General features: G+C 27.7%; 101 protein-coding genes, 1 tRNA gene, 2 pseudogenes, 3 riboswitches and 2 other annotated features (2 of these 109 running past the window's edge). Of the genes and pseudogenes, 17 read left to right on the forward strand and 87 right to left on the reverse strand.

Annotated features, from left to right (window positions below):
* From JJC01_12255 to JJC01_12280, 6 genes are all read right to left on the reverse strand, one after another.
* Positions 1–901, reverse strand: partial view of an HAD-IC family P-type ATPase gene (locus JJC01_12255; GenBank protein ID UDN56949.1) — the 5' portion only. 1,457 nt of this gene lie to the left of the window's left edge; only the first 901 of its 2,358 coding nucleotides appear in the window; the start codon lies at positions 899–901; its stop codon lies beyond the left edge, outside the window.
* A 233-nt stretch (positions 902–1,134) separates the two neighbouring features.
* A complete protein-coding gene (locus JJC01_12260) occupies positions 1,135–1,689 on the reverse strand; it encodes a DMT family transporter (GenBank protein UDN56950.1) in 555 nt (184 codons plus the stop codon).
* A 170-nt stretch (positions 1,690–1,859) separates the two neighbouring features.
* Positions 1,860–3,317, reverse strand: coding sequence for an aminomethyl-transferring glycine dehydrogenase subunit GcvPB (gene gcvPB / locus JJC01_12265; GenBank protein UDN56951.1), 1,458 nt, complete (start codon positions 3,315–3,317; stop codon positions 1,860–1,862).
* Complete coding sequence (gcvPA, locus tag JJC01_12270) at positions 3,317–5,791, reverse strand: aminomethyl-transferring glycine dehydrogenase subunit GcvPA (GenBank protein ID UDN56952.1); 2,475 nt, start codon at positions 5,789–5,791, stop codon at positions 3,317–3,319. Before gcvPA ends, gcvPB begins: the two co-directional genes overlap by 1 nt.
* 207 nt (positions 5,792–5,998) lie before the next feature.
* Positions 5,999–6,103: riboswitch (glycine riboswitch) on the reverse strand.
* 658 nt (positions 6,104–6,761) lie between these two features.
* A tRNA-Leu gene (locus JJC01_12275) sits at positions 6,762–6,842 on the reverse strand.
* Positions 6,843–6,953: 111 nt separating this feature from the next.
* Complete coding sequence (locus JJC01_12280; protein ID UDN56953.1) at positions 6,954–8,684, reverse strand: Na+/H+ antiporter NhaC family protein; 1,731 nt, start codon at positions 8,682–8,684, stop codon at positions 6,954–6,956.
* A 489-nt stretch (positions 8,685–9,173) separates the two neighbouring features.
* Between JJC01_12280 and JJC01_12285 the strand changes: the two genes are divergently transcribed.
* The 3 genes from JJC01_12285 to JJC01_12295 all read left to right on the forward strand — a co-directional run bounded on the left by JJC01_12285 (position 9,174) and on the right by JJC01_12295 (position 11,971).
* Positions 9,174–10,160, forward strand: a complete 987-nt coding sequence (locus JJC01_12285; protein UDN56954.1) for a lipoate--protein ligase — start codon at positions 9,174–9,176, stop codon at positions 10,158–10,160.
* Between the two features lie 90 nt (positions 10,161–10,250).
* Positions 10,251–10,358, forward strand: a riboswitch (SAM riboswitch).
* 113 nt (positions 10,359–10,471) lie between these two features.
* Positions 10,472–11,269 (forward strand): methionine-binding protein, encoded by a 798-nt coding sequence (locus tag JJC01_12290; protein ID UDN56955.1) that lies wholly within the window; start codon positions 10,472–10,474, stop codon positions 11,267–11,269.
* Between the two features lie 102 nt (positions 11,270–11,371).
* Positions 11,372–11,971 (forward strand): TerD family protein, encoded by a 600-nt coding sequence (locus JJC01_12295; protein ID UDN56956.1) that lies wholly within the window; start codon positions 11,372–11,374, stop codon positions 11,969–11,971.
* A gap of 298 nt (positions 11,972–12,269) precedes the next feature.
* Here the strand turns inward: JJC01_12295 and JJC01_12300 are convergent, their stop codons facing one another.
* Positions 12,270–14,129, reverse strand: coding sequence for an EAL domain-containing protein (locus JJC01_12300; protein ID UDN56957.1), 1,860 nt, complete (start codon positions 14,127–14,129; stop codon positions 12,270–12,272).
* A gap of 984 nt (positions 14,130–15,113) precedes the next feature.
* Between JJC01_12300 and JJC01_12305 the strand changes: the two genes are divergently transcribed.
* Complete coding sequence (locus JJC01_12305; protein UDN60174.1) at positions 15,114–15,329, forward strand: GntR family transcriptional regulator; 216 nt, start codon at positions 15,114–15,116, stop codon at positions 15,327–15,329.
* Between the two features lie 133 nt (positions 15,330–15,462).
* Here the strand turns inward: JJC01_12305 and JJC01_12310 are convergent, their stop codons facing one another.
* The 6 genes from JJC01_12310 to JJC01_12335 form a co-directional block, all read right to left on the reverse strand.
* Positions 15,463–16,431 (reverse strand): ABC transporter substrate-binding protein, encoded by a 969-nt coding sequence (locus JJC01_12310; protein UDN56958.1) that lies wholly within the window; start codon positions 16,429–16,431, stop codon positions 15,463–15,465.
* Between the two features lie 84 nt (positions 16,432–16,515).
* On the reverse strand, positions 16,516–17,271 hold the full coding sequence (locus tag JJC01_12315; GenBank protein UDN56959.1) for an ATP-binding cassette domain-containing protein: 756 nt from the start codon (positions 17,269–17,271) through the stop codon (positions 16,516–16,518).
* Entirely contained in the window at positions 17,268–18,224 is a 957-nt protein-coding gene (locus JJC01_12320) for an iron chelate uptake ABC transporter family permease subunit (GenBank protein ID UDN56960.1), read from the reverse strand. The genes JJC01_12315 and JJC01_12320 overlap by 4 nt, the downstream gene beginning before the upstream one ends.
* On the reverse strand, positions 18,214–19,167 hold the full coding sequence (locus JJC01_12325) for an iron chelate uptake ABC transporter family permease subunit (protein ID UDN56961.1): 954 nt from the start codon (positions 19,165–19,167) through the stop codon (positions 18,214–18,216). The genes JJC01_12320 and JJC01_12325 overlap by 11 nt, the downstream gene beginning before the upstream one ends.
* Before the next feature lie 242 nt (positions 19,168–19,409).
* On the reverse strand, positions 19,410–20,393 hold the full coding sequence (locus JJC01_12330; protein UDN56962.1) for a membrane dipeptidase: 984 nt from the start codon (positions 20,391–20,393) through the stop codon (positions 19,410–19,412).
* 59 nt (positions 20,394–20,452) lie between these two features.
* Positions 20,453–21,655: a DUF819 domain-containing protein gene (locus tag JJC01_12335; GenBank protein UDN56963.1), complete on the reverse strand. Its 1,203-nt coding sequence runs from the start codon at positions 21,653–21,655 to the stop codon at positions 20,453–20,455.
* Positions 21,656–21,851: 196 nt separating this feature from the next.
* Between JJC01_12335 and JJC01_12340 the strand changes: the two genes are divergently transcribed.
* A complete protein-coding gene (locus JJC01_12340) occupies positions 21,852–22,406 on the forward strand; it encodes a cupin domain-containing protein (GenBank protein UDN56964.1) in 555 nt (184 codons plus the stop codon).
* Between the two features lie 100 nt (positions 22,407–22,506).
* On the opposite strand, the gene JJC01_12345 is transcribed toward JJC01_12340, so the two are convergent.
* The 10 genes from JJC01_12345 to JJC01_12390 form a co-directional block, all read right to left on the reverse strand.
* Positions 22,507–23,298: an HAD hydrolase family protein gene (locus JJC01_12345; GenBank protein UDN56965.1), complete on the reverse strand. Its 792-nt coding sequence runs from the start codon at positions 23,296–23,298 to the stop codon at positions 22,507–22,509.
* Positions 23,299–23,325: 27 nt separating this feature from the next.
* Complete coding sequence (locus tag JJC01_12350; protein UDN56966.1) at positions 23,326–24,414, reverse strand: cysteine protease StiP family protein; 1,089 nt, start codon at positions 24,412–24,414, stop codon at positions 23,326–23,328.
* A 53-nt stretch (positions 24,415–24,467) separates the two neighbouring features.
* Positions 24,468–25,706, reverse strand: coding sequence for a phosphoribosyltransferase family protein (locus JJC01_12355; protein ID UDN56967.1), 1,239 nt, complete (start codon positions 25,704–25,706; stop codon positions 24,468–24,470).
* Complete coding sequence (locus JJC01_12360) at positions 25,684–26,760, reverse strand: HpcH/HpaI aldolase/citrate lyase family protein (protein UDN56968.1); 1,077 nt, start codon at positions 26,758–26,760, stop codon at positions 25,684–25,686. Before JJC01_12360 ends, JJC01_12355 begins: the two co-directional genes overlap by 23 nt.
* A 60-nt stretch (positions 26,761–26,820) precedes the next feature.
* The gene (locus JJC01_12365) at positions 26,821–27,957 is read right to left on the reverse strand and encodes a toxic anion resistance protein (GenBank protein UDN56969.1); all 1,137 of its coding nucleotides are present in this window, start codon (positions 27,955–27,957) and stop codon (positions 26,821–26,823) included.
* A complete protein-coding gene (locus JJC01_12370) occupies positions 27,958–29,520 on the reverse strand; it encodes a hypothetical protein (protein ID UDN56970.1) in 1,563 nt (520 codons plus the stop codon). It lies immediately after the preceding gene.
* A gap of 84 nt (positions 29,521–29,604) precedes the next feature.
* On the reverse strand, positions 29,605–32,364 hold the full coding sequence (locus JJC01_12375) for a calcium-translocating P-type ATPase, PMCA-type (GenBank protein ID UDN56971.1): 2,760 nt from the start codon (positions 32,362–32,364) through the stop codon (positions 29,605–29,607).
* A complete protein-coding gene (locus JJC01_12380) occupies positions 32,354–32,983 on the reverse strand; it encodes a TerD family protein (protein ID UDN56972.1) in 630 nt (209 codons plus the stop codon). The genes JJC01_12375 and JJC01_12380 overlap by 11 nt, the downstream gene beginning before the upstream one ends.
* 85 nt (positions 32,984–33,068) lie before the next feature.
* Entirely contained in the window at positions 33,069–33,647 is a 579-nt protein-coding gene (locus tag JJC01_12385) for a TerD family protein (protein UDN56973.1), read from the reverse strand.
* Positions 33,648–33,681: 34 nt separating this feature from the next.
* Positions 33,682–34,260 (reverse strand): TerD family protein, encoded by a 579-nt coding sequence (locus JJC01_12390; GenBank protein ID UDN56974.1) that lies wholly within the window; start codon positions 34,258–34,260, stop codon positions 33,682–33,684.
* Between the two features lie 329 nt (positions 34,261–34,589).
* Between JJC01_12390 and JJC01_12395 the strand changes: the two genes are divergently transcribed.
* The gene (locus tag JJC01_12395; protein UDN56975.1) at positions 34,590–36,026 is read left to right on the forward strand and encodes a trypsin-like peptidase domain-containing protein; all 1,437 of its coding nucleotides are present in this window, start codon (positions 34,590–34,592) and stop codon (positions 36,024–36,026) included.
* A gap of 73 nt (positions 36,027–36,099) precedes the next feature.
* On the opposite strand, the gene asnB is transcribed toward JJC01_12395, so the two are convergent.
* Positions 36,100–37,983, reverse strand: coding sequence for an asparagine synthase (glutamine-hydrolyzing) (gene asnB / locus JJC01_12400; protein ID UDN56976.1), 1,884 nt, complete (start codon positions 37,981–37,983; stop codon positions 36,100–36,102).
* 200 nt (positions 37,984–38,183) lie between these two features.
* On the opposite strand from asnB, the gene JJC01_12405 reads away from it, so the two are divergent.
* Together JJC01_12405 and JJC01_12410 are read left to right on the forward strand one after the other, a co-directional pair.
* Complete coding sequence (locus JJC01_12405; protein ID UDN60175.1) at positions 38,184–38,858, forward strand: superoxide dismutase; 675 nt, start codon at positions 38,184–38,186, stop codon at positions 38,856–38,858.
* A 112-nt stretch (positions 38,859–38,970) separates the two neighbouring features.
* Complete coding sequence (locus tag JJC01_12410) at positions 38,971–39,507, forward strand: metal-dependent hydrolase (GenBank protein ID UDN56977.1); 537 nt, start codon at positions 38,971–38,973, stop codon at positions 39,505–39,507.
* Between the two features lie 128 nt (positions 39,508–39,635).
* Here JJC01_12410 and JJC01_12415 read toward each other — a convergent pair whose 3' ends face one another.
* The 9 genes from JJC01_12415 to JJC01_12455 form a co-directional block, all read right to left on the reverse strand.
* The gene (locus tag JJC01_12415; GenBank protein UDN56978.1) at positions 39,636–40,256 is read right to left on the reverse strand and encodes a TVP38/TMEM64 family protein; all 621 of its coding nucleotides are present in this window, start codon (positions 40,254–40,256) and stop codon (positions 39,636–39,638) included.
* 216 nt (positions 40,257–40,472) lie between these two features.
* Positions 40,473–43,004, reverse strand: a complete 2,532-nt coding sequence (locus JJC01_12420) for an FAD-dependent oxidoreductase (GenBank protein UDN56979.1) — start codon at positions 43,002–43,004, stop codon at positions 40,473–40,475.
* 107 nt (positions 43,005–43,111) lie between these two features.
* The gene (locus tag JJC01_12425) at positions 43,112–43,729 is read right to left on the reverse strand and encodes a PepSY domain-containing protein (GenBank protein ID UDN56980.1); all 618 of its coding nucleotides are present in this window, start codon (positions 43,727–43,729) and stop codon (positions 43,112–43,114) included.
* A 563-nt stretch (positions 43,730–44,292) separates the two neighbouring features.
* A complete protein-coding gene (locus JJC01_12430; GenBank protein ID UDN56981.1) occupies positions 44,293–45,177 on the reverse strand; it encodes a mechanosensitive ion channel family protein in 885 nt (294 codons plus the stop codon).
* A 184-nt stretch (positions 45,178–45,361) separates the two neighbouring features.
* Positions 45,362–46,612, reverse strand: coding sequence for an MFS transporter (locus JJC01_12435; GenBank protein UDN56982.1), 1,251 nt, complete (start codon positions 46,610–46,612; stop codon positions 45,362–45,364).
* Between the two features lie 254 nt (positions 46,613–46,866).
* On the reverse strand, positions 46,867–47,631 hold the full coding sequence (locus tag JJC01_12440; GenBank protein UDN56983.1) for an ABC transporter permease: 765 nt from the start codon (positions 47,629–47,631) through the stop codon (positions 46,867–46,869).
* Positions 47,625–48,350 carry an ABC transporter ATP-binding protein gene (locus tag JJC01_12445; protein ID UDN56984.1) on the reverse strand — a complete coding sequence of 242 codons (726 nt, stop codon included), beginning with the start codon at positions 48,348–48,350 and terminating at the stop codon, positions 47,625–47,627. The genes JJC01_12440 and JJC01_12445 overlap by 7 nt, the downstream gene beginning before the upstream one ends.
* Before the next feature lies 1 nt (position 48,351).
* Complete coding sequence (locus JJC01_12450) at positions 48,352–48,720, reverse strand: GntR family transcriptional regulator (protein ID UDN56985.1); 369 nt, start codon at positions 48,718–48,720, stop codon at positions 48,352–48,354.
* A 392-nt stretch (positions 48,721–49,112) separates the two neighbouring features.
* The gene (locus JJC01_12455; GenBank protein UDN56986.1) at positions 49,113–49,565 is read right to left on the reverse strand and encodes a hypothetical protein; all 453 of its coding nucleotides are present in this window, start codon (positions 49,563–49,565) and stop codon (positions 49,113–49,115) included.
* A gap of 108 nt (positions 49,566–49,673) precedes the next feature.
* On the opposite strand from JJC01_12455, the gene JJC01_12460 reads away from it, so the two are divergent.
* The gene (locus JJC01_12460) at positions 49,674–50,633 is read left to right on the forward strand and encodes a YafY family transcriptional regulator (GenBank protein UDN56987.1); all 960 of its coding nucleotides are present in this window, start codon (positions 49,674–49,676) and stop codon (positions 50,631–50,633) included.
* A 192-nt stretch (positions 50,634–50,825) separates the two neighbouring features.
* Here the strand turns inward: JJC01_12460 and JJC01_12465 are convergent, their stop codons facing one another.
* From JJC01_12465 to JJC01_12510, 10 genes are all read right to left on the reverse strand, one after another.
* Positions 50,826–52,370 (reverse strand): bifunctional diguanylate cyclase/phosphodiesterase, encoded by a 1,545-nt coding sequence (locus tag JJC01_12465; protein UDN56988.1) that lies wholly within the window; start codon positions 52,368–52,370, stop codon positions 50,826–50,828.
* A 691-nt stretch (positions 52,371–53,061) separates the two neighbouring features.
* A complete protein-coding gene (locus tag JJC01_12470) occupies positions 53,062–55,134 on the reverse strand; it encodes a CPBP family intramembrane metalloprotease (GenBank protein UDN56989.1) in 2,073 nt (690 codons plus the stop codon).
* The gene (locus JJC01_12475) at positions 55,135–55,929 is read right to left on the reverse strand and encodes an ATP-binding cassette domain-containing protein (protein ID UDN56990.1); all 795 of its coding nucleotides are present in this window, start codon (positions 55,927–55,929) and stop codon (positions 55,135–55,137) included. It lies immediately after the preceding gene.
* A gap of 280 nt (positions 55,930–56,209) precedes the next feature.
* The gene (locus JJC01_12480) at positions 56,210–57,391 is read right to left on the reverse strand and encodes an amidohydrolase family protein (GenBank protein ID UDN56991.1); all 1,182 of its coding nucleotides are present in this window, start codon (positions 57,389–57,391) and stop codon (positions 56,210–56,212) included.
* Positions 57,392–57,708: 317 nt separating this feature from the next.
* The gene (locus JJC01_12485; GenBank protein ID UDN56992.1) at positions 57,709–58,977 is read right to left on the reverse strand and encodes a hypothetical protein; all 1,269 of its coding nucleotides are present in this window, start codon (positions 58,975–58,977) and stop codon (positions 57,709–57,711) included.
* 11 nt (positions 58,978–58,988) lie between these two features.
* Positions 58,989–59,801 carry a hypothetical protein gene (locus tag JJC01_12490; GenBank protein ID UDN56993.1) on the reverse strand — a complete coding sequence of 271 codons (813 nt, stop codon included), beginning with the start codon at positions 59,799–59,801 and terminating at the stop codon, positions 58,989–58,991.
* Between the two features lie 8 nt (positions 59,802–59,809).
* Positions 59,810–61,021 (reverse strand): hypothetical protein, encoded by a 1,212-nt coding sequence (locus JJC01_12495; protein UDN56994.1) that lies wholly within the window; start codon positions 61,019–61,021, stop codon positions 59,810–59,812.
* Positions 61,022–61,031: 10 nt separating this feature from the next.
* Complete coding sequence (locus tag JJC01_12500; protein ID UDN56995.1) at positions 61,032–61,856, reverse strand: ABC transporter permease; 825 nt, start codon at positions 61,854–61,856, stop codon at positions 61,032–61,034.
* Entirely contained in the window at positions 61,849–62,565 is a 717-nt protein-coding gene (locus JJC01_12505; protein ID UDN56996.1) for an ABC transporter ATP-binding protein, read from the reverse strand. Before JJC01_12505 ends, JJC01_12500 begins: the two co-directional genes overlap by 8 nt.
* Positions 62,566–62,637: 72 nt before the next feature.
* Complete coding sequence (locus tag JJC01_12510; protein UDN56997.1) at positions 62,638–62,994, reverse strand: GntR family transcriptional regulator; 357 nt, start codon at positions 62,992–62,994, stop codon at positions 62,638–62,640.
* A gap of 353 nt (positions 62,995–63,347) precedes the next feature.
* Between JJC01_12510 and JJC01_12515 the strand changes: the two genes are divergently transcribed.
* Genes JJC01_12515 through JJC01_12525 form a run of 3 tightly spaced genes read left to right on the forward strand, consistent with a single transcriptional unit; the run spans position 63,348 to position 65,515 of the window.
* On the forward strand, positions 63,348–63,806 hold the full coding sequence (locus JJC01_12515) for a GyrI-like domain-containing protein (protein ID UDN56998.1): 459 nt from the start codon (positions 63,348–63,350) through the stop codon (positions 63,804–63,806).
* A gap of 3 nt (positions 63,807–63,809) precedes the next feature.
* Positions 63,810–64,772, forward strand: a complete 963-nt coding sequence (locus JJC01_12520) for an ABC transporter ATP-binding protein (GenBank protein ID UDN56999.1) — start codon at positions 63,810–63,812, stop codon at positions 64,770–64,772.
* Positions 64,766–65,515 (forward strand): ABC transporter permease, encoded by a 750-nt coding sequence (locus tag JJC01_12525; protein UDN57000.1) that lies wholly within the window; start codon positions 64,766–64,768, stop codon positions 65,513–65,515. Before JJC01_12520 ends, JJC01_12525 begins: the two co-directional genes overlap by 7 nt.
* A 197-nt stretch (positions 65,516–65,712) precedes the next feature.
* Here JJC01_12525 and JJC01_12530 read toward each other — a convergent pair whose 3' ends face one another.
* The 11 genes from JJC01_12530 to JJC01_12580 all read right to left on the reverse strand — a co-directional run bounded on the left by JJC01_12530 (position 65,713) and on the right by JJC01_12580 (position 75,966).
* Positions 65,713–66,768: an SIS domain-containing protein gene (locus JJC01_12530; GenBank protein ID UDN57001.1), complete on the reverse strand. Its 1,056-nt coding sequence runs from the start codon at positions 66,766–66,768 to the stop codon at positions 65,713–65,715.
* A gap of 48 nt (positions 66,769–66,816) precedes the next feature.
* The gene (locus JJC01_12535; protein UDN57002.1) at positions 66,817–67,617 is read right to left on the reverse strand and encodes a PTS system mannose/fructose/sorbose family transporter subunit IID; all 801 of its coding nucleotides are present in this window, start codon (positions 67,615–67,617) and stop codon (positions 66,817–66,819) included.
* Positions 67,610–68,401, reverse strand: a complete 792-nt coding sequence (locus JJC01_12540; protein UDN57003.1) for a PTS sugar transporter subunit IIC — start codon at positions 68,399–68,401, stop codon at positions 67,610–67,612. The genes JJC01_12535 and JJC01_12540 overlap by 8 nt, the downstream gene beginning before the upstream one ends.
* Positions 68,402–68,429: 28 nt before the next feature.
* On the reverse strand, positions 68,430–68,852 hold the full coding sequence (locus tag JJC01_12545) for a PTS mannose transporter subunit IIA (protein UDN57004.1): 423 nt from the start codon (positions 68,850–68,852) through the stop codon (positions 68,430–68,432).
* A gap of 15 nt (positions 68,853–68,867) precedes the next feature.
* On the reverse strand, positions 68,868–69,347 hold the full coding sequence (locus tag JJC01_12550) for a PTS sugar transporter subunit IIB (protein ID UDN57005.1): 480 nt from the start codon (positions 69,345–69,347) through the stop codon (positions 68,868–68,870).
* A gap of 133 nt (positions 69,348–69,480) precedes the next feature.
* On the reverse strand, positions 69,481–72,237 hold the full coding sequence (locus JJC01_12555; GenBank protein UDN57006.1) for a sigma 54-interacting transcriptional regulator: 2,757 nt from the start codon (positions 72,235–72,237) through the stop codon (positions 69,481–69,483).
* A gap of 426 nt (positions 72,238–72,663) precedes the next feature.
* Positions 72,664–72,966, reverse strand: coding sequence for a PTS sugar transporter subunit IIB (locus JJC01_12560; protein ID UDN57007.1), 303 nt, complete (start codon positions 72,964–72,966; stop codon positions 72,664–72,666).
* Between the two features lie 136 nt (positions 72,967–73,102).
* Complete coding sequence (gene thiE / locus JJC01_12565) at positions 73,103–73,735, reverse strand: thiamine phosphate synthase (GenBank protein UDN57008.1); 633 nt, start codon at positions 73,733–73,735, stop codon at positions 73,103–73,105.
* 21 nt (positions 73,736–73,756) lie between these two features.
* The gene (gene thiM, locus JJC01_12570) at positions 73,757–74,548 is read right to left on the reverse strand and encodes a hydroxyethylthiazole kinase (GenBank protein ID UDN57009.1); all 792 of its coding nucleotides are present in this window, start codon (positions 74,546–74,548) and stop codon (positions 73,757–73,759) included.
* A 22-nt stretch (positions 74,549–74,570) separates the two neighbouring features.
* Positions 74,571–75,365, reverse strand: a complete 795-nt coding sequence (thiD, locus tag JJC01_12575) for a bifunctional hydroxymethylpyrimidine kinase/phosphomethylpyrimidine kinase (GenBank protein ID UDN57010.1) — start codon at positions 75,363–75,365, stop codon at positions 74,571–74,573.
* A 103-nt stretch (positions 75,366–75,468) separates the two neighbouring features.
* Positions 75,469–75,561: riboswitch (TPP riboswitch) on the reverse strand.
* A gap of 93 nt (positions 75,562–75,654) precedes the next feature.
* Positions 75,655–75,966 carry a GIY-YIG nuclease family protein gene (locus JJC01_12580; protein UDN57011.1) on the reverse strand — a complete coding sequence of 104 codons (312 nt, stop codon included), beginning with the start codon at positions 75,964–75,966 and terminating at the stop codon, positions 75,655–75,657.
* A 291-nt stretch (positions 75,967–76,257) separates the two neighbouring features.
* Here JJC01_12580 and JJC01_12585 point away from each other — a divergent pair, with 291 nt between their 5' ends.
* Positions 76,258–77,511 carry a hypothetical protein gene (locus JJC01_12585; GenBank protein ID UDN57012.1) on the forward strand — a complete coding sequence of 418 codons (1,254 nt, stop codon included), beginning with the start codon at positions 76,258–76,260 and terminating at the stop codon, positions 77,509–77,511.
* A gap of 143 nt (positions 77,512–77,654) precedes the next feature.
* Positions 77,655–78,524: a methionyl aminopeptidase gene (locus JJC01_12590; GenBank protein ID UDN57013.1), complete on the forward strand. Its 870-nt coding sequence runs from the start codon at positions 77,655–77,657 to the stop codon at positions 78,522–78,524.
* Positions 78,525–78,577: 53 nt separating this feature from the next.
* Here the strand turns inward: JJC01_12590 and JJC01_12595 are convergent, their stop codons facing one another.
* The 25 genes and pseudogenes from JJC01_12595 to JJC01_12715 form a co-directional block, all read right to left on the reverse strand.
* On the reverse strand, positions 78,578–78,766 hold the full coding sequence (locus JJC01_12595; protein ID UDN57014.1) for a ferredoxin: 189 nt from the start codon (positions 78,764–78,766) through the stop codon (positions 78,578–78,580).
* Positions 78,767–78,927: 161 nt separating this feature from the next.
* Positions 78,928–79,518: a serine O-acetyltransferase gene (cysE, locus tag JJC01_12600; protein ID UDN57015.1), complete on the reverse strand. Its 591-nt coding sequence runs from the start codon at positions 79,516–79,518 to the stop codon at positions 78,928–78,930.
* A 26-nt stretch (positions 79,519–79,544) separates the two neighbouring features.
* Positions 79,545–80,453, reverse strand: a complete 909-nt coding sequence (cysK, locus tag JJC01_12605) for a cysteine synthase A (GenBank protein UDN57016.1) — start codon at positions 80,451–80,453, stop codon at positions 79,545–79,547.
* Between the two features lie 237 nt (positions 80,454–80,690).
* Entirely contained in the window at positions 80,691–81,317 is a 627-nt protein-coding gene (locus tag JJC01_12610; protein ID UDN57017.1) for a K(+)-transporting ATPase subunit C, read from the reverse strand.
* Between the two features lie 18 nt (positions 81,318–81,335).
* A complete protein-coding gene (gene kdpB, locus JJC01_12615) occupies positions 81,336–83,393 on the reverse strand; it encodes a potassium-transporting ATPase subunit KdpB (protein ID UDN57018.1) in 2,058 nt (685 codons plus the stop codon).
* A gap of 24 nt (positions 83,394–83,417) precedes the next feature.
* Positions 83,418–85,100: a potassium-transporting ATPase subunit KdpA gene (kdpA, locus tag JJC01_12620; GenBank protein ID UDN60176.1), complete on the reverse strand. Its 1,683-nt coding sequence runs from the start codon at positions 85,098–85,100 to the stop codon at positions 83,418–83,420.
* A 39-nt stretch (positions 85,101–85,139) separates the two neighbouring features.
* Positions 85,140–85,232 (reverse strand): K(+)-transporting ATPase subunit F, encoded by a 93-nt coding sequence (kdpF, locus tag JJC01_12625; GenBank protein UDN57019.1) that lies wholly within the window; start codon positions 85,230–85,232, stop codon positions 85,140–85,142.
* Between the two features lie 8 nt (positions 85,233–85,240).
* Positions 85,241–85,384, reverse strand: coding sequence for a hypothetical protein (locus JJC01_12630; GenBank protein UDN60228.1), 144 nt, complete (start codon positions 85,382–85,384; stop codon positions 85,241–85,243).
* Between the two features lie 168 nt (positions 85,385–85,552).
* Entirely contained in the window at positions 85,553–86,185 is a 633-nt protein-coding gene (locus JJC01_12635) for a YitT family protein (GenBank protein ID UDN57020.1), read from the reverse strand.
* A 368-nt stretch (positions 86,186–86,553) separates the two neighbouring features.
* On the reverse strand, positions 86,554–87,516 hold the full coding sequence (locus tag JJC01_12640) for a sugar ABC transporter substrate-binding protein (GenBank protein ID UDN57021.1): 963 nt from the start codon (positions 87,514–87,516) through the stop codon (positions 86,554–86,556).
* A gap of 23 nt (positions 87,517–87,539) precedes the next feature.
* Positions 87,540–88,490, reverse strand: a complete 951-nt coding sequence (locus JJC01_12645; protein ID UDN57022.1) for an ABC transporter permease — start codon at positions 88,488–88,490, stop codon at positions 87,540–87,542.
* Positions 88,491–88,514: 24 nt separating this feature from the next.
* Complete coding sequence (locus JJC01_12650) at positions 88,515–90,011, reverse strand: sugar ABC transporter ATP-binding protein (protein ID UDN57023.1); 1,497 nt, start codon at positions 90,009–90,011, stop codon at positions 88,515–88,517.
* A gap of 12 nt (positions 90,012–90,023) precedes the next feature.
* Positions 90,024–91,208 (reverse strand): hypothetical protein, encoded by a 1,185-nt coding sequence (locus JJC01_12655; protein UDN57024.1) that lies wholly within the window; start codon positions 91,206–91,208, stop codon positions 90,024–90,026.
* A complete protein-coding gene (locus tag JJC01_12660) occupies positions 91,201–92,151 on the reverse strand; it encodes an N-acetylglucosamine kinase (protein ID UDN57025.1) in 951 nt (316 codons plus the stop codon). Before JJC01_12660 ends, JJC01_12655 begins: the two co-directional genes overlap by 8 nt.
* Before the next feature lies 1 nt (position 92,152).
* On the reverse strand, positions 92,153–93,247 hold the full coding sequence (locus tag JJC01_12665) for an ROK family protein (GenBank protein UDN57026.1): 1,095 nt from the start codon (positions 93,245–93,247) through the stop codon (positions 92,153–92,155).
* Positions 93,248–93,465: 218 nt separating this feature from the next.
* A complete protein-coding gene (gene hisD, locus JJC01_12670; GenBank protein ID UDN57027.1) occupies positions 93,466–94,731 on the reverse strand; it encodes a histidinol dehydrogenase in 1,266 nt (421 codons plus the stop codon).
* Positions 94,732–95,029: 298 nt separating this feature from the next.
* A pseudogene (locus JJC01_12675) lies at positions 95,030–95,347 on the reverse strand (hypothetical protein).
* Positions 95,348–95,748: 401 nt separating this feature from the next.
* Positions 95,749–96,966, reverse strand: a complete 1,218-nt coding sequence (locus tag JJC01_12680; GenBank protein UDN57028.1) for a homoserine dehydrogenase — start codon at positions 96,964–96,966, stop codon at positions 95,749–95,751.
* Between the two features lie 84 nt (positions 96,967–97,050).
* Positions 97,051–97,289, reverse strand: a binding site (T-box leader).
* 69 nt (positions 97,290–97,358) lie between these two features.
* Positions 97,359–97,599, reverse strand: a binding site (T-box leader).
* An 80-nt stretch (positions 97,600–97,679) separates the two neighbouring features.
* Entirely contained in the window at positions 97,680–99,533 is a 1,854-nt protein-coding gene (locus JJC01_12685; protein ID UDN57029.1) for a PAS domain-containing protein, read from the reverse strand.
* Between the two features lie 127 nt (positions 99,534–99,660).
* Complete coding sequence (locus JJC01_12690; protein UDN57030.1) at positions 99,661–100,596, reverse strand: transcriptional regulator; 936 nt, start codon at positions 100,594–100,596, stop codon at positions 99,661–99,663.
* 116 nt (positions 100,597–100,712) lie between these two features.
* Positions 100,713–101,024 carry a hypothetical protein gene (locus JJC01_12695; GenBank protein ID UDN57031.1) on the reverse strand — a complete coding sequence of 104 codons (312 nt, stop codon included), beginning with the start codon at positions 101,022–101,024 and terminating at the stop codon, positions 100,713–100,715.
* Between the two features lie 44 nt (positions 101,025–101,068).
* Positions 101,069–101,953, reverse strand: coding sequence for a 3-hydroxy-5-phosphonooxypentane-2,4-dione thiolase (lsrF, locus tag JJC01_12700; GenBank protein UDN57032.1), 885 nt, complete (start codon positions 101,951–101,953; stop codon positions 101,069–101,071).
* Between the two features lie 23 nt (positions 101,954–101,976).
* Positions 101,977–102,978, reverse strand: a complete 1,002-nt coding sequence (locus JJC01_12705; GenBank protein UDN57033.1) for a dihydroxyacetone kinase subunit DhaK — start codon at positions 102,976–102,978, stop codon at positions 101,977–101,979.
* 55 nt (positions 102,979–103,033) lie between these two features.
* Complete coding sequence (gene dhaL / locus JJC01_12710; protein UDN57034.1) at positions 103,034–103,654, reverse strand: dihydroxyacetone kinase subunit L; 621 nt, start codon at positions 103,652–103,654, stop codon at positions 103,034–103,036.
* Positions 103,655–103,783: 129 nt separating this feature from the next.
* Positions 103,784–104,623, reverse strand: coding sequence for a YihY/virulence factor BrkB family protein (locus JJC01_12715; protein UDN57035.1), 840 nt, complete (start codon positions 104,621–104,623; stop codon positions 103,784–103,786).
* 626 nt (positions 104,624–105,249) lie between these two features.
* Between JJC01_12715 and JJC01_12720 the strand changes: the two are divergent.
* Positions 105,250–105,427: pseudogene (locus tag JJC01_12720) on the forward strand (DNA-directed RNA polymerase).
* A 155-nt stretch (positions 105,428–105,582) separates the two neighbouring features.
* On the opposite strand, the gene JJC01_12725 reads toward JJC01_12720, so the two are convergent.
* Entirely contained in the window at positions 105,583–106,011 is a 429-nt protein-coding gene (locus JJC01_12725) for a hypothetical protein (protein ID UDN57036.1), read from the reverse strand.
* Between the two features lie 255 nt (positions 106,012–106,266).
* Here JJC01_12725 and JJC01_12730 point away from each other — a divergent pair, with 255 nt between their 5' ends.
* Entirely contained in the window at positions 106,267–106,443 is a 177-nt protein-coding gene (locus JJC01_12730; protein ID UDN57037.1) for a hypothetical protein, read from the forward strand.
* Between the two features lie 295 nt (positions 106,444–106,738).
* On the opposite strand, the gene JJC01_12735 is transcribed toward JJC01_12730, so the two are convergent.
* The 5 genes from JJC01_12735 to JJC01_12755 form a co-directional block, all read right to left on the reverse strand.
* The gene (locus JJC01_12735; GenBank protein ID UDN57038.1) at positions 106,739–108,436 is read right to left on the reverse strand and encodes a phospho-sugar mutase; all 1,698 of its coding nucleotides are present in this window, start codon (positions 108,434–108,436) and stop codon (positions 106,739–106,741) included.
* A gap of 62 nt (positions 108,437–108,498) precedes the next feature.
* Entirely contained in the window at positions 108,499–109,089 is a 591-nt protein-coding gene (locus JJC01_12740) for an SGNH/GDSL hydrolase family protein (GenBank protein ID UDN57039.1), read from the reverse strand.
* A gap of 110 nt (positions 109,090–109,199) precedes the next feature.
* Positions 109,200–109,997 (reverse strand): G5 domain-containing protein, encoded by a 798-nt coding sequence (locus JJC01_12745; protein UDN57040.1) that lies wholly within the window; start codon positions 109,995–109,997, stop codon positions 109,200–109,202.
* Between the two features lie 298 nt (positions 109,998–110,295).
* The gene (locus JJC01_12750; protein UDN57041.1) at positions 110,296–111,507 is read right to left on the reverse strand and encodes a helix-turn-helix domain-containing protein; all 1,212 of its coding nucleotides are present in this window, start codon (positions 111,505–111,507) and stop codon (positions 110,296–110,298) included.
* 127 nt (positions 111,508–111,634) lie between these two features.
* Positions 111,635–112,576, reverse strand: a complete 942-nt coding sequence (locus JJC01_12755) for a lysophospholipase (protein ID UDN57042.1) — start codon at positions 112,574–112,576, stop codon at positions 111,635–111,637.
* Between the two features lie 280 nt (positions 112,577–112,856).
* Between JJC01_12755 and JJC01_12760 the strand changes: the two genes are divergently transcribed.
* Positions 112,857–113,423: a MarR family transcriptional regulator gene (locus JJC01_12760; GenBank protein ID UDN57043.1), complete on the forward strand. Its 567-nt coding sequence runs from the start codon at positions 112,857–112,859 to the stop codon at positions 113,421–113,423.
* Between the two features lie 669 nt (positions 113,424–114,092).
* On the opposite strand, the gene JJC01_12765 is transcribed toward JJC01_12760, so the two are convergent.
* Both JJC01_12765 and JJC01_12770 read right to left on the reverse strand, forming a co-directional pair.
* Positions 114,093–114,866, reverse strand: a complete 774-nt coding sequence (locus tag JJC01_12765; GenBank protein ID UDN57044.1) for an ABC transporter permease — start codon at positions 114,864–114,866, stop codon at positions 114,093–114,095.
* A 10-nt stretch (positions 114,867–114,876) separates the two neighbouring features.
* On the reverse strand, positions 114,877–115,343 hold the 3' portion of the coding sequence (locus JJC01_12770; GenBank protein ID UDN57045.1) for an ABC transporter permease. It continues 271 nt past the right edge of the window; the window shows 467 of its 738 coding nt (coding positions 272–738); its start codon lies off the right edge, out of view; it ends in the stop codon at positions 114,877–114,879.

Below are 115,343 nucleotides of genomic sequence, written 5' to 3' on the forward strand. Positions count from 1 at the left end.
CAACTCTAGCAAGAGTCTCTACACAATATAATTCTTGAACTAAAGTCTTGTGGCTTGCAAGTTTTATTGTCCCAACAGCTAAGGCAATACTTGTAAGCAGAGTTAATCCTTCTGGTATCATTCCATTTACAGCTGCCACAGTACCTACTACAGATGTTACTATAGAATCTCCATTTCCAAAATGTTGTTTTACAAACAATATAATTCCTAAAGGAATAATTATTACACCAACAACTTTTAATATTGCATTTAATGAATTTCTGAGTTGAGAATTGTGTTTCTTGGAAATTTTAGCGTCACTAGCTATCTTATTTGCATAGTTATCTTTTCCTATATTTTCAACTTTTACAAATGCATCTCCAGAAACTACAAAACTACCAGAATATAAAAAATCACCTTTGCTTTTTACAATAATATCAGATTCTCCTGTGATTAGAGATTCATTTACCTCTAAATTTCCTTCTAAAACTTTTGAATCAGCACAAATTTGATTTCCTGTTTTTAAAATCATAATATCGTCTAGCACTAATTCTTGAACATCAATCTTTATTTTCTCTTTTTCTCTTATAACAGATACTTTGCTTGATACTATAACAGATAGATTGTCCAACAATCTTTTTGCTCTTATTTCTTGAATCACACCAATAATAGTATTAATTACAGCAATAAATATAAATAAGGTATTTTTAAAAGAGCCAACTGAAACTAGCAAACAAACTAAAACAATATTTATAAGATTAAAAAGTGTAAATATATTATCTTTAAAAATTTGCTTGTATGTTTTAGTTTTTCCATTGTCAAATACATTAATTAAATTGTCTTCTATTCTACTTTTAAGTTGTTCACTGTTTAATCCAACATTTATATCACAATTATATCTTTTTAAGTTAACTTTATCCATATTATACTCCTTTCAACTTAACTTTTTCTTTAATAGTAATATCTATAAATATATTGTAAAATTCTAATTTAGTTTAATATATCTTATTGTAGTTTATATAATAAAACATAAATCTAAAGATTTAAATATCATAATTCTTAAGATTTCCTAAATTTTTTATGAATTTCGATATATTCTTATTAAGTTTAAATTAAGTTAAAAGAATAAATAGGTTTATTCCCTATAAAATAAAACTAGTTTGTATATTCAATTTCCAAATCTTCATGTTTTCCTTTACCATATATAATCATTCCTATAACTGAAATTATTATAAGCATACTTCCTACAATACTATAAAAATTGAACTTTTCATTCAGTAAAAATACTCCTGCAAATATAGATACTACCGTAGCGATATTTGATAATATTGATGTAAATGATATTGTTCCAATTAGTTGCATTGCTGCTGTTATTTCAATTGGTGTAAATTCACTTTTAGATAATTTTCTTACATATACACCATATGCACCTGCACAAATTACTGCCGCAAGTATCATTATTCTTCCAAGCATACTACTTGTTTGATTACCTGTATTTTGTAAATTTACTATTATAACTCCAAAAACTGCAATTACGATACACACTACTTGTTTTAAGTTCATTTTTTCATTTAAAAATATAATTCCCATAATCCCTGTAACTACTGGTATCATAGATATCATAACTCCAACTTCTGATGTAGATGTATACTTAACTCCAAATGTCTCAAGCATAAAATATAGAAATGGTTGAAACATACATAAAATCAAGAGGGATTTAAATCCTTACATTTTCTAGTAATATATAAAAAACTTTAACAGTACATACCATGTATGTCAACATATATACAAAAAAGCTATCTAATTTAAAATAGTTTAGATAGCTTTTTAATACAAATACAAAGTTTTTGTATATTTAAATTATTTATTATTTTAATTACTTATCTTTGTGACCATGTTAATATAGGCTTTTTCACTGCTCTTGCATCATCAACTCTTTTAACTAAAGTATTATGTGGAGCAGTTTTTAGTAATTCTGGCTCTTCCTTAGCTTCTTTGGCGACATTCTTCATAGCTTCAATAAAACTATCTAATGTTTCTATACTCTCACTTTCTGTAGGCTCTATCATAAGTGCTTCATTTATAATAAGAGGGAAATACATTGTTGGAGGATGATATTCATAATCCAACAATCTCTTTGCTATATCAATAGTTTTTATATTTGCTTCTCCTCTTGGTAATCCACCTAATACAAACTCATGTTTACATAAAGTGTCTATTGGTAAAATATAATCATCTTTTATACTTTCTTTTATATAATTAGCATTTAGAACTGCCATTTCACTAGCTTCTTTAAGTCCATCTCTTCCCATTGTCAATATATATGTGTAAGCTCTTACAAGGACTCCAAAATTTCCATAGAAATTTTTAATTTTTCCAATAGACTTTGGTCTATCATAGTTTAATACATATTTATCTTCTTGTTTTTCGATTATTGGAATTGGTAAAAAAGACACTAACTCTTTTTTTGCTCCAACAGGTCCAGCCCCTGGACCACCGCCACCATGAGGAGTTGAAAATGTCTTATGAAGATTAAGATGGACTACATCAAATCCCATATCTCCTGGTCTTGTTATTCCCATAATAGCATTCATGTTTGCACCATCATAATACAAAAGACCACCTGCTTCATGTACAAGGTCAGCTATTTCTTTTATATTTTTTTCAAATAGCCCAAGAGTACTCGGATTAGTAAGCATAAGGGCTGCTACTTCACCATTTAAAACTTCTTTTAATGCATCTATATCTACAGCACCATTTTTATCAGACGTTATTTGAATTACATCAAAATTCGCCATAGCTGCACTTGCTGGATTTGTTCCATGTGCAGAATCTGGAATTATTACTTTAGTTCTTTTATAGTCTCCTCTATTTTCATGATACGCTTTTATAAGCATAAGACCTGTAAATTCACCATGTGAACCTGCTGAAGGTTGAAGTGTCACTTCATCCATACCTGTAATTTCTGCAAGTTTATTTGATAAATCATACATAAGAGCAAGAGACCCTTGTGCTGTATCTGAAGATTGATATGGATGCATTCCAGTAAAGTTTGGAAGTGCTGCCATATCTTCATTAATTTTAGGGTTATATTTCATTGTACAAGAACCTAAAGGATAAAACCCAGTATCAACACCAAAATTCTTATTTGACAATAAAGTATAATGTCTAACTAATTCTAATTCACCAACTTCTGGTAAGTTTAATTCATTTTGTCTAGCCATAGTTGGGTCAATCATATCTTCTATTTTTATATCATCTATATCTAATTCTGGAAGTGAGTATGCTTTTCTACCTTTTTTAGATATATCTATCAACAAACTATTATATTCTTTCATTATAACCCCTCCATTATTCCAACTAACTTATCTATTTCATTTTTACTTCTTTTTTCAGTTACACAAAGTAAAGTTGAATTTTTTAATTCTGGATAATTGTGTTCTAAATTATAACCACCTAATATATTTTCTTCTAAAAGTTTATCGTTTATAGTGTCTATATTATAATTTCCTTGTACTGCAAATTCTTTAAAAAATCTGCCTTTAAATATAGGTCTGTATTTTCCTGTTTGCACAAGTTTATTATAAGCATAGTGTGCTTTTTTCATTGATTGCATACCAACTTCTTTAAATCCTTCTTTACCCATAGTAGCCATGTATATTGATGCTACAAGAGCATTTAGAGCTTGATTTGAACATATATTAGAAGTTGCTTTTTCTCTTCTTACATGTTGCTCTCTAGTTTGTAAAGTTAATACATATGCAATTTTCCCTTCTGTATCTAAACTTTGCCCAACTATTCTTCCAGGCATTTTTCTTGTATATTTAGATTTACTAGCCAAAAATCCTACATAAGGACCTCCAAAATTAAGAGGATTTCCTAGTGATTGAGCTTCTCCAACAACAATATCTGCTCCTATTTCACCTGGTGTTTTTAAAACACCTAATGATATTGGGTCAACACTCATAATTAACATGGCTTTATTTTCATGAGTTATTTTTTCTATTTCTTCCATCTCTTCAATAATCCCAAAGAAGTTAGGAGTTTGTATAAGGACACATGCTGTATCTTTATCTACAGAAGTTCTTAATTTTTCTATATCTGTAGTTCCATATTCATTACAAAAATCAATTTCTACTATTTCACAATCTTTATATTGTAAATAAGTTTTTAGTACTGATAAAGTTTCTGGATGTGTAGTTTTTGATACTACTATTTTACTTTTTCTAGTTTGATTCATTGCCATTATACATGCTTCTATTGCAGCAGTCGCTCCATCATACATTGATGCATTTGCAATTTCCATACCAGTAATTTCTGCAATCATAGATTGGAACTCAAACACTACTTGCAAAGTTCCTTGACTTATTTCTGCTTGATATGGAGTATATGCTGTATAAAATTCGGACCTTGAAGTTATATGCTTTATAATTGATGGTATATAATGGTCGTATGCACCAGCTCCAAGAAAACAAGTTAAATCTTCTAGACTTAAATTTTCCTCTGACAATCTTTTTACTATTTTACTAACTTCCAATTCAGATTTTCCACTATCTAGATTTAAATCTCTTTTTAATTTTAGTTCATCTGGTATATCTGAAAATAATTCATCAACTGAGTTTAATCCAACTACTTTTAACATTTTTTCCTTATCTTCATTTGTGGCAGGTATATATGAAAATTTATTTTCTTTATTTACTACAACATTATCTTTTTTATATTGTTTTTTATAAAAAGGCTTCTTAACTGTTATAGCAGGAACAACTTTTTTTCTAATTGCTATACCTATTTCATTTCCTGCTTTTGCATATTCAGCATCTATAATTCCCATTCCTAAGATTTTTCCTGTTGTTGGAGATGCACACCCAGTAGTTACAAAACCAACTGTTTTATTTCCAACTTTTATATCATATCCATTTCTAGGCATCCCTTTACCTTGCATTTCAAATCCTACTAATTTTCTTTTAATCCCATTTTCTTTTTCTTCTGCTAAGATTGATTTGCCAATAAATGATTCCTTATTTACTTTTACAAAAACAGATAATCCTCCTTCAAGTGGAGATATGTGTTCATTTATCTCATGTCCATATAGAGGTAGAGCTGCTTCAAATCTTAAAGTATCTCTACAACCTAGACCAGCTGGACATATATCTTCTCCTCCAACTTTCAGGACTTCATCCCAAATTGCTTTTATATGTTCATTTTTGCAATATATTTCAAAACCATCTTCTCCAGTATATCCTGTTCTTGAAACTAAACAAGAGTATCCAGATACTTTTATTTTTGGCATTGACTTATAAAATTTTATTGATTCTAAATTTATGTCCGTGATTTTTTGAAGAATTTTTTCTGCTTTAGGTCCTTGAACTGCTAATTGACAAACTTCATTAGATATATTTTTTATATTTACTTTATACCCTTCACTTTGCTTCATTATCCATGCAACATCTTTGTCTATATTTCCTGCATTTATTACTAACAAATAATCTTCTTCCCCAAACTTATATATTAATAAATCATCAACTACTCCACCATTTTCATAGCACATAGGTGTATATATGATGTCATTGACTTTTAATACACTTATATCATTCGTAACTAGATTTTGTATAAATTTTTCTGATTCTACTCCTTTTACTTCTATCTCTCCCATGTGAGATACATCAAATATACCTGCACTTTTTCTAACCATTTCATGCTCTTTGTTTATTCCTTCATATTCTAAAGGCATTTCCCAACCAGCAAATTCAACAAGCTTTGCACCAAGCTCTTTGTGTGTATTATACAAAGGTACTCTTTTTAATTCATTCATATATAACCCTCCCTATAAAACTAAACTTATTCTATTTAAGCAACTTCGCCATTATGTCCTGTATTTTCCCATAAAAAAAAATATATAAGCATAGGAAATAATCCTAGCCTATATATCCCTGTTTGTATACCTGAAAGATTTAATAATTTAATATTATTCTGCTTCTTCGGTGACTTATAGTATTTAACTTAAGTCTCTCCAGAGTCCCATCAATTAGCGATATCTTTGCCTGAAAGCTTCTCTAAGAATTGGCATTTCTTAAATTTCTTCTTCGGCGCCTTTTTGTATAAAGGTCTCTCTCGCTAATCTCACTTGGAAATATTTATTTTCAATTTTATTTTATGAATATTTAAATCAAATGTCAACACATTATATTTATTTTTTTTTATGTATTAATTTTTTTGTTAAGTTTTTATTATCAATTATTTCTCTTTTATATTATTCACTCTTCTGCAAACATATTATATATTAATGCAAAATAACATTTTCACTTAATTTATTATTAAAATAACACACAAAGAACCAAATGTAAATTTGTATCGAGATTTACTATAACATGTTAAAAGTATATTCATACACTTGATGAAATCGTTTACAATTTTAAACTTGTGAAAAATAAGATTTTTAAAATAGAATATTTTTAATAGAATTACAACTATTGAATGGTTATGTGATTTGAATATTTCTTAAAATTTTAATCATTTTATACTTTTAAAATACATTGCTATAAAATTTTATACCTTTATTTACATACATTTTAAATGTTGTATATGTAATTTTATTTTTGTATAACAAAAAGAACTTATTGAGCTTTTTTACAAGTTTTCTAAAAATAACAATATAGCAAATTCCTATCATTAGGTATCCCTATTAATTTAATATAGTTATTTATCAAAAAATAAAAACGGGATAGCCCACTCCGAAAGCCAGCAACCCCAGTTTTTTTTCAGCACAACTAAGTACTGTAAAGTGCGGATGAAGGGAGTCGAACCCCCACGCCAATGGCGCTAGATCCTAAGTCTAGTGCGTCTGCCAATTCCGCCACATCCGCTTATATTACTCTTTTATTTTACTATATTTCGCTATTATTTTCAATAACTTTTTTAAATTATCTAAAAATAAACAAAATAATGATAATAAAAGGTAAAATTCATTTACAGCCTTATTCTGCAAGTTCTATTTCTGCTTCATCTACTCTCTTACCTATAATTTGAAGACCTACAAATACAGCTGCTATAGCAACTGGCAATACTATATATATTGGCAATCCAAATCCAGCTGGTATATATCCAAATACAATAGTAATTACTGCTGTAAATATAGCATATGGCATTTGAGTATTAACATGGTCTATATGATTACATCCAGCTCCCATTGAAGAAAGTATTGTTGTATCTGAAATTGGAGAACAATGGTCTCCAAATATTGCACCTGTTAAAACTGCACTTGTGCTTACTATTACATAAGACATGTCAGGATTTAGTGAATATGCAAGTGGTATCGCAAGTGGCATAAGTATACCCATTGTTCCATAAGCAGTTCCAGTAGCAAAAGATATTATTGCTCCTAATCCAAATATTAAACTTGGTAGTAAGAATGGAGGCAGTGAACCTGATAATAAATGTATCAAGAATTTAGCTGTACCTAACTCTTTTATTACTGAACTTAATGACCAAGCAAGTATTAATATTACACCAGTGATTACTAAACTTTTCATACCATCTATCCAAACATCAATTGCTTCTGATACTGTAAAAATCTTCTTAACTACAGCCATTATAATAGCAACTAAACTTGCAACTAATGCAGATTGGAATAATGCTCTAGATGCATCAGATGCACTAAACGCTTCTTTGATTGCTTCAAAAGAATATGGCGAATTTGTAAATAATTGTATTAAAGTCTTATCTTCTCCTCCCATTATAGATGTATATCCACTATAATAGAATGATGCTAGTGCAACTACTATTAATGTACCTATTGGAATTATAGCATTCCATACACTTAATTTCACTCCATCTTTTGGAGCTAAATCATCCAACTCTTCAACACCTTCATCAAGGTCTGTACCAATTTTTCTACTTCTAGATTTTATTTCAGCTTTTCTCATTGGTCCAAATTCTTTTAATAATAACGCTGAAATTACAATAAATGCTAATATTAATATGTTATAAAATCTAAATGGTATTGTATTTAAAAATATGCCAAATGCATCAACATCTACACTTATACTTTCAAAAGCATCATGTATCAAACCAACTTCAAGACCTATCCATGTAGATATTATAGCAAGCCCAGCAACTGGTGCTGCTGTAGCATCTATTATAAATGCTAATTTTTCTCTTGATATTTTCATTTTATCTGCAACTGGTCTCATCATAGGTCCTACAATTAATGAATTAGCATAATCATCAAAGAAAACTAAAAGACCTAAAAACCAAGTTATAATCTGTGTACCTTTAGCTGATTTTGCTCTCTTTGCAAGTGCTTCAGCTATAGCCTTAGCACCACCCATCTTGGCAACAAGATTTATTACTCCCCCAATTGCTAAGACTTGTAGTATTATCCCTGCATTCCAGGGGTCTGACAGAGATACTAAAGCTCTATCTACTAAGTCTAAAAACGCTTGTATAAATGCAGCAAATACATTAACTCCACTGACTTGAATTATAAAACTTCCAGAAAGAATTCCTAGCAATAAAGAAATTATTACATTTTTAGTTATAAATGCAAGTATTATAGCAACTAATGGTGGTATTAAAGTTAAAATTCCAAATTTTTCTGCGTTAGCCAGTGCAATTGTATCTATATCTTCCTCTGCAAATACCATTACAGTTGACATTATAAACATAATTGTCGTCAGAAAAATAATGTTAAATTTTTTATTTCTCATATAAATCTCCCTCTCTTTTTAATTTTGTGAATTATATAGGGTATTATGGGTTATGATAAAATAAAAAAGCCTTGAGTGGTAAACACTCAAGGCTTAAACATTACAATACATTGATAATACTAAAAACAAATATAATATAATTCCTTAAATGATAGCTCACCACAAATAAACCTGTGACAGTTGTACATATATTTTATGTACCCCCAGCAATATAATCTTAAAGCATCGATTATAAAACTTCGGCAATATCCCCTTTCCCAATAATTCTTTGTGCTTAACTCCTTATTGGTACTGATAGATTATTGCGCCTCTACCCTTTTATTCACTTTTATTAAATATATTTTGAGTATATATTATTTATTTAAAATTTGCAAGGAAGTTTTAAAAATTTTACTTTAAAGGATTTTTTATATTATTGTCGAATTATAAAAATAATTGTACTAAAATCAGCTAAAAAAATTTTATCAATTATATGGAGGAATTACTTTAATGTTATTAATTTACAATGAAAAAACAAACCCTTATTTTAATTTAGCAATGGAAGAATATCTACTTAAAAACTTTGACGAAGATTTATTTATTTTATGGAGAAATGAACCTTCTATAATCGTTGGAAAAAATCAAAATACACTTTCTGAAATAAACTTAGAATATATAAAAGAACATTCAATACCAGTTGTTAGAAGACAATCTGGTGGAGGAGCTGTATTTCATGATTTAGGAAATATAAACTTTACATTTATAGCTTGTAATAATAATAGCTTTAGTGATTTCAGAAGATTCACTCAACCAATAATAGACTTGCTTAAAACCTTAGATGTCAATGCTGAGTTTTCTGGAAGAAATGACCTTCTTATAGAAGGTAAAAAATTCTCTGGAAATGCTCAACATAACTATAAAAATAAAGTGATGCATCATGGGACACTTTTATTTTCATCTGAAATAAATGACCTTTCAAATGCACTAAAAGTAAAACCCATAAAGTTTGAAGGTAAAGGCATAAAATCTGTAAAGTCTCGTGTAACCAATATAAGCGAACATTTACAGTCTGATATGGATATACTTGAGTTTAAAGATGCTATAATGAATTATCTTTCTTCAACAAATACTGGTAATACAAATTACTCTCTAAGTAAATATGACATAGAAGAAATAGAAAAACTTACTAAATCAAAATATGAAACTTGGGATTGGAATTTTGGTAATTCACCAAAATACTCTCTTTCAAATGAATTAAAATATGCTGGTGGAAATGTAGAATTTAATTTAAATGTTGATAAAGGTATAATAACTAGTATAAAGTTTTTTGGAGATTTCTTTGGGAAGTGTGATGTATCTTTTGTAGAAGATAAACTTATTGGTACAAAGCATGAGGAGAATTCATTGAGAGCTATTTTAGATGATATTGAAATAAATGACTATTTCTTGGGTGCTGATACTAATATTTTAGTTTCTGGAATTTTGGGTGTTAAATAGAAATAACAAAAACTTTAAAATATTTATAAAATTATGTTTACAGATACAAAAAATCATGCTAATATGTATAACATAATTAAAAATTAATACTTCTTATCCAGAGTGGTGAAGGGACTGGCCCTGTGAAACCCAGCAACCAGTATATTTTTTAATATACATTGGTGCTAAATCCTGCAGTATTGTACTGAAAGATGAGTTTAAATTAGCTTTTAAAGCCTGAGTTTACACTCAGGCTTATTTTATTTTCACGATGTGATAAAAAGAGGGTATTTTATTTTTAACTAATCAATTATATTCAGGAGGGAATTTTTATGAAATTCAAAAAATTATTAAGCTTGTTATTATGTCTAGTATTTACTTTATCTGTAGTTGGATGTTCAAAATCTAAAGACGATAAAAAAATTGTTGTTGGTGCTACTTTAGTTCCAGGTGGAGAGTTGTTAGAGGAACTAAAACCACTGATTGAAGAAAAAGGTTATACTTTAGAAGTTAAGAACTTTGACGATTACATACTTCCAAATGAAGCTTTAAATAATGGCGAAATTGATGCAAATCTATTTCAACATGAACCTTATCTAAAAGAAGCTGTTAAAGCTAAAGGTTATAAAATAATGGCAGGAACTAAACTATATGTATGCCCAGCGATACTTTACTCTTACAAAATAAAATCTGTTGATGAATTTAAAAAGGGAGATACAATTGCAATAAGCAACAATCCATCTTCTTGTTCTAAAGACCTTAGATATCTTGAAAGTATAGGACTTTTAACTTTACCTAAAGAAAATAATTTAGTTAGTCCTAAAGATATAATTGAAAATCCAAAGGGCATACAATTCAAAGAATTAGATATTGCTCAAATACCATCTTCTCTTCCAGATGTAACTGCTGCATTTATAGACACTACTTACGCAGTACCTGCTGGTCTTGATGCTAAGAAAAATGGAATCTACACAGCACCGGTAAATGATGAATATGCTAATCTTTTAGCATTTAGAAGTGAAGATAAAGATAGTGAAAAAATTAAAGTTCTACAAGAAGTTCTTACATCAGATAAAGCAAGAAACTTAATTGAAGAAAAATACAAAGGAATTGTAATTCCTGTTTTTTAGTAGAATTAGTATAATTTTAATATTATTATTGTAATCTTGTTGAATATTGACTTGTTAAGTGCTACCATTTAAGTAAATCTATGTTTGTGGAGGAAGATTACTATGGCTATAGAATTGAAAAAAGGACAAAAAATAAATCTTACAAAAAAAGAAAATACCGATTTAGGTGAGATTTTAGTTAATCTAAATTGGAATCAAAAAGTACAAAAAAAGGGCTTTTTTGGAGCTCTAAGAAATAGTAATATAGATTTAGATTTAGGTTGCTTGTTTGAAATGAAAAATGGTGTAAAAGGTGCTGTTCAAGCGTTAGGCAATTCCTTTGGCAATTTAGAACATCCTCCTTTTGCTCAACTAGATGGAGATGACCGAACAGGAAGCAATACACAAGGCGAAAATATAAGAATCAATGGTAACAAGATAAAAGAAATAAAAAGAATATTGATTTATGCTTTTATTTATGAAGGTGTGGCTAATTGGTCAGAAGCTGACGGAGTTGTAACTATTAAACAAAAACAAGATTCTGATTTAGTGGTTAAGCTTGATGAGCATAAAAATGGCTATAATATGTGTTCAATAGCATTAATAGAAAATGTAAATGATGAAACATTTAGTGTTGAAAAAGTAGTTAAATACTTTAAAGGACATAGAGAAATGGATAATGAATTTAACTGGGGCTTAAAATGGGTTGCAGGGAAAAAATAACAATGTTTAAGAGACTATAAGTAAATCTACTTATAGTCTTTATTTATGTATTCACTATCAACACTATCAATAAGTTCATCTTCTCTAAAACATAACTTTATATTATTTACACCTCACATAAAACCTTATAAGAATTTATAGTTTTCATGTAATTATTTAAATAAAATTGTATATTATGTATTGATGTTATTCTCAATATTTGTATCACTGTACATTTTAAATATTTAACAAAATTAATAAAGCACTTATATTATAAGCACTTTATTAGATTAGTATATATTAAAATATACTTTAACTATTATAAACTATAAACAGTTTCTTCATCTAATATTTTTTCAAAGTCTAATATTGGCATTGGTTTATAAAAGACAAACCCTTGAACCAAATCACACCCAATCTCTTTAAGAAACTCAACCTGTTCTTTATATTCAATACCTTCAGCAACAGTTATAATATTTAACTCTTTTATCATATGTATAATATTTTTTATTACTATCTTCTCTTTTTCTTTATTTAAACTTTCTTTAAAAAACATTGAGTCAAGCTTTAAAACATCAAATGGTAAATCCTTCAAAACACTTAGAGACGAGTATCCTTTTCCAAAATCATCCAAAGAACAAGTAAAGCCACTTTCATGTAGGTCATGTACAATTTCTAAAAGATGCTCTTGATTTTCAAAAGCAACACTTTCTGTAAATTCAATTTCTATAGTATTTTTAGGTATATTATATTTATTTTGTATACGCGAATAAGTTTCTACAAACTTAGCATTATAAAATTGAATCTTAGAAACATTAACTGAGATGGGAACAACTTGTTCATTTTCATCTAATCTCTTTCTAATCCATCTGCATACCTCTTCAAATACATATTGGTCTACTAAGCTAATAAAAAATTCCTTTTCTAATATTGGAATAAATATCGCTGGAGATATCACACATTTGTCTGGTGTCATCCAACGTACTAAAGCTTCTGCACAATCTATTTTTTGATTATGTAAATTAACTTTAGGTTGAAAATAAACAACAAATTCTCTTCTATCGAGTGCTTCATGTATTCTACTCTTAATGGTATTTTCTTCAATCATTTTTTTGCGAATATTTTCATTATAGAAAGCATACTTAGTACCAGGTTTATTCTTGACAGTCTTTTGTGCAAAATTTGCACGATTTATCAAGTCATCTATATTTAATTTTTCATTCACATCTTCAATACAACAAATTCCACTGACAATAGTAATACTATATTTATTTTTAATTTCATCTGTAATGTTAATCAACTTATCATCTACAATTTGTTGTCTTCTTAGTAAAGCTTCCTTATCTACATAACATCTTAATGCAACAAATCTATCTGCAATCTCTCTTGCAAATGTTTCATATTTTCCAATATCATCCATCATGAAATTAGAATAGCGTTTTAATATCATGTCCCCATAATCGTATCCAAATATATCATTGATATACTTAAAATTTTCAAAATCGATATAAAATATAGCAAATTTCTTGTCTTTATGTTTATAAATATACTGTTCTGCATCCAACTTAAACTTGTCTATAGTATTTGCTCCTGTAAGTTCATCTTTATATGCAATATTTTTTAAATCTACATTTAATTTTTCAAGTCTAATTAATCTTCTATTGTACTGCATAATCAATATAATCCATGCTACTATACCTACAATTGATATTATAATTATTAAAGTCATTAAGTAATCGCTTTTTTCTTTCGAATAATGTTCTATCTCAAATACTGTGTCATTTGCAATCTTAAAAAATTCTTCACTTGTTTGTAGTAACTGACTACTATCTTCTTCCATCCTTACTTTTTTAATTTCAATATTTAAATTTTCCCATTTTCTTTCTAATAAAGATAAATACTCGTTATATTTTTTACAATCAGTGACTACTAGACCATATTTTCCATGTCCTGTATTTAATTCATGTAAAATTTCATCGATATATTCTACTAGTTCATCATTTGGTTGAAAATTCATTTCTAATTTAGTTAGACGTTGACTCGCTCCACGAACAATACCAACATAATTAATCAACTTTCCATAATCTCCAATGTTGTGAATTAATTGAACAGAAATGTAACTTATAGAAATTAATAAAACAAATAAAACTAAGATAGTTATCTTTAAAAATCTCTTCATAAAATACCTCTATCCCCTATGTTTTCACGTTTATCAGATATTCTACAATTATGCTAACTAGGTTTTTATATGTTATAAATAATTAATATGATTTCTTCAATAAATTTTCTAAACATTTTTAATAACCAACTTAGTAAAATATTGTATAATCATTTTCTCAAATAACGTGTATTAAACCTTAATAAAACTCTCTTATTACTTAAAATATAGAAGATTTTATTCTACATAGTTTATTTTTGACATTGCATATTTTTGTAAATCATCATTTTTTCAAATTTTCCAATAGGTCTAGGTTTAGTTTCTGTTAACAAACTTTAGAACCTATATAAATACTATAATCATAATAGCTATTGCAAGTTTAATGTTTGTTTATTTTTATTCAAAATCTGCAATCTAAAATCTATCGTGACCTTTTTCCTTTTTTTCATTGTTATTAATCTAGGTTGTTCATTCTCCTTTGTAGGTGGTATTGAAAATATCAATGTGTTTTTTATAATCATACTTAATAAAATAATCACTCATAAGTCCATACACTTGTAAATGTTTTTCAAGTTTTGTTGTGCAAAGTATTTTTTATGTAAACTAGTTGAGAAATAAGGGTCTGTTTAATCAATTTCTACATTCTTTCTTTAGTGCATATGCTGGAGGTTTTATACGGATAAAATCAATAATTAGTAACAAAAATAGAAAAACGTTTTTTTAGAAGATTTTATTTTAATATTTAAACCACTCCTGAGAGATTATATAATAAATATATATCCATTGAATTATTAATATAATAACATAACCTTGTTCATGTATGTATTAGATTAATTGTATCAAAATAACTAATAAACCGCAAGTTCTAGCTAGTTTTCTTAAACCTTAAACATAGAATGATAAAATAAGATTCATCAAATAAGTTGTATAATAATAGGAAGTGTAAATACTTTGAAACACGAATATGGCTTGTATTATTTAATTTATGAATACTATGTATAGAGTATATTATTTGGACATTATAAAAAAGGGCAAACTCTACCATCTATTGAAACAATTTGCAAGCAATTTAGAGTTGCACCACAAACAGCTCGTACTGCTCTATCAAAAATACAAGATGCTGGCTATATTTCAATTAGAGTTAAACTAACTTCTATTATCATCTCTGAACAAGATGAAGAAATTCAAAAAAGTATTCAATTAATTACTTTTCAGCAATAAAGGAAACTGTTATAGATTTATACAAGTCTACAAAACTCGTCCACAGAAGTATTTAAATCAAAAAAAATCAGCCACTTTAAGGTGGCTGATTACATAATCATTATATAAAACACATTTGCCATAAAAAATAGACTTACTTATTAACTGCTTTTGAAGCATCATCTATCATCTTATTTAAAGATGTAAGACCACCATCATTTACATACCATGTTGGTGCATCTAAGTATATTATATTATCATTTTTATAAGCATCCATAGACTTTATTACGTCATTGTTTAGAACAGATTTAGCTGTTAAACCAGCTTTCACATCACTACCAGTAGCTATACCTCTATCTATAACAAACATAATATCTGGATTTTGTTTAGCTACATATTCAAAAGTAATATTTTGACCATGACTTGATTCCTTTATATTTTTATCTTTATTCTTAAATCCAAAACTATTATATAATATGCTAAATCTAGACTCTTCACCAAATACACTTAAATTCCCCTCATTTACCATAAGAGTTAAAGCATTTAAGTCTTTTTCTGTTACTTTTTTATTTAAAACTTCTATTTTCTTTTCAATTTTAACAAATTCTTGATTAGCCTTCTCTTCTACTCCAAATATTTTAGCTATTTTATTTATATTATTTTTGACAGATTCTAAATACTTCTTATCATCTTTACTTGTACTTATTGTTGGTGCAATCTTAGATAATTGCTCATAAAAATCTTCTTGTCTTCCATTTATTATGATTAAATCTGGATTTGTTGATTTTATACTTTCTAAATCTGGTTCTTTTAATCCACCTAAATCTGCATATTTTTCATCTTTATACTTTTCTAAAGATACTGGTAAGCTTGATTTTGGAAGTCCTACTAAACTCTCACTTACACCTAGTGCATCCATTGTATCTAGTGCTGAATAATCAAATACTACTACTTTTTTAGGCTTCAACTTTACATCTGTTTCTCCTAAGCTATGAGTTATTTTTATAGTAGCATTTGAAGCATCTAATGTTTTCTTATCACTTTTTTTACTCCCACCTAATGCAAATACTGCTACTAATCCTACTATAGCCACGGTTGCTATTATTGCTGCTTTTTTATTCATCTTAATGTCTCCCTCATTTTTTATTAATACTTGTCTTAGTTTAAATTTTGATTAGAAAATTCATAGATTTTTATCTATAGTGTTTTAAAAATAAACACATATTCTATTTCCATTTATATGCTTAATGTCAAAGTTCATTTCGTAAATATCTCCTAAAACTTTTTCATTAACTATTTCATCTGTACGACCTACCTTTTCAATTTTTCCATTTTTAAGTGCAACTATATTATCTGAATAGCATGAAGCAAAATTTATATCATGCATGACCAACACTATAGTCTTACCTAACTCATCACAAAGACTTCTAAGTACCTTCATCATTTGTACTGAATGATTCATATCCAAATTGTTAAGTGGTTCATCAAGTAATATGTACTCCGTATTTTGGGCTATTACCATTGCTATATAAGCTCTTTGTCTTTGACCTCCACTTAATTCATCCAAATATTTGTCTTGTATATCAGTTAATTTCATATACTCTATTGCTTCATTAATATATTTTTCATCCTCTTGAGTTAAATTTCCTTCACTGTATGGAAATCTTCCAAAGCCAACTAATTCTCTTATTGTGAGTTTTAAAGTTATATTATTAGATTGTTTAAGTATAGCTATTTTTTTTGCAAGTTCTTTATTGTTGTAAGAACTCAAGCTTTTTCCTTCTATCAATACTTCTCCACTATCACCTCCTATAAGTCTTGTTACTATTGATAACACAGTGCTTTTACCAGCCCCATTTGGACCTATAAAAGATGTTATTTTTCCTTTTTCTATATTAAAAGAAACATTATCTACAACATTTTTATTTTTATATTTTTTAAATATATTTTTTATTTCTATCATCTATTTGCCCCCTTTAATAATAATTGGATAAAGTAAATTCCTCCTATAAAATTTATTACTACACTTAATGTTGTATCAAATTTGAATATATGTTGTATAAAAAATTGACCTATTATTAACGTAATCATTCCTAGCAATATAGAACCTAAAATTAAATAGGTATGTTTATATGTTTTAAAAACTTCTCTAGCTATGTTGGCTAGTAAAAGACCTAAAAATGTCATAGGTCCAATAAGTGCTGTTGATACTGAAACTAAAATTGCTATTAGGATTATCATTTTTTTTACTACTTTATCAAAATCTACACCTAAATTAATTGCTTGCTCTCTACCTAATGATAGTACATCTAAATATTTTATATCATCATATATAAAAGGTATTGTTGCAATAACTATTATAAATGCAATTAACAAGACATTTGTATTTATATTATTTAGACTAGCCATTATGCTAGTTTGTAGTGCTAGAAATTCATTAGGGTCTATCATTACTTGAATAAATGTTGTTGCACTTTTAAATAGAGTTCCAAATACCATTCCTACTAGGATTAAAAAGAAAATATTATTTTCTTTTCTTTCAAACAATGCTCTATACAATAACATTGAAGCTACAATCATTATAGTAACATTAATGATAAAATTATAATTTTCATTTGTAATGAGATTACTGGTTGCTCCAAATATAAATACTATTATAGTTTGAATCATTACATATAAGGAATCTAACCCTAGCACACTTGGTGTTAATATCTGATTGTTAGTAATTGTTTGAAATACTACTGTAGTAAATGCTATACATCCTCCTCCAAGTATCATTGCAAGTATTTTTGGTATTCTTTGTGATAATGCATAATCTAGATTATTCATATCTATTCCATAGGTTAAAAAAAGTACCATTGATATCAAGAGTAATGCAGTCACTAAGTAAATTTTTTTATTAAGACTAAGCTTCATTTATATTCCTCCTTAGTATTAAGTAAAGGAATAGTATACTTCCTATAACACCAACTGTAAGCCCTATAGATATTTCATATGGATAAATGATAAGCCTTCCAAAAATATCACATATAAGTACAAATAGTGCCCCAAATAATCCCGTATGCCATATACTATCTCTTATATTGTCACCCATATACAGAGATACAATATTAGGAACTATTAGACCTATAAAAGGTATATTACCAGCAGTAACAACTACACATACTGTAACAAGAGCTACTATTATTAAACCTATATTAACGACTTTTTTATAACTTAGACCTAGGTTAGTTGCAAAATCCATCCCCATCCCAACAACAGTAAATCTATTTGCATAAATATATGCTACTATTATGAGAGGTATTGTTATGTATAATATTTCATAATTTCCTTTAAGTATCATAGAAAAGTCACCTTGCATCCAAGAACTTACATTTTGACTCAAATCATATTTATATGAAATAAAATCAGTCATAGAACCTATTATATTTCCAAACATTATACCTACTAATGGCACGAATATTATACTTTTAAACTGTAACTTCCTTATTATTTTCATGAACATAAATGTTCCTATAAGAGAAAATATAAATGCTATTATGGTCTTCGTGAAAATCGATGCACTTGGTATTAAAAGCATACAAATTACTATACCAAATTGAGCCGCATCTATTGTTGCTCCTGTAGTAGGCGATACAAATTTATTTTTACTTATCTGTTGCATTATAAGGCCTGCTATACTCATTCCTATACCTGCAATTAATATACTTATTAATCTTGGTATTCTACTCATGACAAATATCATAAGTTTATGCTGATTTTTTGCAAATATATGCATTATGTTTATATCTTCTGCTCCTATAAATAAGGAAAAATAAGATAAAATTATTATTCCTATAATTAAATATCTCTTTTTCATTCTCCCTCCTTAATTTTTTTACTAAAAATGATAATTATTATCATTTCTTTTTACATTTTATCAATAATAATTATCATTGTCAATATGTATATATATTTGTTTTTTTATATAAAAAATGTTACTAGAATTAAAAATTCTAGTAACATTTAAATTTAATCTAACCCATATCTCATATATAAATCTATATATATGAATGCTTCTTATTAAATATAGTATTTTCTACACCTAATTTAATTACTATCTTACTTTAGTATCTCTTTAAACACTCTATAAAAGTTTCCACTAGATATTAGATTTATATCACTTTTTTTATATCCTCTTTTTTCAAGCTCTACTATTATATTCTTAGCTTCATATGTACTTTTAAGCCCATCTACACTTGGATTTTTGGAATTTTCTTCAGTAAAAGAACCTATAGTCTCTTCTCCTAGATAATCGCTAAAATCAAAACCAAAAGATACATGCTCTATACCTATAAGATTCACCATATAATCTATATGGTCAACTAAATGTATTAAATCTTGCTTCTTAGGATTAATATTGGTAAATGCTCTAAAGCTATTTATTCCCACTAATCCACCTGTTTTTGAAATTTCTTTTAATTGATTATCTGTAAGATTTCTTTTTACATCACATAGATTCTTAACATTAGAATGAGATGCTATAACTGGTTTACTTACAACTGACATCAAATCCCAAAATGATTTTTCATTTAGATGTGATACATCTATTAGCATACCTAATTGTTCTAACTTATCTACTGCTTTTTTTCCTATTGCAGTTAAGCCTCTATTTTCATCTCCTAAACACCCTGTAGCAAGTTCATTCTGCTCATTCCAAGTTAATGATGCATGTCTAGCTCCAACTTCTTTATAATAATATTCGATTAAGTCTAAATTTTTTCCAACATGGCTTAAACCTTCAAGACCAATTAAAATATTTATTTTATTCTCATTTAGACCTTTATTTATATCAGAATATTTTTTTACTATGTTTACAATATCCTTCATATCTTCAATTTCTTCTTTTACACATTCTATTATCTGCTTAACTCTCTTTTCAGGCTTTTTATCATATGGTGGGTCTATCCATATTACAAAAATAGCCCCTTCAATATTTGCTTTTTTAAAATTTTCAAGATGGATTCTTCTAAATACATCTTTCTCTCCATTAATTCTTCTTATCGTTACATCTGACCAAGTATCTGAATGTCCATCAAAAATCATGACAACCTCCAATTAAATAAAATCTTTTTCAAACGTTTGTTTTTCACTCTTTACAAAACTTATATTAAAATATTTCCTACCAAAAGACCAAAATAATTACCAACTATATAACCAAATGTTCCAACTATAAGTATTGGCCCTACTAACTTAGACCACCCTTTTGATATTGCCATAGCTGCTGCTGTTGTAGGTCCACCAATATTTGCATTAGATGCAAGAATAGCTTCTTCCAAGCTAAACTTAAATATTTTGGCAACTGTAAATGTAACTAGCATGTTTATAAGTACCATTATTCCACAATATAAAAGTAATAATGGTGATTTTTGAATTATTAATGGGATTGAAGCAGGAACACCTACTACGACAAAGAAAATGTAGATTAAAAATGTACCCAGCTCTTGCGCTCCTTTTATATCACTAAAGAAATTAGGCATAAAGGTAGCAAACATCATAGTTAAAGTAGTTATTATTAGATATTGATTGCCAAATAAAGTATTTAACATTGCTAAAAATGGATTTGATGTTGGTATTATAGCTTTAAACCAACCTGACAATTCTACTGATACTGCAACTATTATAAAAGCACTACCAATGGCTATTGCTATATCTTTTAAAGATATTTCTTTTCTTCCCCAATAATTTGCTGCTATTGTTTCGCCTTCATTTACACCTATGCTTTCCATCTCATCTACATGTGGATGTTTAAAATGTTTTCTAAAAAATCCAATAGATGGGATAGCTATTAAAACAAAGAAATATAATGCCATCAAAAGATTATCTGCTACAACAGTTGCTGATACCAATTCTCCAGGTGCATCAAATGCTCCTGACATAGCTGCAAAGTTTACATTTCCACCTATATAAGAACCTGTCATCATGGCTGCAACAATATTTAAATCTGGTACTGCATTTTTTAATGCCAAGAATCCAATCATAGCTCCAAGTACAGTTCCTATAGAACCTACAAGAAATATTACAAGTAATCTTCCACTCTCTTTCCATATCTTTTTGATATTACATTGATATAACAACAAAGCTATGGCTAAAGGGACAACATAACCCCAGACTTGGTCATATACAACAGACTCTACTGGTATAATATTTAGATTTGATAATAACATTGCTCCTACAAGAGCTATTATTGCTCCTGATATTTTTGATGCCCAACTATACTTTTGCTCTAAATAAATACTAAATGCTGCCCATCCAGTTACAATTGCCCACAATACCCAAATATTATCAGGACTTACAAAACTCTTCATCTCAACCGCCTCCATTTCATTAAATTAAAATATCAGTATTAATATTCAATATATTGAATATTAATACTATTATAATTCATCTTTTCAGAAAATTCAATATAACGATGTAAATACATGCATTATATAACTTTTATTTTATTTTATTAATTTTGAAAACTATATATGTTATAATCATGTTTGAGGGGGTTTTTATCTAATGGACATAGATGTTGGAAGCAAAATTAGAGCTCTTAGAAAATCTAAAAATATAAGTATAGCTACCTTAGCAAAAGAGTCTGGTTTAAGTACAGGTTTAATAAGTCAAATTGAACGTAATATGGTTGTTCCATCAATTATAGCAATGTGGAAAATATCAAAAACGCTTGATGTAAACATAGGTTATTTTTTTGATGATATTGGGAAGGATAATTCTAATATAGTAGTAAAGAAAAACAATCGAAAGAAAATAGTAACTAACGATTCTACAAAATTTTACGAGCTTCTTGTTCCTAATTTAATTGGAAAAAAAATAGAATTTATACTTGTTACATTAAATGGACATACAAAAAAAAGTAATGAATTTGTTACACATGAAGGAGAGGAATGCGGATACATAATAAAAGGAAAAATGAAAATAACACTTGGTAATAAAGAGTATATATTAGAGGAGGGTGACAGTTTTTATTTTAACAGCACTATACCACATATATATGAAAACTGTGATGATGATGAATGTATTTCCGTCTGGGCAATGACTCCACCTTCATTTTAATATATGCAGCTCTTGTTTAAATATAAATTAATAAAAATCTGAAATAAATTAGTATGATAAATTTTATCCTAATTTATTTCAGACTTTTCTAGTTTATTGGTTATATATTGAGTAGACAACTTTCATCTAAAATTTCAGATAATATTTCCTCAGTTCCACTCATTCCATCAAATTTACTTGATATAAATGTGTTTTTTATTTCATTTTTATTTATATCACCATGCTTCAATACATAAGCTTTATTTGAAATATCGAGCATCCCATAATCCATAATAGAATCCCCAATTGCATAAAAACTTTCTATTCCTAATTCTTTGGTTAAATATTCTATGGCATTTTCTTTTGAGATTTCTTTTGGTATAAAATAAATTTTTCTACCACTCACATACAATCTCCAATTTTTTGATTCTAATATATTTATATACTCCCTAATTGAATCTAAATTAAATTTTTTAAAATCTACAACTATATAAAAAAATGTATCCTCTGCAACTTTAAAATTAGTTATTCCTTCTACATTCAAATAAATTTTAAATTTATCTACCATGCTTTCAATAGGCTCATAGTCAGATTTTAATTTGTCTATCTTTTCACTCCATGATTTCAATATTTCATTATCTTTAAGTATAACTCCTCCATTTGAAGTTATACTCCATGGAAAGTAAATACCATATTTATTAAATTCTATACGCTTAAACTGCTCTATTGTTCTAGTAGTAGTTGGTACAAACATACCATAGTACTGTATTTGTTTTATTAAATTTATAGTATTTAAAGATATATAAGAGATTTCTTTCTCTTTATAGATTTCTATATTGTTGTATCTCTTATTAGTATTTAAAAATTTATCAGAGTAAATAATACTCCTGTCTAAGTCTGAAAAAACAATCATTCAGCATTCTCCTGTCAAATATATTTTCTAAACATCTTTCATATTCTTTATTATGCCACAACACTTGTAAGCTTTTAAATCTATTTTCTCAACTTCAACATTTTTTTCTTTTGCCAAAATAAATATATGCTCTAAAGATTTATCATTTAAGTCTTTAACAAGTATCTTATATGGAACTCTCCTAAGTAAAACTCTTGTTGTTTCTCCTACCCCTGGCTTGATAAAGTTGATATCTTTTATATCGTACTTTTTCTTTATATTTAAAACATCAAAATAACCATCTTTAGTTATAATATCACTTTTCCATTTTTCAACTTCATCAGATATATTTTCAAATTGGTTTTTGAAACATGCTTCTATAGTTTCTATATAATTTATAGACTCATCTTTATCCTTTAAATGGCTATAAAACTTAGCACCATGAAAATCATCCTTACCAATCAAATCTTCTCTTAGCACAGTTCTACTCACTAATCCAGAAACAGTTGAGTTTAAACATGCACTTGGTATTAAAAAGTCTTCTCTAATTCCATAAAGTCCAGAATATCCAGCAGGGTCAGCTAATACAGCAAGTGTTGAATCAAAATTCTTTTTAAATTTAATTTTAAGCTCATCACATGCTTTTTCTAGCTCCCTTGATATTGTTCCCTTGCCAGTCCATCCATCTAAAAATTGTATGTTTGAATCTGGATGACTATTTATTATATATTCAACTGCATTCATATCTATTCCTTTATCTCTTATTATAGATATTGTATAGTGAGGTAAATTTAAACTATACTTATTTTTTAGATATCTTTTTGCCAAAATACCAATTGGTGTTCCTGCTCTAGCAAGTGAAACTAGTACAACATCATTTCCATTTTTTTTAATTATCTTTTCACACATAACACCTATAGAAAATGCAAGTTTATTCTTATTTTCTTCTAGTTTATCATGATATAATTTCAGATAATCTTCGCTAACCTCATACTCTATTGGTATCATTTCCGAATAATGTCTACCATTTTGTATTTTTAACTCTCTCTCTTTGTTTCCTTCTTCTTCAATTAAATTTGATATATCTTTTAATAAAAAGATAACATCATCTTTAGAATATGTGCTAAATTCTCTCATATGACTCAACTCCTATCTTAAAACTGTGATATATTTTATCGCAATAAAACATTTTAGCTACAACATACTATAGTCAATTTTTTTATACTTGTATTTTTAATTATATCAATAAATTCCAGATAAGAATTCTCACTTTTATCTAACTCAACAAATAAATAACACTCAGAAAAATTATGTCTGTCTATGTTGTAAATGTAATTTTGAACATCTAAATTATAAAAACTCTTTAATTTAAATTTACTTCTAATAGGATAATTATTTTTATCAATATTAATTATTGGACTTCTAGTTGTTGAATGATAGTATATATCACATTGATTTTCTTTTTCTTTTGCAAATAACATAGGTATATACATAAATTCTTCAGTGCCTAAAAATAGAACCTTTTCTGCTTTCTTTTTTAAAGATTCTTTACTTTCTATAACTATTTTTTTACTTTCTCTTTTTATAATTTCTTTTAATTTAATTTGTTCTCTTTTGTTAATTCCAAACCTACCTGTATATCTTATATATTTTTTATTTCCAATATAATCTTCTAAATCAACATTGATATGATTTACTATTAAATTTATTTTATCATCCTTCATAATACTCAATTTACTAATATTGCAATTATCATTGTAATTTGCAACAATATCTTCACTTATATCAAAATTAAAGTCTCCTTTAAATAAATACACAAATTCTATTTTACATCCAAGTTCTATTTCTAGACTACTAATTCTTCTTAAATTTTCATCACTTACCCAATTAAGTATAGAACATATAGTATATATTTTTTTAGGATAGATACTTTGAATCTTTCTGATTATATTCATACATGTATTAGCTGTAGTAATTTCATCATCTACCAAAATTACTTCATCGCCAAATTTAAAGTTGTCTAGCATTTCAAAATATAAATTTTGGTCTGTTGCATGAGAATGTTCTTCTAAAAAGTCTAAATTTTCTAGCTCATCAAATTGCTCTCTAGTGGTATGAATAAATTCATAATTTCCAGATAAGTAATCAAAAAAGCTATGCCCAACGGCTGTCCCAGTTTCTGCAAAAGCTATTACAGTTCCATTTGATGCCACCTTATTTTTTTTATTATAAATCGTAGCCATTAGTTTTCCTAAATTATCCATTTCACTTGGCTTACAAGCTAAATGTTTTCCAAGTTTTTTTGATATAAATAAAAAACGTCTTTTGCTGTTATTTCTTATTCCTATATCTAAAAAATCATTTAAATCTAAGTTCAATGGATTATCAACAATGTCAATCTCACAATTAAAATTTAAGCAATTCTTCATAGTCTACTCCTTTATTTAATACACCATATATTTTAGATAAAATCAATGTTTTTTTAGCCCATAAAAAATGAGGATTAGTTTCATTCATTCTCTCACCTAATATGCCTTTACTCACACCATATTTACTATTTGTACTATCAAGTATCTCCAAAGCATCAGTAAAATCTTCATATGATACTGCAGACAAAGCTTGTACAATTTGAATTTGCATTGGATGAATTACTGTCTTTCCAACTAATCCATGAAATTTATCCAATAGTATTTCTTCTATATACTTATTTCTTATCTCTTCATTTGTCATATCAAAAAATTCCGATACACCTCCACTTATTGGTATATCTATCTCTGGTCTTTGAAGATATGTAATTATATCTAATATAAAAGAAGAACAAATTAAATTATTATATATAGAAAAATTTTTATTTCTTCTTATACCATACATACCTAATATGTCAGTTAGACCTATTCTAATACTGAGTATTCTTGATTTATATCTTAAAATAGTATTATATAAACTACTGAAGCTTAATTCTTTGTTTTCTTTATATATGAATTCTCTTGTTTCTATTATTGGAATAACATACATATTTTGAAGACCTATAGAATTCAAAACTTCTATACAGTTTTCAATTAACTCAGAATTTGCTTTAGGAATCAATATTCCTGTTATTGTATTATTGTTTTTAATTATAATATCTTTAATTCTTAGCAATTGCTCTACATCTTTTATTCTCACAAAAATTAATGGTATACCATCTTTATTAGTTATATTTTCATTGCTAATATTTTTCAAAATCAATTTAAGATTTTCTATAGCCTCAGATTCTCCATTTGCCCCAACAGCATCTTCTAAACAAATAGCTAATGGTCTAACTCCCTTAACATCACCTATAATACTTTTATAAATCATGTTATATTGAGTCGCTGGAACGTATAAAAAAGCACCTAGTGCATATTTCAGTACATCTTTTTCAGTATTGGCATTAAAGTCTTCTGGCACTTTCAAAAAAATTTTCTCTAAATACTCTTTGCAGATATAATCGAAATATTTCAATGTGTGGCCTCCTCATATACATAGAAAGGGCCAACTTTATCAAAATTAGCCCTTAATATACTACTTATTATAAATTATAGCTGTATTTAATTCTTCTAATCTCTTTGTATTATCCTTAATTGTAACTCTATTATTTTCTTCTATTCTCATAGTTTCATCTATACCAGATTTAATTGTATTGTACATTTTTTCTAATGTCTCTATTTGCACAGAGCTTGTTCCAGCCATCCTAGCTATTTGTGCACTTTGAGAACTTACATTTTGTGCATTTCTAAGCAGTAATTCATTAGTTTTATCATCAAGAGCTTTTAAAGACTTTGCTTGTAATTCTTGCTTTTTAAGTAATATAGCTTGAGATAAACATTGTTTAAATACTGGTAGAGTTACAACAAAGGCACTATTGATTTTTCTAATTAAACCATAGTTATTATGTTGCATACCTCTCAGCATAGGTATAGTCTGAATAGCTATATTTTCTGCTATCCTTAAATCATAGACTCTTTGATTTAACATATCATAGACTTTTAATAGTTCTTGATAGTTGACAATATCCATTTGGTCTCCACTAGTCTCTGATTTTTGTTTGAAATATGGTAGTATTTCATTATCCATTTCTTCTACTGCCATTTCTCCAGCAACAATATATTTTTGAAGTTCATTATAAAAGTCAAAATTTTCATTTAGCATAGCACCAATTTGCTTGTTAGAAAGAGCTATATCTCTTTCATATTGTTCAAGTTCAATTTGAATCTTTTCAACTTCTCCTCCCAGTGTTTCATACTTTTGAAACATCATTTCAATAGCATTATTAGCTTTTTTGAAAAGTTTTTGAACAAAATTTGGTTCCTTAGTTTCTTGAAAATCATCTAAATCAAACTTATCCATTATTTTAGTTAAGTGAACAAGCATCTTAGAATTTTCTTCATTTCTATTTAATTTTATTGTGTTTAATAGGCTATCAGAAACTCTAGCTACTCCTTCAGATGCTTTTCTACCAAATTGTAAAATTGTATCTGGATTTTCTACTTCTATAAGAGAAGTTAAAGCCTCCACCTCTTTAGACTTTCTAAGTTCATTTTTTTTATTATTTGTATATTCCATTATATCAAAATTTTCTTCTTGTATAGTCGTAGGTAAATTTTCAACAGTCTCTACAGAATTATTATCTTTTGAAAAATTATTTATATTTATCCCCATTTAAAATCGTCTCCTCTTGCCAAAAATTTTTTTAAGTAAAGGTATTCCATCTTCAAGTAAGTTCAATTTAAGGTCATATACCATTTTATCCAATCTGTGTATATCAATCAATTGGTTATTTATAACATTTTCTATATTATTTTCTCCGCCTGGAGATAATATAATAATATCAAATCCAATTTTACTAAGTAAAAGCATTAGGAATACAACTTCTTTATCAAACACAATGCTCTTATACATATATATAACCAACTTTGGATTTATGAGAGAGTAATCGAAATTATTCATCATATGAACAAGCTTTTTATCCATATGAAGTACTGTGAATAAGCCTTTTATTTTATCCTCTCCACTTAGTCCATTTAAAAACATGTTGCCTTCTATAAGTTCTTCCACTTTTTCTAAAATCATAATTTGTTGATTTAATGCTAATGTTGAAATAGAATATTCTTTATTATTTAAAACAGAATTTTTATCTATAATACCTTTTGAATTTAATACAAATGATAGGCTAAAAGCTTCTCTTGTAAATTCTTTTGAAAATCTATCTATCTCTCCATTAAATTCAATAAATGTTGAACTTTCTGAATCTCTTAATAAATCTAAAAACTTAATGTATTCATTTTTATCATTATATATTCCATTGATTTTAGAAAAGAAAACTGGAGTTTCTACTATAATATCATTAAACTTAAATCCTGGTCTCAATTTTAATGGCTGATTCCAATATATTGATATTTCATCAATAGTTGAACTTAAAAGCAAGCTTTTTATTTTTCTATCTTGAAGTTGCCAGGGTTTTATAAATCCAGCATCATTTAACAATTCTTCACTTATTCTTTTTGATGCTTCTGCTCCAACAGTAAAAGCTTTTTTTACAGAGCCTTTATCTATCTTTTCACCTGAAACAACTCTATCTTCAAAAGAAACATTTTCTTCTATTATATTAGCCTCTTCTAATTCTATCTTATATTTCTCTAAATTTAAGATACTTATATTACTCTTTGAGTTTGGATTAAGGTATAATATATCAAATCCTGCTAAGTACAATATTAAAAGTAGATAGACTTCATGCTTTTTTATGTCTCCATAAAATATTATTTTTGGAGCATCATTTTTATTTATATCTAAGGCACCAATATAAGTCTTTATCCATGCCATTATTTTCACTATAAAATTTTGTTTAACTCTATCATTAGTAAAATCTTTTTCTTCCTCTTTTAATACTTTATCTATTGCTTGCTTTATTTTATAATCTATTTCTTCAAACCCTAAAATACTTATGTCTACATCTTCTGTACTGTTTTTATAATTTTTAAGCCCATTTTTAAAATAATTAATAATGTCAAAATCACTAGGATTTGCTATAGCATCAGTAAATAAGGCAATATCTTTTCTACTATCAATATTTTGCTTCGCCTTAAATATTTCAAGATTATACAAAATCTCATCTTCTAAACCAATATATGAAATAAAATAACTTAGATATCCCTTTGAAGGAGTGTAATTTCCTCTATCTGATTGGCTGGAGAATATTTTTTCAAATACCTTTGAGTCACCCATAATTATCCTCCCAATTTAATTGTTTATTGATAACTGACTCAAAATATATATTTTGAGCCAGTTTGTTTTTTTATAAAATTTGTTTTAAGCTGTTTTCTTTGGTTTTACTAATCTTATTACACACTTTACAACTTCATTGAATACAACTACACTTGCTGCAACACATAAAACTTTTACCCATGTCATAACATCCATAGCTACAGAATTAAAGAAATCTTGGAATAACTGAGTAAATATTACTTGTGCAATACCTGTTAAAACTATTATTTGTAATGCTAGTTTATTATGTGTAAAGTTTGGAAAAATACTATCTGCACTAAATTCTCTACAGTTAAATGCATTAAATAATGCACTAAAAGCAAATAACGCAAACATTACAGTTCCCTTATGAGCTTCATCAACACCTAAGAAGTTAAATGTAGATTGTAACATTAGTATTGCTGTTATATAGAATGCATTTAATACTATTGTATATACCATTGACTTAGAAATTATATTTGCTTTTCTATCAACAGGTTTTCTATTTAATACGTGGTCTCTAACAGGCTCTAAACCTAATGCTAGTGCTGGTGGCCCATCCATAATTATATTTACCCACAACAATTGTATTGTTGTAAATGGCATTTCTTGTCCCATAACCTGAGATATTATAGCCACTAAAAATGCAATTACATTTACTGTTAATTGGAATTGAACAAATCTTTGGAAGTTATCATAAATTCCTCTACCCCATTTAATACCTTTTACAATAGTGCTAAAACTATCATCAGTTAAAATTATATCTGCTGCACTTTTTGATACTTCTGTACCAGATATACCCATTGCTATACCAACATCTGCCTTTGAAAGCGCTGGGGCATCATTTATCCCATCACCTGTTACAGCAACAACATCTCCACTCTTTTGAAGAGCTGAAACTATTCTCATTTTACTATCTGGCTTACTTCTTGCAACAATCGAAATAGTTTGTATTTCTTGTTTTAATTCTTCATCATCTAAAGTATCTATATATGAAGCTTCAACTGCTCTCATATTTCCTTTTAATAGACCTAACTCTTCACCTATAGCTCTTGCTGTATTTATATTGTCTCCTGTAAGCATTTTTACAGAAACACCAGCTTTATTTGCTGTATTCACTGATTCTATAACATCTTTTCTAAGTGGGTCTCTTATACCAACAAATCCACTAAATACTAAATTACTTTCCATTGCACTTACATTCATAGAATCACTTTCAGCAGTTACTGCTGCTTCTTCTTCAGCTTGGGAAATTTCTTTATATGCAAAACCTAAGGTTCTCATTGATTTTACTTGTAATTTTTTTATTTCTTCTAAAATCTCATGTTTTATACCTTCAGTTATTGGAACTATGTCTTTACCTCTTTGAATGTGTGAACATAGCTCAAGCAATACTTCTGGTGCTCCTTTTGATAACAACACATGATTATTATCTTGACCTATGACAGATGTCATTCTCTTTGAATCAGAAGTAAACGGATTTTGAGCTACTATATTAGATTCTTTTCTAACTTGTCTGTAATCTACATTTTTATAATATAGAAGTAATGCACATTCTGTAGCACTTCCTAGGTACTTAACATCATTATCATTATGCTCTACATCAGCTGTAGAGTTTATCATACAGTTTTCTTCAAAATAACTATTTATTTCTTCTTCTGAGCTCTCAATATATCTTCCATCAATATATGCAACTTCTACTGTCATTCTATTTTCTGTTAATGTACCAGTTTTATCTGAACATATTACAGAAACAGAACCTATAGTTTCACAAGCTTCTTTTTTGGTAACTAAGGCATTTATTTTAGCCATTTTTTGCATTGTTATTGCAAGTGTCATATTTATCATAGTTGGCAGACCTTCTGGAACTGCTGCAACTATCAATGCAACACATACTGTAAAGGCTGTTTTAACAGGGTCTATTGATTCTAAAAATGGTAAAATTCCAGACATATCAACATTTAATACATTCTTACTTACCATTTGGAAAACCATGAATATAAATAATAGTCCTGCTACTGCACTGGAAACTTTAGCTATCAATCCGCCTAAATTTCCAAGCTTTATCTGAAGTGGAGTTTGCTCATCTGCATCTGATAAGTTTTGAGCGATTTTACCCATTTCACTGCTATCTCCAATTGAAGTTACAACTAATATTCCTCTACCATAAGCAACAAGTGTACCACCAAATACCATATTTATTTGTTTTGCAGGAATTGGTTCTTGTACCACTAGTGCTCCTTTAGATTCTATTTCTTCCATTGGAACTACTACATCACATTTTTTAGATACATCATCTGATTCTCCTGTTAACATATCTTCTCTAATTTTAAGATTTATAGTTTCTATAAGTCTACCATCAGCAGGTACCATATCACCAGTTTCAATATATACTATATCTCCTGGTACTAGTTCATTCTTAGAAATTTGATGTATTTCTCCATCTCTTAGTACTTTAACTTCAATATTTTCAGTCATCTTAGAAAGAGCATCTGCTGCTTTCTTAGAACGACCTTCTGTAATCATACCTATTGCTATACCTATTGCTATAGCTCCTACAATCCCTATTGCATCATGAGTTTCTCCAATTACTGCACTTACTACTGCTGCAATAATTAAAATAACTATCATTGGTTCACTTAAACTGTCTTTTAAATCATCCCAAAAGCTTCCTTCCTCTTTTGGTGTAAATTCATTTAAACCATACTTTTCTCTTCTAGTCTTGACTTCTGATTCTGATAGACCTCTATCAGGGTTAACAGATAAGTCTTTAGTTACGTCTTCTTTGTCAACATTATAATATTTGATATCGTTATTAAATTCCATATACACACTCAATCCTGTCTAAATTTTGCATTACTTCTTTAAGACCCGCATCTTTTGTTCCTTCACCTATTGCTTTAAACTGCCAACTTCCATCTTTTCTATATATAACCCCTACTATAAGAGTAGTTTTTTCTGAATAATTATCAGATAAATTATACTTTGCTATTTCCTTTTTATTGCTTTGGTCCTCAACTCTTATATAGGCATTTTTTATCATCCCAAAGTGTTGTTTTCTGTCTATACAATTGTATATATTTACTACAAATAATAATCTGTGAATATTTGATGGAACTTTATCTAAATTAACTAGAATTTGTTCATCATCACCCACACCTTCACCAGTTAAGTTATCTCCTGTATGTAAAACTGACTTACAGGCACTCTTTAAATTTCCAAAATAAATTAAGTCTTTTATACCACTTAATTTTCCTTCCTGATTTAGCATAAATACAGATGCATCGCAATCTATATCAGCTTGTCCTCCACCAAATAAAGACTTAAGGAATCCTCCACCTGACTGTTGCACAGGGTCCCATCCTAGGCCCACAAGTATATTACTCAATCCTGGGTTGGATTTTTTTAAATCTATTTTATCACCCTTTGATAAATTAATTGACATACTAAACCTCCATAAAATTTTATATAATATAACCTATACATTATTTGTATAGGCTACTTATATTTAATATACTGTGTTACTCATACTAAACACTTAATCCATAGTTTCTGCAAAGTGCTTCTAAGCCACCTTCAAATCCTGCTCCAACTGCACTAAACTTCCATTCTCCATTATATTTATATATCTCACATACTGTAATTGCAGTCTCTATACTAAATTCTTCGCCTAAGTCATATCTTAATATTTCTTGGTCATTTTCAGAGTTTAAAACTCTTATATATGAGTTACTTACTTGTCCAAAGTTTTGTTTTCTTTCAGCAGCTTCATATATTGTAACTGTTACAGCTATTTTTTGTATATGCTTTGGCATTGTATCTAAGTTTACTAATATTTCTTCGTCATCTCCATCACCTTCACCAGTTCTATTATCACCTAAATGCTCAACTGCTCCAGATGGATGTTTTAAATTATTATAGAATATAAAATCTTCATCTCTTTCAACTCTTTGAGATTCTCCTACCATAAAAACACTGACATCTAAATCGTAATCATATCCACTATCAAATGAATTTGTATCCCATCCTAGTCCAAGTCTAATATTTTTAAGTCCTGGATTTCCCTTAGTTAAATCAATTTTTTGTCCTTTTTTTAATACTATAGCCATGGAAAATACCCCCTCTAGTTTATTGTATTTAAAATTATAAGTTTATTCCAAAGTTTCCACATAACGCAGCAAGTCCACCTTCAAAACCAGAACCTAGTGCGTTAAATTTCCATTCTCCATTGTGTTTATATATTTCAGCTACTACTATAGCTGTCTCTATACTAAAATCTTCACCTAATTCATACTTTATTAGCTCTTCATTTGTATCTTTATCTACTATTCTTATATAAGAATTACTTACTTGCCCAAAATTTTGTGTTCTTTCTGTAGCATCATGAATTGTAACTGTAAAAGAAATTTTGCTTATTTCTCCAGGAATCTTAGATAAATCAACAACTATTTGCTCATCATCTCCATCACCTTCACCAGTTCTATTATCACCTAAATGTTCAACTGCTCCAGAAGTATGCTTTAAATTGTTGTAAAATACAAAATCTCCATCATTAGTAACACTTCCACTTGCTCCTGTTAAAAATGCTGCTGTATCTAAGTCAAAGTCAAATCCACCATCATACTTGTTAGTGTCCCATCCTAACCCTACTAAAATATTTTTAAGCCCTGGGTTTCCCTTAGTTAAATCAACCTTTTGGCCTTTTGATAATGTTATACCCATAATTTATCGCTCCCTTGTTAATTTTAGCTAAACAAATCTTGCTAATTATTTATCTTTTTCTTTAATCATATTATAACATTTTTTATTCATTTGTGAATAAAACTTACTTGATATTTTTAAAATATAATTAAAAAAATGTTTATATTTCTTACTTTTTACATAGATTTTACATATTTTTTTAAATAGATAAAATCTATGTTTAATATGTAATTATATATCATTTATATATACAAGTATACATTTTATTTTGAAACTACAAAATTCTTTGTACTATATTGTTTTAAGATGTTTTATAATAGATTATATCATCTTATTAGAGGAGAAAAAATATGATTTGTACTATTAAACCATTAAAAGTTGTAATAAAGAACTCAAAAGAGCCTTTAAATGAATTTATGTCTAGTAAGTCTTATACAAATAAGAGTTCTTCTTATATTAAAGAAGTCTACTTTACACGATATATAGGTATTGATAATTCGATTGATAAATACATAAAAAACATCAAAAATATAGATGCTCATTTTTTTAACAATATAACAGTTCCCTATATTAGTCTAAACAACTTAAATATAAATTTTGATAAATCACAAACAGATAAGATGCTCAATACTTTCAATACTTATAATGATGCTAAATTTAACAGTTGGAATTTATACAATATTGAATTTCCTTGTAAGATAGAAAATGATACATTAGATTGGACAAAAAAAATTGCATTTAAAAATACATTAGATTTGTTTTCTAAAAACACACCACATTCAACACCTTCTATTGTTAAAAATTTTGCTGTTAAACTTTTATGTTGGATAGATTATTTTCTACCTAAATTATTTTATAATAAAATTAAAATTACTGTTTCACCCAAGGTAGTGTATTTTGGTAATATTAAGAGACAGGAACTTTTTTTCTTATATTTTTTATCACAGCTTGGATGTGATATTTTATATATAAATCCTCATAAGGATATCCTTGATTTGTATCCTGAATGTTCTAGATTTTCTACTTTAGTTGAATTTTCTAAAAAAAGTCCAACTATGCTAGATATACCTTTGGAAAAATTAAATACAGATATAAATAAGAACATCAATAATAACAAAACTTATACTCCTATAAATAAACCTCAATCTGAACAAACTTCTGTTGACACAAACTTTACATCTACAAAAAATAAAAAAGATAAAGAAATAGAACTTACATATGAAGAACTCGCAAAATTATCAACTTCCGTTGTTATGATTGTTGTGTGTGATAATGAAAACAAACCATTCAAGAGCGGTTCTGGAGTAGTCATAAATAGTGAAGGTTACATACTTACAAATCTCCATGTAGTTAATGAAGGCTATTCATTTTTAGTTAGATTTGAAAATGATGATAAAGTTTATACATCACATCAAATCATAAAATACCACTCAGATTATGATTTGGCTGTAATAAAAGTTGATAGAGAATGTAAATCAATACCAGTCAAGGTTAGTAAAAAACCTGTAAGAGGCCAAAAAATAGTTGCAATTGGAAGCCCTTTAGGTCTTTTCAATACAGTTTCAGATGGAATTATCTCTGCTTTTCGTGACTTTGAAACAGTTCAAATGATACAATTTACAGCTCCAATCTCTAGTGGTAGTTCTGGAGGGGCTCTTTTAGATATGTTTGGCAATTTACTGGGATTAATTTCTGCTGGATATGATGATGGACAAAACTTAAATCTAGCAGTGGAAAGTCATCTTGTCAAAATATTTGCCAATAATTTTATCGAAATAATAAACTAATTTACTCTTTCTTCATACCAATAGAGAGGGTGAGAACATTATATATGTTCGCCCTCTCCATATCATGAAAAAATTAATACTTGATGTTTTTATGCTCTATAAACAATTGATGCCATAGACAAAATGTAAATATAGTCCATATTTTCCTTGAATTATCTTTGTGACCTTTTAGATGTTCATCTAAAAGTTTTATTATATATTTTTTATCAATAAACTCGTCTACATTTGCATTGGAAATAGTTTCTCTTACAACAACTCCTAAATCATCTTTTAACCAAACTCTTATTGGCGTTGGAAATCCTAATTTTTTTCTCTGAATAACATGCTCTGGTACTATATCTTTAAAAGATTCTCTAAGTAGCACTTTTGTGTTATTTTTTGTTATTTTTTGTTCAACTCTTAAATTTTTTGCTACATCAAATACATCTTTATCTAAAAAAGGTACTCTAAGTTCTAGATGCTCAGCTACAGAAAATTTATCAACTTTTTGAAGTATATCACCTTGAAGCCATGTATTTACATCTATATGTTGCATTTTACTTATATAATCGTAATTATTTTTCTGCGCTTCTCTGTACAAATTTGATAATAAATACTCATGTATATTCTTTTCCTTATATTTAAAAAAGAATCTTTTTACTTCATTATTTTCAAAAATCTTCGCATTTCCTATATATCTCTTTTCTAAAGGTGTTGTAGCTCTGTAAAGATAATTTTTGCCTTTTATATTAGGCATAAGCTCTGAAACTCTATTTAATACGCCTCTAATATACACTGGTGAATTTATAACTGATTTCACATTATTATATTCCTTGTATACATTATATCCCCCGAATAATTCATCAGCACCTTCTCCAGACAAAGCTATTTTAACATATTTACTAGCTTCTTTAATTAAAAAATAAAGACCTACTCCTGATGGGTCTGCCACAGGGTCATCCAAAAAATAAATTACACTCGGTAATGCTTTTATATAGTCATCTTGTGTTATGTTAAGTGGAATGTTTTCTATGCCCAATTTATCAGCTGTTTTTTTAGCTATTTCCAATTCACTATACCCTTTAACATTAAAACCTAGCGAAAAAGACTTTATATTTGGATTAATTTGTGAAGCTATAGAGGTTATAATTGATGAATCTATACCACCAGACAAAAATGTCCCAATTTGTTTATTTTCTGCTACCTGTCTTCTTACCGAATCTATTACTACATTTCTTATTTCTTCTTCGCCTATATCTCTATTCCCTAAATGATTCTTACTGTAAAAAAATTTTGTACTACTCCTAAATTCAAGTTTATTGTATCTCTTTAAAGATAGTATTCCGTTTTCCACTCTAAAAAAATGTCCTGCTGGTATCAATCTTATTCCTTGTATCATAGTATCTTCAGGAAGAACATATTGAAACGAAAAATAACTCTGTAAACTTCGTTCATTTATGTTTAGTTTTTTAACATACTCGAGTATAAATTTATATTCTGATGCAAAGATTATCACTTTTTCTTTATTTATATAGTAAAGTGGTTTTATTCCAAATAAATCTCTTGCCCCAAATATGCTTTCATTTTCTTTATCATATATTATAAAGCTAAACATACCTTTTATCTTATGTACACAATTTTTTCCAAATGCTATATAAGATGTTAATAAGATTTCAATATCACTATCTGTAGCAAAGCTGTACCCTTTTTTAATCAATTCTTCTTTTATCTCGCAACTATTATATATTTCACCATTTAAAACTATAACCTTTCCATCTTTTTCAAATGGTTTAACTCCATGTATAACATCTATTACATCAAATCTATTAAAATCAAACTCTTTTTCCTCACCTTTTAAGTATCCTCTACTATCAAGACTTATATGATTTATATTATTTACAGATTCTTTTATTTTAAATTTAATATCTTCTTTTTTAGATATATCTCCTTTATAATAAATTGAAATATTGCCACACATATTATCAAATTTCCTTCCTAATTTTTAGTGTTATCCTTATTTCATAGTTTTGTCTTTGCCTTCAAAACTTATTCAATTTTAAAAAAATTACTATCAAATTTTTATAAATTATCTGCTAATCTTTCATAATTTTTTAATTTCTAGAAATACTATATTAGGAGGTGATTTTTATGAAGAAAAAAATGTTAATACCAGTTATTATGTCTTTATTTATACTTTCACAGTGTATAACTTTATTTGCTTTTACACCCGAAAATAACAAGTTTAAGGTTAAACCATTACCTTATGCTTATGATGCACTTGAGCCATATATAGATAAAGAAACTATGATTTTACATCATGATAAACATTATCAGGCTTATGTTGATAAGTTAAATGCAGCTCTTGAAAAATATCCTGAGCTTTATAATTATTCTTTATGTGAATTATTACAAAACTTAGATTCTTTGCCTAAAGACATTGCTACAACAGTAAGAAATAATGCAGGTGGTGCTTACAATCATAAATTCTTTTTTGATATAATGACTCCTGAGAAAACTATACCTTCTGAATCTTTAAAAGCAGCTATCGACAGAGATTTTGGTTCTTTTGAAAAATTCAAAGAAGAATTCCAAAAAGCAGCTTTAGATGTTTTTGGTTCTGGTTGGGCTTGGCTGGTAGCCACTAAAGATGGTAAATTGTCCATTATAACTACTCCAAACCAAGATAGCCCTGTAAGTAAAAACTTGACTCCTATCATAGGTCTTGATGTTTGGGAACATGCTTACTATTTAAAATATCAAAACAGAAGAAATGAATATATTAACAACTGGTTTAATGTAGTTAATTGGAATGGAGCTTTAGAAAATTACAAAAATTTAAAATCTCAAGAGTAATTAAATATTAAAATCCTTTTGAAAAAAACTTATGTTTGCTATATAATATAATAAAAGATAGTCTAAATTTACCAATATTGTGTTTATAGTGACGATTCAGGAGGATTTTTATATGATAAAAGAAACACATGAAAGGGGAGGATATATATTAGCGCTTTTGATACTCCCCTTTATAAATAATATATATTTAGTCAAATACGATACTACATATAAAATAGTATTAATTATAATCTATATCTATTTTGCATATTTAGGTTCATTGTTTCCAGATATAGATATGAGAGGTTCTTACATAAGTAAAAAATTCATATTAATTTACAAATTATTTGGAAGTAGGTTTAGACACAGAGGGTTTACCCATAGTCTTCTTGCATTATTACTCATTAGTAGTTTTTTTAAGTCTCTAACAATCTTTACCAACAACAATATAGTTTTTTCATGTCTGTCTAGTGGATTTATAATAGGATATTTTTCTCACATGTGTCTTGACCTTATTACCAAAGAAGGTATCGAATTGTTTTTTCCCATTACTATAAACATTTCCTTACTCCCTATAAAAACTAGTTCAAAAACAGAAAAATTCATATCTAAACTTTTAAACTTCATAGTTATTTTTTTAATCGGATATCAATTTTACATTTTATTTTAATGTATTTTTATAGCTACATATTTATAAATTAATTAAATAAATTAAAAAAATTGTCTTAAAAGAATACTTTTAAATTTAATTTTTATTTAAATCTAATTCTTTTAAGACAATTTTAATTTTTTGACAAGTTAAATTCTTTTGTTATCTCTATCATTATCGTGTTTTTTATGATGAAATTCATAGTTATGATTTTCAAGGTTTTTATTAACTTTACTTCCAATCTTCCATGATAAAAATACTAATAGTATAAATGATGCTATCTTTAGTGGACTTGTTATAAATCCTTCTATATCACTTGCCACATAACTTATTACTATAAACATTACAAATTTTCCTGCCAACATTGCTGGAACAAAATCTTTTATATCTTTTTTACAAAAAGCTGATGCAACAGTAACTAAACACCCAGGCATAAATGGACAAGCATATGCTATAAATAGCAGTTTAAATCCCTGTTTCTCCATCCAACTTATTGCTCTTTCAGTTTTACTATTTCTCAACTTATTAAAAAGTCTACTATCAGTAAATCTACTTATTAATAAAAATAATGAGGTTGTCCCAAGCCCTGAGCCAATCCATGATAGCAAACACCCAAGTAATAACCCTTGTATAGCAGCATTTGCTGTAACTATCGCCACAAGTGGTAAGGCTGGTATAAAGCTTTCTATAAATGCACTTAATAAACCAATTATTGTGGCTAACACCCAATAGTTTTGAGTTAAATCAAGTAATTCTTGTATATACTGCATATTGCTTTTCCCCTTTTTTAACTTTAACTATTATTATATACTCTATATTGCTATTACATACCAATTTCAAAAAGGAATCTAATATTCAAAAGTAAATAATTTATGTAAATTTACAGTTAAGGTATCTTTATTTTATTATATATTATAACAAAAAAGTCTTAAAATATGAATCTATCATATTTCAAGACTTTTTCTTTTTATCTAGATATATTTAAACTATAGTATATCTGACTTCATAACATCTTCAAAATCCCCTTTTTCAGATATTAATCTTATCAATTTAACAGTGCAACTTAAATCATTTATAAGTATAGCTCCTACTAATGAACCATCTTTCATAAATAATTTTTTATATACTCTTTTACCTTCATCTTTTGATGAAATTTCTTTATCAAAATCTTGTATATTACCAATACTAAATACTTTAACATTCATAGCATCTAATGAAACTGGATATACATCACTTTCAAATTTCAAACTATCTCCACTTGCATTTGCTCCTGCTATTTTTCCCATTTCTACTGAAGATGGCCATATTGCTAGACTAGTGTTTCCTACTTGTGCAACATCTCCACAAGCGTATATATCTTTAACATTTGTCTGTAATGTATTATCTACAACAATACCTCTATCAATTTTTACAGATGTATCTTGAACCATCTGAGTATTTGCTCTCACTCCAATTGAAAAGACTACCATATCACAGTCAACACTATTGCCATCTTTAAATACAACTTTTTGAGCCCTTCCATTGCCATCAATACCATCAACTGCCACACCTAATCTTACATCTATGCCTGTATCTCTTACACATTGCTCTAGTATTTTACTGCCTTCTTTATCAAGTTGTTTTGATAATATACCATCCATTGCTTCAACCACTACTACTTCTAAGCCTTTTAATTTAAATTCCCATGCTGCTTCAAGACCTAATAGTCCTCCACCAATTACTACAACTTTCTTAGACTTTTCTAATGCTTCTTTTACATTATATAAGTCTTTTATATTTCTAAGTGTAAATACATTTTCTAAATCATGACCTTTAATTGGTGGTATGAAATTTCTACTTCCTGTGGCTATTACAAGCTTATCAAATTTAATAGCTCCATCATTTACTACAATAGTTTTATTTGCTTCATCTAATTTATCTACATTTGTTCCTAATATTACTACTATGTTGTTTTCGTCATACCAAGCTTTATCTTCCATATAGAAATCAGAATTAAGTTCTTCATTTATACCATCAGAAAGTGCAGGTCTATAGTAAGTTAACTCTTCCTCATTAGAAATCATAGTTATCTTACAAGTCTTATTTCTTTTTCTTATAGCATCTGCTGCATAGAAACCAGCTGCACCATTTCCTACTATAACAAAATATTCGTCAGTATCTTTTCTAAAAGTAACCTCATCTTCTTCAACTTCTATAAATTGGTCCTCTTTGGCTCCACATACAGGGCATATACTAGGAGCACTATCTCCTTCAAATACTTCATTACAAATTACACATTTAAACTTTTTAGTCTTCTTTTTACTTCCAAAAGTAGAGTTTAACTTATCTAAGAATTTTCCTGTATAAGCATATAATTTGTCAACTTCTTCCCCTGATGGTTTAAAATTAACAGCAAATGGTTTCACTGTTGTCATTCTAAGCTGATTGATTCTCTCCATAGCATTTTCTATACCTTCTCCACTCCATCCATATGAACCAAATACTGATGCAACTTTTCCACCATGAAGAACTGGATTTAAAGATACTAATATATCCCATATAGGTTTTAATGCATCCCCTAATATTGTTGGTGTTCCAAATAATACACCTTGCGATACTGCTATTTTATCTAGAATTTCTTCTTGCTTATGCTCTATTACATCAAATAAATTTACTTTATAATTGCTATTTTTTTCAATATATGATTTTATAGCCTCTGCCATGATTTTTGTATATCCATGTGCAGAAACATAACAAATTGTAACTTCTTTTTCTAATTTTACTTGTTCATTTACACTCCATTTATAATAAAGGTCTATAATTTTTCTAGGATTTTCAGTCAATACTGGTCCATGACCTGGGCACACTGTGTCTATATCTAAATCTTTTATCTTTTCTATAGCAGTTACCATAGATGGTTTAAATGGCCCCATTATACAATCATAATAATATCTTAAGGCATCTAAGTAATCCTTTTCTTCATCTTCATTAAGAGTGTTTACTATCTTGTCATTACTATAATGACTTCCAAATGAATCACATGTTACAAGAGTTTTATCTTCTTTTATATATGTGTATATAGTATCTGGCCAATGAAGCATAGGTACAGAGAAGAATTCTAAAGTCTTATCGCCTATTGATAGCACATCTCCATCTGCAACTGCAATATATTCAAAGTCTTTGTTTACGATTTCCTTTAGATACTTAATAGCAGTTTCTGAAGCTACTACTTTTGCATTTTTTGCTAAATCTAATAGCTTTTCAACGCTTCCTGCATGGTCTGGTTCAGTATGACTTACCACAATATAGTCAATTTTTTCAAAGTCTATATTTAAATCATTTAATCTTTCAATATATTTCTCAAAATGTTTATCTTTAACTGTTTCAAATAAAACTGTTTTTTCTGTGCCTTTTAAGACATATGAATTATAAGTTGTTCCATAAGGTGTATACATAATTATGTCAAATACTCTTAAATCAGGGTCAAGTGAACCTACCCAATATAAATTTTCTTTTATTTTCAATGATTTTAATGACATACCGTACTCCTCCTAAAATAGTTATTTAACCTTTTTATACCCTATTTGTTATATTTTAAACAAATTTTATTCAAAAAAGAATTTATTTTAAAAGCAACTTGAAACTCTTAATCTTCTTTTTCTACCTCCAGTATAGTTCCTTTTTTAGAATCTACCTTTATGTCATATTCATTTTTATCTTTATCTATTCTTATTTTATAAAAAGTAACATCTAAATCTTTATCTAAACTCCATTCTTTTACTATTCCATCTTGTTCTTTCAATGCAATTTCCATAGCTTTTTGAGGTGTTATTATATCATTTAAATCTAATTTTTCTTTTCTAGCTTTACCATTTAAATCTTCTGAATCCAATTTTTCAGTTTTATCTTGCAATACATCCTTTGTATTAGCATCTATTTTCATCTTATACTCATTATTATCATCTACACCTTCAACAGTATAAACATATTTATTTAAATCGCTTTCAAGACTTAAATCTACTATATCAGCATCCTTATATTTGTCTTTAAACATATTTATTGCATCTGTATAAGGTACTTTGAAGTCTTGTTCCATTAAACTTTCATCAATTTTGCCATCTTTTAAATCACTATTTGAAGCATTTGCTTCTTTTTTTGTATTGCTATTTTGAGGTGCTTGTCCTGAATTTGAATTTCCACTACATGCAGTTAATAAACCTGCAATAAGTATACTTGCTACTAATAAATATAATTTTTTACACATAAAAATCCTCCTTAAATAATAATTAATTTATTCTATATTATGCCCTTTAAACCCTTCATTTACCCTTTTATATTGCATATTTTCCTTACTTTATTTTAATTATTTTCAAAGCTTTATAATCAAAAGCTAAAAATCTATTTTAATATTACTTATATGAAAATTAACCTAAATAATAAGATATGAGTACAAATTTTTAAATTTCTAATATAATACCTGTTTATAAATCATAGTTATTCTTAAAAATAGAAATGTTGAGATAAACTGAGATGAAATTGGATGATACACAAATATCCAAAGTTATACAACTTCTTATTATTTTAAAATACTGAGATAAGATGACTTTCTGTCTATCATAAAATAATATTTAACTATACGTGTATCGCTCAAAGATGAAATATTTTTAAAATCTATATAATATAATTTATTATACCAGAATTTTAAAATTTAAATCTATAAAATAGTAAAAATTATCATTAATTAAATATGAAAATAAAAAATCTACATAAAATAAAAACAACTAAAAGAGATGCTTTAAATAGCATCCCCTTTATATAATTAAAAACTTAAATTTTATTTAGTTCCCTAACTGTTAAATCCATTTTAGGATAAGGTATTGTAATTCCTTCTTCATCAAATCTAATTTTAACATCTTCTAATAAATCAAGGTAAATTGTCCAATAGTCTTCTGTCTTACACCAAGCCCTAATTGCAAATTTAATGGCATTATCTCCATGTTCTACTACTCCTATAAATGGTTCTGGTTCATTTATTATTAATTTATGTCTATTTACAATTTCTTTTAAGACTCTTCTAACATGTAATATATCATCTTCATATCCTACACTAAAAACTAAATCAACCCTTCTAGTATTTTTTGCAGAATAATTTATCAGACTATCATTTGATACAGAGCCATTTGGTATAAGTATCTGCTTATTATCTGGAGTAGCTAATTGAGTATAAAAAAGTCCTATTTGCTCAACTGTTCCTCCATGACCTGCTGCTTCTATGTAATCTCCTACTTTAAAAGGTCTAATCAAAAGTATAATAAATCCTCCAGCAAAATTTGATAAACTACCTTGCAGCGCTAAACCTATCGCTACCCCTGCTGAAGCTATTACAGCAGCAAAACTAGATAAACTCATCCCCCAGTATTCAAGAACAACTATTATAACAGCAACTTTAAGTACACTTAAAAGAAGAGATTTCAAAAACCTTCTTAAAGTTAAATCGACATCTCTTTTGCCAAGAACTGTCATGACATGGTTTACAATTTTTTTTATTATTTTAAATCCAATTGAAAGTATGAGTAAACCTATTATAAGTTTTACTCCACTTGTAGTTGCCCATTCCAAAAGGCTTTCCATCAAACCACCCATGTCCATTTTATTAATATCTAGATTATTTAAATCTAACTTACTTATATCATCTATTTTTGTTGTATCCATAGAAAAAACTCCTTACTTTATATTTTAGAACCAATATTATAGTTTAAAGTTCTTATTTTTCTATTTAATATGATACAATATCATTTAATCATAGTAAACAAGATTTATATTCCAGTTAGCTCTTTTTTCTAAATCCAAACCTTCTATTATTTGTAGAACTTTATGCTAAGCCACTATGAAAATGCTATTGAGTTTTAAAATCATCATTTTTTACACCAATATGAGATGCTATTATAGTTATAATACTTAATACTATAAATACAATAAATCCTCTTTTATATCCATCAACTGTATTATAGAAATTTATTTGTAAAGATATAGCTATGATTAAATTAATAATACCACTTCCTATAAATTCAAAGGTATTAATAACACTAGTTGCCAATCCAGAATAAATCTCTTTATTTTTATATTTAGCATCATTAAATACTTGTAAATGTGACATGACTATACACCCCATTATAAAAAATGCTACTGGTAAAAACATTATTGGTGGTTTTACTTTAAAAACAATTACAATTATTATCCATATAAATAAGTCTATCATTGCACCATATTTTATTATGTTAAACTTGCTAGACTTTATTTTTGCAAACACAAAATCCATGATTATTGAACCAAATATAAATCCATATGTAAAAAATGATACTATAAACGCAGAAAAACTCTTACTAACTCCATAAACATCCATTATGTATCTTACTCCCCAAAGACTTGTAAATGCACTTGTTAAACCTACAAAAGAAAACATTATTATTGAATTATACCATGTTGACTTATTAATTATAACGGACTTAATCCCTTCAATAATACTAATTTTTTCTGATTCTTCATAAATATCAACATTTACATTAAATCCATATTCTCTTGGTGTATCTCTAACAATAATATACATACAACATCCAATTAAAATACCTATTATACCTATTAATAAAAATGAATTTCTCCAACCAATAAATTCGGACAAAAATACTAGCGGAAAAGTAGCAAGAACTCCTCCCACATTTCCAACAAATGAGAACTTAGCTGTTGCAGAAGCAAACTCCGATTTATCAAACCATCTACCTTGAATTTTTAAGATACAGAGTAATATTACTGATGTTCCTGCTCCTACAACTATACGAGAAAGATATGCTAATTCTATATTTTGTATTAATCCAAATAGTATCGAACCTATACTAGCCGTTATTATTCCAATACTACTAATCTTTCTTGCTCCATATTTATCAATTAATATACCTGCTGGTATTTGCATAAGTGCATATGAGTAAAGGCAAAATGATGCTATATTTGATATTTGTATAGAATTAAACCCTAACTCTTTTGCTAAATTATCTGAGACAACAGCAGTTGACATCCTTAAAAATAAGACTAAAATAAATGAAAATGTAATTATGCCCCAAACACTCCATTTAGTCTTTGTATAACTTTTCATATTTTCTCCCTCAAATCTATGTAATTTTAACTTTTATTACTCTGTTTGTAGACTTTCTATTTACAGTATGTGTTTATAAGAATTTTGTAATTATTTATCAAAATTTTTAATATGCATTTCTATTATACAATACACATACACATTTAACCATATATAAGAATTTATTCCTGTTTATATAATACTTAATTAATTCTTAAAGTAAACAAGAGCCATCTTTTAAAGTAACTCTAAAAGATGGCTCTTTATAAAAATATCTATTCTAAATTTAAATTTCTATCTAGTATATATTTTGTAGCAATAAATAATATTACTAAAATTATAATACTACCAAGTATAGCAAACATAAAATGAGAACTTTGATATAAATGATAAATCATGTTAGTATTTTCTCCTGGTAAAAATCTTTCAATTGTACTACCAACAGTTGATATTATCATATTTATAATTATAAAAGAAACAAATGCAGATACATTTCTATGTTTATTAAACTTTGGTAATTGCCCCATTGAAATTGCTGTATATAGCAATAAAATAAATGAAGTATATGAAATAAGCATTGTTAATAATAGCAAGAACATATCTAAAAAATTTTCAAACCCCAATCTGAAAACATTATTAAAAAAATCTAAAATCTCAGCAAATGCAATTCCAGAAGCACTAAAAAACATTAGTACTGCAAATGTACCTACTGCAACTATAAAACTAAGTACCGCATATATAAGTGCTGTTATACATTTGGATAATATAAGTGAACTAGTACTAACAGGAAGAGTAAACATTAAATAGCCTTCATCTCCCAAAAGATTTTTTCTAAATCTTTGAATTGTAACTACAATAGTTAAAACACCCAGTGCCATAAAAAGACTTGTAAGTACAAGTATTCCTATTCCTTGTATTTGGAATATATCAATCTTCATAAATATTCCATTTAATATAGCCACTACTATTATAGCTATATATAATGGTATAAACGTTCTTCCACTTGCCTTTAACTCATATTTTAATAGTTTTCCTAACATTTGAATTCCTCCCTAAATAATGCATCTATAGATTTACCTTTTTCCTCTCTTATTGATTCAACATCTCCTTGTAGTACTATCTCACCTTTAGATATAAATATTACTTCATCACATATATTTTCTATCTCACTTATTAAATGAGTTGCAATCAGCAAAGTACTATCCTCATAATAGTTTTTTAGTATAGTCTTAAGTATATATGACCTTGCAGCTGGGTCAACACCTCCAATAGGCTCATCTAAAATATATATATTTGCTTTTCTTGACATAACCAGAATAAGTTGTACTTTTTCTTTAGTTCCTTTAGACATTGTTTTTAATTTTTCATCTACATCAATATCTAAACTCTTAATCATTTCATTTGCCCTTCTAACATCAAAATCACTATAAAAATCATAGAAAAATTTAAGTAAATCTGATACTTTCATCCAGTCGTTTAAATAAGTTCTTTCTGGTAGGTATGATACTATTTTCTTTGTTTCTATAGATGGCTTCATTCCATTTATCATAATTTCACCATCATCAGGTTGTAATAATCCATTCATCAATTTAATCATTGTACTTTTACCACTTCCATTAGGACCTAACAAGCCAACTATTTTTCCTTTTGGTATATTCAACTCAACATTCTTTAAAACCTTTTTAGTTCCATAGCTTTTATTTACACCTTTAAATTCAACTATGTCATTTTGAGAAACATCATTTATATTTTTATCCATTTTATAATTCTCCTTTCAAATTTTCTGTTATAAGTTTTAACATTTCATCTTCGTCATATCCAAGTTTTACTAAAGTCTCTTTTAATGTATTTATTTCAACATTGGCTATTTCCTCTTTCATAGCTTTTATTTTTTCCTTATCATCTGTTACAAATCTTCCTTTTGTTCTTTGGCTATAAACCAATCCTTGTCTTTCCAGTTCTGTTAAAGCTTTTTGCATCGTATTTGGATTAACTTCAGCATCCTCAGCAAGTGCTCTTACTGTTTCTAATTTAGAACCTATTTTTATTTCCCCTGAAACTATTTTTAACTTTAGATGTTCTACTAATTGTATATATATAGGTTTGTTATTATCAAGTTCCCATTCCATATTCATGCCTCCTCATTGTGTTATTATATTATTGTATTAATAACCTAATACAATAATATAATAATACAGCTCATATGTCAACTATTTTTAAATAAAATTATGAATATCTACAAGCTTTTTCATTTAAAGATAGTTTTTATAAAAAATAGCATTTTAAAACCTACTATTAAATCTCAAAATCTTCAAGTCTAAATAGGTATAATACAAGAAATTTCCTTAATCACTATGTTTTTTGATATTTCATTTGGTATTTATTTTTCTCTTGTCTGACTTAGAGATTTACATTCAAGGCTACCAAATTTTATATGAATCTATAAGAATATATGAAGTGAAAAAATAGAATTGTATTTTCAGGTTTCAGTAGCCTTTATTATAATTATGTTCACATGCTATTACTTTTTTATCCTTTTAGCAAATTTTTCCTTAGCAAAATCGTATGACTCTTGTATCATTACTTTTAATTCTTTAAATGTTTTTTCTGAAGGATTTAAGACACACACCCATCCCATCCATGCATAAACAGGATGAGGCATAATTGTATCCAGTTTTGTAAAATCAAAGTCCATTTTCACAATTTGCCCAGCATCTGGTCGTTTTGGGATATTATCAAACCTTTTAATAAATGTTTCCTTTTTCAAGCATACATTTACACGATAAACATTACTTCGGTTTAGTGATGAACTTTTGTCATTTTCACCATCTTTTTCTTTGATAGTAAGAACATATACTCCTTTCTTTAAAATACCATTAGGATTATAAAATATCCCTCTTTCCCCCCAATTTTCTGTTAAAACAACATCATCTAAATTTGATACACAGTAATTGAATATATCGTCAGCTTTCATATTAAATATCCATCCTTTCTATAATATTTATATTGCTTTCAACACGATAATATCCTATCATATAATAGTGACAATAATTGTCACTATTGTAAAAAAAGGAGTAGAAAAATGTCAAAGGCTGAGCGCTTAATTGAATTGATGATAACTATAAATGCAAAAAGAAATTTTACTCTAAGAGAATTGGCTGAAGAATTTTGTGTATCAAAACGAACAATACTTAGAGATTTACAAGCTTTAGAAAGCATGGGATTCCCTCTATATTCAAAAACAGGAGCAACAGGTGGTTATCATATGTTAAAAGAACGTATATTACCACCAATTACCTTTTCAGAAAGTGAAGCAAAAGCAATATTTTTTGCCTATCAATCGTTAGCTTTTTATCGTGATTTGCCATTTGAACAAGAGAGAGTCTCTGTATTAAAAAAGTTTTTAAATTGTCTACCAGCAGATGTACAACATAATATTACTCAAATACAAAATAAAATTGTATTCTGGACACCAGATAGACATTGCTCTTCTCCCTTGCTAAAAGAACTATTTAACATAATTACAAATAATTCTGCTCTTACAGTTCAATATTCATCAAATAAAAACCAAAGTATCAGAACTATTATACCTGTTGGTTTATATGCAATGAATGGTCTTTGGTACTGTCCAGCGTATTGCTTAAAGTCAAAATCTATCCGTGAATTTCGTGTAGACAGAATTGAAAAGATTGTAAGTATAGAAAATATAACAAGTTCAAAATACAGTATTCCAAATTCAATACATGAATATCTTGAAAATTTAAAAGTTGCTAAAGATTATCATATTAAAATTCAACTAACAGATATAGGAGTAAAACGCTGTGAGACAGAATTTCTATTAGCAAAAGGATTGACTGTTTTTCCTAATGGCGGTTACATAGATATGTATGTCTCAAAAACAACACTAAACTGGGTAGCTGAATACTTCTTGTCATTTGGAAAAGAGGCCACAGTACTAGAACCAATTGAGCTTAAAACATTGATAAAATCAAAAGTTCAGGAGTTATACAATCATTACTGCAAAATAAACACTGAAGTGTAATGTCAATGGATGCTATCAATATATACTACATTCTAGTGTTTTGTCTAATCTATATGAGATAAGACTATATTTATATTTGTTAATGTTTACATATTTTAATAAATAGATGTATAAAAATCCACATAAAAAAATGAACACTAGCTTAGAGTTCATTTTTAATATAACTTATTCATTTTTTATAAAGTAAACTGATTATTCTTTTGCTGAAGTGTATGCAATCAATTTTTCAAATTCTTCAATTGGCATTGGTTTTCCAAATAGATATCCTTGTGCCATATCACATTTGACTTCCTTCAATAGTTTAAACTGTGCTTCTGTCTCTACACCTTCAGATATTACTTTCATCCCCAATTCCTTTGCCATCTCTACAACTTTAGTAACAATTATTTTACTTCTCTTACTATTATATGTTTCCATGATAAATTTTTGGTCAAGTTTTAAAATATCCATAGGAATTTCTTTTAACATATTTAATGATGAATACCCTGAACCAAAATCATCCATAGATATTAAAAAACCTATCTCTTTTAAACTATTCATTATATCAATTAAAATATCAAAATTATCAAATATAATACTCTCAGTTAATTCAAGTTCTATATATTTTGCAGGTATATTGTACTTGTCAATTATATTTTTATAGGTTTCTATAAAATTATTACAATATAAATGTATTCTTGATACATTAACTGAAATAGTTAATGGGTTTATACCTGTGTCAATCCATTTTCTAAGTTGTATACAAACTTCTTCTAGTACATATAAATCTAAATTTATTATAAAACCATTTTTCTCAAAAAATGGTATAAACTCATTTGGAGGAATTAATCCCTTATCACGACTTTTCCATCGTACAAGTGCTTCCGAACCTTGTATTTCTCCTGTATTTAGTTCTATTTTAGGTTGCAAGTATACTATGAACTCTTTATTTTCTAAGCTTGAGAACATTGTATTTTCCATCTCTTTTTCTTTTATTTCTTGATCATGAATCTTGTTGTCATAAAATGCATATGAACTTTTATGTCCTCCCTTTGCCATTTTATGAGGTATATTAGCTCTATCTATTATTGGGTTGATATCTTTATCTTCTGGAAGTATAAAGTATATTCCACAACTTAAAACTAATTTATATTTTTCTTCCTGATTATTATTAAATAAATCCAATTCTTTAAATATACATTCTAATCTATTTATTATATCTTCTTCTTCTCTATATTTCATGATTATTGTGAAATTATCAGCAGATATCCTTGCAAATATTTCTTCTTCAAATATATTATGTTTAATAATATTTGTTAAACTACATAAAATTTTATTTCCCACTTCATATCCAAACAAATCATTTATATACTTAAATTTATCAATATCTATATATAATAACGCATATTTCTCTTGAGCGTTTTTGCTTAATATTTTTTTAGCATCAATTACAAATTTATCCATAGTACTTGCTCCTGTAAGACCATCTGTATATACTATCTTTTGCAATTTAACTCTTAAACTTAATTTATCATATATTATATAAAAAATAAGTACTAGACATATTATCGTCATAATAAATATTATCTGCAATGCATAGTAGCTAATAAATTGTTTATTAAATAATCTGAATTCAAGGTTATTTATGGAGTTATTTTTATAAAGCTTATGTAAAGAATAGACTGGTGTTGTATATTTAACTTGTAAAATTATACAAATAAATAAAAAAACCATTAATTTTTTTTGTAATTTCCTCATAAAAATTTCCTCCCATTAAAGCACCTCTATTTGATTATAAATCACTAGCAAACAAACACATTCCAAAAGTTTCCATTTCTTGTAAAATGGATAGTTTTTATTAAAAATTAATATAATTATAATATAAAAATAAAATTTTTCAGAAAATTCATAGAAAGATATAGGCTTTTCATCAATAATTATATGCCAAAATAATCCAATTTATTTTCTATTATACCGATATGAAATGTATAAATCAATAGGAAAGACAACTAATATAACATATTCTATATATATAGTATAGCAAAATTTTACAAATTTTAAAATAAATATAAACTATCCATTTTACAAGAAATGACTACTTTTTATTAAAACACAGTATTTCCAATACATTCACCTTTAAAATTTCATTATGTTTTTCTTCTTCTATTCATTTCGACAAATCAACACTTAATTTTTATAATTAACTAAATTGAATAATATTTAATATAAATTTTTTAATATGCCATTTTTACCTAATTTTTTAAAGTCATTTTTTAGATATAAACTCTTTATAAATTCATTTATATAATTAAAATATTATATAAATGAATTTATAAAGAGTTTATATAATGAATAAATAAATAAAATAACACTAAAGTATATATAAATAAAGCAATACTTATATATTTTAGTGTTATTTATTATCTCAATATATTTAAGAAATTTATATTTAATTTTTTAAATCTTTTCTGTATAAAAGTCTCATCCCTAATATAACTAATATAAAGCTTATTACAAGAACTAAAGCAAATTTAAATATATTTAAATTTGAAAAATCAACCTCAATAAACTTATATAAGTTAGCTATATTTCCTGTTGCATAATGGCTTACTATAACCGCTACACTATTATTTAAGAAATGTAATAACATTGATACAAATATAGAGCCAGACTTATATACACTGTATGCAAATATGATTCCTAATATTGATGTTGGAATTATTCTTATAAAATCCATATGCATAATACCAAACAATACTCCACTACATATTATTGCTAACTTTACAGACTTAACTCCATTTTTGGATTTACTAAATGCAGAAAATATAAAACCTCTAAAAAATATTTCTTCACATATAGCTGGCAATAATCCTATTATCAATAAATTCAATAAAAATTTATCCTTCATAAAAAAAGATTTATTTAAACTCTCAGCCACTTCCATATTTTGAGGAAATAAAAATAAAATTAACTGAGTTATAATCATAATAATTATGTATCCTCCAACCCAAAGAACAACGCCTCCTAAGAGATGTTTTAATGTTGGAATCTTTATACTAAATACTTCTCTAAAATCAGCTTTGATATAATATGCAAATATTAGTGGTAAAGCAATTATCATAACTTGTGTCATTACAATACCTGCTGTTCCAAATTTAATTTGAACCAAAGAACCAACATAAATTAAAAGAACTAATCCTACTGCATACAAAATAATACCATCACTCACAGTTGGTATAGACCCTTTTTTTATATTGCATCTTTTCTCCAAGAAAGAAAAACTCTTACTATTTCCAAAAAGTATTTCTTCAGAATTAAACATTTTAGACAGAAGTATAATTGCCAATATTACAAAAGCTATATTTGATGTTAAAACTAGTGCTATCAGATTTAAATCACTTTTAAAAGACAATACACTTTTTATAAGTAATGATATATTTACCACAGGTATTACAGCTGTTACTCTATCCAATACTATATTGGGTATCATAGAAACATAAGATGGTATCATAATAACCAACATAAGAGGAGTTATATAGTTTTGAGCATCTTTAAAACTTTTTGCTAGTGAACATACACACATACTTATTGCTGCAACTACCATTGAAAACAGACATACACATATTAAAGTAGTAATAACTGGTAAAACTAAATCTCCATAATTAAAATTTCCAAAACCAAACTGGCTACTAAGACCACCACTAACTAAAATAAATGCCATCGTTAATCCCATAGATAAAATATTTAAAATTGCTGTTACTATTGCACTAAGGGAAACAGCCATATATTTTCCCATTACTAATTCTAAATTCGATATTGGGAGTGTAAATAAAGTTTCTAGTGTACCTCTTTCCTTTTCTCCAGCCATAACATCTATTGCTGGATATATTGAACCAAGCAAAACTCCTATTATTAATATAAATGGTAATATCTGACCTAAAAAGTAACCTGCTACTTCTTCTGTTTTTGCAACATCTATAGTACTGTATGTTATAGGTTCTAATGTACTCTGTGCATCTAATCCTTTTTCAGCTAAAGTATTTTCTACAGTAAGTCTCTTGTATTTATCTAAAACAGTTTCAATTCTTTTTACAGAATTAGAAGAATTTTCCTGAGATGAATTCATATATATTTTATAACTTGTAGCTGATTGCTTTTCTTCTATTTTTATGTAGGCATCAATTTTATTTTCTTCTAAAGACTTCTTATAATTATCAACACTTAATATTTTTATCTTGCCTTTATCATTTGTAGTATCTTTATTGTTCCCAGTGTCTCCCTCTAAATTATTCTCCTTTTCAATCATTGATACAAGCACTTTATTGGGTGTACTATCAAAAGCTATATTAATATCTTTACTATTCATACTATTTGCGGACATATTCATTACCTGAATCATCAACAACATAAGCAAAGGATATAAAAGAAGTGGTATAACAATCATCATAAATAAAGTCTTTTTGTCTCTTAGTATGTCTAACATTTCTTTTTTGAATATGTATTTTACAATTTTACTTCTCATCTAAACCTCCTCCATTCTAGCAAGATTTATAAACACATCTCTCAAGTTATTTACTCCTGATTCTTCTTTTAAACTTTCTGGAGTCCCTGATGCAATTATTTTTCCATTATGAATCATTAAAATCTTATCACATAAAATTTCTGCTTCTTCCATATAATGAGTTGAATAAAGTACAGTTTTTCCTATTAACTTTTCATTTTTCATAAAGTCTATTATAGATGCACTACTCAAAACATCAAGACCTAATGTCGGCTCATCAAAAATATATACTTTTGGGGAATGTATTAAGCAACGAGCTATAGATGTTCGCTGCGTCTGACCAGTTGATAGATTTTCAATTCTGTTGTCTATAAACTCATTCATATCCATTACTTTTACAACATTTTTAATTGATTCTTCTATTTCTTCTTTTGTCATTTCATATAAACTTCCAAAAGTTGTTAAAAGTTCTCTAGGAGAAAGTCTCCCATACAGCTTTGTATTTCCAGATAGATATCCTATTTCTTTTTTTGCTGAATTTCTATCTATTGAATAATCATATCCAGAAACACTTATATTTCCTGATGTTGGTGTTAATATTCCTCCTAACATTCTAAGTAATGTTGTTTTTCCAGCACCATTGGGTCCTAATATTCCAACTATCTCACCTTCTTCAACACTAAAAGAAACATTATTTACAGCAAGAAAGTCTTCTTTTTTAGTTTTAATCTTCTTTAATTTTTTTATCGAGCTTTTATTTTTATCATCTTTTACAACCCTTGTAAAAGATTTACATAATTTATCTACCTCTATCATTTACCAACTTGCTCCTTTCTTATTTATAGATATATTTATATAAATATAACATATAAACCTTTTTTATATACTGTTTTTTATTTTAAAATATATTATTTATAAAAACATATATATTTACATGACAAATTATTACTTTTTATTCTTTTATAATATATATTAACTAATGGATATAAAATAACATATGAATTTTTAAAGTATTAATAAATATCATCAAAAAAAAGTGTCTCTAATCTTTTAAACATTCTTTCAGACACTTTTTTCTAATTTCTATTTTATTTTATTATCTAACTTTTTTGCCAAGTTTAAATACTGATAAAACATCTGACATTACATCTATATTATCTATAGGATTTCCATTTACCACTATCACATCTGCTTTCTTTCCTTTTTCTAGAGTTCCATAATTTTTATCAATTCTTAAAAGTTCGGATGCAGTTTTTGTAGCTGCTACTATTACATCCATGTTATCCATACCATAATCTGACATTAATTTCATTTCATAATACGTCTTTCCATGTTCATTATAAGAAGTTCCTGCGTCAGAACCAACTGCAATTTTAATTCCTTTTTTATACGCTTTTAAGAATGATTCCTTATGAGGAATAGCAACAATTTCGCACTTTCTAAGAGTAGCCTCAGTTATTCCACTTTCTTTTCCTGCATTTAAAATAAAATATGGTGCAGCAACTGTTGGAACTAGATATGTTCCTTTTTCAAGCATCAAATCAATTATTTCATCATCTAAATAAACACCATGCTCTATAGAAGTAATACCTGCAAGAACTGCATTTTTTATACCATTTCTTCCTTGTGCATGTGTAGCAGTTATTTTACCTGCTTTTATAGCTTCATCTACAGCAGCCTTCATTTCCTCTAAAGTCAACTGTGGTGAACCTGGCTCAACACCATCAGTTGTTACACCTCCAGTAGCCATTATCTTTACACAATCTACTCCATTTTTTAAAACTGTTCTAGCTGATTTTCTACATTCATCTACTCCATCACTTTCAATACCAAAATAGTATCCATGTCCTCCTGTCATACATATAACTGGACCTGAAGTAACTATACCAGGACCATCTATAGATCCTTTGTCTATAAGATTTTTAAGTTGTACATCCACATATTTCGGACAACCTAGACTTCTAATATATGTTACTCCTGAATCTAAATATGCATCAAGTTGTTTTATTGTATTTACTACAAGCTCTACATCAGATACATTCTCATAATAAACTTTTGGATTTCCTACTGGTTCCATTGTCAAATGCACATGACAATTCATAATTCCTGGCATAACAGTTTTATCTAGGTAATCATACACCTCATATCCACTTAAATCTTCTCTTATATCTTCAATTTCAAGTATAGTATCTCCATCAATAATTATACCTTTATTCTCCATAATACTATTTCCTGTTCCATCAATTAAATTTCCTGCTTTTATATACTTTTTACTCATTTTTAAATTATCCCCCTCTTCAAGTATAATGTATTATTTATTTATTATTTTTAATATTCTAATAATTAATTCTACCACTATATTACTATCATTTCAAATTTAAGTGAATTAAATATCAGATTAAACTAGAATATATTATAATATTAGAATATTTATAATATGTAAAAGATATTAATCAAATTGCTTTTATATCAATGCTAAAATAAGACAAGATAATCAAAATGTATATAATTATCTTGTTTTATTTTTATCTATTCATTTTTATATTTTACATGAAAAAATATCTAAATTTAAAGTTATTTGATTAATACTATTATTTAATTTGCTACAAAGAATAACTTGTCTTGTAAACTTACATCTCCATTTATCAATTCAGCTTCATATACTGTTTTTTTAAGATTAATATCAAATACTTGAAATTTTATTGGCTTGGTTCCAACTATATCAGAAGTAACTCCACTTCCTTTTTTCTCTCCTGAAATAGTTTCCTTTACACTTGAAATAGAGTATATTTTATCGTCTAATAACTTAACTTTCCTAACACCAGATAGTGCTTCATCATAATCTACTTTTAAATTAAGCTTTTCATAATCTTCTAGTTTAATTTCATTAGAATCAACACTATAAACAAGATTAATTATAAAACGACTCTTATCTGTAACTATAATATTTAGTTTGTTATCTTTAACGATATAGTCTAACTTTGTTTTACTCAATAAGCCCATTTCCCCTTGGTCAGCATTTTTTTCTTTATTTAAATTATCCATAAACTTGTTACTTTTATCGAAAGAATTCTCTTCTATATCATACACAATGAAATCTGAATAATTATCATGCCCTTCAATGTCACCATTTATCTCTTTGTTGTTTAACCTCTCTAAATAAAGTTTACTTCCAATAGAAAATTTAATCTCATTAATATTTTGTTGGTATTTACTTTGTGAGTCTAAATTAAATCTATTTAATAATTTATAGGATTTATTTTTTATATCTACCTTTAATATACAAATATTATTGACTGTAACACCTGAAACATTTGTTTCACTAATCACCATATATAAATTTCCTCTATATATTTTGTTAAAAATAGTTTGCCAACTATTTTCTTTAAAATCAGATTTTTTTAAATCAATATCAAAATTTTCTTCTAAGCCACTTTTCAAATTTTTATTTGAAACTTTTATATAATCATTTAAATTGTTTCTTTCCTGTACTGAATTAGACTTAGTAGAAGTATATGCTACCCCTATATTCAAATCATCTTTATATATAAATTCGATTCCTTTACCATCAATAAAATCGCTGTATTTCTTATCAATATGCAAATAATCATTTCCAATTTTAGTTTTAGGATTTATATCATTTCTTGTCCCATTTTTACTTATGGTTACTTCTTCATAAGTATATCTACTTATATTCGGTGTATATACTAAACTAACTCTTCCTATATCCTTTAGATTACCATTTAAAGTTCTTATAGATAATTTATTTTTACTAAGACAACTCAATATCAAAGTCATAATAATCATTGATAAACATACTGTTATAAAACATATTGTATATTTTCCTAATTTCTTTTCTCTCATATAGACACCTCCTAAAAGTCAATTTTATTATTTAAAAGTTTATTAGACATAAAACTACATACAAATATGCTCACACTTGAATATACTACAGTAAATACATTACTATATTCATAAGGTATAATAAACTCTACAAGAATTATAAATATTAGAATTTCTATAACTAAAAATAGAAAACTCATTAAAGCTCTCATCTTATACACAGATTTATTTATAAGAATTGATGTGAATACTACACATATAACTCCTATTAGTAAAAATACATATTCTACTAATAAGTTCTCAAAGCTGTATGGAAGTAAAATATTTAATTTATATATTGTTTCTTGTACAAAATTATAGTTTGCAATACTACCAAGCATATAATTAGGTAGTATTTTACTTGCAATAAATAAAGTTATTGTAAATAATATAGTGTAGCTATACACTAGAAACAATACATTTAATAATTTAGATATATAAATATTAATTTTATTCTTAGGAAGCATCACAAGTGTATATATGGATTTGCTTTTCATGTCAAAATCTCTATACCAAATAAAAAAAGCATAACAAATACACACAAATATCCCAAATAAAAAACATGATTGTATAGAACCCATTATGTTTCCAAAACTTGAAAATCCCATGACACTTGCTGTTTCTATTGTCTTTCCTACTTTTGATAACTGCTCAGTTTTTACTGCATTTTCTATTATATAGTTATAATCATTTAAATTTTTCAATAGATTTAAAAATACAATAGAACAAAAACAACTTATTATAAATATATAATTTTTTATGTTTCTTTTTAAATCAAACTCAAATAACTTCATTAAATCCCTCATCAATTCACCTACTTTATTTCAAATTCTAAACTGCTATTTGAACTATTAAACTGTAATTCTCCCTTATACACTATTTCTTTCGAATTTTTATTTATTATATATAGAATAGTCTTATTGTCCCAGGGTAGTACGGAATTTGTTTTTGATGTACATACAATGATTTTATTTGAATCAATTTCAATGTTTCTGATGCTTCTTTCTTCTTTTTCATCCAAAACATATTTATCTTCAACTAAACTGCCATCTAGTATGTTATAAGTTATTAAATTTACCTCTTTACTTTTATTGGAATTATCTCTTTCTGACATTATCATATATAATTTACTATCTTTTAGCTTTGCTTTTTCCAAAGACATTCTATTATAACTTTTTAATTCTATTATTTTCTCTTTATTCTCTTTAACATTATACTCAAGTAAATTGAGCTTAGAATCAACATCATCCCATGTATTTGCATTTATCGCTTCTATCAAAATATACATTTTATCTCCATCTTTACTAGAATAACTTACATCAATACTCTGTATGTTGTTGTATTTTTCAAAAAGATACTTGCTTATATTTATACTTTTTATCGTCTCTATTTTTTTACTTTTAGTATTAATCTTTATTATATCTATAGTATTCAAATCTTTTTCATTTTTTTCTGATGACTCATTTGGAGCATAAAGCACAGACACATATAAATCTTTTTTGTATCTTTTTGATGATAGCACTTTTACATGATACTCATCGATATCTTTATCTACTTTATATTTAGTTCTTATAAAATTATCCATATCTAGTTTTTCATATTCAACTTTTTTATCACTTCCTTCTGAAATAAATACACCTTTTTCTAGGTCTTCTTTTTTCTCATCTATAACAAAATTTATCCCTTTTGAACTAGATTTAGAATCATCACTTATTTCAAAACCAACATGAGCTATTGAATCCAAACCACTAGAGACATCGATTAGGTTATTCGTGTTCTCACTCTCTTTTATTGATTTTAATAATTCTGTTTTTTTAGTTTTATTGCTTCCATTTATTATATATCTTGAATTTATATATCCATTAAAATCATATCCAAAATATATGTTTATATAACCCAATTCATCTTGGTCACCTTTTATCGTTTTTATACTTAAATTGTTTTCATTGTTCAATAGGTCTATACTAAAATATATTGCCACTGCTAAAAATATAATAAGTATAGATATTTTAGATTTTAATTTCATGTCACACCTCCTAAATAGACAATTTCTTATTTATTAAGAAATAAGAGATTCCATTTAAAATAAACATTATAACTATAAAACTTAATACATAGTTACCTAAGGAATTAAGTTGTGTTCCAACAAATCCATAATACTTTCTAAACAAACTAATTATATTTATATATACTGTTGAAAAATATAACCCTGCCAAAATTATCAAGGTAATTAAAATCACATAAAATTTACCTCTGTAAGAAAATGTGAATAATATACAACTATTCAAAAAAGAAATAGCTACAAACAGTAAAAATACATAAATTGTTATGAAAGAAATAAAATCGATTGGAATACTTTTTAAATTTAAATAATATAAATCCTGAGCAAAGGACATATTAACTATTGGAACATTTCTAAAAACAAAATTAAATATGTGTTTACATATAAATAATGTTGCTATCTGACTTATCAAAAAACCATATACCATTGTTATCAAAGTGATTGACTTAGATATACAAAGTTTAAATTTATTCTGAGGTAACATCATTAAAGTATAAATACTTTGATTTTTAGAAAAGAAATCTCTTTTCCACATAAAAATATAGTATGTAAACATTCCCAATATTCCATACAGCAAAATTGTTTGGATACATCTAAGATTGCCAATGATACCTATTCCATAAAATACACCTCCAAAATCCTCTATTGCTAAGTTTATAATAAATTTAGAGTTCTTAAATTTAATAATTTCAAATAAATTTAAGCCCAATGTAATTAAAGATAAAAAAGATATATAGGCTATATAAAACCTCTTATTTCTCCTTAAATCTACATTTATTAGACATAGAAGCTTATTCATTCTTATATACCTCCCTCATTTTATCTAATATAGACTTACCTTCTCTTTCTCTCAAATCTTCTGCATTAAATGATGTTATTACTTTACCTTCATCAAGAATTATAACTTCATCAACTAGACTTTCTATTTCTACTATCTCATGAGTGGTTATAATAATAGCTTGATTTTCTTTCATATACTGTGCTATCACTCCTATAAATTCTTCTCTTTTAAACAAGTCAATCCCTGTGAATGGTTCATCAAGTAATATATAGTCTGGGTCTTGACAAAATCCAAGAATTAATTTTACTCTTGCAATATTTCCTTTAGATAAATTGTCAATTAATTCATTTTCATTCAGTTTAAATATATCCATCATTTCTTTTGATTTTTCTTTATTCCATCTTGGATAAAAAATTTCCATAAATTCAAATGACTCTTTTATTGTTGTATTACTAAAGTGAGATTCTACATCTGGAACAAATGCAAGTTTATTATATATGTTTTTATTCATTTTTTCTCCATCTATTAAAATCTCTCCACTATCAATTTTTATAAGCCCTGCTATTGCTTTTAAAATTGTTGACTTACCAACACCATTTATCCCAAGTAAAGCTGTTATTTTTCCTTTTTCAATACTAAAGCTTACATTCTTTAAAGCATCTATTTTCTTTACTTTTAGTCCTTGCATTCTTTTATATGTTTTGCTTACATTTTTAATTTCTATCATATTAGTATCCTCCATATTTAATATGCTTGTACAATTAACCTTATAAGTTAAGTGTTTATATTTATTAAAAAACTAATATCTATCTTCTATTATCTTTAAAACTTCTTCTTTAGTAACATTTATTGCCTTCATATCTTCTATAAATACAACTAAAGATTCATTTATTAACTCTAGTTTTAAATTTTTTAATATATTTTCATCAACTGTCACGCTACTCTGATAGTTTTTAAAAGTATTTATTATATTCATATCACCCATCTCCTTATATGCCCTTTGAACAGTATTTAAATTTACTTTTAAATTAAGTGCCATTTCTCTTCTTGATGGTATTGTTTCTCCTGGTTTTAATTCTCCTGTTACTATTTGTCTCTTTATATGCTTTATTATTTGCAAATAAATTGGAGATGTATTATCTAATTCAAAATTCATACTTCCTCCTATTCTAGTGTATTAATACGATAATACACTTTTTCTAAAAAAATACACTTCTACTTTAAATTTTATTTTATATTTCGTTAAGTGTATTATACGATTAATACACTTAATTTGTAAATACTTTTTAATAAATTATTTGATTTTAATTTATTAAATCATTGAAATCAAAATTCAAATAATAAGTTTACAAAATTGAGCATCAAATGAGAGGATATATATTTTATGTTATGTTAGACTTGAAAACAAACAAGGTAAGGTTATATCATCAATGAATCAAAAATCTTATATTGTACTAATACTTAATGGGTTAATTAAACCATTATAAACATACCTAAGGAGGAAAACAAATGAATTATAAAATTGAAATTAAAAACATCGAATCAGTCACAGCAGCTACTATGAGTTACAATGGACCCATGACTGAAGCAACAAAATATTTTCCAAATGTATTTAAATCTATAAAAGGAAAATCAAATGGTGCACCATTCTTTTGCTACCATAATGTTGACCAAGAAACTGGCATAGGAAAAATGGAGTTATGTGTACCAACTTCTGAAACTCCAAATCGTATGGGTGTAACAATAAAAGAGTTTCCTAAAACAAAAGCTTTGTTTTTTACCCACATTGGTTCATATAACAATTTGCCGAAAACATATGAAATGATATTTAAATATATTCATGAAAATAATCTAACAATAAAAACTCCTTGGAGAGAAGTATTTATTAAAGGACCAGGTATGCTAATAAAAGGTAATCCAGATAAATATATTACAGAAATCATATTTCCACTTAAAGAGGAGGAATAATACATGTTGGCAATCGAAATCAACAATTTAGTAAAACAATATAAAAATGGTGTAAGAGCTTTAAATGGTCTAAGTTTTAGTGTAAAGACTGGAGAAATATTTTCTTTACTTGGTCCAAATGGTGCTGGTAAATCTTCGCTTATCAATATTTTGACCACTTTTTATAAGCCTACAGCGGGTAATGTAACGATGCTTGGAAAAGACTTAATAAATAATCCATCTTGGATACGCACTCAAATTGCTTGTGTAGCACAACAAGTATCTATTGATGAACACCTGTCTCTCATGGAAAACATGATATTCCAAAGCAAAATGTATAAAGTGGAACCACAAGTTGCAAAAGAAAGAATAAACTCTTTAATTGAAAAATTTGAGTTAACTAGTTACTTAAAGTATCCTACTTCATCTTATTCTGGTGGAGTAAAACGTAGATTAGATATAGCTATGAATATGGTGTCGTCTCCTAAGATTCTGTTTTTAGATGAACCTACTGTTGGTATGGATGTAGATTCAAGAAAAGCTATGTGGGATATGCTACTAAAAATTAGAGATGAATATGGTACAACTATTTTTCTAACTACTCATTATCTTGAAGAAGCTGAACAGCTAAGTGATAATATCTGTATTATGAAAAATGGAAAAGATTTGGCACAAGGAACACCATCTAGTTTACGTAATTATATTAAGCAAAATATACTTCGTATCGCATTTCATGATATTGAAGATATAAAAAAATATAAGAATGATATTAAAAATGCTTGCTTAGTTAAATTTATGAATATACATGAAAATTCTCTTTTCATAAGTGTAGAAGAAAGTAGAACTTCACTTACTTTAATAAATAAATTTCTTTTAGAGCATAAAATAAAGTTTGATGCGATAGAAATTGTAGAGCCAAGTCTTGAAGATGTTTTTTTAGCATTAACAAGTTCTAAGAAAGATTTAAAGGAGGAATGGAAATGTTAAATATCTTATGGCGTAATATGAAATGGCGTTTTAAAAATCCAATTTCATTTGTAGTTACTATATTACAACCTCTTCTTTGGCTTGTACTTTATAGCTCTGTTGCAAACCAAACTATGAGTGATATGAATGTCGATAATTATACAGCTTTTATACTTCCAGGTATAATTGTATTGGTTATCTTTTCATCATGTAGTAGTGGTGGTATCATCAATTTTATAATGAAAAATAGCGGGAGTTTTTATAGAGTTTTAATTGCACCTATTAGTCGATATTCCATTGTCTTTGGTCAGTTACTAGAAGCTATCCTAGTGTCTTTTATTGAAGTAGCAATTTTATGCATAGTAAGCATATTCTTTTCAGTAAAAATAGCATCTGGTATTGGTGGAATTGCTATAATGATAGTATTGATATTTATGACAGCCTTTTTTTTATCAAGCCTAGCTTATGCTATAAGTCTATTATTACCAAATGAAATAATTTATGAAACAATTATGACTGCCATTGTACTTCCTATTTTCTTTTTAAGCTCTGCTCTCTTCCCTGTTGAAGATTTATCTGGAGGATTAAAAATAGCAGTTATGCTCAATCCATTTACCCATGTTATTAATACTTTACGTAGTCTAATATTTGGTGAAACCATTCTAGTTGGAGATATACTACCTGTTATAGTGTTATTTTTAATATTGTGTTGTGGAAGTTTCGCACTTGCTATGTGGAGACTGAAAAAAGAAATGGTAAGTTAATTTTTGAAGATAATGTGTGTAGATTTGTAAAAAACTAATCTATTATATATACACTAATATATATACACTAAAAAAGTGGTGTTCCAAAATGATTAATTAAAATCATTTTGAGACACCACCTTTATAATTCATGCTACTTAAGTGTATATTTATAAATTTATACAAGAAACTATAAACTAAAGTACTTATATGTATAATTACTTATTAAACTTCTTACTACCTAACTTCATGTGGAACTTAGTATCTTTTGGAATACTTGGGTTTATACCTCTTAATGTAGGTATTTCTCCACATATCAATTGTATAGGTACTATGAAGTTAAACGTTTGATAGTAAGGATTATCTATAATATCTGCCTTTAAATTTTTATCTTCTTCTGCAACATCTCTACCTATGACAAATACATTGTCTGTCCATCCAGAAAGTACTTCAACCATCTTAGTTACTCTAGGTTCTCTTCCTGTATCTAGTATAAATATAGTAGAATCACTATTTATAGCATTGTATACACCATGTATGAACTCTTCAAACTCATATCCAGTTACAGGAATTCTCATTGTCTCTAATAATTTTAATGCTGACTCTAATGTATCTCCATATATATCAGAGTGACCTACTACTCTTATTTCTTTAGCGTTAACTAACTTTTCTTTGTTTCTTTCAATCCATTGCTCAGATGATTTATATACTGATTCAAATCTATCTATTGCATCCAATATCTTATTTATCTCTTCATTGTACTTTTCACTAGATATTATTCCCTTTTCTCTAGCTATTTGAAGACCTAATAACATTAAATTTAACTTTGTACAATAAAAGCCTTTTGTTTTAGCACCAGATTTTTCTTCACCACAATTCACTGTTAATATATAGTCAGAAATCTCATCTATTAGAGCATTTTTACAGCCTGCCATAGATGCTATTTTACAACCCTTGTCTTCAGCTAACTTCATAGCATTATATGCAGAATAACTACTTCCACCTTGAGATATTCCCACCACTAAAGTATTTTTATTATCAAATTTAAATGTATCTTCAGTTATCATAAATGGATACTTTTCTACAACATCTATGTCTAATAAATTTTGCAAATATGGTTGTACTTGCAATCCTGAGTGATAACTAGTACCTGAACCTGTTATTATAATCTTTTTTATATCTTCTTTCTTAATTTCATTAAATAAATTATCTGCATTAGATATCATTTCTCTCATTTTTGCTGGTGTTTCTAACATATAATCTTGTATTCTCATTTTGTATGCCTTCCTTATTCATATATTTAATAAATTATAATTTTCTTTCTATAATAACCCTATTGCATGTAAAGCAATTCCTCCCACTATAATGCCTAGAGTTAACTTTGTTACACTTACCTTTCGCTTTAACATGTAATATATTACAAATGCAAAAGCTAAAGGTAACATGTTAGGTATTATTTTATCTAATATATCTTGTAAAACCACTTCTGCACCATTTAAATTAAATTTTAGTGGAGTAGTTATACTCAACATTGTTGCAACCATTCCTCCTACAACGAATAAACCAACAGTTGTAGCCATAGACATTATTTTCTCCATAAGCCCTTCTCTTTGTATTCTTTCAAGTGAATTTACTCCGACTTTATATCCATATTTAAGTCCAAGTATTCTTAGAGCAAATGCTGGGATATTGTACAACAGTAAGAATAATAGCGGGCCAAATATATTTCCTTCTTTTGCAAGTGATACTCCTATTCCAGCAGCTATAATTCTAAATGTTCCCCAAAATAGTGAATCCCCAATTCCTGCAAGAGGACCCATAAGAGCTGTTTTAACAGCACTGATTGAGTTTTCATCAAATTCTGAATTATTAGCATTCTCCTCTTCCATAGCTGCTGTTATACCTAATATAGCAGGAACTACTACTGTGGTTGTATTAAAAATTTCTAAGTGTCTTTCTATCGCTTTTGCTTGATTTTCTTTTTTATTATATAACTTCTTTATTGCAGGTAACATTGCATAACAATAACCTAAGTTTTGCATTCTTTCATAATTGAATGCACCTTGAAGAGCAAATGAACGCCAAAACATACTTCTTAATTCTTTTTTTGTTAGTTTATTCAAAGTCAATCTCTCCTTCCGTTAAAATATTAGTTGCTACTTGAGGATTTTGACTATTTTCTTTGCTGTTAATATAAAAGTTTAATATAACTGCTACACAGACTCCAAACAACGCTATTGCAGTTATATCTAGTCCAACATAAGATGCTAAGAGGAATCCTATAAAGAAAAATACAGACATCTTTTTTGAAAGTAGCATATCCATAAGTAGTGCAAATCCTACTGCTGGTAACAATGTTCCTGCAACACCTAATCCATCTAATATAACTTTAGGTATTGCATTTATTAACGTTGTAACTTTATCAGCACCAATCATAATTGCTAAAAATGTTGGAACTGATGTACTTAAAAAGAATAATACTACTGGAATCCACATCATTATAGTAACCTTTTTAAAGTCAGCTTGTTTAGCATAAAAAACTGCCTTTTGAGAAAAATATGAGTTTACTATTCTAACCAATACTCCAAGAGATTGTGCTAAAACTGCTACTGGCACTGCTACAGCTAGAGCAACTTCTGCACCATTTCCTGATAATATAGCAAACGCTGTACCTAATACACCACCTGTTACTACATCTGGAGGAGTAGCTGCACCTATTCCTGCAATTCCCATCCAAATTAATTCAAGTTGTGCACCAATCATAATTCCTGACTTTATATCTCCTAAAACTAATCCTACTAATGCCCCTGTAACTATTGGTCTATCAAACATAGACTGACCAAATATACGTCCATCTAATATACCAAAGCCTGCTATAATAGCTAACATAATAGCTTGTACTAACATAGTGAACCTCCCTCTTAATTTACATTAATTACATCACACTTTTGATTTCATTTTTATTTTCTAATAGTTCATTTACATGAACTATTCCATTTCTCGCTTCCTCTAAACCTGATTTAGCTAATAGCTTTGCATCCTCTTCTGTTGATAAAAGAATAGCCAAAAGCATTGGTAAATTTACTCCTGTCAATAACTCAAATTTAAACCCTTGTAAGAGTAAATTAGTACATATGTTTGCTACACTTCCACCAAATATATCTGTTAGTATGATAAGTTCTCCATTATTTTTGTTATTTGATAATATACTTATCATTTCTTTCTCAGCATCGTCTGCTGATTTATCTTTTGTCATACAAAAGTACTCAACATTACTTAATGAACCAATTATTAATTTACTTGTCTCAACAAGCTCCTTAGATAATTCTCCATGTGTTGCAATTAAAAAATTTTTCATTTTCTTTCTCCCAAATTATTTTATTAAGTCTGATAATTTTTTCTTTTTGTCTCTAGGTAACATTCTAAATTCTATATCAATTCCTAAATCAGTTATTTCTTTAAAATTGTTTATATCATTATCATCAACAGCAACTAAGTCTGTCAGCTTCTTCTTTCCTTCCTCGTATCTTAATCCACCTACATTTATTTCTTTTAAAACTCCTCCTGAGTTTTTAGCTACATCTAAAGCATCTTTTGTATTTTTTACTAATACTAATACATTACTTTTCTTTGAAGAAGCAAATTTTTCTACTATTTCTCCAGATTCCTCTACCCCCCTTATATATAAAGTTACATTGCTAGGCTTAGCTAAATTTAATGACATGGCTTTCATTTGATCGTTTTTTGCTTCATCATTTGCAACTAATATTACATTTATACCTAATGATGTTGTCCATCCATATGCTACCTGACCATGTATTAGTCTGTCATCAATCCTCATTAAAGATATCATTTTCCTCAAATCCTCCATTATATATTAAAATTTTTATTTTTTATCCTCTTGTTTATTTATAAAAGCAAAAAGCATGCCAACTAGTGGCATACTTTTTTTTCAATTTTATTTATTTATTTTTTAATACTGTATTTTACTGAAGTGGACCATAAATAATATTATAGATATATCCGATTTCTGAAATAGATATTTGCACACTATAACTCTTTTCTAGCACACTAAATGCATTTTTTATTAGTTTAACTTCACTGTGATGGTTTTTAATTAATAAATTCATATCAGTATATTCTTCAATCTCAGCTTGTCTAACCAATCTTTCAATCATACAACTTAAGTGAACATATAAAGCAATTTTTTTATCATTAGGAAGTTTTTTCTTTTGATTATTTTCTATAGCATTGATTCCTTCTTCTATTCTCTCTATTATTTTTTTTGAGTCTAAAATAGTCAGACTATCTATTACTCTAATCAAAGAAAAATTCTTTATGATAGAATCATTTATGTTTTTGATTTTTTCACTTTCTACTACTTTACTAAATATTCTAAAGACATCATCTTCTCCTTTTCCTGATATTATATCCTCTAGTAGTATGAAATCTACTCCATTTACATTTGGATTAGCAGTTCCTACTATGGCCAATACATCATACATTTTAAAAAGTGGATCTTTATCTCCCATAGAAACAAGACTCTCATAATCGTGTGGTATTATCTTAACATCAACTATCCCCATTAAGCTTTCTGAAAGTAGATGTTGGATTTTTATAGCAGTACCTATCCCAGTAAAACAAGAAGATACTATAGCATACTCTTTATTTTTTTGAGGATAATACAATTGTATGTTGGGTTTAATTTCTTCATCCATAATTTCTGCTATATCTTCAATGTTTTTACCTTGCATTAATAAATTACCTACCTCTAGTGCAAAAATAGTGGATATTTGGTCTATAAACAACATTGGACTACTTATTTTACTTTTTAAATCTTCATATATCAGATTAAGAGAGCCCATATCAAATAACACAACTAGTCCATTTTTTATCCTATCTCCTTCCAAGTATCTAGACATTTGATTTGATACATCAGCAATTGTCGCATCTATAGGCATATCTATAGCTGTAAATACATTTTTACCCAACATACGATTACATACATTTGCCATACTACTAGCAGTAGCATACCCATGTGCTATAATCATTGCATTAACTTTATTAGACTTCATTCTTATAACTGTCGACTTAATAAATATAATCATTATAATTATATCTACATTATTAAGATACATATCCAATCTATTTGCTATTAATGTCGATACTTTATTTACTATAGAGTATTCTTTGTAATTTTCTTTCTTTAAATATGTTAGTAATTTACTTTGTAAGATTTTACATTCATCAGACAATTGATAAGACTCATCCTTCAAATAAAGATACGAAGAAAATGCTAATACATTATTTCCATCATATTTTATATTGTTGTTAACTTCTAAATTTCTAAATATATCCTGCATTATAGATATTATAAGCTCCATAAGTACATTTTTATTTTCATCATTATTTGAAAAAACTAGGTTATCCATTAACCTAATCATTAAGTTTGAGCTCTTTTCACTAAATATCTCTTTTGTTATTTCTTTTTTTTCTAGTCTATCAAAATAATCTAAACACTTTGTAAGACTTTGATATATTATATTTCTTTTATTTCCTTCATCTGATGTCTCAATATTAAATTGTTTAGGAGAAAACACAATACTTTTGCTTTTAGCACTTTGGAACTGAAATATATCTACATTTTCTATATAAATATTTCTAGGAAGGTCTTGAAGTGTAACAAAAATATTTCCATTTCTTTTTTGGTTTTTTGCATATGCCCTTCCACATGCATATTTTATTACATTTTTACATTCACCTATATTACCTTTGAATTTTATCTTTAAAATCGTATTTAATGTAATTTGAGTTATCTCTATAGGTAAACCAAGCACCTTACTTTCCTCATATATAAAATGTTCTATAATCTTCCTTTTTTCAATAGTTCCTCTTTCCTCTATATTAGGAACATAAATATTTATAGGTATTCTTCTTAAAAAAGTCTGCAAAAACTCAGATAAGCTTTCTGTTGTAGCAAATACTAGCCTTACCTTAGCACTTCTATTTACTCCATTCTCTCCAATTCTAGAAAATGTACCTGTATCCATAAATGTAAATAACTTTTCCTGACCTTCACTGTTTAATCTATGTACCTCATCTAAAAATAATATACCACCATCAGATTTCTCTATTAACCCAGCTCTAGATTCATTTGCTCCAGTATAAGCCCCCTTGACATGTCCAAATAGTATACTTGATAATAACTCTGGATTATTATAGTACTGTGCACAGTTTAGTACATTATATGGAGCATTTTTTTCTAATATATTACTACTTACACTATACTTATATATTACCTTCGCTAAAAAAGTTTTACCTACACCACTTTCACCTGTTAGCATTATTGTAAGTCCATCATTTGGATAAAGTACAGCGGTTTTTATTTGCTCTATTGCCTCTTTTAGGCTACTTTCATGACCTATAATACTGTTAAATACAATCTCCTGCTTTAATAATTTACACTCATTACTAAGTTCATCAACACTTTCATAAATACTTTTTTTCGTAGGACCTATTGCATCATTTATCTTATTTTTTGGTAGAAAGATAACAGGTCTACTATTTATCTTTATAAGATTATCAGACTTTACCAAATCATTTAATAATCTGCTTGATTGAGTTCTACTTAAATTAAACTTTTTTACTATATCTTCTGTTACTATACCACTTTGTTTTTTAAGTTCATCAAAATTGTCAAATAATACCTTTTCATTTATAAAACGTAAAATTTCATTCTTCATAATCAACCTCCAATATAAATGTCAATGATACCAGTATATCCTTTATATATTAGTGAAAAAATAAATTATATTCTTTTATTCTAATAAATAGTACTGCACTAATCTCATACAATCAAATCCAATTATTACCATATAAATTGATAAACGAGTAAATAGAAGTGTATTTTGAATAGATTAAAATCTAAATGGATAAGTATATAATCAGTGCAAATTTAGGAATAATTTACATATAGAAACAACTCTACCTTATATTCTCCTTTATTAATTTTTTTCTAGAAATAATTTTTTTCTAAGTTAATTATATATTAAGAGTCTATGAAGATGAACAATTTAAATCAGCCTTGTTGAAAATAAAAAAATTTGAAAAAGAACTATAAAATATAAAAAGTGAACTCTATATCATAGAGTTCACTATCAGTGATTAATTTAATTTAGTATTTCTAGTACTGCATTTAATACAGCATGACCATTACAAGTACCATAGTTTACCATATCTATTATAGCTACTGGAGCTTTATCTCCAACTATAGATTTTACATCATCAAACATAAATCTAAGCTGTGGCCCAAGAAGTAAAATATCAAAATTACCAAGTTCTGATTTTATATTTCCCTCTCCAACTGCCCATATTTTACAGTCTATATCTCTTTTCTTTGCATCTTTCTCCATTTTATTTACCAATAAAGTAGAAGACATACCGCCAACACACACTAATAATATCCTAATCATTAATATCTCCTTTTAATCAAATCTACATATATTTTGATTAAAAAGTATATGTAGAAAAGTTTACATTTATAACTTCCTATATTTTACTTTTAAATTATATCAAATTTTTCCAATTTTTTCACTACCATAACTCATTTTATATTTTTAATGTCCACTTTTCTACTTCTTCAGAAATATTTTCAGATTTTAATACAGCAGATATTATAGCATATCCATCACTATTTAAGCACTTAAGTTTATCTACATTATCTAGTTTTATACCACCAATCAATACAAATGGTATATCTATCTTTTCTTTAATTTCTTTGACAGTTTCAAATGATGCGGATTTAGCATCCAGTTTGGTAGATGTTGTAAATATAGACCCTATACCTAAATAGTCTGCACCATCATTTTTTGCACAGATAGCTTCTTCTAAAGTTCTTGCTGATACACCTAGTATTTTATCTTTCCCTATAAGCTTTCTAACTTCCTTTGCATCAATGTCACTCTGTCCTACATGCACTCCATCTGCATCACAAATAATTGCTATATCTACTCTATCATTTATTATAAACTTAACACCATGTTTTCTAGTTATTTCCCTTAGCTTCATAGCCTTTTTTAAAAATTCTTTTCCAGAAGCATTTTTTTCTCTGAGTTGCACCGTTGTTATTCCAGAAACAATTGCATCTTCAATACATTTATAAAAATCTCTACCTTCTAGCATTTCAGAATCAGTCACTAAATATAACTTTAAGTCTTTTTTTAAACATTCTTTATCTATCATTTACAGCCTCCTGTTGACCATTTATTCATTTAAAAATTCAATATTAGAGTTTTTACTTATAATCTCTTCATCCATTTGATAAATAGAATTCATTAGCTTTTCTTTAAATGTACCTATTGGTGGATTATTTAAATTAGCCAGCTCCCCACTTAACGACATTGTAAGTACACCCATTGTAGCTGCTTCTAATTTATTTTTAGTCACAGCCATAAAACTTGCAATCAAGCTAGCAGTCATACACCCTGTGCCTGTAATACCTTTTAATTTATCAGTTCCATTATTTATTTTATATGTATTCTTACTATCAGTTATTATATCTATTTTTCCAGTTGCTGCAACTATACATTCAAGCTTTTCAGAAACTTTTTTTATTATATCAGTAGAATCTTCTTCATCATCAAAGGAATCTACACCTTTACCCATTACATCAAAGCCACCTATAAATTTTATTTCTGCTATATTCCCTTTAACCACATCAAATTTAACTTCATTTAAAAGCTTATTTGTAAGTTCTGCTCTGGCTTTACTTGCAAAGACTCCCACTGGGTCTAAGATAACAGGTTTATTGTATTTATTTGCCGCCTTTCCAGCCAATAAAAACAAATCTAATATATTTGAATTCATAGTTCCTATATTTATAACTACAGCATTTGCTATACTTACCATTTCTTCTACTTCCTCATATGAAAAACTCATAAGAGGGCTTGCACCTATAGCTAAAGTTACATTAGCACAATCATTTATTGTTACATTATTAGTATAGTGAATTACTAATGGGTTTACTTTCTTTACTTCTTCAATTAAATTATACATATTCTACCTCCATAAAATTTTATTATTCAAACTTATAAAAATGATGTACTGGGCCTACTCCATGACCTATATCAAAACTATTTTTTATTGCTTCTGTTATATAAATTTTACTTAATTTTACTGCTTCTTTTATTTCATAACCTAATGCAAGGTAAGATGTTATTGCAGAAGATAATGTACATCCTGTTCCATGTGTATTTTTTTTATCAATTCTTTCACTTTTATACACTTCAAATATATTTTTACCAACTAAAATATCCACTGCTTCTCCATCTAAATGTCCACCTTTCATAAGAACAAATTTAGGTCCAAGCTCTAATATTTTCTTTCCTACTCTATTCATATCATCTACATTATGTATTTTTATTCCTGTAATTTCTTCTGCTTCTGGAATATTTGGTGTAATTATATATGCAAGTGGTATTAAATACTTAATTAGATTTTCCTTTGCTTCTGGTTTTAATAAATAATATCCACTTTTAGATATCATTACAGGGTCTACTATTAAATATTCTGGATTATATTTTTTTAAATTTTCAACTATTTCAAGTATAATTTCTGGGCTTGAAACCATTCCTATTTTTACTGCTCTTGGAGGTATATCATCAAATACTGCCTCTATTTGTTTTTTTATTATACTTTGGCTTAAATCTTCTACAGCAAAAACTCCTTGAGTATTTTGTGCCGTTATAGCTGTTATTACGCTCATTCCATATGTGCCAATTGCACTAAAAGTTTTCAAATCAGCTTGGATTCCAGCTCCTCCAGATGAATCTGAACCAGCTATTGTAAGTGTTGGTATTTTGTAGTTACTCATTTATACCCTCCTAAAAATTTAATTTAAATAGATTAACTAAAAAAGCTATACCTACAATAGGTATAGCTTAGAAATTCGCATATATCACAAATAATACATACTTAAGTTTTATACTAAGCTTTCCTACGCTGGCATTATCCAGTTCAGGTGTAAGGGTCGGTATTCCTCTCAGCTCTTGGCTCCCCTAGCTATTTTAATTTATTATATTTATAACTTCATTATATTACAATAGTATTTATTGTCAAGTTTTTACACTGTATACACTTATTTACAATATAATTAAAGACACTTACTTCAGTTCTTTTATCTCTTCTCCAATAATATAATTTTCTTTATTGTCAATTGAATCTATAAGTATATTGGGATTTTTTATTATAGATAATTTTTTATCCCTAGTTAACTTTTTTATATAGTATTCTAATTTCATTGCATTACTTTTTGTATTTGTTACAAAATAAACCTCTAACTTTTTAAATCCCCTTGCTCTTATATACTTTGAATTAATTCCTGACTTATGCTCATTCATTCTTCTTTCTATATTGCTAGTATATCCAGTATATAGAGAATCATCTTTGCACCTTATAATATATGTAAAATACATCTTAATTCACATCCTTAAATTAAATATATAAACATTATATTATAAAATAAAAAAAACTGCTGTAAATTTTATATATTGGTGAGCTATAACAATAACTCAAATGTAAATTCGTAAAGTAGATTCTAAAAGTATTTGACGCTAAATTTTGACATATTAATAACATATTTATTCTTCTAACAAAAAATTCACAAATATAAAAAATAAAATTTTCAAAAAAATTATAATTTTCAAAAAAATAAATTGACATATATAAAAAAATTATGATAACCTAATAAAAAGGGGGCAATGATTATGGAAAACAATTTAATTATAGCTAAAAGCAATAATATTGAATTATCACAAAAGAACTTATTTAAAGTCAATTTGCAGATAGGTGTAGACTTTACACTTTTGTCAAAATCACTTAAAGCCTTTTATAAAAAAGAAGAAGATTTTTATTGCATTGCTCTTGCACCATGCAATGTATCTGATGAAAAAGCAAGCAAGAAGATAAATATTCCTGAGATGATAAAAGAAATTAATACTTTAATTGAAAGTGTGACTGATAAAAGTGAACTTTTAAGTGAAGAAATATTTACAAACAATCTATCAGAATTTTTCGACGAATCTTTAGATAACATTTATATAGAGTTAAGACAAGCATATCTATATCTTAAGAAGAATACAAACAATCTTGATATAGAAAACTCCATTGAATATGTATTCGATGTCAGTATAAGTAATAAAACAAAAATGAAAGAAAATCCACTAATTAACTTTAATTCACTTTCTTTAGTGGTATGGAGTGGTGAAACAAAAAATATTTTACATCAAATGAACATTTTAGATTTAGACAATATTCACTCCTCTTTTTCAGAAAACGATGCAAATATGACTTTTTATCGAGATGATAGCCTCAAATATGAAGTTAACAAAAACAGTAAAAATATAAGAGAAAGTAATATAGATATAATTGAACAAATGATTATACTTCCGGATAATTCAGACTATGATAAAGATGAAGTTGAAAACATGAAAAACAGACTTTCAAACATAAATGGAAAATATCTACAAACACTTAAAGAAAAAGATATAATTATAAAATTAATAAATTCAAATTTAACTGATGAACCAGAATTTAGTGATTTAAAACACCAATTACCTCCATGCTGGGTAAGATCAGGTAAAACTTGGAAAGATGTACCTGGGGTATATAGAAACAACTCTATTGTGGCTAAAATAGGTTATAGTAACCCTAGTTATGCAAATGTTCATTCAGCTAAAAATTTGGAATTACATGAAACTGCACATGCTATAGATAAAAATGTATTAGACAAAAAATCAAATTCAGAAGAATTTATGGAAGTGTTTATTCAAGAAAGGTATAAACTTTATGACCCTAAACAAGTTGCACATGCATATATTAGTAAATTCCCAGAAGAATTTTTTGCGGAATCATTTGTGCATTATTATCTTGATGAAGACTCAAAAAATATATTGAAAGAAAATTGTCCTTTAACATATAATTTTCTTGAAGAATTAGAACTAAGCTATGAAACACATTAATACTTAATAATATATTTCTATTTAATAAAGTACTCTTTATAAAAGACTTTTTGATATTTATGTTATAATATTTCTAATGGTTATATTTTAAAATAGTTTATGTAGCCCATAATTTAAATAAATAATAAAAAGGATGAAGAGTTATGAAATTAAACAGAAACGATGCTTGTTGGTGTGGAAGTACTAAAAAATATAAAAAATGTCATATGGATATAGATAATAAAATAAATTCATTTGCTCAGCTAGGTCATATTGTACCTACTCATGACATCATAAAAAATGCAACACAAATTGAAGAAATTAAAAAAAGTGCTGTAATAAACACAAAGATTTTAGATTATATTTCGGATAAAATTAAAGTTGGAATGTCTACAGAAGATATAAATGAATTAGTCCATAACTTTACATTAGAAAATGGAGCTATTCCTGCACCACTAGATTATAATGGTTTTCCTAAAAGTGTATGTACATCAATAAACAATGAAGTTTGTCATGGTATCCCAAGTAAAGACATCCTATTAAAGGATGGAGATATTATAAATATAGATGTGTCTACTATTTTTAATGGATATTACTCAGATGCTTCAAGAATGTTTATGGTAGGAAATGTTAAAGAAAATGCAAAAAAACTGGTTCAAGTTACTAAAGAATGCATTCAAAAAGGTCTTGAAGCTGCTAAACCATGGGGATTCTTGGGTGATATAGGTGATGCTATTAATTCTTATGCAAAAGAAAATGGATATTCTGTTGTTAGAGAAATTGGTGGGCATGGAGTTGGACTAAGTTTTCATGAAGACCCATTTGTAAGTTATGTTTCTAAAAAAGGAACCGAAATGTTATTGGTTCCTGGAATGATATTTACTATAGAACCTATGGTAAATGAAGGAACTCATGAGATTTTTGTTGATGAAGAAAATGATTGGACTATCTACACAAAAGATGGTAAATTATCTGCTCAATGGGAGTGCATGGTTTTAGTTACAGAAACAGGAATTGAAATTTTAACTCAATAAAATATAAAAGCCTATAAAGATTGAGCTTTCAATCTTCATAGGCTTTTCTTTTGTTAATGCACATCTATTGCATCAACTGGACAGCTTTCTCTAGCTTCTTTTGCTGATTCTTCAGCATCACTTGGTATTTCATCAACTATAACATGTGATTTTCCATCATCAGCCATGTCAAATACTTCTGGGCATATTGATGGACATAATCCACAACCTATACAAGTATCTTGATTAACATTTGCTTTCATAATAAAATCCTCCTAGATGTTACAAATTTAAAATTTTTGTTTACCAACGATTGGCGAACTAAAACTTTGACCTTCAGTTCTTTTTTATTATGTCCTCAAATTTGAAAATAATACCTTTTCAAAATAAATTTTATAAAATTTATTTTATAGTTGTGTTATGACTATATATAATATACATTGTCTAACTCTTCGTATTCGTAGGATACTTCTCTTTTATTCTTTTTTACAGGTTCTAGATTTCTTATTTTCACTATTTTTGCTGGTATACCAACAACTGTGGCTCCATTAGGTACATCTTTAACAACAACTGAATTTGCACCTATTTTTGAATTAGAACCGATATTTAAAGCTCCTAGTATTTTTGTTCCAGCTCCAATTAATACATCATCGCCAACAGTTGGATGTCTCTTGCCAGTATCCTTTCCTGTAGCACCTAAAGTAGCTCCTTGATATATTGTTACTCTATTTCCCACTTCAGCTGTTTCGCCAATTACAACACCCATTCCATGGTCTATCAAAATACCTTCTCCCATTTTAGCTCCAGGATGTATTTCTATACCAGTCATAAATCTGGATATCTGGGATATTAATCTAGCTGAAAAAAGCATCTTCTTCTTATAAAGAAAATGAGCTATTCTATGCATTATCATTGCATGCACTGATGGATATAGTAAAAAAACTTCTATCTTAGATCTAGCTGCTGGATCATTCTTCATTATATATTCAATATCTTTATTTATTTTTTTAAACAAAGTATTCACTCCCTCAAATAAAATTATTAAAATATTCCCATGGACATATATTTATCTACTCCATCTGGAGCTACTGTTACTATTTTTTTATTTGGATATTTTTTCGCCATTTCCATAGCTCCAAATATATTTGCTCCAGAAGATATACCTACCAAAATCCCTTCCTTTGATGCAAGTAATTTAACTGTATCAAAAGCATCTTCATCATCAACTAATATTACTTCATCAACTACACTAGAATCATAATTTTCAGGAACAAAGTTAGCTCCTATTCCTTGTATTTTATGAGGTCCAGTTTTATTTTCTGATATAGCTGGAGATTTTTTTGGCTCAAGTGCAACTACTTTTATATTTGGATTTTGCTCTTTTAAATATCTTGCAGTCCCTATTAAAGTACCACCTGTTCCAACTCCACATACAAATATATCTAAATCTCTAACATCATTCATAATTTCAACTGCTGTTGTTTTATAATGTGCATTTGGATTGTCTTTATTTTCAAATTGTTTCAAACTTTTATAGTTTGGATTTTCTCTCAATAGTTCATTTGCTTTTTCTATAGAGCCTGACATTCCAGCTTTTCCATCTGTAAGTACTAAATTTGCTCCATAAGCCTTCATTAAATCTCGTCTCTCGATACTCATAGTCTCTGGCATTACTATTACTACTTCATATCCTTTTAATCTTCCTATCATGGATAATGCAATACCAGTGTTGCCACTAGTTGCTTCTACTAGTACATCACCCTTTTTTAATTCTCCTCTTTTTTCTAATCCTTCTAGCATTTCATAAACTGCTCTATCTTTTATACTTCCTGCTGGATTTACTTTTTCTAATTTTACATATATGTTAGAACACCCGTTAGTACATCCTAAATTATTCAACCTTACTACAGGTGTGTTTCCTATCAACTCTAATGCGTTATTATATAACATACTACTTCCTCCTATATGTCCAATTCTATTATCAAATTGATAACGATAAATATATTATAGTATTATCATTTTGATAATGCAACCTTTTTTTGGATTTTATCCTTTCAATTGTTTTATTTCTAATATTAGTAATATTCAAACAAAAAAAGTGAAAATCATTATCGATTTTCACTCTTCAAACTTCAAGCTTTATGCTAAGTCATACACAATACTTCACTACAAAAATTCTACGAAATACTATATAAGACCTAATATTTTTGCAACCTCTACATTAACCTTTAACACATTAACTCTATCTTCACCTAAAACTCCGAAAAGTTTTTTTGAAGTATTATCATCTACAATTTTTTGTAATTTACTCTCTGATATTCCTGATACTTTTGCTATAGCAGGTATCTGAACCTTTGCAGAAGCGGGACTTATATTAGGGTCAAGTCCTGAACCTGATGCTGTAAGCAAATCTGTTGGTATATCTTCTTTTTTTACACCTGGATTATCCTTCAAAAACTGTTCAATGTCTTTTTGAACTCTATCATGAAGCTCTGGATTAGTTGCCCCATAATTAAAAGAACCCGATGAAACACCGCCATAAACTGTATTTCCATCCTTATCTGGTATTAAATCTTCTTTTGTATAAGTATTATAGTTTACTGATGAAACTCTTCCCTTAAAAAATCTTGTATCTGTAAAACTTTGACCAATAAGCTCTGAACCAACCTTTACGCCATTTACTTCTATCATACTTCCATTAGCTTTATCTTTAAATGCAACTTGACTTACGCCTGTTAAAACAAGTGGATATACAAGTCCGCAAACAAATAACAATACAAGACTTACAAGCAATGCTGGTTTTAATGTTTTCATTTTTATATCCTCCATTTATTAACCTAAATTAAGAACCATTACTAAAGGTGTAATTAATAAATCAATTACTTTTATTCCTAAAAATGGTACTATAACCCCACCAAGACCAAAAATAAGCATATTTCTCATTAGCATAGCTTGCGATTTCATAGGTCTATATTTTACCCCTTTCATAGCAAGAGGTATTAAACATGGGATAATTATAGCATTAAATATTAAAGCTGATAATATCGCACTAAATGATGTAGAAAGCTTCATTATATTTAATATCTCCATTTGAGGTATTGCAAGGGTAAATATAGCTGGTATAATTGCAAAGTATTTTGCAATATCATTTGCTATACTGAATGTTGTTAAAGCACCACGTGTTATTAAAAGCTGTTTTCCTATTTCAACCACTTCTAATATTTTAGTTGGGTCTGAATCTAAATCTACCATGTTTGCTGCTTCCTTTGCAGATGTTGTACCACTATTCATAGCAAGACCCACATCTGCTTGAGCAAGTGCAGGAGCATCATTTGTTCCATCCCCTGTCATAGCAACTATTTTACCTTCAGATTGTTCTTTTTTTATTGCCTCTATCTTATCTTCTGGTTTACATTCTGCAATAAATCCATCTACTCCAGCCTCTCTTGCAATTGTGGCTGCTGTTAAAGGATTATCTCCTGTACACATGATTGTCTTTATTCCTATCTCACGAAGTCTAGCAAATCTTTCTACAAGACCTGATTTTACTGTATCCTTTAAGTAGATAATACCGTATATCTCATTATCGACACACACTACTAGAGGTGTACCACCTAATTTTGCTACTCTATTCACACTTTCTTCTAAATCGTCTGGTACTAATCCACCAGAAGATTTTACTCGATTTATTATACTGTCATAAGCCCCTTTTCTAATAGCTGTTCCATCAGATAAATTTATACCACTCATTCTAGTTTGTGCAGAGAATTCTACAAACTCAGCTTCTTCGGCCTCTTTTGTTTTTCCTGTTGAACCTAATTTTATCCCTAAATCAACTATAGACTTTCCTTCTGGTGTGTCATCTTTTAATGAGCACATAACAGCATAGTTTATTAAATTTTTTGAATCTGCATTTCCAACTGCTATAAATTCTGATGCAAGTCTATTTCCATAAGTAATAGTACCTGTCTTATCCAAAATCATAGTATCAACATCACCACAAGCTTCTACTGCTTTTCCTGACATTGCAATAACATTGAATCTAGTTACTCTATCCATACCTGCAATACCAATAGCTGACAATAATCCACCTATAGTAGTTGGTATTAAACACACCAAAAGTGCTATCATAGTAGAAATTGGAATCTTTACACCTGCATAATTTGCCATTGGATAAAGAGAGATTAAAACAACCATAAATATAAGTGTTAATCCCACCAATAAAGTATTTAAAGCAATTTCATTTGGTGTTTTTTGTCTTGAAGCTCCTTCTACAAGAGCTATCATTTTATCTAAGAAGGATTCTCCTGGTTTTGTTGTTATTTTTATTTTTAGCCAGTCACTTACAACTGTAGTTCCTCCTGTAACAGAAGCGAAATCTCCTCCAGATTCTCTCATAACAGGTGCAGATTCTCCAGTTATTGCTGACTCATCCACAGAAGCTATACCTTCTATTACTTCTCCATCATTTGGAATAACTTCTCCTGCATTGACTAAAACAATATCTCCCAGTTTTAGCTCGCTTGCACTTATCATTTTTTCATTTCCTAATTTATCTAAAACTCTTGCAACTGTATCTTTTCTAGTTTTCTTTAATGTATCTGCTTGTGCTTTTCCTCTACCTTCAGCTACAGCTTCAGCAAAATTTGCAAAAAGAACAGTTATAAATAGTATTATTGTTACAATCCCATTATAAGCTCTTAAGTTATTACCTTCATCTCCAAACAAACTAGGTACTATTGTAAGTATCAAAGTTACTATAAATCCAATCTCTACAACAAACATAACTGGATTTTTCATCATATATTTAGGATTTAATTTTTTAAAAGCTTCTATAATGGAAGTTTTGAAAATATCTTTTGTAATAAACTTTGTTTTTTTAGTTTCCATAAAATTTTACTCCCTCCCAATTTTTTAGTGCCATAATACTAGATGCTCTGAAATAGGTCCAAGCGCTAAGGCTGGGAAAAATGTTAAAGCACCAACAATTAAAACAACCAATACTAAAATTATTGTAAATGTGAAATTATCAGTTCTAAGTGTTCCTATGCTTTCATTTACAGAGTTCTTAGATGCTAATAAACTTGATATTGCAAGTAATATTATAATAGACACATATCTTCCAAAAAACATAACTATACCTGTTGTTATATTCCAGAACATAGTATTATCTCCTAAACCTTCAAATCCTGAGCCATTATTAGCTGCTGAAGATGCAAACTCATATAAAACCTGTGATAATCCATGGAATCCAGGATTTGAAATTCCCTCAAGACCTGCTGGTAGTGCTACTGCAAGTCCAGAGAACATAAGTATCAAAAGTGGATGTAATATAATAAGTAAAGCTATAAGCTTCATTTCTTTTCCTTCAATTTTCTTAGTTAAGAATTCTGGTGTTCTTCCTACCATTAATCCACATAAAAATACTGCTATTATAGCGTACATTAGCATATTCATAAGGCCTACACCTTTACCACCAAATACGACATTTAACATCATATTTAAAAGTGGTACTAATCCTCCTAGAGGAGTTAAGGTATCATGCATATTGTTAACTGTACCAGTTGTAAAGGAAGTCGTCACTGTCGTAAACAATGCTGATTGAGCTATACCAAATCTAACTTCTTTACCTTCCATACTTCCCATGCTTTGATTAAGTCCTAATTGTGATAAGATAGGATTTCCTGCACTTTCTGCTCTAAAACAAACTATTAAACCTATTAAAAATATGATTGACATTGCACCAAATACAACCCAACCTTGTTTTTTATTCTTTATCATATGTCCAAATGCAACAACACAAGCTCCTGGTAATATCATCATAGATAACATCTCTACTATATTTGATATTATTGTTGGATTTTCAAATGGATGTGATGAATTTGAACCAAAAAATCCTCCTCCATTTGTTCCTAAGTGTTTTATTGATTCAAGTGCTGCCACAGGACCTTTAGCTATATCTTGAAGTTTTCCTTCTATAGTAGTTACTGTTTCTGTACCAGCAAAAGTTTGTGGTACTCCTTGTGTAACTAATATAATACCAACAATTAAAGCCCCTGGTAAAAGTACTCTTGTTGTTATTCTAATTAAATCTACATAAAAGTTGCCTAATGTTTTCTTTTTGCCTACTAACCCTCTTACAAATGCCATGGCCGCTGCATATCCTGTTGCTGCTGATGTAAACATCATGTATATTATCACTGTCATTTGACTAAGATATGAAAGCCCTGTTTCACCTGAGTAATGTTGAAGATTCGTGTTTGTCATAAAACTTATTATTGTATTAAATGATAAACTTTGTTCCATACCTTTAATTCCATTAGGATTAAAAATATGCATGCTCTGAGTTCTAAGTATTACATATCCTATAAACACCATGACTGCATTTGTAACTAATAAAGCTAAAGCATATTGCTTCCAATTCATTTCTTTTTTCTTATCTATGCTACATACCTTATATATGCCATTGTCTATTTTATCAAACACTTTATCTCCAAATGTTTTTTGGTTAGTGGATATATGATATAAATATTTACCCATAGGTATTACTAAAACCATAAATATCGCCAATACTATTACTATCTGTACCATAAAAATTTTCCCCCCAATTCAACTTGCTTATTACCTCTATACTATTTAGAATTTTTCAGGATTAATAAGCGCATACACCAAATATACTATCAACATTACAATTACAACTGCCAGAAACCACATAGGTAATACCTCCATACATTACATTATTTTTTTTCAGTTTGTTTCCCACACCAGCCAGCAAGCAACTTCATGGAAATAAATCCTATAGCCAGTGACGCTATCATCACTATATCTAACATTTCGACTCCTCCATTTACTTTAGTTTCTTTGATACGTTTTGGTTTCATATTGCTACTTCATTTATCTTATCATTTTAGGTATAAAGATAGGGTTAAGATACATCTATTATTGATTAGTATTGCATAAATATAAAATTAGCTCTTCTCTACTTAATTTAGACATAAAAAAAGGAGGCAAGTTTGCCACCTTTCAAAAATACTGTTATTTAGTTTATATTAACATTCTGGAACTATTTCATTACTCATATCCATATCTAAATTTTTACCATGATAGTAAATAAAATCAATTACTTTACCACTAATCGTAACAGCAATTAAAGAATAAAAAATATCAAATGCGGATAGGTAAACTAATGATAACAACAATACAATAACATCTGTTGCTAGATAAACTTGCCCTATGTTCAAAGATGTAGTCTTAGAAATTACTAATGCTAAAGCATCGTCTCCTCCCGATGCACAACCTGCTTTTACTATTATCCCTACTCCTACTCCTACAGTTATACCTGCCAAAATAGTTGATAAAAGCATATTTTGTGATTGTGGTACAAGAGGTCCTATAGCTTCAAATAAATCATATAATACTGAAAAACTTATAGAAGCTACTATTGAATATATTAGGAATTTTTTACCGAAAAATTTATATCCTACTAAAAGTAGTAAACCATCAATTACAATATTTGCTATTGCTGGTTGTATGTTGAATAAATTTTTTAACAGTAGTAAAATACCTAACACTCCACCTTCTGTTATGTTGTTTAGATAGTAAAAATTATAAACTCCAAATGCTAATATTGCTGAACCTAATAATATAAGTCCAATTCTTTCTAAAAATAACCGCCTGGCCATACATATCCCTTCCTTTTTCTTAATTTATATATATTATATACAAAAGAATTGGCTTTGTATACCACACTTTTTAAAACTTTAATTATACAAAATTTTTTTATTTTTTTCAATAGTTTTTTTATGTTTTTTTATGTTTTTTTAATAATTCTTTTGAACCTTAGTATTTTCAATACTTTAAATGTTTTCTCATTTTACATAAGTTTATATTAATTTGACTTATAATTTAGTATAAATAAGTCTTTGTTTATATTAATTTTTTATTTGTTTAGAAATACTATCCAATAACTTATTACTAGGTTGGATTTAAAGAGAGAGTTACTTTAGAAACTATATAAAGTAACTCTCTCAATTTTAATGTATGTAATATCTTACCATTCACCCTTAAATTCTGAAATATTATCCTTGTTGACTTCAACTTGTTTAATTTGTGTAACAGGTTCAACTTTTTCGCCTTTAAGGAAATTAGATGCCTTTTCTATAACTAATGCACCTTCTTCAATAGCAGACATATAAGTTGTACCATCTATTAACCCATCAGTTACAGCTTTTAATCCGTCTTTACTTCCACCTAAACCTATAACTTTAACTTTATCTTTAAGACCAGCATCTTTTAAAGCTTGTCCTGCTCCTGTAGCAGAGTTATCATCTTGACATATTATAACATTAAAATCAGTTTTCTTTTGAATTAAATCTTCTGTTACCTTTAAGGCTTGCTCTTTCTCCCAATTTGAAGTTTGGTTATAAACTATTTGTATGTTACTATCTTTTAACTCTTTTTCAAGACCTTTTTTTCTTAATACTTGTGGAGTAGTTCCTGGAACACCTTCTATTAATACAGCTTTTCCACCAGCTTCTCCTAATAAGTTTTTAGCAATTTTACCTGTTAATGCTCCTGTTTCTTCCTCATTTTGCCCTATATAGGTAACTAAGCCTTTAAATTCTCCAGTTGAGTTACTTCCTATAGAATTTGTAAATGCTATTATAGGAACTTCTGAATCATTAGCAGCCTTAACTATTCTCTCGCTTACAGCAGAATCAACTCCACATAATGCAATCATATCTACTCCTTTAGCCATAAAATCTTCAGCTTGTGATAATTGTTTACTAGCATCCCATTGAGCATCTGCATATTCTACATTTACACCTAATTCTTTAGATTTTGCATCTATACCTTGTTTAGTTGCTACAAAATAACCTGTTGAACCTGGCAACAATACTGCTATCTTTTTTTCTCCATCTTTTCCTTTTCCACTATCATTTGAGCATCCAACTAAACTGAATATCATAACAAGTGATAGTAACAATGCTAAATGTTTCATTAATTTTCTCATAAAAAATTTCCCCCTCTTATTTTTTATCTTGAAGCAAGCTTTTTCTTGCTATAAGAATCAAATCCAACTGCTGCTAAAATTATTAAACCTTTAAATATGTATTGGAAATATACATCTATTCCAAGAAGATTAAAACTGTTGTTTATAACACTCATAAGTAACACACCTATAACAGTTTTAAGTACAGAGCCAGAGCCTCCTGCTACTGATGTCCCTCCGATTACAACAGATGCAATAGCATCCATATCATAGCCTTCACCTGCAATCGCAGTTGCCGTTCCAAGTCTTCCAGTTAGTACAATCCCAGCTATTCCTGCAAGTACAGCATTAATAATAAATACTTTTATTTTATGGGAATCCACATTTATACCATTGAGTTTACTTGCTTCTTGATTACCTCCTACAGAATAAACATATCTACCAAACTTAGTTTTATTTAGTACAATAAATGCAACTAGTACTACTATAAAGAAAATTACTACTGGTATTGGTATATTAAATAAATATCCATTTCCAATATAATCGAGTATTGGTATATTTTCAGTAATTGGATATCCTCCTGTAAGCATCAAAAGCAATCCTCTTACAATAGTAACCATAGCCATAGTAGCTATTAGCGATGGTACATTTATCTTTGCAACTACTATCCCATTTATTAGTCCTATTACTGCACAAATTGCTATACCTAAAAGCATAGATACAAATAAATTGGTTCCACCAGTCGCAAATTTCATCGTTATAGCACCTGCAAGAGCTGCTACTGCCCCAACTGATATATCAAAGTTTCCAGATATTATAACAAAAGTCATACCTGCCGAAATTATTCCAATTATAGAAGATTGTCGCAAAAGATTAAGTATATTTTGTTTACCTAAAAATGATGGAGTTGCAACACTTATCGCTATACATAAAGCCAAAAAACCTAGTAATACTCCATAATCTCTTAAATTCAATTTCTCAAAAGCTTTTTTCATCTCAGTCCTCCATTTTCATTTCTTTTATACATTAAATATACTGTTCATTATATCTTGAACTTTTATATTCTCATTTTTTAAATCATCCACAATAGAACCTTCTCTTGTCACTAAAATTCTATCACTTACTCTTATTACTTCTTCCAAATCAGAAGATATAAAGATTACTCCTATCCCTTTACTTGAAAATTCTTTTATTGTATTAAAAATATCTTCTTTTGCAGCAATATCTATTCCCTTTGTTGGTTCGTCATATATTATTAAATCTAAGTCTTTGTCTAACCATTTAGAGACTACTACTTTTTGTTGATTTCCACCACTAAGTTCTTTTACTTCTTGTTTTACATCACTAACTTTTATTCCTAGTTCCTTGACACCCTTTTTAGAAAACTCAATTTCTCTATTTTTATCTATAAACAAGAATTTCTTAAATTTATCAATTTGTACTGATGCCGAATTAGTATATATAGCTTGTTCCAAAATTAGCCCAAGATTTTTTCTATCTTCAGGGATTAACCCTATTTTATTTTTTATAGCAACTTTAGGAGAAGTTATATCTACATTTTTACCATTAATAAATATATCTCCACTATCTTTATTATCTATCCCAAATATTAAATTTATAATTTCAGTTCTTCTTGAACCCACAAGACCTGCAAGACCTACAACTTCACCTCTATAAACTTTAAATGAAACATTTTTTATTTTATTAGACCAACTTACATTCTTAACATCTAATACAGGAGCTTCTTCATATTTTGCAAATGTATAATCCTTCTTCTCAATAAGTTTGTGATTATCATTTCCTGTCATAAGTTGAGTTATTTTTAATTTAGTTAAATCTTTTACATCATAAGTTCCAATCATAGTTCCATTTTTCATTATACTTGCACTATCACATATTTTAAAAACTTCCTCTAGTATATGAGAAATGTAAACTATAGTCTTACCTTTAGATTTCAATCTGTTTATTATTTTAAATAATCCTTCTTTTTCATTATTAGTAAGTGATGTTGTAGGTTCATCCATTATGATGATTTCAGAATTACATGAAACTGCTTTCATTATCTCAACCATTTGTTGATTTGCTACACTCAAATTAGACACTACTACATGTGGGTCTATATTAAAGTCAAAATCTTCACAAATTTTCATGTATTCTTCTAGCATATCTTTCTTATTTAAAAACACAATTCCTTTTAAAGTCTCTCTACCTAAAAAAATATTTTCAATAACTGTAAGAGTTGGTATTAAACTTAATTCTTGATAAATTATACTAATACCATTTTCTTTAGAATGATGTGGGTTTTTAAACATTATTTCATTGCCAGCTAAAATCACTTTACCTTTAGTTTGAGAATGGACTCCTCCTAGAATCTTAATAAGTGTAGATTTTCCTGCTCCATTAGCTCCTAAAAGGGCTCTTACTTCTCCTTTTTCTAGTTCAAAATCTATACCATTTAAAACGTCTACCTTTCCAAAACTTTTGTATATTTGTTGCATTTTTAGTATCTTACTCACTATATCACCTCACTAATTCCTAAACCAATTTATAACTTCATCAATATTTTCTTTTGGTGCTGATAACAAATCCCAAGATAGTACATACCCTTTTACTGTTGTCTTATTTATGTTTGAAATATTTTCACTTATATATTTAGGTGTAACAGGAGCTATAATTTCTTTTTTATTTATTTCAATACCTACATATATATCTTTGATAAGATTTTTTGTTATAAAATCGATTTCCTCTAGCACAAATTTTATAGGATATATATCTCCTTCATACTCTCTAATTCCTAAAATATCTAATAAATTTCTTTTTGCAATCTCTTTATTTTCATGTACTGATTCATCAATTAATCTTTCAAATTCAAATGGCAAACCTGCTGGAGCTTTAGTAATTCTATACATCATTGGTTTTATAAAATCTGCTACTTCTTGTAATTTTTCTAAATCTTGACCTACAAAGTAAGAGATAAAAGGGGAAAAAGTGTCTATCCCTATTTTCAATCCTTTACTTTTAAAATAACTACTTATATCCACTAGTGCGTTATATATATTTTGACTTTTCATTTCAAAAAAATCTTCCCATATTTTATTTTTAAATTTGTATTTTCCATTAATGTATTCTGTTATACCAAATGGAGTATCTTCACTAACTATAACTTCATTAGATACATTATCCATTTCTATCATTAATGACCTTTTATCAATATTATCTTTTTCATATATATCTAAACAATCTTTACAAAAACAATTAAAAACACCATTTAATTTATTAGAAAAAGAGCCATACCTTATCTTATCTAAAAAAATTCCATCAAACTCAATTTCACTAAAATAAGTACTATATATTTTCTTTATGTTTTCTATATTTCCCTTATTATTTGGACAATAAAATTCAAAGTTTTCATCTTCTTGTAATGCATATCCTTTAACTTCTTTTCCAGTATAATCAACTAATAGATTACTTTTTTCAAGTAATCCTACTTCCGAAAAACATGGGAACCAAAGATATAATTCAACATTATATTTTTTTAAAAGTTTTTTAGTTTTTACATATAGTTCTTTGTCTACACTCCAACCCATAATGACTTTTTCTACATCAATACATTCCATTAATTCTAATAGCTTACATTTTATATCATTAAATTTTATTTCTTTATTTTTGAATCCACCTGTAAAGATTTGTACAACTATTTTTTTCCTATCCATGTTTGACCCTCCTATTAGCTAACGCCATAGCAAGTCTTATCCCTCCATATACTGGCTGATTTTCTTGAAGTATAAATTTTAACTTTTTATCTGTATTTTCTTCCCTTAAGTTGTCCATTAACATTTGAGCATATATAGTTTTGTTTAATGTACCACCAGATAAAACTATATCTATTTCACTTTTATTGTTTTTCATTGAATTAAATATTTTACTTAATATTACTTGAGCTAATTTGGACAGTTCAATCGATGACTCTCTCAGTATTTCAATAGCTAATTTATCACCTCGTTTAGCACAATCAATCACTAATGAAGCTAAGTTTGCTATTTCAACATTGTTATTTATTTCAGTAATCATATATGTAAGTTTCTTAAAGCTATCTGCATTAAAGAAATCTAAAACACAATCAAATAAATCACTATATTCATGGCACTCATCACAATAAAGTAAAACTTTCTTTAGTACTTTTCTTCCTATATCATATCCAGAACCCAAATCGCTAAAATTATATCCCCATCCACCAACTCTATATATGTCTCCATCTTCCCTAATTCCTAATACAATTGAACCTGTACCAGCTACAATTACTAAGCCAGGAGCATCAGTTTGCGCATAAAAGGCTAAAACTGCATCATTTACTAAATATATTTTTTCTTTGTTAAACCCAACTTTTAATATTTCATCCATTATAATATTATAATCATTTGGAGAATCACATCCAGATATACCAAATACAGTGTACTCAATATCGTTATAGTCAATATGTAAATCTTTTAATATTTTCTCAAATCCATTATTAATATTTTCATATGTTTTTTGAACTCCAACTGACTTATAATTAGTTGAACCAGTAGTATGTTCTTTAAGTATATTTCCATCTAAATCACTTACACAAAATTTTGTTTTTGTTCCCCCTCCATCTATTGAAATCAAATATTTCACATTAATATCCTCCTTTTTTATTAGATAGGGAATATTGGTAGTCAGTTTCTTTTAAACACATACTAATTACCCCATTTATACTTCCCTCTCTCAATGACTCCACTTTTATTAGTCTAGGGAAATTTTCTCCTCCAACACTTTTATTTACATCTTCTTCTATAAATTCCATGTCACTTTTAGTTAATATATTGCATTGTATAATCATAGCTTCTGGATTTAAAACACAAACAAGAGTCCTTACAAAATTTGATATTATAGATAAAATTTCTTTCTTAAATTTATTATCTTTGCTCTTTAAATATCTTTTTCTTAAACTCATAATGTAATCTTCAATATTTAAGTTATCATAGTTATACTTGCTAAACTCTATATTTAGATAGCTTAGTTCACCAGCAAAATTTGTAGAACCTAGATATAATTCACCATTTATAACTATACCTGAGCCAATACCATCATCTAAATACATAAGTGCCATATTTTTATATTCGTCTTTGTACTGTTTTTGATAAATTCCAATAGTGGTAATATTTGTATCATTTTCTATAAATACTTTAGTGTTATATTTACTCTTTATTAAATTTTCTAAATCTATACCTTCCCAACTTTTTATTGTTGGAATGTTTTTGACTACACCTTTTTTTACAACTCCTGGAACACCAATTCCAATCGCTCTTATATTGTTTCCCCTTACTTTTTCAATCAAAGTATCTATAACAAAAAAAGTATCCTGGTTAACGTTTTCATATGTATCCATTCTTATATTGAACTCTTCTTGATAAGTTATTTCACCTAATAAATTTGCAACTACTCCTATACAGCTGTTTCTATAATAATACAAGGCTATTATATGTTCTAAGTCTGCATTTATTTCAAATAGTTGAGCTCTTCTTCCTCCAGTAGATTCATTTAATCCACTTACTTTCACTTCATTTTTCAAAGCTAATTGTTCTACAATTTTATTAACTGTTGCTAAACTCAATTCAGTAATGCTTGAAATTTCTGGCTTTGTTATAGGTCCATCATTTTTTATAATATTTTTTATTAAGTCTTCATTTACTTTTTTTATCGTTTGTGGCTTTCCAACTATATTTTTCATAAACAACACCTTACTTTATAAACTTTATTTATTAAGTTTAGTATAATAGTTACAGGTTAAATTTGTCAATATTATTCCAATAAAAAAGAAATAAATTTAAAATAGGTTATTTCTAAATTTATTTCTTTTAAATTCTCAACTATAATATAAATAATTGTTTCTAAAATTTTATTTTTTATTGCAGTATACATTTTTATAACAATTAAAACTCTCTTTATCTACTTCTTAAATCTAACTTCTGCTGCCTTTGCATGTGCATATAATCCCTCTTCTTTTGCTAGCTTCTCTGCAACAGGGGCTAACACTTTTATAGCTTTTTCATTTAATATTTGCTTTGTACAAGTTTTTATAAAAGTACCAACCCAAACACCACCAGTATATCTTGATGCTTTTAATGTTGGTAGTGTATGATTTGTACCTGAAACATAATCACCAAATACCTCAGCAGATAAGTTTCCAATAAACAATGAGCCATAGTTAGTTAATTTATCACAAATTTCTTCATATTTATTTACTGCTATTTCTAAGTGTTCTGGTGCATAAAAATTACTTATTTTTATTGCTTCATCTATATCATCAACCAGTATTATTTCACCATTATTTTTCCATGAATTATATGCAATATCTTTTGTTGGTAAATCTTCTAACATGATTTTCATATTTTTTTCAACCTCTTGTGCTATTTCTAAACTATCAGTTAATAATATACCTCTTGCATTTAAATCATGCTCACATTGTGCCAACAAGTCAGCTGCAATATAGACTGGATTTGAAGTTTCATCAGCTATTATAAGAACTTCACTTGGACCAGCTACAAAATCAATTCCGACTTGCCCATAACATTGTCTTTTAGCTTCTGTTACAAACTTATTTCCTGGTCCTACAATTATATCAACAGGTTTAACCTTTTCTGTACCATATGTAAATGCTGCTATAGCTTGAACTCCTCCAGTTGCATATATTTCATCAGCTCCTGCTATATCCATAGCTACTAATGTTTTAGGATTTATATTTTTAGTGTTTTTCATAGTTGGTGAACATGCCACTATTCTTTTTACTCCTGCAATTTTTGCAGGTATTATAAGCATAAGAGCTGTTGAAAATAAAGGATATTGTCCACCTGGAACATATGCAAGGCATGACTCTATAGGAATATTAGTTTGACCTAAAATAACGCCTGGATAGATTTCCTTTTCAAAAGAATTTTCGAAACTAGCCTTTTGGGCTTTTGCAAATTCGCTTATATTTTTAGCAGCAATTTTCAAATTGTTTATAAACTCCTCATCTACATGTTTATAGGCTTCTTTTATTTCTTCTTCAGTAACTCTGAATTCATCTCTTGTGTTTTTATCAAACATTTCATTATATTTTTTCAACGCAGTCTCTTTATTATTTCTTATATCTTCTATTATAGAACTTACTTGTTCTCTTAGTATTTTTTCATCTACCTTTTCTTTTATATTTGATTTTTTTATAATCTTCATCTTTTCCCTCCTAGTTTTATAATGTTATCATTCTAGCAATAAATAAAAACTCCCACCCTCTATCAATAACTAGAGGATAGGAGTTTAATCATATTGTACTCACCTCACTGACTGAGCACTATTTGTCTAATAACTATACTATATTTCAGTTAATCTTTCTGAATTTTCTCTTTATTATACATAATATGATATATTTTAACTATTAATTTGTCAATGAAATTTTTTATCTTCTACAGCAATTGCAATTACATCTATCACATTTGCATTTGTTGCATTTGTCACATTTGCATCTGTCACAATTACACTTATGACATCTACATCTATCACAATCATGGTTATTATGGTTGTTTCCATTTCTTCTAGCTTCACATTCCATACCTTCGTCAAAGAATCTTCTAGACTCTTCTAGAGATTCTATACCTTGATAATTATAAGCTGAGTGTTCATTCCAAGATTTTTCTGCTTTTTCCCACATTTTTCTAGCTTCATTTTCAAATTTTCTTGCTTCTCTTCCTCTTTCTTCAGCTTCACAGAATGCTTCTCTTGCTTCTCTTTCTCTTTTTTCTGCTTCTCTTCTAAATCTATCACAATTTCTATTTCTATCTCTATCTCTATCTCTATCTCTATCTCTGTCTCTATCTCTGTCACAATCTCTGTCTCTGTCTCTGTCACAATCTCTGTCTCTGTCTCTGTCACAATCTCTGTCTCTGTCACAATCTCTGTCACAATCTCTATCTCTGTCTCTATCTCTGTCACAATCTCTATCTCTGTCTCTATCTCTGTCACAATCTCTATCTCTGTCTCTATCTCTGTCTCTATCCCATGAATTATTATCATCTTGGAACCATCTTGATGTAGAATAACTTCTTCTATACCAATCTCCTGAACATTTATTATTTCCCATATAGCATATCTCCTTTTAATTTTAATTTTTTATGAGATGTTTTGTTTCATCTCATACTATATAGTATTAAAATTTCCAAAATATGTTACATAGAAACCTATATTCTTTTCTTTTTAGCTTATTTTCAACATTTTATTCATTTTTTCACAATATCCTTTGTCTTTTATTAGACATAAACTGTTATTTATTTCATACTCAGAGTCAGCATAAACCATAATAGCAAGCTCATCATCATCATTTAAAATATCATAGTTTACTAAGCAATTTCCAACTATATTCAATATTTCATCTTTATTACATTTTTTAAATCTAAGAAGTGCTCCACATTTTTCTCTAACTATTTTATTTACTTGTATTCTATCTTTAGTAAAAGAATCTATACTAGAAACTCTGTTATCTATTATATCAATAACATCTGAGTAAACTGCACTTCCTGTTGCTAGACTTCCAGCTCCCTTACCTACAAAAGAAACTTCTCCTACTGAATCTCCATTTACTATGACAGCATTAAACTCATTGTCTATTCTAGCAAGTATGTTATCTTTTTCCACTAAAACAGGTCTAACAAATGCACTTACTTTATCATTTTCATATTTACTTTGCCCAATTAATTTTATTTTACAATTTAGTTTTTTAGCATATTCTATGTCTTTTTCATCTATATCTGTAATTCCTTCTAGATACACATCTTTCCAGTATACTCTATTATCATAAGCTAGAGTTGACAATATTGATAGCTTTCTAGCAGCATCATATCCTAATACATCTGACTCTGGGTTTGCTTCAGCAAAACCTAATTCTTGAGCTTGTTTTAATGCCATGTCATAAGACAAATCCTCATCATACATTTTAGATAATATAAAGTTAGTAGTTCCATTTAAAATAGCATTTATGCTGTCTATATTATTTCCTTCTAATGATTCTATTATTGGCTTTAATACTGGTATCCCTCCAGCAACTGAAGCTTCAAATTTAATACTTACTTTATTTTCACTAGCTAATTTTGCAAGTTCATCTCCACATTCAGCTAGTAAATCTTTATTTGCTGTAACAACATGAATTTTATTATTTAATGCTTTTTTTATATAAGATAGTGTTGGTTCTAAACCACCCATAACTTCAACTAATATATCTATATCTTTCTCAAATATGTCATCTATATTATTAGTTATTATATTAGAGTATTTTTTTTCTTTATGCTTTTCTAAATTATTAACTAATATTCCAACTATTTCTATATTTCTTTTCTCTTTATTATTATCTATTATATCTATAAGTCCACTTCCTACAGTTCCATATCCTAGTACTCCAATTTTCACTTTATTTTGCATTTTATTTTCCTCCTAAATTTATAATTTTCCGATTTTTTTTAATTTTCAATCTTTTATTGTAATAAAAATAGACCCATCCCTATATAAAGGGACGAGTCTATACTCGCGGTTCCACCCAATTTGATTTTTGTCAATTATTGACAAAATCCACTTTGTACTTTAACGCAGTTAACGGTTAATCTTACTAAAACTCTTTTTAGAGTAACTTCAGATAACAGCTCCTAGGTAGTTTTCAATCCCTCTAATTTAAAAAGTCTTTCAGCCAATGGACTTTTCTCTCTGATAATCGAATTAGATTTACTCTTCCTATTCATCGCTTTTATAATTTTTTATAATTCCTTTTTATACTTTCAAATAATATTTTAAATAACAAAAAACTCCCATCCTTATAATATAAGGACGAGAGTATAATTCCCGCGGTTCCACCTAATTTAGTTTTCATTTTTTATGAAAACCCACTTTAAACTTTAACGTAGTTAACGACTATTCTTACTAAAATCTATTAATATAGATAACTTCAGAAAGTAGCTCCTAGGTAGTTTTCAATCTCTCTAATTTAAAAAGTCTTTCAGCCAATGGACTTTTCTCTCTGATAATCGAATTAGATTTACTCTTCCTATTCATCGCTTTTTTATTTATTATATTGTAATTTATTTTAAACCCTTACAAATAAATTGTCAATAGTTTTTTTAATTTTATTTTTTATACTTAATCTATAAATCCGAAAATTCTATTTCTAATTTTTTACTTAGCTCACTACTGAGCTCTCTTTTATAATTGCATTTTTCACTATTATTGCTTCTAACTGGCAACGAGACAATAAATTCACTTCCAACACCAAGTTGACTTTTTAAAGATATACTACCATCATGTAATTCAACTAAAGATTTCACTAATGAAAGCCCAATTCCACTGCCTTTAACTCTATAAGAAAGTTCATTGTCAATTTGTTCAAACCTATTAAATATTTTATCTATTTTTTCTTTTGGTATACCTATACCACTATCAGATATTTTCATTTCAAACATATTATCTTTCACATATAAAAATATATTTATTTTCCCATTTTCTTTGTTGTACTTAATTCCATTAGAAAGTAAATTCAATATTATTCTTTCCAATTTTTCTGAATCAAATAACATTGAAAATTCCTCTATTTCTGTATCAAATGTAAGTTGTATATTATTTTGACTTGCAAAATCAGCTACAGACATACATATCTCTTCCACAAATGATATTATATCAGACTCTTTTGGCTTAAAATCCAAATATCCCGACTGCATTTTTGTAAAATCTATAACATTATTTACTAATCTCAATATTCTATTTCCATTTTGTTTTACTATACCTAGATTTCTTTTTAGAGTATCATTTGATTCTATTAAGTCTGCCTCTTTCTTTTCTATTACTTGTAATGAAGATGATATTAAATTTATAGGAGTTCTAAGTTCATGAGATAGATTTGCAAAAAACTCCATTCTATTTTTATCCATCTCTTCTTCTAGTTTTTTTCTTCTACTTATATCTCTTGCTGTACCAATTATTCCAATGACACTACCATAACTATCAAAATATGGTCTTTTTGTAATCTCAATACATTTATTTTCGTTATGTATAGTCATATTTGATTCAAATGTAACAATCTTTTTATTTTCAACTACATCCTTATCACTTTTACATATCTTGTCTATAAGAGATTCTTCTGTTGATAATTTATGACTATTCTTACCTAGTAATTCTTCTTTATTCATACATGCTAGATTCAAAAATCCTGAATTAAATCCAATATAATTTCCATATACATCTTTATAAAACATATTCTCTGGTATTGAATGTTCAATCATCTTCATTAAGTTTTTTGAATCATAGTTTTTATTATTATATCCACTGTATATTATATTATCTATTATTCCTATAGTACCTAAAAGTTCACTTTCATCATATAAGAAATATTTTTCAACCATAAAAAATGTTTCTTCGTATTCAAATAGTTTTTGTAAAAATCTTTTTTTACTAGATATTCCTTCTAAATAGTCATCTCTAAATAATTTTCCAGTTCGTTCTCCCCATACTTCTATATCGTTTTTTCCAAATATATCTTTTGTAGTTTTAATTTTGTTATTTAATATTGATATTAAATTTTCACTACAATCTATATATATTCCTTCTTCATCTTTAACATAAGCTAATTTTTCTTTTTTATCAAATGAATCGATTATCTGTCTATAATCGAATACTATTTTACTAAAATACAAAACTACGTACGAATCTCCAACTATTTGTTTTCTTATGTTTATCCAATTTTTAAGTGCTGGAATATATCTTTTTATACAATCTATATTATCTGAGAACAACTCTTTAGAATATTTTTTTGCTCTAAATATAGGTAATACATCTAATATATCTTTATCACAAATTCCCTCTTCTAGTTTCAATACTTGACTCATACCTTTACTTATATATTCCACTCTATATTCTATATCTTCATGTTCTCTTATAATCTTACAGTATAAAAAAGGCACAGGTATATTTTTTATAAAATTCACATATTTATTATGGATATCCATATCCTAACCACGACCTCTCAATGTTATTTATAATAATACTTCTTAAGTAATTATATGACATTTTTCTATTAATTATAACATATTTCATAACAAATATTTTCAAATAAATTTAATTTTATGTAATTTATTATTTGTTTATAATTATTTGTGTCGCTTTTTTTTCATCGGTAATGACATGTGTTATGTATCCAGTCTTCAGTGCACCTGTTATTGAATCTATACTAGAATCTGAACATATAGCTATTACTTTTTTTGCCTTTTTTAATTTTTCAAGAGGTATTTGTATGACATAATCACTATCACTTTTAATTATTTCTCCATCTTTATTAAAATAATAAGATAAAAAGGAACCTATTGCTTTTTCTTTTGTAAGCTTCTTTCCAAATCTAATCGCAGTAGCTTGGTCTGGAACCTGAGGATAATTATCAACAGATAAAATTATTGTATCTATATTATCCCATTTTTTCTCCATACTCTGATAATTTTCAGTTTTCAAATAGATATTTCGCTCTTCACTACTAGTTGGAAATGCAGGCGCATATAAAAATACAGGACTAAATCCTGTACTATTTGAAAATACAGATATTAATTCATTAGGGTGATATCCTTTATTTGGTATGTTAGCCATTCCAACCAATGGATATACTTCTCCTTTAAAAGTAAAAGTATCCTCACTCTTTTGTATTTCTTCTATTATATTACCTATAGTATATCCCCATCCTATACCGACATTACTAACCTTAGGTAATTCTTCTTTTATATATTTTATTCCATGACTTAGTATAGTTTGTTGAGTTATATATTCGGTTTTAGCTTCTGGTACTATTAGTCCACCTCTAATGTTAAATATCTCTTTCATCTGATTCATCAGCAAATCATTACTAGAAAATAGTTCCCTAATCTCTATCTTTACTATTCCAATTTCTTTTGCTTTATTTAACATTTTACTTATCAATGGTCTTGATACTCCTAAAATTTTTGCAATCTCTGCTTGAGTTTTATTATCTTCATAATACATTTTTGATACTTCTACTAATTTCAACATTTCGTTTTCAATAGTCATATTTTCATCCTTTCAAAGCTAATTCTAAGATAAAATTATCTCATTAGATAAAATTTGTCAAGTTGTATAAAAAATTTAAAAAGCCCAGAAAAATTCTGGGCTTTTTAGCTTAATTATTAACATTCTTGCATTAATTCAATTATAAAACCACCATTAATTATAAATGCACATTTTAAGTTATCTCCTACTTTAAAAGGTTCTACAATTACTTCATTCTCACTCAGATATTTGTCCATATTTTTTACTTTATATGCAACATGAGGATTTTTTTGCATTATTTCTGGAAGTGGACTTCCTTCAACAAATCTTAAATATTCATATTTGAAATCTGTGTATTTTGGGTCTGTTATATACACCTTCAATTCTTCATTAAACTCTTCATGCTCTTGTGGCTTATCTGTTATAACACCTATATGTACAAATTCCATAAATTCCCCTCCAATTATATTAAAACCTATATATTAAACTTATACTACTTATACTCTTCTTTTAATTCTTCAAATAACTTGTATGCTTGTTCTGGAGTATTGTTTTCATGAACTACAGCCTTTATTGCCTTTATCATAGCTTTTGGATTTTCTGATTGGAATACATTTCTTCCCATATCAACTCCTGCTGCTCCTTCATTTATAGCTCTATAAGCCATTTCTAACGCTTCTTTTTCTGGAACTTTTTTCCCTCCTGCTATAACTATTGGAACTGGACAAGCAGATGTTATTTTCTCAAAATCCTCACAATAATAAGTCTTTACTATACTTGCTCCAAATTCAGCTAACATCCTAGTGGCTAATAGAAAATATTTTGCAGTTCTTTCCATCTCTTTACCTACTGCAACGACACCCAAAACTGGTATTGAATATCTATTTCCCATATCTATTGTTTTGACTAAATTTTCTATAGCCTTACACTCACCTTCAGCCCCCATAAACGTCTGTATAGCTAGGCATGATGCATTCATTCTTATAGCATCTTCTATATCAACTCCTATAACCTCCCTACTCATATCCTCTCTGAGTACGGAACTACCAGCCGAACATCTAAGTGCTATAGCTTTATCTTGAGTGGGATTTATACACGTTCTTAAAGCTCCCCTTGTAGCCATAAGACAATCTGCATCTTCTATAAGTTCAGGTATTGAAAGGTCTAATCTTTCTAATCCTTGAGTAGGACCCATTATATATCCATGGTCAAAAGCTAACATCAATGATTTTCCTGTTTTAGGATTAAATATCTTTGATAATCTATTTTTCATTCCCCAATCTACATTGTCCATTCCTTTTAAATAAAAACTTTGTTGAGGTGGTTTTATCCCTATTCCATAATCTTTTGGTAATATTATTCCATCTTTATCTGCCATTTTTTATCTCCCTTTAATTTAGTCTAATTTTTTTTAAAGTAAGGCGTATTACATGGTGAATTGAAGTATCTCAATAATTCATCATCCATTCTAGCTATAAATAGTTGGAATCCAGCTGTTTCTTGAGTAGTCAAAAGTTCTCCAACACAATTTGAAACTATTTCTATATTTTTTTCTTGTAATATTCTATGGCACTTTCTATAAACTATTAACATTTCCATTAAAGTAGTAGCTCCTGAACCATTAACTACTAACATTACTTTTTCACCATCTTCGATATTCAAATCCTTTATTAAAGCTTGTGTCATTATTCCAGCAGTTTCATCAGCAGACTTCATTTCCATACGTCCACCTCCACCTTCTCCATGTTGCCCCATTCCTATTTCCATCTCATTTTCTCCAAGTTCAGAAATTACCATACCTGTAGATGGATGAGTTGCTCCTTTACATGCAACAGCTATAGTTGCCATATTATCAGCAAATTTTTGTGCTATTTCTGCAACTTCATCTAAAGATTTTCCTTCTTTAGCAGCCCCTGCAGCTATTTTATATAAAGGTATACATCCAACCAATCCTCTTCTATCATCACTATTTTCTCTCGGTGCATTTGCTATATCTTCTTGAGTAACAACTTTTCTAACATTTAATCCTTCTTTTTTAACTTGTTTCATAACAAGGTTTCCTGTCAACATATCTCCTGCATGATTAAGAACTACAAATAATACACCTTTCCCTTTGTCTGCCATCTTTATAGCCTCTAAACAAGAATTTGGTCCTGGAGCGGCAAATACATCTCCGACTACAGCTATATCAACCATTCCATCTCCAACAAATCCACTCAAAGCTGGTTCATGACCTGCTCCTCCTAAAGTAACTATTGTTACTCTGTCTTCTTCTTCCAACTTTTTGTTTATTACTAAATTTGAATCTGTAACTCTTAGTAACTCCGAATTTGAAAGTTCTAAACCTTCTAAAACTTCTCTAGTTAAATCTTCTGGTTGGTTAATAAATTTTTTCATTGACATGATAAATTCCCCCTATTAAATTTGTTATATTGATTAATTGCTGTGTTAATCTCTTTTATAATGCGTCATATAAACCTTTAAACATTAATGATATAGAAACAGCGCCTGGGTCCATATGCCCTAAACTTCTTTCCCCTATACTTTTTGCTCGTCCAAATTTTGCTATGTAAGTTTTAGTGCTTTCTGCGCCTTCTACTGCTTTCTCATAACCCACTTTAAAAACATCTTTTATGTTGTCACTTTCAATAGTATGCATAGCATCTATTGCTGGGTATAATGCATCTACTAGTGTTTTTTGACCTACTTTAGCAGTAGAAATAAGAGATAAATTTTCTCTTGCTTCAATAAACATATCTTTTACTTCTTCTATTTTAAGTTCTTTTTTATCTTCTATTCCTTCAGCCATTCCCTCAAATATAGTTCCCCATAAAGGTCCTGCTGACCCTCCATTTACATTCATACATAAAGTACTCAAATCTTCATTAATTGATTTTATACTATCATCATCATGCTCTTCTAGAGCCCTTTTTCTCATACAATCAGCTATTCTGTCTATAGTAACTCCATGGTCACCATCTCCAACTATACCATCTAATTCACATAAATATATCTTATTTTCTTTTAATATTTCTGCTGCACTTATTAGCATTTTTCTCCATGTAACTGTTGACAACATTGAATCATCTCCTTACCAATATCTTAACTCAATATTATCATATGTAATAACAAATGTAAATTATTTTTAGAAAGCGTTTTTACAAAATTTACATTTGCAATATCAAATACCAATTTTTATTTTAATATTTTACTTTAACATTTCATTTCTTATCTTTCTAAAATACAATCTTGAATTTAATTCATAACCTACAACAATAACCCAACTACTAAAATATATCCATGTCATAAGTACAATTATTTCAGCTATGCTTCCATAGATTACTTCATAGTTAGCATAATAGTTTGTATAATAAGAATAGAAAAATGATACTACAAACCAAGCAAACGTAGCAAAAATAGCACCTGGAGCAGATTCTTTCATAGTCAAACTCTTATTAGGTGTATACTTATACAAAAATGTAAATATTACTATTATTGTTGCAATACCTACAGTGTATCTTAGAATATCCCATATTTTTATGAATATCTCATCTAATCCTATAAAGTTAAAAATAAAATAACCTATCTTCTCTCCATAAACCAAAAATATCATAGATAAAAAAATCAATACCAAAAGCATAATCGTAAATAAAAATGATATAGATAAGATTTTAAAAAAAGACCTAGTTTCTTTAACTTTATAAGCTCTATTCATTCCTTTAATAAGTGCTTTTACTGCCCTTGAAGATGTCCACATCGTAAGTACAAAACTGACAGCTAAAAAATTTAAACTTCTATTGTCTATTGCAGAAACTATAATTGAAGATAATACATCAAAAGCACTCTCTGGCATCATGTTTCTAAATAAGGCTATATATTTATTTAAATGAAGAACTGGTATATATGCTATAGAACTTATTGTAAATATTAAAAAAGGAAATATAGACAACATTAAGAAAAAAGATACTTCTGCTGATTTTGAACTTAACTCACTATAATTAGATTTTGCTACTATATATTCAATTAATTTCTTATCTATCCCAAACATAAATATCCCCTTTTCTCTAATATTAATTTCATTATACAATATTAATTATACTCAGATTCATACCATAATATAATTATTTAAACAAAAATAAAGTAAATAAAAGCTGAAAATAATAATTCTACTAATATTTTAATTTTTTAATCACTGAAAATAAAAAGTATAATCTTGAATTAAATATATATTATTGGACTATAATTATGATTATATACAAGCTTCTAGTGGTATTAATTTAAAAGGATAAAATTCGAGATGTATTTTCTAATTGAATTGACAACACAAAAAGGTTTTTTAAAGTAACAACAAATAAAAATATTAAACAAACTAGTATTAGCAGGATAACTTTTAAATTTATTATATTTTCTTCTTAAACAATTATTGATTATATCAAATCAATATTAATCTTATGCTTATAATTTAAGAAATATGTAATAAAAGTTAAGTATTTATGGTTATAATGTTTATCTTTTGAATAAAATACATTATAATTAAAAGTAAAGTTGCAAATTTGCTATAATTTTAACAAGTTAATTTTCAGAATTATACAAATTTTACATTAATTGTTAATGCAAATTCTATTTAAATAATATTTTTATATTCAAAAATAAATAAAACGGAGGTCTTAAAATATGAGTAACTTTATAATATGTAATTATTGTGGAGACAAGATAGACAAATCTAAAAATAAGTATATAACTTACTCTGAAAAAGATAGTTGTAATGAAGTAAATATTTGTACTAATTGTGCTTTAGACTTATTAGAAAAAACTAATGAAAAATCAAAGATTAAATCTGCAAAAGCTTTAATAAAACAAATAGGATAAAGACACAATATAAATTGTATAAATAAGAAAAGCACCTTTTAATTATAGGTGCTTTTTCTATATATAGATAACTTCATAAGGTATTTAAGGTAGATTAATACAAATATATATTATAATCTATTCTATTTATTTAGCTCTTTATATTTCCTTATTTTTAAATATTAAACTCAGATTCATAGCAGTAGCACATATACTGTATTTTACTTCTGTTGGCACATAATCTACTCCATTTATAAAATCTACCAAATATTGTTCTTCAACATGTGCAACTTTAGCTATAAATTCAATATTAATTTCATATATCTCAATTAGTAAACTTAAAATACCTCTAAGCCTAGAATCTGAATCAACATCTATAGTATATTCGAGTTGCAAAACAAAATTTATCCATCTTGCCCATACGTCTAAATCTGCTGTAAATTCTTTTTCATATTTTTTATAATTTCTTAGTTTTTCTGATTCTATTTTAATCAAATTTGATAAAATATCTTCATTTATGTGATATTCATCAATTAATTTATTAAGTAAAGGTTCTATGTAATCACTATCAATCTTTTTTACTTCCATATAAGTTAAACTCCTCTAAGTAAAATTAGTAAGTATCTTTTTATTATATCACACTTAAATAGTCTCAATTATAATAAAGAAATTTTAAAAACTTGAAATATAAACTTTTTTGTTTCTTTATTTCTTATTGTAATATTTTAGTAACTCTTTATTCTTATTCTCTTGTTATACTTTGATTAAGAAAATCAAATATAAGTTACTGATTATTTTATGAAAAACATTTTAAAATATTAATATTTACAAGGAGGAAATACAATGAATAAAAGAGCAAAACAAGCATTCTTTCAAACAATGCCAAACTTAATAATTGTATTATTAGCACTCATATTTGCATTTTATACTAATACTTTTGACCTTGATTTAAAAGTATTACTTTTATTACCTATAGTATATATTATTTTATTTTTATATTATTATACAAAACTGAGATAGATTAGTAGTAAGTATGAAAAATAAATCTATTTTCAAAACAAATGTCTTTAAAGTTTACATACTAAGAAAATATACTGTTGTATAAAATTTAATAAATCATTTATTACAAATATAACAAAAACTGTCAAAACAAATAATTAAAATAATAATTTTCGTAAAATACTTTTTAATTAAAAAACTGGCTAACTTTCAGTTAAATGTCAACCAGTTTTTTATAATGCTTTTATTTAAATACAAATAAAATTGCATCTTTAATACTTATTTATTATTCTTTTATGTAGCAATTTAGTCTATTTTATTTTAATTTTGATACCATAATATCTATATATTCTTTTAAACCTCTAAGCTTTTCATCTGCTTCAGCATCACTAGTTCCTTTTACAGCTATATAAAATTTCAGCTTTGGCTCTGTCCCAGATGGTCTTATAGCTACCCAAGACTCATCTTCCAAGAAATATTTTAAAACATCAGATTTAGGGAGATTATCTACACCATTTTTGTAGTCTTTTTTATCAATTACCTTTATATTATTTATACAATCAATTTGATTTTCTCTAAAATAAGATATTATCTCTTTTATTTTTTCCACACCTTCTATACCTTTTAAAGTTAAAGATATAGTCTGTTCTTTAAAGAATCCATATTTCTTATATAGTTCTATTAAGCCTTCATATAAGCTCATGCCTTTTGAATAGTAAAATGCTGCCATTTCAGATATTAATAATGATGAAACAACACCGTCTTTATCTCTTGCATGAGTTCCAACTAAATAACCATAACTTTCTTCATATCCAAATACATAATTTCTATCTTTATTTTCTTCAAATAATTTTATTTTTTCACCAATAAATTTAAAACCTGTAAGAACATTTAGTACATCAACATTATTTTCTTTTGCTATATCCGCTCCAAATTCTGATGTAACTATAGTTTTTATCATTGTAGGATTTTCTTTTAATTGATTATTTTCTTTTAAGCCTTCTATTATATAGTGTGTCAACATTCCACCAATTTGATTCCCTGTAAGTAATACATATTCCCCTGTAGTGGTTCTTACAGCTACACCTACTCTATCACAATCTGGGTCAGTTGCTATTACAAGGTCTGCTCCTTTTTCTTTTGCAAGCAATATTCCTCTGTTTAAAGCTTTTTTCTCTTCTGGATTTGGGTAGTCAAGCCCTGCAAAATTTGGGTCTGGATTTTCTTCTTCTGGAACCACTAATATGTTTTCAAATCCTACTTCTTTTAATGCTCTTCTTATTGGAATATTGCCAGTTCCACAAAGAGGTGTATAAACTATTTTTAAATTTTTACCTACGCTTTTTACTAAATCTTTTCTTATAACTTGACTTTTTACAGCTTCTATAAATTCAGTATCCTGTGTTTCGTCCAATAAGACTACTAAATTTTTATTAGCTTCATTTAAAGTTGGTATTATACTATAATCATGTATGCTATTTACTTTTTCTGTTATTGCATTTGCAATATCTGGCATAACTTGTGCCCCATCTTCCCAGTATACTTTGTATCCATTGTATTCAGGTGGATTATGGCTAGCTGTTATAACTATCCCTGCTATTGCATTTAGATTTCTAACAGCAAAGGACAATTCTGGAGTAGTTCTTAAACTATCAAATATATATGCCTTTATACCACACGCTGCTAATGTATTTGCAGATTCTATACAAAATTCTCTAGATTTATGTCTATTATCATGAGCTATTACTACGCCCCTATTTTTTTCTTCCTCTGTAGTATTTTCTAGTATATAGTTTGCCAATCCAAAAGTAGCTCTTCTAACTGTATATTTGTTAATTCTATTAGTTCCTGCTTCAATTACACCTCTAAGACCAGCCGTTCCAAATTCTAAATCTTTATAAAATCTATCTTCTATCTCTTTTTCATTATCTTTTATTTTATCTAATTCTAGTTTTGTATCTTCATCAAAATATGAACTCTTTACCCATTCTTCATAAGTTTTAGTATAATCCATAATAAAATCCTCCCTATTTTATCCATTTATTATAATTGCATAGATAAACCTTTTTTATATAATTATGACTCTTCTATATACTTATTAATTGACTTAATAAAAATATTTGCAATTATTCTATGACCTTCCTTAGTTGGATGTAATCCATCAAAATATAATTTTTTATATCCTTCTTTTTCCATACTCTTATTATATTCAGAATAAAAATCTACAAAATCAGTATTAAATGTCACACTAAATTTTTTTATCCAATAATTATATGACTCTAACTTTTTTGATACTGTATTAAAATCCGTAAAGCTACTCCAATCTTCCCTAACATTTGGAATATCTGGTCTCAGTGGTATACCTATTATTGGTATAATATTTTTTGCATATGCTTGATGTACCATAGCCATTATATTAGAATTAATAACTTCATTTCCTGCTCCAGCAATAAAATCATTAGTACCACCCATTATAAAAACCATATCGGGAGAATTCTGTAAAACATCTTCATTAAATCTAACTAACATACCACTTGTTGTATCACCATTTATACCCTTATTTATTATTTCTAAACCAGTCTCCTGACTCACAATGTTTGTCCATGAATTACTTCGTGATACTCCAAATCCATATGTTAAACTGTCTCCTAAGCAGACTATTTTCATCTTATCCCCCCTTAGCTATGTTTTTTCTGTTTTAAGAATAATCTAACAGTTTAATTAATTCATATTTTATACTTTTTTTCCTTCTAAGTAAAGTTATTATATTCACTAAATTAATACACATATACATCTAGACTCTGTCTCCCCCAATTAGATGCTTTTCCTTCACTATTCATAAATATATCTATTCTGTTCCCTTTAATTGCACCTCCACAGTCTTCTGCAACAAATGTCATACCTAATCTAGGTATATATACTTTTGTTCCATATGGTATTATATTTGGGTCAACTGCAATTACCCCCCATCTTGGTGTTGTACCAGTAGATGTTATAGTATCTCCTGCATATGCAGTAGCAACTACTCTCATATGTTTTCCTCCTCTTGTATTTGCTCCTCTTGATGCAATTAATACTTTTTCTTTAGTTCCATTTTTTATAATTTTTGCAGTTGGTTCTTTAGAAATCACTTCTTTTGATAAGACTTTTTTGACTAGCTTTCCATCATGGTAAGTTAAATTATAGACTAGTTTTTTCTCTCCCTCTATTCCCTCCTGATAGACTTTAGATTTTCCTTTTACTAAATTGCTATCATTCACATGTTTTGTGTCAAATGGTATTTTTTCAAATTCTTCTTTTTGATTTTTAGTTACTTTAACAACCTTGATTTTCATGTTATCCTTTAATTCTGTATTCAAACTTGGATTAATTTTATCTTCAGAATTGTATTTCACTCCCTGTTCATCCAAAAGTTCTTCAACTGTCTTTTTAAATGAAGACACTTTTTGTTCTTGGCCTTTAACAGTTAGACTTATCTCTTCTTTATTTAATATAGAATATATACTTACTAAACTCATTAAAATTGATACACTTAATAAAGATGATATTATTATTTTCTTTTCTCTTTTCTCCATAATATTTCCCCTTTCATGTTCAAATTTTAAATTAACTTATTTATTACAGTTTTAATCTTATATTATATATGTATATTATAACTTTCTAAATTTATGTAACTTTTTTGTAACTTCTAAATTTGTTTTATTCATAATTTTTTTATATTCTACGGTTAATGACTTATTTCATACAAATTAAATCTCTATGTTTGATAACTTATTTCATGCAAATAAAAAGCTAGAAACAAGATATTTACTTTATTAAGTATCCTGATTTCCAGCTTTTTATTTACTAATTTCAGTTCGTCACACTAAACATTTATTTATCTTTTAACATTTTCTCCAATTCTGAAACCTTTTTAATTATAGATTCAAAAATTGGTTCTTCTCTTAATTCATTAAAACTATTATCATTAAACATGATAAGTAGATTAGTATATACATTAAAAGTATATGAATTTCTAGATTTTACTTTATCAAAAAACATCATTTGACTTGTATCTGAACTTTCATGTAGGTGATATTTTTCTAATATTTCATTTAAACCATATAAAGCTTCTTTAGCTTCTTCTTTCATATTAAAAAATAAGAAATTTAAAGATAACTCTATGTAGTCCATGTATATTCCAAAAAAAGCTCCTCTATTTTCACTAAATTTTTTCTTTATTTCTAAAGATATATTTGCATATCCTAATGATTTATTTTTTATATATTCCATTTCTTTTTCTGTTGTTTTTTTGTTATAGCTTCCATCATCTAATTCTTTCTTTAATTCTTTATATTTGTTTTTACATACATTAATTAATCCTTTACAATCCAGAGTTGCATTAAATACATCGCTAAATAATTTATTTTGAAGTAATGTTTCTGCTTCATCCAATCTATTCTGACTTAAATATATCATAGCTAAATTAACACTTGTGTCTCCTATTGGTTTATGTATCATATTTAAATATAATTCTGCCTTTTCGTAATCGTCTAACATATAATATGCATTTGATAAAATAAGAAGCGCTGTTTCTTTAATCTGAATATCATCTGTATTTCTAACTATATCTTCAAGAATATTTGTTGTTTCTTTAATTTTACTATTGAATTTATCTTTACCAAATTTATATGAATACATTTGGTATAGCGAACTTATTTTTAACTTTAGCAGATAACTTTGAGGATATTTCTCCATATACATATTAGCAAGTCTTTCTACAGATTCTAAATCTTCTTTAAATTCTTCTAATGGTTCCTCTATTAATAAATCAATTTCTACTTTAGCAAGAGTTGCTTCTAGTTCTTTATAGACTTTCATTACTTCTTCTTCACTTAAATCTACTTTATAGTTTAAAAGTTTATCAACAGATACATTAAAAAAATCTGCTAATACTGGCAATAGTTCTATATCTGGATAGGAATTTCCACTTTCCCATTTAGATACTGCTGGTGTTGACACTCCTATAAACTTTGCTAATTGTTCTTGTGTTAAACTTTTTTCTTTTCTCAATGTTTGTATGACTTCACCTATTTTAATTCGCATATATACCTCCTTAATGTATATCTCTTAATTTAAGTATATTAAAAAAGCATTTATTAGTAAATTGAGGTAAAGTTAACAAAAGACTTATAATTTAACTATTGGTTAAATTATAAGTTAAAAGCTTATTTCATTGACTACAAAATTCCCATTTTTCATTTAACCAACAAATAACATCCTCAAAAACTTCCTCTTTATTTATCTCATTCAATAATTCATGTCTTCCATCTTTATAGAGTTTACATGTTACATCTTTTACTCCTAATTTTATATATCTATCCCTTAGCCTTAAGACACCCTTACCATTTTTACCTATAGGGTCTTTATCTCCAGATATTATATAAATAGGAATATCAAGTGGTATCTTTTTTAAGTTTTCTTTATCCTCTATTTCTTTTAATCCTTGCACTAAATCATAAAAAAAGCCACAAGTACATACCACCCCACAAAATGGGTCATTTATATATTTTTCAACTTGTTCTTTATCTCTACTTAACCAATCAAATTTAGTATTTTTATTTCTTCTTATGCTTTCTCCACCAAATATTAAATCATTTATTTTATTGCTTCGAGAATTTCTTCCATACTTTTTAATCTCATGATTAATTATTAGATGAGCAAAATTTAGAATAATACCTTGTTTTCCATTTGAACCACATAATATAAGACCAGATAAATTATCACTGTAATCCATTATGTATCTTTGACTCGCAAATGACCCCATACTATGCCCAAATAAATAAATTGGCAAATCTTTATTTTCCTTTTTTATAATACTTGTTAAAGTATTCATATCTTCTACAAGGCATCTAAAACCTTCTTTTTCAGCTAGATGCCCAACATTCTCTACTGTCTTTGCGGTTTTTCCATGTCCTCTATGGTCATTTATATATACTATATATCCATTTTTAGTAAGCTCTTTAGCAAAAACTTCATACCGTTGTGCAGTTTCTGCCATTCCATGGGCAATTTGTACAATTGCCTTTGGGTTTTCTATACTTTCATCTTCCCATTTATATGTATATATATCTAAATCTTCTTTTCCCTTGAAAGTAAAATTTGTACACTTCATAATTACTCCTCCAGCCTGAATTTATTCAACATATTAACTTATATACTATATTACTACAATTTTCAAGTCAAAACGTTCTATATAAGTTTCTTACTTATTAATTATTAGCATAAATTGCTATACAAGTGTTGCTCTAAATAACTATATAATAATTTAGTTATTGAATATTAATTATTTAGAGAGAACATTTAACTATACTTGGACATCATATTGACATTATATTCAATTCGTGATATTCTGTTTTCGTCAAAATAGTATCTAAATACAAAGGAGATATTTTATGGATTATTCAAATGAATTGAAAGAATTGTTTCTAATGAATCAAACATATGCAACTCTTTTTACTCTTACAAACAAAATACAAATAGAAGGCGATAAGTATTTTGATGTACTTACTTCAAGACAATATATGACTATTTTATCTATTCTTCACTTACCAGAAGAAGAAACAACATTAAATAATATTGCACGAAAAATGGGTACAAGTAAACAAAATATAAATAGAATAGTTGCTAACCTTGAAAAAAATGAATATGTTCAGGTAGTTCCAAGCCCAAATGATAAAAGAGCAATTAATGTAAAGGTTACCGATTTAGGAAAACAAGTCATGATTAAATGTAGTAGAGTTGGAATAAATTTTATGGCAGATGTATTTCATGAGTTTACTCAAGACGAATTAGAAACCTTGTGGAGTTTACTAAAAAAAATGTATCGTTTTAATGGCGAAGAACAAGATGGATTTGAAGACGATGCTAATTTTATGGAGGATGAAGAACTTGATAAAATTAAAGCTGAAGCACTTAAAGAATTCTCAAGAAGAAGAAATAAAGTAAATAAAAAAGATTAATATTATAATGAAAAAGCTATCTATAATATCACAATATTTTTAAATGCTCATGAGATTAAAGATGGAGGTTTGAAATATAGATATTTGTATAATATAAATCAAAACATGAAAACGGCGACTTTAGTTTTTGCAAAATCGCCGTTAAATCTATTTATCCTTTTATAAATTTGAATAACTTTTATAGTCTTTTGTTGACTGTATTAAGGTCATTGAACTTGAAATCATGCGAGATTATGAAAATCAGATTATAGTAAGTTGCTTAGATAAGATTCTCAAACATTATAAGCTTATTCTTACATTAAAATACATAGATGAATTATCTATAGATGTAACCAAACTGGTTTTCTATGATTGTCTGAAATTTCAAATGGCTTCATCATTTCTCACTCTACTTCCAGCCTGAAAGGGAGAGAATTGATAGGAATTTCTACTTTTCACTCTTAGTCGCCACACAGAAATGATTCCAGTTGCATTTTCGAATAAAAAAATACACCCATCACATGATGCAGACCAATCTGGTCAGTCCACTCATCTATTAGTTCTATTATCCCTTTAGGTGAGTCATTGTTGAATTTCCATTCGATATAACAGTGTAGCATATCAAAGAGTAATAGAAATACAATAAGCATAATCAGCTTTTTCATCTTCTTCATTTTGATATTACCTATTTCAATTTTCTTCACTATGTTTTAGCCCTTTCAGTATAAAGGCAGAAAGACAGATGCACAGCAACAATATTATAGTACTCCCCATTATTTTTCCTACAGTGGTTATGTGGTAACCAGAAAAGTTAAATATAGCTGAAATAGGATAAAAGGTTTTTAGAGTATTTGACATACTAGCAAATAGTCCAGTAACAGAATAAATTTCAGTAAATACTAACGCAAGCCAATACCCTTTTTTCATACGTGATACCAGCGCGATAATGGGTGAAATTGCAAGGAATACACCTACACCACCTAAAAAATATTCTTTCAAAGAACTTAAAATCAGTTCTACTGATAAATCGGAAAGATGTAAAATAACTTCAGTCAAAAATGTTATGGCAAAGAGCAACAAATAAAGGAGTATGCTAAATGCAAAAGTAACAATCATTTTTGCAATGGTTAATTTTGCTTCATTTACAGGAATTAGGCGCAGAGATTTTATGGTATCATCATCTTCTTCACGACAAATCATATAACTCCCTAAAAGGGCAATGACTGCTGGAAGAACAAAAAAAGTTGCCCAGGGTTGAACTTCGTCCATATACCACCCTGCATTGTCTATATACCGAGAGCCCTCATATACAGTTTTTAATCCATAGTGTAAATCTGGTCCATCATGCACACCTTGTCCTCCTGCAAAAATCATAGTAGCTACCATAACTATTGCAAAAACTGCAATCCAAACAACCTTTGAACGGCGAAGCTTTTGGCTTTCAGCCCAAAGTAATTTTTGCATGATTCATACCTCACTTTCTTTTTCTTAATGCTATATTTACAAGTACTATTGAAACAATATCCCAAATGCAAATACAAAGAAATGCAAGTGGAATGTTAATTGCCTGTGTATATACAAGACCTGGAATATCTTTATTTCGCATAACGATAACTGCCATACTGGATAACGGGTGTAAATACATATTTACTGTCATTAAGATAAAACCAGAAAAGGCATACACCAATGTTATACAAGTTGGGAGAATGTATCCTTTTTGCGACACAGCGATTGCTAAAATTGGTAGCATTACAAAAGCAATAATAACACCAAATTCCAAACATTTTTTCAGTAAATATAAAACGCTTCCCCATTCAAATACGACATATCCAGGAAGTATACTGAATATAATAGAAGCAATGGCTGTAATCAGCATGAAACAAATAGAGTAAATCAAAACCACAAAAAATTTACTGAAAAAGTATCCCATTTTGCTTATAG

Source organism: Clostridioides sp. ES-S-0010-02 (assembly GCA_020641055.1).
Lineage (GTDB): Bacteria > Bacillota > Clostridia > Peptostreptococcales > Peptostreptococcaceae > Clostridioides.

Coding starts and splice junctions, on each gene's coding strand:
- JJC01_12445 (UDN56984.1), bottom strand. CDS start 48,350: ATGGATAAAAATATAAATGATGTTTCTCAAAATGACATAGTTGAATTT.
- gcvPB (UDN56951.1), bottom strand. CDS start 3,317: ATGAAAGAATATAATAGTTTGTTGATAGATATATCTAAAAAAGGTAGA.
- JJC01_12765 (UDN57044.1), bottom strand. CDS start 114,866: ATGCAAAAATTACTTTGGGCTGAAAGCCAAAAGCTTCGCCGTTCAAAG.
- JJC01_12355 (UDN56967.1), bottom strand. CDS start 25,706: ATGAAGAATTGCTTAAATTTTAATTGTGAGATTGACATTGTTGATAAT.
- JJC01_12390 (UDN56974.1), bottom strand. CDS start 34,260: ATGGGTATAACATTATCAAAAGGCCAAAAGGTTGATTTAACTAAGGGA.
- JJC01_12550 (UDN57005.1), bottom strand. CDS start 69,347: ATGATATCTTTAATGAGGATTGATGACAGACTAATACATGGTCAGGTA.
- dhaL (UDN57034.1), bottom strand. CDS start 103,654: ATGTTGTCAACAGTTACATGGAGAAAAATGCTAATAAGTGCAGCAGAA.
- JJC01_12680 (UDN57028.1), bottom strand. CDS start 96,966: ATGCAAAATAAAGTGAAAATTGGAGTACTAGGATATGGAACTGTAGGA.
- JJC01_12415 (UDN56978.1), bottom strand. CDS start 40,256: ATGCAGTATATACAAGAATTACTTGATTTAACTCAAAACTATTGGGTG.
- JJC01_12760 (UDN57043.1), top strand. CDS start 112,857: ATGGATTATTCAAATGAATTGAAAGAATTGTTTCTAATGAATCAAACA.
- JJC01_12330 (UDN56962.1), bottom strand. CDS start 20,393: ATGATTTTTGATGGACATTCAGATACTTGGTCAGATGTAACGATAAGA.
- JJC01_12455 (UDN56986.1), bottom strand. CDS start 49,565: ATGAAAGCTGACGATATATTCAATTACTGTGTATCAAATTTAGATGAT.
- JJC01_12370 (UDN56970.1), bottom strand. CDS start 29,520: ATGGGTGACTCAAAGGTATTTGAAAAAATATTCTCCAGCCAATCAGAT.
- JJC01_12465 (UDN56988.1), bottom strand. CDS start 52,370: ATGAGGAAATTACAAAAAAAATTAATGGTTTTTTTATTTATTTGTATA.
- JJC01_12430 (UDN56981.1), bottom strand. CDS start 45,177: ATGGATACAACAAAAATAGATGATATAAGTAAGTTAGATTTAAATAAT.
- kdpB (UDN57018.1), bottom strand. CDS start 83,393: ATGGAAACTAAAAAAACAAAGTTTATTACAAAAGATATTTTCAAAACT.
- JJC01_12630 (UDN60228.1), bottom strand. CDS start 85,384: ATGAAACCAAAACGTATCAAAGAAACTAAAGTAAATGGAGGAGTCGAA.
- asnB (UDN56976.1), bottom strand. CDS start 37,983: ATGTGTGGCAATATTTCAATTTATTATAAAGGAGATATATCTAAAAAA.
- JJC01_12280 (UDN56953.1), bottom strand. CDS start 8,684: ATGAGAAATAAAAAATTTAACATTATTTTTCTGACGACAATTATGTTT.
- JJC01_12500 (UDN56995.1), bottom strand. CDS start 61,856: ATGAATAAGCTTCTATGTCTAATAAATGTAGATTTAAGGAGAAATAAG.
- JJC01_12540 (UDN57003.1), bottom strand. CDS start 68,401: ATGTTAGTACAAGCTATTATGTTAGCTATTATAGCAGGCTTTGGTATA.
- JJC01_12750 (UDN57041.1), bottom strand. CDS start 111,507: ATGCGAATTAAAATAGGTGAAGTCATACAAACATTGAGAAAAGAAAAA.
- kdpF (UDN57019.1), bottom strand. CDS start 85,232: ATGGAGGTATTACCTATGTGGTTTCTGGCAGTTGTAATTGTAATGTTG.
- JJC01_12510 (UDN56997.1), bottom strand. CDS start 62,994: ATGAATTTTGAATTAGATAATACATCTCCAATTTATTTGCAAATAATA.
- JJC01_12425 (UDN56980.1), bottom strand. CDS start 43,729: ATGTGTAAAAAATTATATTTATTAGTAGCAAGTATACTTATTGCAGGT.
- JJC01_12405 (UDN60175.1), top strand. CDS start 38,184: ATGTCTTTATTTATACTTTCACAGTGTATAACTTTATTTGCTTTTACA.
- JJC01_12740 (UDN57039.1), bottom strand. CDS start 109,089: ATGAAAATAGTCTGCTTAGGAGACAGTTTAACATATGGATTTGGAGTA.
- JJC01_12580 (UDN57011.1), bottom strand. CDS start 75,966: ATGTATTTTACATATATTATAAGGTGCAAAGATGATTCTCTATATACT.
- JJC01_12730 (UDN57037.1), top strand. CDS start 106,267: ATGAATAAAAGAGCAAAACAAGCATTCTTTCAAACAATGCCAAACTTA.
- JJC01_12380 (UDN56972.1), bottom strand. CDS start 32,983: ATGTCAATTAATTTATCAAAGGGTGATAAAATAGATTTAAAAAAATCC.
- JJC01_12450 (UDN56985.1), bottom strand. CDS start 48,720: ATGGAATGGGAACTTGATAATAACAAACCTATATATATACAATTAGTA.
- JJC01_12665 (UDN57026.1), bottom strand. CDS start 93,247: ATGAAAAATATAGTTGGAAAGCCACAAACGATAAAAAAAGTAAATGAA.
- JJC01_12295 (UDN56956.1), top strand. CDS start 11,372: ATGGCTATAGAATTGAAAAAAGGACAAAAAATAAATCTTACAAAAAAA.
- gcvPA (UDN56952.1), bottom strand. CDS start 5,791: ATGAATGAATTAAAAAGAGTACCTTTGTATAATACACACAAAGAGCTT.
- JJC01_12485 (UDN56992.1), bottom strand. CDS start 58,977: ATGAGAGAAAAGAAATTAGGAAAATATACAATATGTTTTATAACAGTA.
- JJC01_12285 (UDN56954.1), top strand. CDS start 9,174: ATGTTATTAATTTACAATGAAAAAACAAACCCTTATTTTAATTTAGCA.
- JJC01_12555 (UDN57006.1), bottom strand. CDS start 72,237: ATGAAGAATGAAATTTTACGTTTTATAAATGAAAAGGTATTATTTGAC.
- JJC01_12460 (UDN56987.1), top strand. CDS start 49,674: ATGTCAAAGGCTGAGCGCTTAATTGAATTGATGATAACTATAAATGCA.
- JJC01_12755 (UDN57042.1), bottom strand. CDS start 112,576: ATGAAGTGTACAAATTTTACTTTCAAGGGAAAAGAAGATTTAGATATA.
- JJC01_12525 (UDN57000.1), top strand. CDS start 64,766: ATGTTAAATATCTTATGGCGTAATATGAAATGGCGTTTTAAAAATCCA.
- thiE (UDN57008.1), bottom strand. CDS start 73,735: ATGATAGATAAAGAATGTTTAAAAAAAGACTTAAAGTTATATTTAGTG.
- JJC01_12685 (UDN57029.1), bottom strand. CDS start 99,533: ATGGATATCCATAATAAATATGTGAATTTTATAAAAAATATACCTGTG.
- JJC01_12735 (UDN57038.1), bottom strand. CDS start 108,436: ATGGATTATACTAAAACTTATGAAGAATGGGTAAAGAGTTCATATTTT.
- JJC01_12695 (UDN57031.1), bottom strand. CDS start 101,024: ATGGAATTTGTACATATAGGTGTTATAACAGATAAGCCACAAGAGCAT.
- JJC01_12690 (UDN57030.1), bottom strand. CDS start 100,596: ATGACTATTGAAAACGAAATGTTGAAATTAGTAGAAGTATCAAAAATG.
- JJC01_12320 (UDN56960.1), bottom strand. CDS start 18,224: ATGAAGCTTAGTCTTAATAAAAAAATTTACTTAGTGACTGCATTACTC.
- hisD (UDN57027.1), bottom strand. CDS start 94,731: ATGAAGATTATAAAAAAATCAAATATAAAAGAAAAGGTAGATGAAAAA.
- JJC01_12640 (UDN57021.1), bottom strand. CDS start 87,516: ATGAGAAAATTAATGAAACATTTAGCATTGTTACTATCACTTGTTATG.
- JJC01_12590 (UDN57013.1), top strand. CDS start 77,655: ATGAAATTAAACAGAAACGATGCTTGTTGGTGTGGAAGTACTAAAAAA.
- JJC01_12705 (UDN57033.1), bottom strand. CDS start 102,978: ATGTCAATGAAAAAATTTATTAACCAACCAGAAGATTTAACTAGAGAA.
- JJC01_12545 (UDN57004.1), bottom strand. CDS start 68,852: ATGAAAAATTTTTTAATTGCAACACATGGAGAATTATCTAAGGAGCTT.
- JJC01_12315 (UDN56959.1), bottom strand. CDS start 17,271: ATGATAGAAATAAAAAATATATTTAAAAAATATAAAAATAAAAATGTT.
- JJC01_12515 (UDN56998.1), top strand. CDS start 63,348: ATGAATTATAAAATTGAAATTAAAAACATCGAATCAGTCACAGCAGCT.
- JJC01_12350 (UDN56966.1), bottom strand. CDS start 24,414: ATGAGAGAATTTAGCACATATTCTAAAGATGATGTTATCTTTTTATTA.
- JJC01_12335 (UDN56963.1), bottom strand. CDS start 21,655: ATGAAGAGTTTTGTAAGTCCTGATAATATTTGGGTATTGTGGGCAATT.
- JJC01_12505 (UDN56996.1), bottom strand. CDS start 62,565: ATGATAGAAATTAAAAATGTAAGCAAAACATATAAAAGAATGCAAGGA.
- JJC01_12495 (UDN56994.1), bottom strand. CDS start 61,021: ATGAAATTAAAATCTAAAATATCTATACTTATTATATTTTTAGCAGTG.
- JJC01_12645 (UDN57022.1), bottom strand. CDS start 88,490: ATGAAAAAAGCTTTTGAGAAATTGAATTTAAGAGATTATGGAGTATTA.
- JJC01_12340 (UDN56964.1), top strand. CDS start 21,852: ATGGACATAGATGTTGGAAGCAAAATTAGAGCTCTTAGAAAATCTAAA.
- JJC01_12290 (UDN56955.1), top strand. CDS start 10,472: ATGAAATTCAAAAAATTATTAAGCTTGTTATTATGTCTAGTATTTACT.
- JJC01_12610 (UDN57017.1), bottom strand. CDS start 81,317: ATGAAAACATTAAAACCAGCATTGCTTGTAAGTCTTGTATTGTTATTT.
- lsrF (UDN57032.1), bottom strand. CDS start 101,953: ATGGCAGATAAAGATGGAATAATATTACCAAAAGATTATGGAATAGGG.
- JJC01_12345 (UDN56965.1), bottom strand. CDS start 23,298: ATGATTGTTTTTTCAGACTTAGACAGGAGTATTATTTACTCTGATAAA.
- JJC01_12595 (UDN57014.1), bottom strand. CDS start 78,766: ATGAAAGCAAATGTTAATCAAGATACTTGTATAGGTTGTGGATTATGT.
- thiM (UDN57009.1), bottom strand. CDS start 74,548: ATGTATAATTTAATTGAAGAAGTAAAGAAAGTAAACCCATTAGTAATT.
- JJC01_12490 (UDN56993.1), bottom strand. CDS start 59,801: ATGAGGGATTTAATGAAGTTATTTGAGTTTGATTTAAAAAGAAACATA.
- thiD (UDN57010.1), bottom strand. CDS start 75,365: ATGAGTAACTACAAAATACCAACACTTACAATAGCTGGTTCAGATTCA.
- JJC01_12480 (UDN56991.1), bottom strand. CDS start 57,391: ATGAGTAAAAAGTATATAAAAGCAGGAAATTTAATTGATGGAACAGGA.
- JJC01_12745 (UDN57040.1), bottom strand. CDS start 109,997: ATGGAGAAAAGAGAAAAGAAAATAATAATATCATCTTTATTAAGTGTA.
- JJC01_12715 (UDN57035.1), bottom strand. CDS start 104,623: ATGTTTGGGATAGATAAGAAATTAATTGAATATATAGTAGCAAAATCT.
- JJC01_12475 (UDN56990.1), bottom strand. CDS start 55,929: ATGATAGAGGTAGATAAATTATGTAAATCTTTTACAAGGGTTGTAAAA.
- JJC01_12585 (UDN57012.1), top strand. CDS start 76,258: ATGGAAAACAATTTAATTATAGCTAAAAGCAATAATATTGAATTATCA.
- JJC01_12420 (UDN56979.1), bottom strand. CDS start 43,004: ATGTCATTAAAATCATTGAAAATAAAAGAAAATTTATATTGGGTAGGT.
- JJC01_12325 (UDN56961.1), bottom strand. CDS start 19,167: ATGAAAAAGAGATATTTAATTATAGGAATAATAATTTTATCTTATTTT.
- JJC01_12410 (UDN56977.1), top strand. CDS start 38,971: ATGATAAAAGAAACACATGAAAGGGGAGGATATATATTAGCGCTTTTG.
- JJC01_12365 (UDN56969.1), bottom strand. CDS start 27,957: ATGGGGATAAATATAAATAATTTTTCAAAAGATAATAATTCTGTAGAG.
- JJC01_12470 (UDN56989.1), bottom strand. CDS start 55,134: ATGAGAAGTAAAATTGTAAAATACATATTCAAAAAAGAAATGTTAGAC.
- JJC01_12560 (UDN57007.1), bottom strand. CDS start 72,966: ATGATTAGGATATTATTAGTGTGTGTTGGCGGTATGTCTTCTACTTTA.
- JJC01_12655 (UDN57024.1), bottom strand. CDS start 91,208: ATGGATAGGAAAAAAATAGTTGTACAAATCTTTACAGGTGGATTCAAA.
- JJC01_12300 (UDN56957.1), bottom strand. CDS start 14,129: ATGAAGAGATTTTTAAAGATAACTATCTTAGTTTTATTTGTTTTATTA.
- JJC01_12440 (UDN56983.1), bottom strand. CDS start 47,631: ATGTTAGGAAAACTATTAAAATATGAGTTAAAGGCAAGTGGAAGAACG.
- JJC01_12725 (UDN57036.1), bottom strand. CDS start 106,011: ATGGAAGTAAAAAAGATTGATAGTGATTACATAGAACCTTTACTTAAT.
- cysK (UDN57016.1), bottom strand. CDS start 80,453: ATGTTATATAATAACGCATTAGAGTTGATAGGAAACACACCTGTAGTA.
- JJC01_12435 (UDN56982.1), bottom strand. CDS start 46,612: ATGAAAAGTTATACAAAGACTAAATGGAGTGTTTGGGGCATAATTACA.
- JJC01_12395 (UDN56975.1), top strand. CDS start 34,590: ATGATTTGTACTATTAAACCATTAAAAGTTGTAATAAAGAACTCAAAA.
- JJC01_12310 (UDN56958.1), bottom strand. CDS start 16,431: ATGAATAAAAAAGCAGCAATAATAGCAACCGTGGCTATAGTAGGATTA.
- JJC01_12520 (UDN56999.1), top strand. CDS start 63,810: ATGTTGGCAATCGAAATCAACAATTTAGTAAAACAATATAAAAATGGT.
- JJC01_12385 (UDN56973.1), bottom strand. CDS start 33,647: ATGGCTATAGTATTAAAAAAAGGACAAAAAATTGATTTAACTAAGGGA.
- JJC01_12375 (UDN56971.1), bottom strand. CDS start 32,364: ATGGAATTTAATAACGATATCAAATATTATAATGTTGACAAAGAAGAC.
- JJC01_12635 (UDN57020.1), bottom strand. CDS start 86,185: ATGGCCAGGCGGTTATTTTTAGAAAGAATTGGACTTATATTATTAGGT.
- JJC01_12530 (UDN57001.1), bottom strand. CDS start 66,768: ATGAGAATACAAGATTATATGTTAGAAACACCAGCAAAAATGAGAGAA.